Below are 115343 nucleotides of genomic sequence, written 5' to 3'. Positions count from 1 at the left end.
CCCAGGCTGGCAGCGATGTCGCTGGAAACCTTGGGCGCGGCGTACAGGTCCTTGACCGCCAGGCGCACGCTCTGCACCTGGTTTGGCTGCCAATGCTGCATCTCGGCGGCATCGGCCACATGGATCAGCCCCATGGAACCGTCGAGCTCGGCCCCGACCTTGAACACGCCGACTACGTTCAAGCGCTGCATGCGCGGGGTGATGCCGCCCGGCGCGGAGCTGATTTCCGGCACGATCAGGGTCAGCTTGTCGCCGACATTCAGGCGAAAGCGCCGTGCCGTGATCTCACCGATCACCACCCCGAACTCGCCCGGCTTCAAGGCATCCAGACGGCCCTGGACGATGTGCTGGGCAACGATGGAGACCTTGCCTTCCTGGGCCGGGTCGATGCCGCTGATCTGGATCGGCTGCATCGAGCCCTTGTAGGAGAGCATGCCTTCCATCTCGGTGAACGGCACCGCGGCCGTCACCTCGGGATTTTTCATCGCCGCGGCGGCCACCGGCTGCCAGTCGTCGATCGGCTTGACGCCGACGATGGTGGCGTGGGGCACCATGCCGAGGATGCGCGAGCTCATTTCGCGCTGGAAACCGTTCATCACCGACAGCACCACGATCATCGCCAGCACGCCCAGGGCGAGGCCGATCATCGAGGTCATGGAGATGAAGGAAACAAAGCGATTGCGGCGCTTGGCGCGGGTATAGCGCGTGCCGATAAAGATCGATAACGGTCTGAACATTCGCTGGGGCACCGTATGGAAATTAAAGACCCAGCGCCTGTTTCAGGCGCCGGGCTGCGGCCAATCAGATGGGCGTCAGGAAACCTTCCTGCAGGTGCAGGACGCGGTCCATCTGGCGAGCCAGGTTCATGTCGTGGGTCACCACCAGGAACGCGGTACGCATCGAGGTGCTGAGTTCCAGCATCAAGTCCTGGATGCCTTGCGCGGTGTGGGAGTCGAGGTTGCCGGTCGGCTCGTCGAGCATCACCAGCCCTGGCTTGTTGACCAGGGCACGGGCGATAGCCACACGCTGGCGCTCACCACCGGACAGTTCGGCCGGCTTGTGCTCCAGGCGATGGGCCAGCCCTACCCGCTCCAGCAAGGCGGTGGCCCGCTGACGAGCTTCCGGGATCGCGGTCTTGCCGATCAGCAGCGGCATGCAGACGTTTTCCAGGGCGGTGAATTCCGGCAGCAGGTGGTGGAACTGGTAGACAAAGCCAAGGGCGCGGTTGCGCAGCAGGCCGCGGCCCTTCTCGCTCAGCGCCGAAAGCTCCTCGCCGTCGAGCCAGACGCTGCCCTTGGTCGGCGTGTCGAGGCCACCCAGCAGGTTGAGCAAGGTACTTTTGCCCGAACCTGAGGTACCGACGATCGCCACCCGCTCGCCCGGGTGCAACTCCAGTTGCAGGCCGGACAACACCACCACCGATTCCGGACCTTCCTCGTAGGACTTGCCCAGGTCGCGGCAGCTCAGAATTGCTTTTTCACTCATGCCCAACTCACTCATAACGTAGCGCCTCCGCCGGCTGGGTGCGCGCGGCACGCCAGGCTGGATACAGGGTGGCGAGGAAACTCAGGACCAGTGCCGCGCCGCAGACCATCAACACATCCTCGGCCATCAGTTGCGATGGCAGGTAGTCGATGAAGTACACGTCGGCATTGAGGAATTTGTGCCCGATCAGGCCTTCGAGGGCGGAGATCGCCGCGCTCACGTTCAACGCCGCGAACATCCCGACCACGGCGCCGATCAAGGTACCGATCACGCCGATCACCGTGCCCTGGACCATGAAGGTCGCCATGATGCTGGCCGGCGTCGCCCCCAGGGTACGGAGGATCGCGATATCGCCCTTCTTGTCGTTCACCACCATCACCAGGGTGGAGATGATGTTGAAGGCGGCCACGGCGACGATCAGCAGTAACAACAGGCCGATCATGGCTTTTTCCATGCGGATGGCCTGGTACAGGTTGCCGTGGGTACGGGTCCAGTCACGGGCGTAGTACTGGTTCTCGCCCAGTTGCTCGGCAATTTCCCAGGCGGTGCGTGGCGCCTGGAACAGGTCGTCGAACTTCAGGCGCAGGCCCTGCACCTGGTCCGGTTTCCAGCGGTGCAGGCGGCCCAGGTCGTCGAGGTTGGTCAGGCCCAGATAGCCGTCCAGCTCGCCGGCGCCGACATGGAAGATGCCGACCACGGTAAAACGCTTCATGCGCGGGAACATCCCGGCCGGGGTCACCGTGACCTCGGGCGCGACGAAGGTCAGCTTGTCGCCCAGGCCAACCCCCAGCTTGGTCGCGGCCTTGTCACCGATCACGATGCCGAAGCTGCCGGGGGCCAGGTCGTCCAGCTTGCCCTGCTTCATGAAGTTATCGATGATCGAAACCTGGCGTTCCTTGGCCGGATCAATGGCGTTGAGCAGGACTTTCTGCACCTGGCCGTTATTGGTCAGCAACCCCTGCATCTGGGTGAACGGCGCAACCGCCAGCACCTTGGGGTTCTGCTTGACCTTGTCGGCCAGGCCTTGCCAGTCGCTGATCGGCTCACCGGATTCGATGGTCGCGTGGGGCACCATGCCCAGCACGCGGGTGCGCATCTCATGGTCGAAGCCGTTCATCACCGACAGCACGACGATCATCACGACCACGCCAAGGGCGAGTCCGATCATCGAGGTCAGGGAAATGAATGACACGAAATGATTGCGGCGCTTTGCACGGGTATAACGCGTGCCAATAAATACGAAGAGAGGTCTGAACATGTCGGGGCTTGTTCGGAGGAAAAGAAGACGTCCTTGTGGCGGGTCCTGGTAAGCAGCTTTACACTCAGACCACCGCCGCTACCATGGGTTCGCCATGTCGACATTAGATGAAGAAGATCGCCGCGAATACTACCGTATCGAGGACACGATCGCACTGGAAATTAGCCCCTTGTCCGCCCACGAAGCGGCGAGCAAGGAAGTGTTGCAGGATGCGTCGCCGCTGTTCAACCTGCTCAGCGAGCTGCATCTGAGCGAATTCGAATCGCAGCACCTGCTGCGCCAGGTCAGCGAGCGCGACCGGACCCTGGCCAACTACCTCAAGTCCATGAACAAGCGCATCGACCTGCTTAGCCAGGTGGTGGCGCAGACCGTGCTCGGCAAGTTCGGCGAACCGCAGCGGGTGATTCTCTCCGAAGGCGGCATCGAGTTCGAACATCACCTGTCCTACCCGGCCGGCACCCACCTGGCGGTCAAGCTGCTGCTGATGCCCCAGGCCTTGGGCCTGTTGTTGCGGGCCAAGGTCACCCATTGCGAAACCCGCAGTTTCGGCACGTTCGAAATCGGTACCGAGTTCGAATCATTGACCGACGCCCAACGCCAGTTGCTGGCGCGCTATATCCTGCAGAAGCAAGCCCAGGAACGTCGCCAGGCCCGAGAACAGAACGACCCGGCAGCCGATTGACCTGCGGCCCCACCGCGCAGCACCGATCATCTAATGGAAAAATTTCCGTGAAGGAGCAATCGTGACCCTGATTTATGGCCACCGCGGCGCTAAAGGCGAAGCACCGGAAAACACCCTGACCAGCTTCCAGCAGTGCCTCAAGCATGGCGTGCGCCGCTGCGAACTGGACCTGCACCTGTCCATGGACGGCGAGCTGATGGTGATCCACGACCCGACCCTCAAGCGCACCACCGACCGCCGCGGCAAGGTGGTCGAACACAGCGCCGAAGAACTGATGTCCTATGACGCTCGCAAGGGCGGCCCGGGCTGGGTCACGCCCTGCCCGATCCCGCGCCTGGAAGAACTGTTCGAAAAATGCGACTTCGAGCACTGGCAGCTGGAGGTCAAGAGCGCCTCGCGCACCCGTGCCGCCACCACGGTGCTGGCGATTCGCGAGATGGCGCAGCGTTTCGGCCTGCTGGACAAGGTCACCGTCACCTCCAGCTCACGGGAAGTGCTCAAGGCGGCTGTCGAGCTGACCCCGGATCTGTCGCGCGGGCTGGTCGCCGAATACGCCTGGCTCGACCCGTTGAAGGTCGCGCAAAGCTACGGCTGCGAGATTCTGGCGTTGAACTGGACACTCTGCACTCCGGAACGGCTGCAACGGGCGCAGCGGCAGGGCTTGCATGTGTCGGTATGGACAGTCAACGAGCCTGCGCTGATGCGCAGGCTCGCCGACTTCGGCGTAGACAGCCTGATTACAGACTTTCCCGGTTTGGCCAGCGCCACGCTCGAGAGTTACTGAAATCGGTCTCCCCGGCCGGCTCAGGCCACCGGCCGGAGTCGCTCAAAAAAGCCGGTTGAGGCCGTCGTAAGCGGCTACCCGATAGGCTTCGGCCATGGTCGGGTAGTTGAACGTAGTGTTGACGAAGTACTTCAGGGTATTGAGTTCGCCCGGCTGGTTCATGATCGCCTGGCCGATGTGCACGATCTCCGAAGCCTGGTAACCGAAGCAGTGCACGCCCAGGACTTCCAGGGTTTCGCGGTGGAACAGGATCTTCAGCATACCTTGCGGCTCACCGGCGATCTGCGCGCGGGCCATGCTCTTGAAGAAGGCCTTGCCCACTTCGTACGGCACCTTGGCCTGGGTCAGTTCCTGCTCGTTCTTGCCGATCGAACTGATCTCCGGAATGGTGTAGATCCCGGTCGGCACGTCGTTGACGAAGCGCCAGCTGCCGTTGTCGACGATGCTGCCGGCGGCCGAACGCCCCTGGTCGTGGGCGGCACTGGCCAGGCTCGGCCAGCCGATCACGTCGCCGGCGCCGTAGATGTTCGGCACGCAGGTGCGGTAGTTCTCGTCCACTTCGATCTGGCCACGGCTGTTGACCTTGACCCCGATGTTTTCCATGCCCAGCCGGTCGGTATTGCCGGTCCGGCCATTGCACCAGAGCAAGGCGTCAGCCTTGATCTTCTTGCCCGACTTGAGGTGCAGGATCACGCCATTGTCGAGGCCTTCGACGCGGTCGTATTCCTCGTTGTGGCGCACGGTGATGTTGTTGTTGCTGAAGTGGTAGCTCAGCGCCTGGGAGATCTCGGAGTCCAGGAAGCTCAGCAACTGGCCGCGGTTGTCCACCAGCTCGACCAGTACCCCCAGGCCACTGAAGATCGAGGCGTATTCACAACCGATCACGCCAGCGCCGTAAACGATGAGTTTGCGCGGGGTGTGGCCGAGGCTGAGGATGGTGTCGCTATCATAGATACGCGGGTGGTGGAAATCGATATCGGCCGGGCGATATGGACGCGAGCCGGTGGCGATGATGATGTGCTTGGCCACCAGCTTCTCGACCACGCCGTTGGCGCAGACCACTTCGATGGTCTGCTCGTCGGCGAAGCTGCCGGTGCCGAAGAACACGTCGACCCGGTTACGCGCGTAGTAGCCGGTGCGCGAGGCGACCTGCTTGGAGATGACCTTCTCGGCGCTTTTCAATACGTCGGGGAACGAGAACCAGCGTGGCTCGCCAATGGCCCGGAACATCGGGTTGGTGTTGAACTGCATGATCTGCCGGACCGAGTGACGCAAGGCCTTGGACGGGATGGTGCCCAGGTGGGTGCAGTTACCGCCGACCTGGCGACGGCTATCGACCATCGCTACCTTGCGCCCAGCTTTCGCGGCGTTCATCGCCGCACCTTCTCCAGCGGGGCCTGAACCCAGCACCACTACGTCGTAGTTGTAGACAGCCATGCGTACTCCTCAGAACAGGCCGCGGCACCCGATGTGGCACCTGCGGCTAAATCATGCCGCGGCCAGCGGCATGAAGGATCAATTTGGCTCGGTTACGAACCCGGGCACAGTCTATAGAAGCGTCAACGCCGCGCACATTAACCCTTGGTCGCGTCGCCGGCTACTTTTGCCTGCGACATCGCGCCGCGGCACCGCGCAAGATTACTGCTTTTGTCCGGCAAACAGGCGATCAAACGCGCGGTTGCTGCGTGTGACGAAACCTGTATCGGCGCGAATCACAAAAAATGCGGCGATATCGTGTTTTTCCGCGTAATCCCAACCGCGCTCGGGGCCGAGGATCAGCAGCAGGGTCGACAGACCATCGGCCATCACGGCCGCGGGATGAATCACCGTGACCGAAGCCAGCCCATGCTCGACAGGCCTGCCGGTGCGGGCGTCGAAGGCGTGGGAATAACGCTGTCCATCGCGCTGGAAATAATTGCGGTAGTCGCCGGAAGTCGAGACCCCATAACCATCGACGGCGATGACCCGCTCGGCCAGCTGTCGATCGTCCCGCGGCTCCTCCAGGGCAATGCGCCACGCCGAACCATCGGGTTTCCTGCCGACGGCCTTGAGTTCGCCGGTGGCTTCGACCAGGTAACTGTCGATGCCCATTTCCGCGAGCCTGGCGGCAATCCGGTCCACCGCATGACCGGCGGCGATGCTGTTGAAATCCACCTCGACCGCGGCGTCCTTGCACAGCTGGTCGCCCTCGATACGCAGATGGGTATAGCCGACTCGCTGCCGCACCTGCGCCAGCGCCGTATCGCTCGGCACCGCCTCCCCGCGCCCCTGCGGACCGAAGCCCCAGAGGTTGAGCAACGGCTCGACCGTCAGATCGAAGGCGCCCTGGCTGTCCCGCGACAGCTGCTGGCCAACCTCGATCAAGCGCAGGACCGCCGCCGGCATCGCCTGGCAGCTATTGGCCGGCAGATCGTTGAAGCGCTCGATGTCCGAGTCGTTGCGATAGGTCGACATCTGCCGGTCGATCTGCGCAAGTATCCGCTCGACCTGGGCCTGTACCTCACTCGGCGCAGCCAGGCCTGCCCGCCTCACGTACTTGATCGAGTAGGTGCTGCCCATGGTCGGGCCGCCGAAGCTTTCCAGCGAATCGTCCCGATCACATCCAGCCAGGGCCATGACCAAAACGACAGGAAGCCCCCCTCGCACCCAAGATCCACCCAGCAAGACTTCACCTCCCGACACTCGATTTCCCTCTCGGCAGTCGCCGATCAGGGCCGGCCATTATGCGGCAGCCACCGCGGATTTGATGCAGGCCGAACCCGGCTCATCGCGAGCTTGCTCCTGCGGGTTTATTCCGCGAACTGGCGGGCAATAAATCCCAAGCCGTCCATCTACTTAGCAAGCAAGCTAAGAGTTTTTGTTGCCTCGGCAGGCTCATACACATATTGTTACAAACTGTCTGGCCTGCGGCTTAGCTACCTCAGACCGGGCAGCCAGGACGGATAACGACCAGGGATCGCTAACAAAATAGCCAAAGTGAGTGAATAAAATGTCCACGACCACGGGCAAAGGCAAGGCGATCTTTCGCGTTGTCAGCGGCAACTTTCTGGAGATGTTCGACTTCATGGTCTACGGCTTTTACGCCACGGCCATTGCCAAGACCTTCTTCCCTGCCGACAGTGCTTTCGCGTCATTGATGCTGTCGCTGGCGACCTTCGGCGCCGGCTTCCTGATGCGCCCGCTGGGCGCGATCTTTCTTGGCGCTTATATCGACCGTCATGGCCGGCGCCGGGGCCTGATCATCACCCTGCTGCTCATGGCCGCGGGCACCGTGCTGATCGCCTGCGTCCCGGGTTATGCCACCCTCGGCGTCGCCGCGCCGTTGCTGGTGCTGCTCGGCCGCTTGCTGCAGGGCTTCTCTGCCGGGGTGGAACTGGGTGGCGTCTCGGTTTACCTGGCGGAAATCTCCACCCCGGGCCGCAAGGGTTTCTTCGTCAGCTGGCAATCGGCGAGTCAACAGGCCGCCGTGGTCTTCGCCGGCCTGCTGGGCGTTGGCCTGAACCACTGGCTGAGCCCGGAACAAATGGGCGACTGGGGCTGGCGCATGCCGTTCCTGGTGGGCTGCATGATAGTGCCGGCGATCTTCATGATCCGTCGTTCGCTGGAAGAAACCCCGGAGTTCCAGGCACGCAAGCACCGCCCTACCCTGCAGGAAATCATCCGCTCCATCGGCCAGAACTTCGGCATCGTCCTGGTCGGCATGGCACTGGTGGTGATGACCACTGTGTCCTTCTACCTGATCACCGCCTACACCCCGACCTTCGGCAAGGCCGAATTGCAGCTGTCGGACCTGGACGCTCTGCTGGTCACCGTGTGCATCGGCCTGTCGAACTTCTTCTGGCTGCCGGTGATGGGCGCTGTCTCGGACAAGGTCGGGCGCAAGCCACTGCTGCTGGCGGCGACCGTCCTGGCGATCCTCACGGCTTACCCGGCCCTGTCCTGGCTGGTGGCCAACCCGAGTTTCAGCCACCTGCTGATCGTCGAGCTGTGGCTGTCCTTCCTCTATGGCTCGTACAACGGCGCCATGGTGGTGGCTCTCACCGAAATCATGCCGGTTGAAGTGCGCACCACCGGCTTCTCCCTGGCCTACAGCCTGGCCACCGCCACCTTTGGCGGCTTCACACCGGCGGCCTGCACCTACCTGATCCATGCGCTGGACAACAAGGCGGCGCCGGGGATCTGGCTCAGCGGCGCGGCGGTGCTGGGCCTGATCGCGACCCTGGTGCTGTTCCGCGGCAACAAGCATGAACTGCGCACTGCGCAGGCAGCAGTAGTGGGTGGCGCCTGATCGACCGCGAAAAGACCCGCCCAATCAACTCATCCCTCCAGCCATCAAACGCCACAAACAAAAACGCCCCGACAAGTCGGGGCGTTTTCATGTGCGGCTAAGGCTTAGCGCGGGAACGCAGGCGGGTTCACACCGGCCATGTCTTCCATCACGCGAACCACCTGGCAGCTGTAACCGAATTCGTTGTCGTACCAGACGTACAGAACAACGCGGTTATCCTGGGTGATGGTCGCTTCAGCGTCCACCACACCGGCGTGGCGCGAGCCCACGAAGTCGGTGGAAACCACTTCCTGGGAATTGACGAAGTCGATCTGCTTGTGCAGATCGGAGTGCAGCGCCATGTAGCGCAAGTACTCGTTCATCTCTTCACGGGTAGCGGCTTTCTCAAGGTTCAGGTTGAGAATGGCCATCGACACGTTTGGCGTCGGAACGCGGATCGCGTTACCGGTCAGCTTGCCGGCCAGCTCAGGCAGGGCCTTGGCGGCAGCGGTGGCAGCACCGGTCTCGGTGATTACCATGTTCAGCGCGGCGCTACGGCCACGACGATCGCCCTTGTGGAAGTTGTCGATCAGGTTCTGGTCGTTGGTGTACGAGTGAACGGTTTCGACGTGACCGTTGACGATGCCGAACTTGTCGTTCACGGCCTTGAGCACCGGCACGATGGCGTTGGTGGTGCAGGAAGCGGCGGAAACGATCTTGTCGTCAGCGGTGATTTCGGCGTGGTTGATACCGTGAACGATGTTCTTCAGCTTGCCTTTGCCAGGCGCGGTCAGAACGACACGGTCGATACCCGGGCAGGCCAGGTGCTGACCCAGGCCGTCGGCGTCACGCCATACACCGGTGTTGTCCACCAGCAGCGCGTCTTTGATGCCGTACTGGGTGTAGTCCACCTCGGTCGGATTCTTCGCGTAGATAACCTGGATCAGGTTGCCGTTGGCGGTGATGGTGTTGTTGGCTTCGTCGATGGTGATGGTGCCGTTGAACGAACCGTGCACCGAATCGCGACGCAGCAGGCTGGCGCGTTTGGTCAGGTCGTTTTCGGCGCCTTTGCGCACCACGATGGCGCGCAGGCGCAGGCCGTCGCCACCACCGGTTTTCTCGATCAGGATGCGCGCCAGCAGACGGCCGATACGACCGAAGCCGTACAGGACCACGTCGGTGCCTTTGCGGGGCGAAGCGTTTTGCTGGCCAACCACGTCAGCCAGTTCTTCGCGAACGAATTGCTCGGCGGTGCGGCCATTGCCTTCGTTACGGAATTTGAACGCCAACTTGCCCAGGTCCACCGAAGCCGCGCCGAGCTTGAGCTCGCTCATGGCCTTGAGCAGTGGGAATGTTTCGTGGACGGAGAGTTCGCTATCGTCGGAAGAGCGATGGCGAGCAAAGCGGTGAGCTTTGAGAATCGCGATGACAGACTGGTTGATCAGGCTGCGGCCATAGATCGAGCTCACCACATTGTTATTGCGGTAGAGCTGACCGATAAGCGGAATCATCGCTTCTGCGAGCGCTTCACGGTCGATCCATTCACCAAGACACTGGTCGGGCTTCTGAGTCACGGGAACCTTCCACATGTAGGGGCTGAAAAAAGGGGCTACATTATGCAGCCGAGTCCCCTGCGTAGCAATGCGCGCCTGTCGCGCGGAACGTAACAAAAACCCATCAGGAAAAAACACACCCCGCTCCAGCCCAGTAAATACGCGGGTTCCAGAAAGGCCTCATTTTGCGCGGCATCCCAGCGTTATCTGTAACCCTCCGTAACACCGCCCCGATTCGGCACTACATTTCCCGCCAAGAAACGCGTTTTTTTGTCATAACCACTACATTTTCCGCAACCGCGTAATAGACACATCAGCAACTGACAGCCGGTACGCCGGACCGCTACAATTACCGACTTTGTCGCAACGCTGGAGCTCAACCTTCCGTGCCCGTTCTGCGTCTACCGCAACTCCCTGCCGCCGCCGGCAAACAGCACTGGGGCAATCTGCCCGGTGCCGCCCTCAGCCTCGCCATTGCCGAGGCTGCCAGCGCCGCCAAGCGCTTCACCCTGCTGCTGACCGCCGACAGCCAAAGTGCCGAACGGCTGGAGCAGGAGCTGAGTTTCTTCGCCCCGGATTTGCCCGTGCTGCATTTCCCGGACTGGGAAACCCTGCCCTACGACCTGTTCTCGCCGCACCAGGACATCATCTCCCAGCGGATCGCCAGCCTGTACCGGCTGCCGGAGCTGGAGCATGGCGTGCTGGTGGTGCCGATCACCACGGCCCTGCATCGCCTGGCGCCGACCAAGTTCCTGCTGGGCAGCAGCCTGGTGCTGGACATCGGCCAGAAGCTGGATGTCGAACAGATGCGTACCCGCCTGGAAGCCAGCGGCTATCGCTGTGTCGACACGGTCTACGAGCACGGCGAGTTCGCGGTGCGCGGCGCCCTGATCGACCTGTTCCCGATGGGCAGCAAACTGCCTTATCGCATCGACCTGTTCGACGATGAAATCGAGACCCTGCGCACCTTCGATCCGGAAAACCAGCGCTCCATCGACAAGGTCGATTCGGTGCGCCTGCTGCCGGCGAAAGAATTCCCGCTGCAGAAAGAAGCCGTCACCCGCTTCAAGGCCCGCTTCCGCGAACGCTTCGACGTCGATTTCCGCCGCTGCCCGATCTTCCAGGACCTGAGCAGCGGGATCACCCCGGCCGGCATCGAGTATTACCTGCCGCTGTTCTTCGAAGACACTTCGACCCTGTTCGACTATCTGCCCCAGGACACCCAGGTGTTTTCCCTGCCGGGCATCGAGCAGGCGGCCGAGAACTTCTGGAACGACGTGCGCAACCGTTACGAAGAACGCCGCGTCGATCCGTCCCGTCCTTTATTGCCGCCCGCCGAGTTGTTCCTGCCGGTGGAAGACTGCTTCGCCCGCCTGAAAAGCTGGCCGCGGGTGGTCGCCAGCCAGCAGGACATCGAGGCCGGTGGCGGCCGCGAGCGCTTCCCGGCGCAGCCCCTGCCCAACCTCGCCATTGAAGCCAAGGCCAATCAGCCGCTGGCGGCCCTGGCCAATTTCCTCGATGAATTCTCTGGACGCGTACTGTTCACCGCCGAATCCGCCGGGCGCCGCGAGGTGCTGCTGGAGTTGCTGGAACGCCTGAAGCTGCGGCCGAAGACCGTCGACAGCTGGCCGGACTTCGTCGCTGGCAAGGATCGCCTGGCGATCACCATCGCACCGCTGGACGAAGGCTTGCTGCTGGACGATCCGGCCCTGGCGCTGGTGGCCGAAAGCCCGCTGTTCGGCCAGCGCGTGATGCAGCGCCGGCGCCGGGAGAAACGCGCCGACGCCAACAACGATGCGGTGATCAAGAACCTCACCGAGCTGCGCGAAGGCGCGCCGGTGGTACATATCGATCACGGCGTGGGCCGCTACCTGGGCCTGGCCACCCTGGAGATCGACAACCAGGCCGCGGAATTCCTCACCCTCGAATACGCCGAGGGCGCCAAGCTCTATGTGCCGGTGGCCAACCTGCACCTGATCGCCCGCTACACCGGTAGCGACGACGCCCTGGCGCCACTGCACCGCCTGGGTTCGGAAACCTGGCAGAAAGCCAAGCGCAAGGCCGCCGAGCAGGTGCGCGATGTCGCCGCCGAACTGCTGGACATCTACGCTCGCCGCGCGGCCCGCGAAGGTTATGCCTTCGCCGATCCGAAAGCCGACTACGCCACCTTCAGCGCCGGCTTCCCGTTCGAAGAAACCCCCGACCAGCAAACCACCATCGAGGCGGTGCGCGAGGACATGCTCGCGGCCAAGCCGATGGACCGCCTGGTCTGCGGCGACGTCGGCTTCGGCAAGACCGAAGTGGCGATGCGCGCCGCTTTCATCGCCGTGCACGGCGGCAAGCAAGTGGCGATCCTGGTGCCCACCACCCTGCTCGCCCAGCAGCACTACAACAGCTTCCGCGACCGCTTCGCCGACTGGCCGGTGAGCGTGGAAGTGATGAGCCGCTTCAAGTCCGCCAAGGAAGTGAATGCCGCGGTGGCCGACCTGGCCGAAGGCAAGATCGACATCGTCATCGGCACCCACAAGCTGTTGCAGGACGATGTGAAGATCAAGAACCTCGGTCTGGTGATCATCGACGAAGAACACCGCTTCGGCGTGCGCCAGAAAGAACAGCTCAAGGCCCTGCGCAGCGAGGTCGACATCCTGACGCTGACCGCGACGCCGATTCCGCGCACGCTGAACATGGCGGTGTCGGGCATGCGCGACCTGTCGATCATCGCCACGCCACCGGCCCGGCGCCTGTCGGTGCGCACCTTCGTCATGGAGCAGAACAAGAGCACGGTCAAAGAGGCCCTGCTGCGCGAGCTGCTGCGTGGCGGCCAGGTCTATTACCTGCACAACGATGTGAAGACCATCGAGAAATGCGCCGCCGACCTCGCCGAACTGGTGCCGGAAGCGCGCATCGGCATCGGCCACGGGCAGATGCGCGAACGCGAACTCGAACAGGTGATGAGCGACTTCTACCACAAGCGCTTCAACGTGCTGATCGCCTCGACCATCATCGAGACCGGCATCGACGTGCCGAGCGCCAACACCATCATCATCGAGCGCGCCGACAAGTTCGGCCTGGCCCAACTGCACCAGTTGCGCGGCCGGGTCGGTCGCAGCCACCACCAGGCCTACGCCTACCTGCTGACGCCACCGCGCCTGCAGATCACCCCGGACGCGGAAAAGCGCCTGGAGGCGATCGCCAACACCCAGGACCTCGGCGCCGGCTTCGTGCTCGCCACCAACGACCTGGAAATCCGCGGCGCCGGCGAACTGCTGGGGGATGGCCAAAGCGGCCAGATCCAGGCGGTGGGCTTCACCCTTTATATGGAAATGCTCGAGCGCGCGGTGAAAGCCATCCGCAAGGGCGAGCAGCCGAACCTCGACCAGCCCCTGGGTGGCGGTCCGGAAATCAACCTGCGCCTGCCGGCGCTGATTCCCGAAGACTACCTGCCGGATGTGCATGCGCGGCTGATCCTCTACAAGCGCATCGCCTCGGCCACCGACGAGGACGGCCTGAAGGACCTGCAAGTGGAGATGATCGACCGCTTCGGCCTGCTGCCGGAACCGACCAAGAACCTGGTACGCCTGACCCTGCTGAAACTGCAGGCCGAGCAACTGGGGATCAAGAAGGTCGACGGCGGCCCGCAGGGCGGTCGTCTCGAGTTCGCCGCCGATACCCCGGTGGACCCGCTGGCGCTGATCAAACTCATCCAGGGCCAACCCAATCGCTACAAATTTGAAGGCGCCACGCTGTTCAAATTCATGGTGCCGATGGAGCGTCCGGAAGAACGCTTCAACACATTGGAGGCGCTGTTCGAGCGCCTCACCCCGAAAACTGCTTGAAGGACGCCCCATGCGCCTGTTTCGCTCACTGACCTTGCTCCTGACCCTGGTCGCTCCCTCGGCGTTTGCCGACATGTATCAGGTCGAAATGATTCTGGTCCGGCAGAACGCGGTTCCCGCCATCGTCAGCCGCGCCGCCCCCGAAGACTGGGCCGCCGGCGCCCAACGCCTGGGCGCCGACAGCCAGCGCACCCCGGCGCTGGGCGGTGTGGTCGAGAAACTCACCGCCAGCGGCGACTACAGCGTGCTGATGCACAAGGCCTGGCAACAGGCGCTGGACGAAAACCCGGTGAAAGTCGCGGTCAGCGAGGGCCAGGAACAGTTCGGCCAGTTCCCGATCGAGGGCACCCTGACCCTCAAGCTCGGGCGCTTCACCGATGTGGATGCGCAGTTCTGGGTCAACCGGATCGACAGCAATGGCCTGGTGACCGCCAGCGAACGCCTGAAACAGGAAAGCCACACCAAGAACGGCCAGCTCAACTACCTCGACAACGGCCACCTGGCCCTGCTGATCAAGATCACCTCGCTGTCGGCCCCCACGCCGCGCGAGGCGCCGCCTGAAATCGTGGACTGACAGAAGTCCCTATGCCCCCGACCCTGACCAAACCCCTGGCACCTTCCTGGGTCAGCCGATTCAAGGAACAAGCCCTGGAGCGTGGCCGCCGCTACGCTCTGGAGAACCGCGTCAGGATCGTCCAGGCCGGCGACAGCGTCATCACCGCCAGTTGCGAGGGTTCGGGGGGCAACGTCTATCGACAGACCATCAGCCTGCGCGAGTCGGCCAAGAACACCTTGCTGATGGTCGAAGCCTCCTGCACCTGCCCGGTGCGCAGTAATTGCAAACACATTGCCGCGGTGCTGCTGAAAATCGAGGAGACCCTGGCCTACCCGGCGGCGGCGAAAGACGCCGAGCTGCTGGAAAAACTCCAGGCCGTCCTGGAAAACCGCAGCCCCGCCCCCCTGCCGCAACAGATCGTCGACAACGTGCAACCGGTGCCCCGGTTGTGGCTGGCCAGTATCGAGTTCAGCGCCTTCGAACCGCGCAACGGCAAGATGCAGCGCTACATCCAGCACCGTGCCGCGCTGTCGTTCAGCTACCTGGAGGAATACGTCAGCGGGCAGAAAAACGCCGACGTGGTGATTCGCCAGGAACACCAGACCCTGCGCATCAGACGCCAGCCGGAAGTCGAACAACGCTATCGCGAACAGCTGCGGGCGCTGGGTTTCAAGATCGCCACCCGGCAAAGCAAGGCCCTGCCGGAAAGCGCCGGCGAGCTGTATGAAATGGTCAACGACAGCGCCTGGCTGACCTTCACCCTCAACGAACTGCCCAAGCTGCGCACCCAGGGCTGGGAGCTGCAGATCGACGACGACTTCGGCTTCGACCTGACTGCCGTGGACGACTGGTACGCCACGGTGGACGAAGCGCCGGGGCGCGACTGGTTCGACCTGGAACTGGGCATCATCGTCAACGGCGAGCGCCTGAGCCTGTTGCCGATCCTGCTCAACCTGATGCGCTCCCACACCGAGATCCTCAACCCGGAACGCCTGGCCAGACGCCGCGACGACGAACTGATCCTGGTGAACATTCCCGGGCGCCCCAACTCGCCCAACGGCCCCCTGCAAGTGGCGCTGCCCTATGGCCGGCTGAAGCCGGTGCTGGCCACCCTGGGCGAGTTCTATCTGCAGGAACCCGGCGAAACCACACTGCGCCTGAGCAGTGCCGACGCGACCCGCCTCAATCCGCTGGAAGACCTGCCCCTGCTCTGGGAAGGCGGCGAGCACATCCGCTCCTTCGCCCAGCGGCTGCGCGACATCAAGGACTACTCGGCCCCCGCGCCGGAGGGCCTGAACGCCACGCTGCGCCCCTATCAGCTCGAAGGCCTGAGCTGGATGCAGTCCCTGCGCCAGCTGGAAGTCGGTGGCATCCTGGCCGACGACATGGGCCTGGGCAAAACCCTGCAGACCCTGGCCCATGCGCTCAGCGAAAAGAACGCCGGGCGTCTGGACCGGCCGTGCATGGTGGTGATGCCCACCAGCCTGATCCCCAACTGGCTCGACGAGGCGGCGCACTTCACGCCGCAACTCAAGGTCCTGGCCCTGTATGGCGCCGGCCGCCATAAGCACTTCGCCCAGCTGGCCGACTACGACCTGATCCTGACCACCTACGCGCTACTGCCCAAGGATGTCGAGCAACTTGCCGCCCTGCCCCTGCATGTCCTGGTGCTGGATGAGGCGCAATACATCAAGAACCCGTCGAGCAAGGCGGCCCAGGCCGCGCGCGCGCTCAATGCCCGGCAGCGCCTGTGCCTGAGCGGCACGCCGCTGGAGAATCACCTGGGCGAGCTGTGGTCGCTGTTCCATTTCCTGTTGCCCGGCTGGCTGGGTGACGTGAAGAGCTTCAATCGCGATTACCGCGTGCCGATCGAAAGGCACGCCAGCGAAGTGCGCCTGCAGCACCTCAATGGGCGGATCAAGCCCTTCCTGTTGCGCCGCACCAAGGAACAGGTAGCCACCGAACTGCCGCCCAAGACCGAGATCATCCATTGGGTGGAGCTCAATGAAGCCCAGCGCGATGTGTACGAAACCATGCGCCTGGCCATGGACAAGAAAGTCCGCGACGAGATCACCCGCAAGGGTGTGGCCCGCAGCCAGATCATCATTCTTGAAGCGTTGCTGAAACTGCGCCAGGTGTGCTGCGACCTGCGCCTGGTCAACGAAGACGCGGTGCCGGCGCGAGGCAGCTCCTCCGGCAAGCTCGACAGCCTGATGGAGATGCTCGAGGAACTGTTCGACGAGGGTCGGCGCATCCTGCTGTTCTCGCAATTCACCTCGATGCTGAGCCTGATCGAAGCCGAACTGAAGCGCCGCAATGTCGCCTACGCCCTGCTGACCGGACAGACTCGCGATCGCCGCACGCCGGTCAGGGACTTCCAGGGCGGCAAGCTGCAGATCTTCCTGATCAGCCTGAAAGCCGGCGGCGTCGGCCTCAACCTGACCGAAGCCGACACCGTGATCCACTACGACCCCTGGTGGAACCCGGCCACGGAAAACCAGGCCACCGACCGCGCCTATCGGATTGGCCAGGAGAAGCCGGTGTTCGTCTACAAGCTGATTGCCCGCGGCACAGTGGAAGAGAAAATCCAGCACCTGCAGCAGGAGAAGTCCGACCTGGCGGCGGGCGTGCTGGATGGGCGCAAGGCCGGGGACTGGAAGCTGCAGAGCGAAGACATCGAAGCCCTCTTCGCCCCGCTGCCCGACAAGAAAGGCGGACGCTGATCTGGAGCGACTGGTGCAGCCTGCGATCGGCTGTGCAGCAGACGTAAATACCGCGGATTCAGGTTTTGCGAGCGCTACGCACTCGGTCGCAGCCTGCGGCAGCGGCTACAGGTTTGCCGCGAGGACCCGCGCCAGCGTCGCCTGCACCTTGCCCATCCCGTCCTGCAACGCCTGCTCGATCTCGGCCATGGTAATCACCGCAGCGGACTTGCCCGCCGCGGGGTTCACCACCAGCGCCAGGCAGGCGTAATCCAGCTCCAGCTCACGGGCCAGCGCCGCTTCCGGCATGCCGGTCATGCCGACGATGTCGCAGCCGTCACGCTCCAGGCGGGCGATCTCCGCCACGGTTTCCAGGCGCGGCCCCTGGGTGCAGGCGTACACGCCCTGACTGCTGAATTCGCAGCCTTCGGCGGCCAGCGCGGCAATCAATTGCTGGCGCAGCGACTCGCTGTAGGGATAGCTGAAGTCGATGTGGGTGACCTGCTCCAGGTCGTCGGCAAAATAGGTGTGCTCACGACCGCTGGTGTAGTCGATCAGCTGATGCGGCACGCAGAAATGCCCGGAGCCCATCGCCGGATGAATGCCACCCACCGCGTTGACCGCCAGAATCGCCTCGGCGCCAGCCTGCTTCAGCGCCCAGAGATTGGCCCGATAGTTCACCTGATGCGGCGGGAAGCGATGGGGATGACCGTGACGCGCCAGAAACAGCACCTCGCGCCCGGCGTATTCACCCTTCTGGATATCCGCCGACGGAGCGCCATAGGGCGTATCCAGGGGCAAGGATTGGTGAATGCTCAAGCCTTCGAGCCGGGTCAGGCCGGTACCGCCGATAATCGCGTAGACCGTCATCGCAAAAGCCCTTAATCGATCAATTGGGCATCTTTGAGTGCGCCGAGCGCCGTCAGCCAACGCGGATCCTGACGATAGTCGGTGCAGGCAAACGCCTGGCCACGCATCCGCGCAATACGCGCCGACGGCGTCACTTTCAGACGCTGGGCCGCGCTCAGGGCCAGCTCGGCCGCCGCCCGGTCGTTACACACCAGGCCCATGTCGCAACCGGCCGACAGCGCCGCTTCGATCCGGCTCGCGGCATCGCCCACCACATGGGCACCGGCCATCGACAGATCGTCACTGAAGATGACACCGTCGAACTGCAATTCACCACGCAGGATCTCCTGCAACCAACGGCGGGAGAACCCGGCTGGCTGGGCATCGACCTGAGGGTAGATGACGTGGGCCGGCATCACCGCCGCCAGCTGCTTGCTCAGGCGCGCGAAAGGCACCAGGTCCTTGGCGCGAATCTCGTCGAGGCTGCGCTCGTCATTGGGGATCGCCACGTGGGAGTCCGCCTCGGCCCAGCCGTGCCCGGGAAAATGCTTGCCCGTGGCCGCCATGCCGGCGCTGTTCATGCCACGGATAAAGGCGCCTGCCAGCAAGGCGGCGCGCTCGGGATCGCCCTCGAAGGAACGGGTGCCCACCACGGCGCTGCGCTGATGATCGAGGTCCAGCACCGGCGCGAAGCTAAGGTCCAGGCCGACGGCCAGCACTTCGGTGGCCATGATCCAGCCGCACTGCTCGGCCAGGTACTCGGCATTCGGGTTGTCGGCAATGGCGCGCATGGCCGGCAGCCGCACGAACCCCTGGCGCAGGCGTTGCACGCGACCGCCCTCCTGGTCAACCGCAAGCAGCAGGTCCGGGCGAATCGCCCGGATGGACGCGCTCAGCTCACGCACCTGCCGCGGATGCTCGATATTGCGGGCAAAGATGATCAGCCCACCCACTTCGGGCTGGCGCAGGAGTTGGCGATCTTCAGCCGTCAGCCAGGTACCGGCGACATCCACCATCAAGGAGCCTTGCAGGCCTGTGGTCATAGCAATTCCTTAGTAACGAAGTACGCGCACGGCACCGCAATGAATGCTGGCGTGGCGCGGACGCACGAGCCCATTGCCGGCGGCAAGGCCCGGCAAGCGACGATCGGCGAAAGGTGTGAAGAGAGGTAGGAAACGAGAGTTGGCATGGGCGGCTAGCTTAGCGGATGTAAGCTGCCGCGCCCACCCGGACGGTCAGGCCTTGGCGACCGCCGGAGTCGATTTGCTGCGCGGCTTGAGCTGCGCCGTGGCCATGGCGTCGTCGGTGACGCCGGTTTCGGCGCGCATGCCGGCCGCAAGGAATGGCACCATCAGGCGCATTACCTGCTCGATCGAGGTATTGACCCCGAAGTCGGTCTCGGCAATCGCACGCAAGGCCTTGATCCCCGACATGCTGAACGCCGCCGCCCCCAGCATGAAGTGCACACGCCAGAACAGTTCGATCGGTGGAATACGTGGAGCGGCTTCGTTGACCAGCAGCATGTAGCGGCGGAACACCTTGCCGTACATGTCTTCCAGATAACGTCGCAGGTGCCCCTGGCTCTGGCTGAAGGCCAGGCCCAGAAGGCGCATGAAAATGGACAGGTCGTTGCCGCTGCGAGGCTGGACCACCAGGGCCTGCTCGACGAGGATTTCCAGCAGCTCTTCGAGGCTTGGCTTGCTGTCCGGCTTGGCCGAACGCCGCTCCAGCTCACGGTCGAGGCTGACGCAGAACGGCCCGAGGAAGCGCGAGAACACCGCCTGGATCAAGGCCTTCTTGGAACCGAAATGATAATTCACCGCCGCCAGGTTGACCCCGGCCTTGCTGGTGATCAGCCGCAATGAGGTTTCGGCAAAACCTTTTTCCGCGAACAACTGCTCGGCAGCATCGAGAATGCGTTCAACGGTTTCCGACTGGGCCATGGCTACTCCGCCTGACAAACACTTGTTTGAAACATACGTTTCAGCCCCAGCCTTGTCAAGCCTGCCTGTCCGTTTTGCGGCCGGTCAGTCAGCTATTTAATCATACCTGCCGCTTCCTGTAGCCAGCCACGCGACACCAGGCATGCGCAGCGGCGACCCGACCGTCCAGCGGCGATTGGAAAAAGGAGGATTGCCAAGCGGCATTCACTGTATATAATTCCAGTCACTGTATAAAAAGACAGAGCGATCGACATGCTAAAACTGACGCCACGCCAAGCTGAGATTCTGGCTTTTATCAAACGCTGCCTCGAAGACAACGGCTACCCACCGACCCGCGCGGAAATCGCCCAGGAACTGGGTTTCAAGTCGCCCAACGCCGCTGAAGAACACCTCAAGGCGCTGGCCCGCAAGGGCGCGATCGAAATGACTCCAGGCGCCTCCCGCGGCATTCGCATCCCGGGGTTCGAAGCCAAGCCCGACGACTCCAGCCTGCCCATCATCGGCCGGGTTGCCGCCGGTGCTCCAATTCTCGCCGAGCAGCACATCGAAGAGTCCTGCAACATCAATCCGGCCTTCTTCCATCCACGTGCCGACTACCTGCTGCGGGTTCACGGCATGAGCATGAAGGACATCGGCATTTTCGATGGCGACCTGCTGGCCGTGCACACCACTCGCGAGGCCCGCAATGGCCAGGTCGTCGTCGCCCGCATTGGCGATGAAGTCACCGTGAAACGCTTCAAGCGCGAAGGCAGCAAAGTCTGGCTGATTGCCGAAAACCCTGAGTTCGCCCCTATCGAGGTCAACCTGAAAGATCAGGACCTGGTGATCGAAGGCTTGAGTGTCGGCGTCATTCGCCGCTAAAGGAGGCTGTATGCAGTTCCCTCACACACCACAGCATGCACAACTGCCACTGTTCGAAGCGTTCATGGCCCAACCCCTGGCGCCTATCCTCAAAGAGGTCGTCGAATCGCCCTGGAGCAACGAACCGGAAGCCTTCAGTGAACTGTCGTTACGCGGTGCCGCCGGGAACTGCCTGAGCCTGCTGGCGCCCATCCTCAGGGAACTGAGCCAGGACCAGGATGCGCGCTGGCTGACATTGATTGCCCCACCGGCCAGCCTGACCCAGGCCTGGTTGCGGGATGCCGGCCTGAACCGCGAACGGATTCTGCTGCTGCACCCGCGCGGCGCCCAAAGCGCGCAACAACTGGCTTGCGAGGCTCTGCGCCTGGGACGCAGCCACACCGTTGTCAGCTGGCTCAACCCGTTGAACAGCAGCGCCCGTCAGCAACTTATCAGCGCAGCCCGCACGGGCGACGCACAAAGCCTGAATATTCGTCTGGGCTGACCGCTAGAAGCGTCGATGGACACGCTTGAATGACACAAGGCTTCTCCAGGATTGAGAAGCCGAAAGGAGGCGACGAACGACAGCAAAAAAACCGACAAACGGACTCAGTGAAGAATCCGTGGCCCCTCTTCTTTCTCCAATTCGCCTTCAACCAGGCGACCCGCCATCTGCACACCCACGCTCAACATGGCCTTGGCCACCTCGACATGCTGGCCTTGCAAGAAGGCTTTGGCATCTTCTGAAAAGTCCAGAGTGACCAGAGAACCCTCGTCCTCGGCCCTGCGCAGCTCGATACGACCGTCTGGCAATTCGACAATTTCTAGAAAGGACGTTGGCATAAAGGTCTGTTCTCCACGAAAGGCCGGGATTATATCAGTCATCACCCCGACCTCGCGCGGGCCCAAACGGTTTTCTTTATTGGCCTGACGTTACAAACAGGCATTTGCCGTCAGAAATTCGGCTTGTAATCAAAACTCGCGGCGGCTTCCTTATCGGAAAACGGCGTAATAGTCTGCTTCTTGTTGATGACCGTGTTGACCATCGAACTGGGGAACATCTGGATGCAGTTATTGAACTCCTCGACGGTCCGGTTGAAGACCGTAACGGCGGCTGCAATGTTCGCCTGCTGTTCGACGATTTCCTTCATCAACCCACTGACGATTCCCGCCGCCTTGAGTTCCGGATAGGCCTCAAAGGCCATATTCAGCCCCCCCACCAGTTCCCGAGTGGCCATCTGCGTCGACTTCAGAGCCTCACCACTGGCCGCCTCAGGCAACCTTCCGAGGGCCGAACGCAGGCCCACCACTTTCTCCAGCACGTTGCTTTCGTAGATCTTGAAGCTGGAAGCCTGCTCCTCCAGGGCATCCAGCACCTTGATCTTCTGCCGCTCATACACGAGCACATCGGCCCATGCGCGCTGAGCACGGTTCCCTGCTCCGACAATCTTGTTGTAGTAGTACCAGAGGAGCCAGGCCACCAGTATCGCTGTAAGAAGGATGATCATTTACTGCTCCATGTCCTGCGTTCTTTTCTTCGGTAGATTGAAATTGTCGTCATGCAACTCGGCAAACTGGTGCAACAGCTCCAGCACCGGCCTCAGGCGCGGCATCGTCGCCCCCTGCATCAAGCCGGCATGAAAGGCGACCGGCTCCGCAAGGCTTACCGCCGAGGTAGCGATGCCGACCACATCATCATTGTTGAAGCTCACGCATAGGCGGCTCTGGGAGGAAAACTCGAAACTGACGTCTTTCAACTCCTTGGCGATCTGCAGCAGCTTGAGCACGGTGACCGGCGTGGCGAAAGTCGCGCAGGCCATCTCCGTCGCGCCAGTCAGGGTGAAGGCAGAATTGAATTCCCGGGTCGTGGTCCTGTAGAGATACTCGCGATCCATGGCTCGATGCTTGTCACCACGAACGGCAACCTCGGCTGCCCAGGGAAAGTCGAACACCAGGCTATAGCGGTCATACCCAACATAGCGGGTTCTGGTTTCCCTTCGAGAACCGCCCTTGCCGTCGGAAACCGATACTTCGTAGGTTTCCATATCGACGTAATGCAGATGGTGGAAAGCGTAAGGCAGATCGTGCACCGCACCGTTATAAACGCCCAGCAGCGTGTTCTTGAGCTCACGGGAATAGTTACCCCGACGATAGTGCGCAAACTCATTCATCATCACGGCCAGAGTGAAAATCCCCGAAGCCGACGCATCATCTACGCCAGCGCTGAGCAGAGCCGCTTTGCGAATGATCTTCTGCGATAGCGCCTTCACCACATCCGGATGAATGAAGTGGTTGGCGCCGCGCCGGCGCATCAGGTAGATCCCGGGAATCAGCAACGGCCAGACCAGTATTCCGGCAATGCACAGGCACCAGGCCAGTTTTTTTGAATTGGGATCTGAACGACTAAGGACAATAGGTTCGGGAAAATCGCGAATCTGCTCCACCGCCTTGAGCAGATCCCGGGACGAAGCGGCCGCGGCCGCCAGACGATCGACACGATCGAACAGCGCAGGCAGCGCATTCGTCTCTGTAGCTGAAGCCATTACTCATCCTTGAATGATTGGTCGTACTCGAAGATATCCGCTAGCGGCGGCTCAACACTCATTCAGGCCGTCACGGAAGCGAATCGCCAAAGCCTTGAGGTTCTGACGCCATTGCTCCAGCTCTTCCCGGCTCAGCTGCGGTGCCTGCTCGTCTTCATCGAGGTTCACTGCGACAATCAACGGCTGGGTGACATCGCCCTTGGGTTTATGCGGCACCCGCGGTGGCTGGAACATCGCCGAATGGGCGGCCAGCAGCTTCGCCAGCCAGGTCTCCGGGTTATGGGCCAGTTCCACCAGCTCGGCCAGCTCGGGGATGGCGATGCTTTCCAGCACCTCACGGGTCAGCAGCAGCTCCGCACGGGGCGCATTGGCCTGCGGGAGGCGATAGAAGCCAGCAATTTCATGGCACAAGCCAAGCAGCGCGCCATACAAGTGAAACAACACCGACTCTCGTCCCGCCTGCACCAGCGCCTGAGCATTCATTGCCCCGCCCGCTTCGGCTCGCGCCAAGGCTTCCAGCGACAGGCCGGCGAAATAAATTTTCTGGTTGGTACGGGTATAGAGTTCGTGGGCCATGACGGCAATCTCCACAACGAATAGATACAGCAGGCTGGCCTTACAGTGTCATGGAACACTCCAGCCCACCGCAAGCCCAAAAGAAAGGCCGCGCACCCTTGAGAGGTTTACGCGGCCTTTTCAGAAGCGTCCGATGCGGACCTTAACGCTTGTCTTCGACCTTCCAGCTACCACCGTCGTAGAACGCGCGCCAACCAGTCGGCTTGCCGTCGACTTCAGTCTGCACGTACTGCTCCTTGGTCTTGCGGCTGTAACGGATCACCGCCGGGCGACCGTCCGGGTCCTTCTTCGGCGCTTCGCAGAGGAAGTGATACTTCGGATCGATCTCGTCCTTGTGCGGGATCAGCTCAAGCACCAGCGGTGCGCGGGTTTCACGGTTTTTCGGGAACTGGCTGGCCGCCAGGAACAGACCCGATGCCCCGTCGCGCAGGATGTAGGTGTCGTTGACCTTCTCGCATTTCAGCTCGGGCATCTTCACCGGATCCATCTTCGGTGGTGCCGCGTCACCGCTCTTGAGCAGCTTGCGGGTGTTCTTGCAGGTTGGGTTGGTGCACCCGAAGAACTTGCCGAAACGGCCGGTCTTGAGCTGCATCTCGCTGCCGCACTTGTCGCATTCCAGGCTCGGACCTTCGTAGCCCTTGATGCGATAGCTGCCCTCTTCGATCTCATAGCCCGCGCAATCCGGGTTGTTACCGCAGATGTGCAGCTTGCGTTTCTCGTCCAGCAGATAGGCGTCCATCGCCGTGCTGCAGATCGGGCAACGGTGCTTGCCGCGCAGTACCAGCGACTCGGATTCACCCTCGTCGTCCGCGGCGATCTCATCGCCCGGCACCAGGTTGACGGTAGCCTTGCAGCGTTCTTTCGGCGGCAGGCTGTAACCCGAACAACCGAGGAATACACCGGTGGACGCGGTACGAATCTGCATCGGACGGCCACAGGTGAGGCACGGGATATCGGTCATCACCGGCTGGTTGGCGCGCATGCCGCTGTCGCTGCCTTCGGCCACTTCGAGCTTCTTCTTGAAGTCACCGTAGAACTCGTCGAGGACGTTTTTCCAGTCGCGCTCGCCCTGGGCCACGTCATCGAGGTGCTCTTCCATGCCCGCGGTGAAGCCGTAGTCCATCAGGTTGGAGAAGCTCTCGGACAGACGCTCGGTGACGATGTCGCCCATCTTTTCCGAATAGAAACGACGATTGTGCAACGCCACGTAGCCGCGATCCTGGATGGTGGAAATGATCGCCGCATAGGTCGAAGGACGACCGATGCCACGTTTTTCCATTTCCTTGACCAGGCTGGCTTCGGAGTAACGCGCCGGCGGCTTGGTGAAGTGCTGGCTCGGGTCGAGCTTGATCAGTTTCAGCACATCGCCCTGCGCCATATCCGGCAGGACATCGTCGTCGCCCGGCTTGCTCATCTGCGGCATGACCCGGGTGTAACCGTCGAACTTGAGGATGCGGCCCTTGGCACGCAGCTCGAAGCCGCCAGCGGCGACGCTGACGGTGGTCGACAGGTATTGTGCCGGCAGCATCTGGCAGGCCACGAACTGGCGCCAGATCAGCTCGTAGAGGCGCTCGGCGTCACGCTCCATGCCCGACAGCTTGCTTGGATGGGTGTTCACGTCGGACGGACGAATCGCTTCGTGCGCCTCCTGGGCCCCTTCCTTGCTGCTGTAGAAGTTCGGCGAGGACGGCAGGTATTTGTTGCCGAACTCTTCTTCGATATAGGTCCGCGCCATCGTCAGGGCATCAGCCGAGAGGTTGGTCGAGTCGGTACGCATATAGGTGATGTAGCCGGCTTCATACAGACGCTGGGCCATCATCATGGTTTTCTTCACCCCGAAGCCCAGGCGGTTGCTCGCGGCCTGCTGCAGGGTGGACGTAATGAAGGGGGCCGACGGCTTGCTGCTGGTCGGTTTGTCTTCGCGCTTGGCGATGGTGTAGGTCGACGCCTTGAGCTTCTCCAGTGCCGCCATGGCCTGGGCTTCGTTCAGCGGCTTGAAGGCCTCGCCGTTTTCCCGCGCCACTTCGAAGCGCACATTGGCGCCCTTGGCGGTGCCGAGGTCGGCATGAACTTCCCAGTACTCTTCAGGGATGAAGGCACGAATTTCGCGCTCACGCTCCACCACCAGCTTCACCGCCACCGATTGCACACGGCCGGCAGACAGGCCACGGGCGATTTTCGCCCACAGCAGCGGCGAGACCATGTAACCCACCACGCGGTCGAGGAAACGACGCGCCTGCTGAGCGTTGACCCGATCGATATCCAGCTCGCCCGGCTGGGAGAAGGCTTCCTGGATCGCCTTCTTGGTGATTTCGTTGAACACCACACGCTTGTAGCGGCTGTCATCCCCACCAATGGCTTCCCGCAGGTGCCAGGCAATGGCCTCCCCTTCGCGGTCCAAGTCCGTTGCGAGATAGATGGTGTCAGCATCCTTGGCGAGCCGGCGCAGCTCTTCGATGACTTTTTCCTTGCCTGGAAGGATCTCGTACTTGGCTTTCCAGCCGTGGTCCGGATCGACTCCCATGCGCGAGACCAGCTGCTTGCGCGCCTTCTCCTTGGCCGACAGCGCCGGTGCTTCACCAGCAGCCGCCTTGCCACGCTTGGCGGCAGGCTCTTTGGCGGCGCTCGCCGAACCACTGGTGGGCAGGTCTCGGATATGGCCGATACTCGACTTCACCACGTATTGGTTACCCAAGTACTTGTTGATGGTCTTGGCCTTAGCCGGGGATTCCACAATGACCAGCGATTTGCCCATGGATCGGAAAATTCCTGAATTCGAGAAGTGAGAGGCGGTTGGCGCCTGACGCGGCACCGCTATATATAGTGGCAACAAGGTGAGGTCAAGCGCAGGGTTCTGCGCGACCTCAGCTTAAGGCTGCGAAAAAAGACTGGGTTCGGCCTGCACCAAAGCAAAGCGTGGCACCTGCTCGCCGTCAACCTCGACCGACTCCAGGAACATGCTCAAGGGGCGCACCCAAAAGCCGTAATCGCCATACAGGGCTTGATAGAACACTACTTCCTCTTCCGTCTCGGAATGCCGCGCCACGCTGAAAACGCGGTACTGCGGTCCCTTGTAATGCTGATAGAGCCCGGGTTGTAATTGCATGTTCTGGCCCTCGTGCAAAATAAAAAATAATAAATCTTCAGAAAAACAAAAACCGGGGCACTGGGCCCCGGCTTCCATCAACGCAACGCTTAAACGCGTTCGAAGACAGTGGCAATGCCCTGGCCAAGGCCAATGCACATGGTGGACACGCCAAAGGTGCCGCCATTCTGCTTCATGACATTGAGCAAGGTGCCGGAGATACGCGCACCGGAACAGCCGAATGGGTGACCCAGGGCGATCGCGCCGCCGTGCAGGTTAACCTTCTCGTTCATCTTGTCGAGCACTTTCAAATCTTTCAGCACCGGCAGAGCCTGCGCCGCGAAAGCTTCGTTGAGCTCGAAGAAGTCGATATCGGCGATTCCCAGGCCCGCGCGCTTCAGTGCTTTCTGCGTGGCCGGTACTGGACCATAGCCCATGATCGCCGGATCCACACCCGCCACCGCCATCGAACGGATCACCGCCAGCGGCTGGATGCCCAGGTCCTGGGCACGCTGCGCCGACATCACGATCATGCACGAAGCACCGTCGGTGATCTGCGACGAAGTACCGGCCGTCACAGTGCCGCCCTTCGGATTGAAGGCCGGCTTGAGGGCCGCCAGGCTTTCCAGGGTGGTCTCGGGACGAATGGTCTCGTCGTAGTCGAACAGTTTCAGGAAACCGTTCTCGTCGTAACCCTGCATCGGGATGATTTCGTCCTTGAACTTGCCTTCCACCGTCGCCTTGTGGGCGAGTTGGTGGGAGCGCAGGCCGAAGGCATCCTGTTGCTCACGGGTAATGCCGTGCATCTTGCCGAGCATCTCGGCAGTCAGGCCCATCATGCCCGAGGCTTTCGCCGCGTACAGGGACATGTGCGGGTTCGGGTCGACGCCGTGCATCATGCTCACGTGGCCCATATGCTCGACGCCACCCACCACGAAGACGTCACCGTTGCCGGTCATGATCGCCTGGGCGGCGGTGTGCAGCGCGCTCATCGACGAGCCACACAGACGGCTGACGGTCTGGCCGGCCGAGGTGTGCGGGATCTGGGTCATCAGCGACGCCATGCGCGCGATGTTCCAGCCCTGCTCCAGGGTCTGGTTCACACAGCCCCAGATCACGTCTTCGACTTCCGCCGGATCGACCTTGGCGTTGCGTTCCAGCAATTTGCTGATCAGGTGCGCCGACATGTCTTCGGCGCGGGTATTGCGGTGCATGCCGCCCTTGGAGCGGCCCATCGGAGTACGACCGAAGTCGACAATCACGACGTCTCTAGGATTCAAGCTCATATATTCACTCTCGCTCTAGTAGGGGGCGCTTAACCGAAGAAGCTCTGGCCGTTCTTGGCCATCTCGCGCAGCTTCGCGGTCGGGTGGTACAGCGCGCCCAGATCGGCGTACTGGTCGGCCAGGGCAACGAACTGGGCAACACCGATCGAGTCGATGTAGCGCAGCGCACCGCCACGGAATGGAGGGAAACCAATACCGTACACCAGGCCCATGTCGGCTTCGGCCGCGGTTTCGACGATGCCGTCTTCCAGGCAACGAACGGTTTCCAGGCACAGCGGGATCATCATCCAGTTGACGATATCCTCGTCAGTGACTTCACGCTGCTCGTACACGATAGGCTTGAGCACTTCCAGCACCGACGGGTCGGCCACTTTCTTCTGCTTGCCTTTCTTGTCGGCCTCGTAGGCGTAGAAACCCTTGCCATTCTTCTGGCCCAGGCGCTTGGCTTCGTAAAGCACATCGATAGCCGAACGACGATCGTCTTTCATGCGATCCGGAAAACCTTCGGCCATCACGTCACGACCGTGGTGGCCAGTGTCGATACCGACCACGTCCATCAGGTAGGCCGGGCCCATCGGCCAGCCGAACTTTTCCATGACCTTGTCGATGCGCACGAAGTCCACGCCGGCGCTGACCAGCTTGGCGAAACCGCCGAAGTACGGGAACAGCACGCGGTTGACCAGGAAGCCCGGGCAGTCGTTGACCACGATCGGGTTCTTGCCCATTTTCTTGGCGTAGGCAACGGTGGTGGCCACGGCCAGCTCGCTGGACTTCTCGCCACGGATGACTTCGACCAGCGGCATCATGTGCACCGGGTTGAAGAAGTGCATGCCGACGAAATTCTCCGGACGCTTGAGGGCCTTGGCCAGCAAGCTGATGGAAATGGTCGAGGTGTTCGAAGCGAGGATGGTGCCCTCCTTGACCTGGTCTTCGACTTCGGCCAGAACCGCTTGCTTGACCTTAGGGTTCTCGACGACCGCCTCGACCACCAGGTCGACGTGGCCGAAGTCACCGTAGGACAGCGTTGGGCGAATGCCGTTGAGCACTTCGGCCATCTTCGCCGCGGTCATGCGACCTTTATCGACACGGCCGACCAGCAGCTTGGCGGCTTCCGCCAGGCCTTGCTCGATACCGTGTTCGTTGATGTCTTTCATCAGGATCGGCGTGCCTTTGGACGCCGACTGGTAGGCGATACCGCCACCCATGATGCCGGCGCCGAGTACGGCGGCCTGCTTCACGTCCTGGGCGATTTCGTCGTAGGCCTTGGCCTTTTTCTTCAGTTCCTGGTCGTTCAGGAACAGGCCGATCAGGCTCTGCGCGGCAGAGGTCTTGGCCAGTTTGACGAAGCCTGTTGCCTCGACTTCCAGCGCCTTGTCACGACCGAAGTTGGCGGCTTTCTGGATGGTCTTGATGGCTTCGACCGGCGCCGGGTAGTTCGGGCCAGCCTGGCCGGCGACAAAACCCTTGGCGGTTTCGAAGGACATCATCTGTTCGATGGCGTTGAGCTTGAGCTTTTCCAGCTTCGGCTGACGCTTGGCCTTGTAGTCGAACTCGCCGGAGATGGCGCGCTTGACGGTGGCCAGGGCCGCTTCATGCAGTTTTTCCGGAGCGACGACAGCGTCGACCGCACCGACTTTCAATGCGTCTTCAGCACGGTTTTCCTTACCGGCGGCAATCCATTCGATGGCGTTGTCGGCACCGATGATGCGTGGCAGGCGAACGGTACCGCCGAAGCCCGGGTAGATGCCCAGCTTGACTTCCGGCAGGCCGATCTTGGCGCTGGAGGACATGACGCGATAGTCAGCTGCCAGGCACATTTCCAGACCGCCGCCCAGCGCGATGCCATTGATCGCGGCAACGGTCGGAACGTTGAGGTCTTCGAAATCGCTGAAAATCTTGTTGGCTTCGAGGTTGCCTGCGACAAGCTCTGCATCCGGCAGCTTGAAGTTGTCGACAAATTCGGTGATGTCGGCGCCGACGATGAAGACGTCCTTGCCACTGCTGACGATCACACCCTTGACCGACGCATCTGCCTTGATGGCGTCCACGGCCGAACGCAATTCGTTCAGGGTAAGACGGTTGAACTTGTTGACGGACTCACCCTTGAGGTCGAAATTCAATTCGACGATGCCACTTTCAAGAGCCTTAACCGTGATGGCTTTACCTTCGTAAATCATCAACTGATCTCCACGATATGGAAGCTGAACAGTACACGTCGGACGCTAACTTCTGACTCGGCAGCGACGTTTCCATCGATGCTACGCCAATCCGCCAGGCACACCCGCCAACGCGATAGTCGGGATTCTGGAAGAGCCGTCTGGTAATACAAACGCTCAATTCATACGCCCGTTTGATTTGGGTACGCCACATTCAGGCAAAATCCGACAATTGTCAATCGCCCAAAAGGTTGTTTGAAACGCGACTTCTTAGTCATTCCAGACGGGCATGCACCATCAACAAGCCTGCTCATCTCAGGACATTCATAGAATCAATCTTTAGAAAAGTCGCCCTAATACGTCGCCCCATAACCGATTCGCGGCTACGCTGGCACAATCCTGGAGCAAAAATATGGATGCCTGGCCGAAAACCAGGCGTAAGATCAGCGACAACTCTCATCCCCCGCCGCTCAGAACCAGGGGATCAGAAAGGATTTACCGGCCTGCCTGGCCAACCCAGCCCGACCTTGTCGGGCTTTTTATTGCCTGCTTTTCAATAACCTGTGCCATTGCAGCGCAGGTCATGCTTCACGCCAGCGCCTTGAGCACTGCGGCAATGTCTTGCAAAACACTGGCTTCGCCACGTTCGCCCCAATACAAGACGATCATCTGCCGGTCGGCCTCGACCTTGAACACGTTGGCCGGCAGCGTGCGAAAGTGCTCGAGCAAGGCAGGATCCGCACAGACTTCCCGCCATTGGTTGACCCACACGCCCGGCGCACTTTGCCAGTAGGCCCAGCAGGCCGGTTGTGTGCCGCGCCGCGGCCGATGGTATTGCGCACAGGGGCTTGGAGGCTGCGGATCCATCCAGTGCGGCCACTCCTGAGACGCCAGTTGCATGCCCAGGCCCATGCGGCGCGCCTCCATGCGCAGGGCGATCTGCCCGCTCTGGCGGCGCGACGGGCGCAGCCATGCCAGCGGGCTCAACACCACCGCGAGGATTGACACCACTATCCAGACCGTCATATCTGTACTCCCGATTCTTGATGAGCCGATTGATCCAGGTCGGAACCAATCCGCTTGAAACCAGCCATACTTGAAGCTATTGCAATCCTCAGGAGGAGCACCTCATGCCCTACCACCATATTCTGGTCGCCGTAGATCTAACCGAAGAGTGCGATCCTGTTATCCACCGGGCTCGCGAGCTGTCGGTCAGCAACAGCGCCAAATTGTCCCTGGTGCATATCGTCGAGCCAATGGCCATGGCGTTCGGCGGCGACGTACCGATGGACCTGTCCCAATTGCAACAGCAGCAGTTCGACCAGGCCAAGGAACGCCTCGATCGCCTCATCACCAAATACCCTGAGCTGTCCAAGGAATACAGCCACCTGACCTATGGCCAGCCACGCCAGGAAATCCATCATCTGGCCAAGGAACAGGAATGCGACCTGATCGTGGTCGGCAGCCATGGCCGGCACGGCCTGGCGCTGCTGCTGGGCTCGACCGCCAACGACGTGCTGCACGGCGCCCCTTGCGACGTGCTGGCCGTGCACCTGGTCAAACGCTGAGCCCGCCGGCGGAATGCTCCGCCCGCACCGGCCCTGCAAAAAGCCCGACATGAATGTCGGGCTTTTTTATTGCCGCCAGGTCACTCAGGCATCCAGCTCGGCCCAACGTTCGACCATCACATCCAGTTCAGCATTGAGCTGTTCCAACTGGGCGATGACCGCCGTGGTCTCGGCCGCAGGACGCTGATAGAAGCCAGCGTCGGCCATTTCCGCTTCCACGGTGGCGATCTGCTGCTCCATGGCTTCGATCTGGCCAGGCAACGCCTCGAGCTCGCGCTGCAACTTGTAGCTGAGCTTCTTCTTGGCCGCAGGTGCTTCCTGTGCCGCGGCAGGTGCCGCCGCCACAGGCGCAACCACCGCCGAGTTCAGCTCGGCCTTGCCCGACTTGTTCTCGGTCACGCCCAGCAGGCGTGGCGAACCGCCTTGGCGCAACCAATCCTGATAACCGCCGACGTATTCGCGAACCTTGCCTTCACCTTCGAACACCAGGGTGCTGGTCACCACGTTATCGAGGAATGCCCGGTCGTGGCTGACCATCAGCACGGTGCCCTGGAAGGTCAGCAGCACTTCTTCCAGCAGCTCGAGGGTTTCCACGTCCAGGTCGTTGGTCGGTTCGTCGAGCACCAGCAGGTTGGCCGGTTTGCTGAACAGCTTGGCCAGCAACAAGCGAGCACGCTCGCCACCGGACAGCGCCTTGACCGGCGTGCGGGCACGCTGCGGGCTGAACAGGAAATCCCCCAGGTAGCTGAGCACGTGGCGGCTCTGGCCATCGATATCGATAAAGTCGCGACCTTCGGCGACGTTGTCGATCACGGTCTTTTCCAGGTCCAGCTGGTGACGCAGTTGGTCGAAGTAGGCCACGTCGATACGCGTCCCCTCCTCGACCTTGCCGCTGCTCGGCACCAGGCCGCCCAGCATCAGTTTGAGCAGCGTGGTCTTGCCGGTACCGTTGGCGCCGAGCAGGCCGATACGGTCGCCGCGCTGCAGGACCATGGAGAAATTCTTGACCAGGAACGGACCGCCCGGATGAGCGAAGCTCACGTCTTCGAGCACCATGACCTGCTTGCCGGACTTGTCGGCGGTTTCCAGCTGGATATTGGCCTTGCCGGTACGCTCGCGACGCTCGCTACGCTCGACACGCAGGGCCTTGAGGGCACGCACACGGCCTTCGTTACGGGTGCGGCGGGCCTTGATGCCTTGGCGAATCCAGACTTCTTCCTGGGCCAGGCGCTTGTCGAACAGCGCGTTGGCCGTCTCTTCAGCCGCCAGCACGGCCTCCTTGTGCACCAGGAAGCTGGCGTAGTCGCCGTTCCAGTCGATCAGCCCACCACGGTCCAGCTCGAGAATCCGGGTCGCCAGGTTCTGCAGGAAGGAACGGTCGTGGGTAATAAAGAGGACGGCGCCCTGGAAGTCCTTCAGGGCTTCTTCCAGCCAGGCGATGGCGCCGATATCCAGGTGGTTGGTCGGTTCGTCGAGCAGCAGCAGGTCCGGTTCGGACACCAGGGCCTGGGCCAGCAGGACACGACGACGCCAGCCACCGGACAACTCGGCGAGGGTCTTGTCGGCCGGCAGTTGCAGGCGGCTCAGGGTGCTGTCCACCAGGGTCTGCAAGCGCCAGCCGTCACGGGCTTCGAGGTCATGCTGGACGTGCATGAGCTTTTCCAGATCGGCATCGGTGACGATGTTCTGGCTCAGGTGGTGATACTGCGCCAGCAATTCGCCAACGCCATCGAGGCCCTGGGCGACCACGTCGAACACCGTCCGCTCGTCGGCCACTGGCAATTCCTGCGGCAATTCGCCGATTTTCAGACCGGGCGCGCGCCATACGGAACCGTCGTCGGGCTTCTGATCGCCCTTGACCAGCTTCAGCATGCTGGATTTGCCAGTGCCGTTGCGGCCGATGATGCACACCCGCTCACCACGGGCGATCTGCCAGGACACCTTGTCCAACAACGGCATAGCGCCGAACGCAAGGGACACATCGCTGAATTTGAGCAGGGTCATGAGCTTCTCCAAAAACCGGGCGCGCATTCTACCTGAGTTGAGGCCTCAGAAGGCCGGCATTTTCACTCCTGAAGCACCCTGAACAACATTTGCAGCGAACTGGCGACAAGAGGCCGGCAAAGCTTTCACCCGCTGCTGGCAAAAGGCTAAGCTAGGGAATAATCAGTGTTGGCATTGTCGGCACTTGTCATGATTTCTCTGCCCGGATGTCTCATGCGCAGTCGCCTTTTCAGCCTTTTATCCTGCCTGCTTCTTTCTGCCTCTGCCGTGCACACTGCTCAGGCCGCGGACCTCTCACTCCAGCGTCAATATTACGATGAAGCCAAGCGCGCCCTGGCCAAGGGCGACTCCGGTCCGTATTTCCGCTACAGCCAGGTCCTGGCCGACTACCCGCTCGAGCCCTATCTGGCCTATGACGAACTGACCGCCCGGCTAAAGACCGCCAGCAACGCCGAGATCGAAAAGTTTCTCCGTGAACACGGCGACCTGCCCCAGGCCAACTGGATGAAACTGCGCTGGTTGCGCTGGCTGGCCGAACGCGGCGACTGGGCCACCTTCGTCAAGTATTACGACCCCAAGCTCAACTTCACCGAGCTGGACTGCCTGAACGCGCAATACCAGCTGGGCCACAACCTCAAGGCCGAAGGTTACGCCGCCACCGACAAGCTCTGGCTCAGCGGCAAATCCCTGCCCGCCACCTGCGACGCGCTGTTCGCCCAGTGGGCCGCCGAAGGCCAGTTGACCGAACAGAAGCGCTGGCAGCGCGCCAAGCTGGCTGCCGAGGCCCGCAACTATCCGCTGGCCAATAGCCTGGTCAACAGCATGACCACCCTCGCCCCTCAGGGTCGGCTGCTAGTAGACGTTGCCCAGAAGCCCGAACTGCTCAGCCAGCCGTCGCGCTTCACTCCAGCCAGCGAAGCCATGTCCGACGTGGTCGGCCTGGGTCTGCGCCGCCTGGCCCGCCAGGATCCGGACAGGGCCATGGCCCTGCTCGACGGTTATGCCAGCAGCATGCACTTCTCCCGTGACGAAAAAGTGGCGATCGCCCGGGAAATCGGCCTGACCCTGGCGCGGCGCTTCGACAGCCGCGGCCTTGAAGTGATGACCAAATACGATCCCGAGCTGCGCGACAACACGGTTTCCGAATGGCGCCTGCGCCTGCTGTTGCGCCTGGCTCGCTGGGAAGACGCCTACCAGCTGACCCGCAAGCTGCCCCAGGACCTGGCGACCACCAACCGCTGGCGCTACTGGCAAGCGCGCAGCCTGGAACTGGCCCAACCGCAGAACCCCCAGGCCCAGACCCTCTACAAAGGCTTGGCCAACGAGCGCGATTTCTATGGTTTCCTCGCGGCCGACCGTACCCAGCTGCCTTATCAGCTGAACAACAAACCGCTGGTGCTCAGCCAGCAGGTGATCAACAAGGTGCGCAATACGCCCGGCGTGCGGCGCGCCCTGGAGTTTCATGCCCGTGGCCAGATCGTCGATGGCCGGCGTGAGTGGTACCACGTCAGCCGTCATTTCAACCGTGACGAAATGGTTGCCCAGGCCAAGCTGGCCTATGACCTGAAATGGTACTTCCCGGCCATTCGCACCATCAGCCAGGCGAAGTATTGGGACGACCTGGACATCCGCTTCCCGATGGCCCACCGCGACACCCTGGTGCGCGAAGCCAAGGTCCGTGGCCTGCACTCGAGCTGGGTCTTCGCGATCACCCGCCAGGAAAGCGCGTTCATGGACGACGCTCGCTCGGGCGTCGGCGCGGCCGGCTTGATGCAGCTGATGCCCGGCACCGCGAAGGAAACCGCGCGCAAGTTCAGCATCCCGCTGGCCTCGCCGCAGCAAGTGCTGAACCCGGACAAGAACATCCAGCTCGGCGCCGCCTACCTGAGCCAGGTGCACAGCCAGTTCAACGGCAACCGGGTGCTCGCCTCCGCCGCCTACAACGCCGGCCCCGGACGCGTGCGCCAATGGCTCCGTGGCGCCGACCATCTGAGCTTCGACGTCTGGGTGGAGAGCATTCCGTTCGACGAAACCCGCCAGTACGTGCAGAACGTGCTGTCCTATTCGGTGATCTACGGCCAGAAGCTCAATTCGCCACAGCCACTGGTGGATTGGCATGAGCGGTATTTCGACGATCAGTAAGCGATAACGCCTCATAGAAAATGCCCGCAGCGATGCGGGCATTTTCGTTTCCAGCGCAAGATCAGGACACAGACTGGCCATCGCTGAACTGCAAGGCCGCCAGGCGCGCATACAGTGGATTGCTGGCGATCAGCTCCTGATGGGTGCCCACCGCCACCAGCCGGCCCTGATCCATCACCGCGATCCGGTCGGCGTTTTTCACCGTGGCCAGGCGATGGGCGATCACCAGGGTGGTGCGATTCTTCATCAGGCTCGGCAAGGCTTGCTGGATCAAATGCTCGCTCTGGGCATCCAGGGCGCTGGTGGCTTCATCCAGCAACAGGATCGGCGCATCCACCAGCAGCGCCCGGGCAATCGCCAGGCGCTGGCGCTGGCCGCCGGAAAGTCCCAGCCCCGCATCGCCGAGATGGGTCCGGTAACCCTCGGGCATGTTCTCGATGAAGTCATGGGCGTAGGCGATCCTTGCCGCCTCCCTGACCTGCTCCGGGGTGGCCGAGGGTTTGCCATAACGAATGTTCTCCTCGATGCTGCCGAAGAACATCGCCGGGCTTTGCGACACCAGGGCAAAACAGCGACGCACATCCTGCGGGTCGAGCTGGGTCAAGGGCACGCCATCGAGCAGGATGCGCCCCTGCTCCGGGTCGTAGAAGCGCAGCAGCAGATCGTAGAGGGTCGACTTGCCCGCCCCCGATGGCCCGACCAGCGCCAGGGTTTCTCCCTCGTGGATAATCAGGCTCAAGCCATCGACGGCGTAACTGTCCGGACGCGACGGATAAGAGAAGCGCAAGTTCTCCAGCACCAGTTCGCCCCGCACCCGCTCGGGCAAGCTGGCCGGGCCGTCGCTCGGCGGCTGGATCAGGTTTTCCGAACGCAGCAACTCGGCAATCCGCTCCGCCGCGCCGGCGGCCCGTTGCAGCTCGCCGATCACCTCGCTCAGGGTGCCGAAGGCACTGCCGACGATCAGGCTGTAGAAGACAAAGGCCGCCAGCTCGCCACTGGAAATACGCCCGGCGATCACGTCCATGCCGCCGACCCAGAGCATCACCCCGACCGCCCCCAGCACCAGCACGATCACCAGGGTGATCAGCCAGGCGCGCTGGACGATACGCCGGCGCGCGGTGTTGAACGCCTCTTCCACCGTCTGGGCAAAGCGTTGCTCATCCTGGGGCTGGTGGTTATAGGCCTGGACGGTCTTGATCTGGCCCAGGGTTTCCGCCACGTAGCTGCCGACATCGGCGATACGGTCCTGGCTCAAGCGCGACAGGCTGCGCACCCGGCGGCCGAAAATCAGGATCGGCGCCAGCACCAGGGGCAAGGCGATCACCACGATGCTGGTGAGCTTGGGATTGGTGACAAACAGCAGCACGATGCCGCCGATGACCATCAGCGCATTACGCAAAAACAGCGAGAGCGACGAGCCGATCACCGATTGCAGCAAGGTGGTATCGGCGGTCAGTCGCGACTGGATCTCCGAGCTGCGATTGTTCTCATAGAAGCCCGGGTGCAGGTAGATCAGGTGATTGAACACTTGCCGACGGATGTCCGCCACGCAACGCTCGCCAATCCATGACACCAGGTAGAAACGCACGAACGTCCCCACCGCCAGCCCCAGCACCAATAACAGAAACAGACCGATGGACTGGTTGAGCAAATCCGGCGACCCGGTCATGAAGCCCCGGTCCACCAACAGGCGGATGCCCTGCCCCATGGACAAGGTGATGCCCGCGGTCACCACCAGCGCCAGCAGCGCCCCCAGGGCCTGCCAGCGATAAGGCGCGATGAAACGACTGGCCAGGCGAATCGCCCGGCGTTGACGCGAAGAAAGCATGAAGTTCATCCGGGAGCACACCTGGGAACGGCCCCGCCCCATTCACCACCGCGTGATCCAGCAAGGCGATGAGGTTGAGCCCTGTTTGTCGGAACCGATTTTCCTGGAAACTGATTCTTGGAACCTGCATTTCCTGGAACTTGGGTAAATCAAAATGAGTCAGGTTAATTATGTCCGCCAACACTAGAGCCTAGATGCTATTGGTCTAAGGTCCGAGTGGAAGTCCACAGACATTTCTGTTGGACTGAGGACTCCCCGGATAGAAAACGCCGTAGTGGGACCTTGCAGGGAGTTGTCACAGCTTGGTCACCTGGCGGTTTTAAAGTAAGCGCACAACCTGATGAGGAGACAGGCCATGTCCTTGCAAAACAGCAGCAATGACAAGATTGAAGTGATTCGTACCCACCCCGACCAGTCTCTGGGATGCGCCATCATCGACGCTCAGGGGCGCGAAGTACCGATCACCGAAGACATGATCCAGAACGCCTGCCGCGAACTGGAAAAGCGACTGGTCAAGCCTGCGCAGCAAGATTGACACATAGCCTCACGTCCTCTTGACCCGGCCCTGAAGCCGGGTTTTTTATGCCTGCCGGATTCCTTGTCGCTCCGTCACAAACGACTGGGCTCGAGCCTTCAGCGAACCGACACCGCGCCCAAGGCCGAGACGATCTGCTGCAAGCCTGGCGCTTCGCCCTGGATGCGCACGGCCAACCCATCGATTTCACGTCGCGGCGGATAACCCTTGCGCAACGCATCGAAGGCCGCGCGCTGCTCGGCCACGCTGCCCACCAGGCTGCGGCGGAAATCCGCATCGTCGCGCCGCGGGTCGTAGACCGCTCGGCAGATCATCGCCAGGGACCAGGCCGGGTCGCTATGGGCATCGAGGCTCACCTCCGACAACCATGGCCGGGGCAGCAGGTCGCGCAAATGAATCGCTTGCGGCTGCCCAAGGTAATCGCACAGCGCCTGATAGATCTGCGCCGTCCCGCGCTGCCGGCCATCGAGGCTGTAACCGGCGATGTGCGGCGTGGCCAGCACGCACAGGTCGGCCAGGGCCACGTCGACCTGGGGTTCACCCTCCCAGACATCCAGCACCGCCTGCAGGTCTTCACGCTCGAGCAGCACTTCACACAGGGCAGTGTTATCCACCACCGCGCCACGGCTGGCGTTGATCAGCCAGGCGCCGGGGCGCAGTTGCCGCAGGCGCTGCTTGTCCAGCAGGTGCCAGGTCGGCAGCTCGCCGGCCTTGGTCAAGGGGGTGTGCAGGCTGATGACGTCGCACTGGGCGAGGATCTGTTCCAGGCTGACGTAGTCGCCACCTTCCGCCACCTGCCGTGGCGGGTCGCAGACCAGGACCTTCCAGCCCAGGCCGCGTAGCACCTCGATCAGCCGTCCACCGACCTCGCCCGCGCCCACCACGCCGTAAGTGCGTTGCGTCAGGTCGGCGCCTTCGATTTCCGCCAGGGTCAGCAGGCTGCCCAGCACATAGTCGACCACCCCGCGCGCATTACAGCCTGGCGCGCTGGACCAGCGAATGCCCGTCTCCTGGAAATACTCGAGGTCCAAATGGTCGGTGCCAATGGTGCAGGTACCGACAAACCGCACCTGGCTACCCTCGAGCAGGGCACGGCTGACCTGGGTCACCGAACGCACCAGCAGCACATCGGCGCCCTCGATGGCGGCGCGGTCGATGGCCCGCCCCGGGAAGCGGCGGATCTCGCCGAAACCGGCAAAAAAGGCATCGAGCAGGGGAATATTTTCGTCGGCAACAATCAGCATGGCAGGCTCCTTTCGCGGAGCCGCAGTTTAGGCGTAGAAGGCCATTTTCGGCCAGCGAGCAATCCACTCCGTCAACCGCCGCCAGCACTTACAAATCGACAACAGAGGTTTTTTCCTGACTCATCCGTCAATGCGTAGAATACGCCGCCCTGCGCATCAACCCTGTGGACGCTTCGCCTGTGAATTCCGTGACCAATACTCCTGCCACTTCCCTCAACCGCCCGGCCCGGGTGCGCCTTGAACTGCGCAGCCTGCTGGCCCTGGCCTTGCCGATCATGATCGCGCAGCTGGCGACCACGGCCATGGGCTTCGTCGATGCGGTGATGGCCGGACGGGTCAGCCCACGGGACCTGGCGGCCGTGGCGCTGGGCAACTCGATCTGGATCCCGGTGTTCCTGTTGATGACTGGTACCCTGCTGGCCACCACGCCCAAGGTGGCCCAGCGGGTCGGCGCCGGCACCTATGGCGAGATCGGCCCGATCGTGCGCCAGGCGCTGTGGCTGGCCCTGGCGGTCGGCCTGAGCGCCAGCCTGATTCTGGTCAATGCCGAGCCGGTGCTGCACCTGATGAAGGTCGACCCGACGCTGATCGGCCCCTGCATGGAATACCTGCACGGCATTGCCAGCGGCCTGCCGGCGGTGGCGCTGTATTACGTGCTGCGTTGCTGCAGCGATGCCCTGGGCCGCACCCGGCCAAGCATGGTCATCGGCCTGTTCGGCCTGGCCCTGAACATCCCCATCAACTACGTGTTCATTTATGGCCACCTCGGCGTGCCGGCCATGGGCGGCGTCGGTTGCGGCTGGGCCACGGCCATCGTGATGTGGGCGATGATGCTGGCCATGGCGGGCTGGACCCGCTGGGCCCCGGCCTATCAGAGCAGCCAGCTGTTCAAGCGTTTCGACTGGCCGCAATGGGCGGTGATCAAGCGTTTGCTGAGCGTCGGCCTGCCGATCGGCATCGCGGTGTTTGCCGAATCGAGCATCTTCGCGGTGATCGCCCTGCTGATCGGCAGCCTCGGCGCCACAGTCGTGGCCGGGCACCAGATCGCCCTCAACATCAGCTCCCTGCTGTTCATGATTCCGTATTCCCTGGGCATGGCGGTCACGGTGCGGGTCGGCCAGGCCCTGGGCGCCGGCAACCCGCATCAGGCACGCTTCGCCGCCGGCGTCGGCCTGGGTGCGGCGCTGGCCTTCGCCCTGTTCTCCGCGAGCCTGATCCTGCTGCTGCGTGAGTCCATCGCCTCGATCTACACCCCGGACACCGCGGTAATCCAGGTGGCGGCGATGCTGATCGTGTATGCCGCGCTCTACCAGTTCTCCGACGCGATCCAGGTGATCTGCGCCGGCGCGCTGCGTGGCTACCAGGACACTCGGGTGACCATGGTCCTGACGCTGCTCGCCTACTGGGGCATCGGTTTGCCGGTGGGGTATGTGCTGGGGCTGACCGACTGGTTCGGCCCTGCCAGCGGCCCGAGCGGGCTGTGGGAAGGCCTGATCGCCGGCCTGAGTTGCGCGGCGCTGATGCTGTCGATCCGCCTGGCGCGCAGCGCGCGCAAGCGGATCCGCATCAGCCGGGCGGCGGGTTAATCGGACTTCTTGCGAATCCAGTACAGATAGGTGCCGGCCTCTTCCTGCTGGGCGACCAGCTCATGGTCGAGGAACACGCAGAACTTGGGGATGTCGCGGCGGGTCGAGGGATCGGTGGCGATCACCTTGAGCAGGCCGCCGGGCTGCAGGTCACGAATATGCTGGTGCAGCATCATGACCGGCTCCGGGCAATTGAGCCCGGTGGCGTCCAGCGTGCCGTCGACCGGCGTATCGATGATTTGACTCATAACTCACTCCTGAAACTGGCCGGCATTGTCGCGCAATGCCGGCATCGACGCTATCTGTGGCATTGCGCCGCAACCACGATCAACGGGCCTTGGGCTTCTTTTCATCCAGCCGGCGCAGGTGGCAGGTCACTTCTTCGCGGTCGTGGTACAGCTGCTTGCAGCCAATGGCCACGCGAATGCCGCGGGCCTTGAAGCCGTCCTCGATCCGCTCGAGCAAGCGCTTCACTTCCGCGTAACGCTGCTTCATCGGCAGCTTCAGGTTGACCACCGCTTCACGGCAATGGCCCTCACCGATCCAGGTTTCCAGCAAGGCCGCGTTGCGCGCCGGTTTCTCGACGATGTCGCAGACCATCCAGTCCACCGGCTGCTTGGGCTTGAAGGTGAAACCGTCGGCCATCAGGTGCTGCACCAGGCCGGTGTCCATCAGGCTTTCGGCCATTGGCCCGTTATCGACAGCAGTGACCAGCATGCCGCGGTTGACCAGTTGCCAGGTCCAGCCACCCGGGGCGGCGCCCAGGTCGACGCCAGTCATGTCGCCGTGCAGACGCTCGCCCCACTGATCGCGAGGAATGAAATGGTGCCAGGCCTCCTCCAACTTCAGGGTCGAGCGACTAGGCGCCTCACGGGGGAACTTCAGGCGCGGAATGCCCATCGGCCACATGGCCGAATTGCCTGCGTCCGCCAGGCCGACAAACACCTCGCGGCCGCTTTTGAAGGTCAGCAGCAAGCGCGGCTTGCCGGCATCGTCCACCAGCTTGCCGGCCGCCGTCAGGGCCTTGCGCAGCGGTGCTTCGAATTTCTTGCAGAAGTTCGACAGCTCCTTGCCGTCATTGGTATCCAGCACTTCCAGCCACAGGCTGCCGCAGGTCGGGAAGCTCGCCAGGTGGGCCAGGATCACGCTGATGCGGTCGGTTTCCGGCAGATCGACGAAGACGCCCCGCGCCCATTGCCGCGGGAAGATCAGCTCGGCGAAACGCAGCTCGCGCATCAGGCGCTCGGCGCCGTCTTCTTCGCTGCACACAAACTCGGCACAGGCGGTGCTCGGCTTGGCCTTGGCGTACCCGGCCACGTTCAGGCGCGCGGCATGGTCGGCGATCTCGGAACAAACTTCGCCTTCGAAGCCCGGCCGGCAGTGCATAAAGAGGGTGTTCATCGAATCTCCTGGGCAATGGGCAATGAATCATGCGCAAACCTGCCCGAAGTGCGCGCAAAGCCTGTCACGAAAACCGGCGCATGATAGCCGAGTTCGGAACCTTGGACTTGTCCATAGAGTCCAGTTATTAGCCAGCTACTGAAAACAGGGCTAGGTTAAGAGCTCTGCCCGTCCCGTCAGGTCCGTAGCCGTGCGGACCAAAAGGAGTGATTCAATGCCGTCCCTCGATAGCCTGAAAACCCTTAAAACATTAAAAATCGACGACAAGACCTACCACTACTTCAGCCTGCCGGAAGCCGCCAAGCGCCTTGGCGATCTCGACAAACTGCCGATGTCGTTGAAAGTCCTGCTGGAAAACCTGCTGCGCTGGGAAGACGAAAAGACCGTCACCGGCGCCGACCTCAAGGCTCTAGCCGCCTGGCTCAAGGAGCGCCGCTCGGATCGCGAGATCCAGTACCGCCCGGCGCGGGTGCTGATGCAGGACTTCACCGGTGTGCCGGCGGTGGTCGACCTGGCGGCCATGCGCGCGGCCATGGCCAAGGCCGGCGGCGACCCGCAACGCATCAACCCGCTGTCACCGGTGGACCTGGTAATCGACCACTCGGTGATGGTCGACAAGTTCGGCAGCAACACCGCCTTCGAACAGAACGTCGACATTGAAATGCAGCGCAACGGCGAGCGTTATGCCTTCCTGCGCTGGGGCCAGAGCGCCTTCGACAACTTCAGCGTGGTGCCGCCGGGCACCGGGATCTGTCACCAGGTCAACCTGGAATACCTGGGCCGCACGGTCTGGACCAAGGACGAAGGCGGCCGCACCTACGCCTTCCCCGACACCCTGGTCGGCACCGACTCCCACACCACCATGATCAACGGCCTCGGCGTACTCGGCTGGGGCGTGGGCGGCATCGAGGCCGAGGCGGCGATGCTCGGCCAGCCGGTGTCGATGCTGATCCCGGAAGTCATAGGTTTCAAACTGACCGGCAAGCTCAAGGAAGGCATCACCGCCACCGACCTGGTGCTGACCGTCACCCAGATGCTGCGCAAGAAAGGCGTGGTCGGCAAATTCGTCGAGTTCTATGGCGACGGCCTGGCCGACTTGCCGCTGGCCGACCGCGCCACCATCGCCAACATGGCCCCGGAATACGGCGCCACCTGCGGCTTCTTCCCGGTGGATGACGTCACCCTGGAATACCTGCGCCTGTCCGGCCGACCGGACGCCGTGGTGAAACTGGTGGAGGCCTACAGCAAGACCCAGGGCCTGTGGCGCCTGCCGGGCAAGGAGCCGGTATTCACCGACAGCCTGGCGCTGGACATGGGCACCGTGGAAGCCAGCCTGGCCGGGCCGAAGCGGCCGCAGGACCGGGTCTCCCTGCCCAACGTCGGCCAGGCCTTCACCGACTTTCTCGATCTGCAGTTCAAGCCCACCAGCAAGGAAGAAGGCCGCCTGGAAAGCGAAGGCGGTGGCGGCGTGGCCGTGGGCAGCGCCGACCTGATAGGTGAAGTCGATTACGCCCACAATGGTCAGACCTACCGCCTGAAAAACGGTGCGGTGGTGATCGCCGCCATTACCTCCTGTACCAACACCTCCAACCCCAGCGTGATGATGGCCGCCGGCCTGGTGGCGAAAAAGGCTGTGGAAAAAGGTCTCAAGCGCAAGCCCTGGGTGAAGAGTTCGCTGGCGCCGGGTTCGAAAGTGGTCACCGACTACTACAAGGCCGCCGGGTTGACCCAATACCTCGACGCCCTGGGCTTCGACCTGGTGGGTTATGGCTGCACCACCTGCATCGGCAACTCCGGCCCCTTGCCGGAGCCGATCGAGAAAGCCATCCAGAAAGCCGACCTGACCGTCGCCTCGGTGCTGTCCGGTAACCGCAACTTCGAAGGCCGGGTGCACCCGCTGGTGAAAACCAACTGGCTGGCCTCACCGCCGCTGGTGGTGGCCTATGCCCTGGCCGGCAGCGTGCGCATCGATATCAGCAGCGAACCGCTGGGCGAAGGCAAGGACGGCAAGCCGATCTACCTGCGCGACATCTGGCCGAGCAGCCAGGAAATCGCCGAGGCCGTCACCCAGGTCAACACCCGGATGTTCCACAAGGAATACGCCGAGGTGTTCGCCGGCGACGCCCAGTGGCAAGCCATCGAAGTACCGCAGGCCGCGACCTACGTGTGGCAGGCGGATTCCACCTATATCCAGCATCCACCCTTCTTCGACGACATCGCCGGCCCGCTGCCGGTGATCAAGGATATCGAGGGCGCGCGGGTCCTGGCGCTGCTGGGCGACTCGGTGACCACCGACCACATTTCCCCGGCCGGCAACATCAAGGCCGACAGCCCGGCCGGCCGCTACCTGCGCGAGCAGGGCGTGGAACCGCGGGACTTCAACTCCTACGGCTCGCGGCGCGGCAACCATCAGGTGATGATGCGCGGTACCTTCGCCAACATCCGCATCCGCAACGAAATGCTCGGCGGCGAAGAAGGCGGCAACACGATCTACATCCCCACCGGCGAGAAACTGGCGATCTATGACGCGGCCATGCTGTACCAGCAATCGGCTACGCCGCTGGTGGTGATTGCCGGCCAGGAATACGGTACCGGCTCCAGCCGCGACTGGGCCGCCAAGGGCACCAACCTGCTGGGGGTCAAGGCGGTGATCGCCGAGAGCTTCGAGCGCATCCACCGCTCCAACCTGGTGGGCATGGGCGTGCTGCCGCTGCAGTTCAAGCTCGACCAGAACCGCAAAAGCCTGAACCTCACCGGCAAGGAAACCCTGGATATCCAGGGCCTGACCGGCGTCGAGCTGACACCCCGGATGAACCTGACCCTGGTGATCACCCGCGAGGATGGCAGCCAGGAAAAGGTCGAGGTGCTGTGCCGCATCGACACCCTGAACGAGGTGGAATACTTCAAGTCCGGCGGGATCCTGCACTACGTCCTGCGGCAACTGATCGCCGCGTAACGCCATGCTGCAACACCAACACCGCCTACGGGCGGTGTTTTTTTGTTTCACTTATTCATCGCCCGCGCCTCGTTATACTGGCCGCCCGCTCGTTCTATCCAGTAACCGCCGATGCAGGTTGCGCGAGCGGCTGATTCCATTCTTTTCGCAACAAGGATTTCACATGACTGTTCTGCCATGGATGTACCTGGCACTTCTCTCCATTGGTTACGCCCTGGCCCTGAGCTACGGCCAACTGGGCCTTTTGGCGGCGGTTTCCGTCGCCTTGCTGCTGTGCGCGGGCTTTGCCGTGCGCCAGCAGAAAAGCCCTTACGCGCGCTACCTGGGACACGGCCTGTTCGTGGTGCTGGCCCTGGCGCTGGCCATGCACTGGCTGCCCGGTTTCTACAATGGCCGGGCGATCGGCCCGCAACGCTTCACCGCCGATGCCGTGCCGTTTTCCATGTACCTGAACCAGGACAAGCCGCTGATCGGCTTCTGGCTGTTGCTGGTCTGCCCCTGGATCATCGGGCGCCGCTCGCTGCGCCTGTCCCTCTACACCACCGCCCTGGCCTTGACCCTGACCGCCCTGGCGGCCCTGGGCGGCGCGGTGTTGCTGGGCATCATCAGTTGGGCGCCGAAATGGCCGGACCAGGCCTGGCTGTGGGTGCTGAACAACCTGCTGCTGGTCACCCTGGTGGAAGAAGCGCTGTTCCGTGGCTACATCCAGGGCGGCCTGAGCCGTCGCCTCAAGCACCTGCCCTATGGTGAAAACCTGGCACTGATGTGCGCGGCCCTGCTGTTCGGCCTGGTGCATGTGGGCGCCGGCTGGCAATGGTGGCTGCTGGCGAGCATCGCCGGGGTCGGCTACGGCCTGGCCTACCGCTTTGGCGGCCTGGGCGCCGCGGTGGCCACCCATTTCGGCTTGAACCTGCTGCACTTCGGGCTGTTCACCTACCCGATGCTCGCGGGTTGACCCCTGCGAAGCCGGGGCTCCCTGGACGGGCCTCGGCTTCGCCGCGCCCCCTCGCCCCTGCTTGCAAAATAAGGCCTCTGTCAATGAGGCACTTCTCAAATTACTGAAAAAAACCTCAATAATTGGCGAAGGCCGCCGACAACCTATCAAAGCCTTGCGGATAGAAAAACCATGCGTAACAACCAGCCCGTCACCCAGCGCGAACGTACCTTTCCGACTCAGCAACGGTTGATCTCCACCACCGATGCCAAAGGCGTGATCACCTACTGCAACGATGCCTTCGTTGAAATCAGCGGGTTTTCTCGTGAGGAACTGGTCCGCGCACCGCACAATCTGGTCCGTCACCCCGACGTCCCGGCCGCGGTGTTCGCGCACATGTGGGCCACCCTGAAACAAGGCTTGCCATGGATGGGCATTGTCAAGAATCGCTGCAAGACCGGTGACCACTACTGGGTCAACGCCTACGTGACACCGGTCTTCGAAGGCCAGCAAGTGGTCGGCTACGAGTCGGTGCGGGTCAAGCCCACCGCCGAGCAGATCCGCCGCGCCGAAGCGCTTTACCAACGCATCAACCAGGGCAAGTCGGCCATTCCGAAACGCGACAAATGGCTGCCGATACTTCAGGACTGGCTGCCATTCATCCTGATCAGCCAGCTGAGCTTCCTGATTGGCGCCTGGCTCAACTCTTCCTGGGGCTTTGCCCTCGCCGCCGGCCTTTGCGTGCCGCTCGGCCTGCTCGGGCTGAGCTGGCAACAGCGCGGCCTCAAGCGTTTGCTGCGCCTGGCCGAGCAGACCACCTCCGACCCACTGATCGCCCAGATGTACACCGACAGCCGTGGCGCCCAGGCGCGCCTGGAGATGTCGATCCTCAGCCAGGAAGCCCGCCTGAAAACCTGCCTGACCCGCCTGCAGGATACCGCCGAGCACCTCAACGAGCAGGCGCGGCAGTCCGACACCCTGGCGCACAACAGCTCCAGCGGCCTGGAACGCCAGCGCGTGGAAACCGAACAGGTGGCCACCGCGGTCAACCAGATGGCCGCCACCACCCAGGAAGTGGCCAGCCACGTGCAGCGCACCGCCGATGCCACCCAGGAAGCCAATCGCCTCACCGGGCGCGGTCGCGACATCGCCGGGGAAACCCGCGAAGCGATCCAGCGCCTGTCGGTGGTGGTGGGCGAAACCGGCCTGACCGTGACCCAGCTGGCCAAGGACAGCGACGAAATCGGTGGCGTGGTCGATGTGATCAAGGGCATCGCCGACCAGACCAACCTGCTGGCGCTGAACGCGGCCATCGAAGCGGCTCGCGCCGGGGAAATGGGCCGCGGCTTCGCGGTGGTGGCCGACGAGGTTCGCCAACTGGCGCAACGCACCAGCGAATCCACCGGGCAGATCCACACCCTGATCGCCAAGCTCCAGCAAACCGCCAGCACGGCGGTGCAAACCATGGACGCCGGACACCGTCAGGCCGAGGAAGGCGTGGCCCGGGTGCTGGAAGCCGACCAGGCGCTGGTGGGCATCAGCGAAGCGGTGGCCAACATCACCGACATGACCACCCAGATCGCTGCCGCCACCGAAGAGCAAAGCGCCGTGGCCGAGGAGATCAGCCGCAACATCAGCACCATCGCCCAACTGGCCGACCAGACCTCGGAGCAGGCGCAGCATTCGGCGCAACTCAGCGAAGAGCTGACCCGCACCGCCAACACGCAGTACTCGTTGGTCGAACGCTTCAACCGCTAAGCCGAAGCCAGACAAAAAACCCGGAAGGTTCGCCTTCCGGGTTTTTATTGCCTGTTTTCCAGCACCACGCGCGTCTTCTGTATCTGTAGGAGCGAAGCTTGCTCGCGATGGAGCTTGGCAGTCGCCACCGTTGTCGCCTTGAAAAACAATCACGAGCAAGCTTCGCTCCTACAGTCAAAAAAGCGTTCAGCCATTCAGTTGACGCAAAACCTCGGCAACTTTCTGCGCCGCCGCTTCCAGGTGCTGCTCATGGGTGAAGCCTGAGGCCTTGAGCGGTTTCAGGTCATGGTCGGCCGCCGCCAGCCAGAACAGCTCGATAGCCGGCGCCAGCGCATAGGCTTCGACCGCCGCCCGGTTACCAAGGGCGTCGCGCTCGCCCTGGACGATCAGGGTCGTGGTGCGCAATTCGGCCAAGTGAGCGACCCGCGGTTTCTCCGGCTTGCCGGCGGCATAAAACGGATACCCCAGGCACACCAGCGCATCGGCGCCCAGCTCATCGGCGAGCAAACTGGCCATGCGCCCGCCCATGGACTTGCCGCCGATGGCCAACTGCCCAGCGACATGAGGTCGCACCTGGGCATAGACCTCGCGCCAGCACTCCAGCAGCTTCGGCGCCGGGTTAGGCGGCCGTTTGCCACCATCGAGGCGACGCTGAGCCATGTAGGGAAACTCGAAGCGCAGGACGTTGACCCCATGCGCCGCAAGGCGTGCGGCCATATCGTTCATGAAAGCACTGTCCATCGGCGCACCAGCGCCATGGGCCAGGATCAGGGTCAGCGGTTCGCCGGCCAGCGACTGCTGCGCGACATCCCAGAGCCAGCCCCGTTCCCGCACGCACTGCGCCCATTGATCCCCGTCAATAACAGGCCCTTGCCGTTTGCCCATGCTTACCTCGCTTTTAGTCTGCCTATAACTCCAGAAGAAGTGAGCGCGCCTTGCCGTGCGCAGTCGCTTTCACTTCAGCTGAACCGTGGATGGGGAACCATGAACACTTCTATCAGTACCGCCTACAACTACAAGGTGGTCCGCCAATTCGCCATTATGACGGTGGTGTGGGGCATCGTCGGCATGGGGCTCGGGGTTTTTCTCGCTGCCCAGTTGGTCTGGCCCGAACTCAACTTCAACCTGCCCTGGACCAGTTTCGGTCGCCTGCGCCCGTTGCACACCAACGCGGTGATCTTCGCCTTTGGCGGCTGCGCCTTGTTCGCCAGCTCCTTCTACTCGGTGCAACGCACCTGCCAGACCCAACTGTTCGCGCCGAAAATCGCCGCATTCTGCTTCTGGGGCTGGCAGCTGGTAATCCTCCTGGCGGCCATCAGCCTGCCGCTGGGCTACACCAGCTCCAAGGAATACGCCGAGCTGGAATGGCCGATCGACATCCTCATCACCATCGTCTGGGTGGCGTACGCCATCGTGTTCTTCGGCACGGTGATGAAGCGCAACACCAAGCACATCTACGTCGGCAACTGGTTCTTCGGCGGTTTCATCATCACCGTGGCCATCCTGCACATCGTCAACAACCTGGAACTGCCCGTCAGTCTGACCAAGTCCTACTCGGTGTATGCCGGTGCGACCGACGCCATGGTGCAATGGTGGTACGGCCACAACGCGGTGGGCTTCTTCCTGACTGCGGGCTTCCTGGGGATGATGTACTACTTCGTGCCCAAGCAGGCCGAGCGTCCGGTGTATTCCTATCGCCTGTCCATCGTGCACTTCTGGGCGCTGATCACCCTGTACATCTGGGCCGGCCCGCACCACCTGCACTACACCGCGCTGCCGGACTGGGCGCAGTCCCTGGGCATGGTGATGTCGCTGATCCTCCTGGCACCGAGCTGGGGCGGCATGATCAACGGCATGATGACTCTGTCGGGTGCCTGGCATAAGTTGCGCAGCGACCCGATCCTGCGGTTCCTGGTGGTGTCCCTGGCGTTCTACGGCATGTCGACCTTCGAAGGTCCGATGATGGCGATCAAGACCGTCAACGCCCTCTCCCACTACACCGACTGGACCATCGGCCACGTCCACGCCGGCGCCCTGGGCTGGGTGGCGATGATTTCCATCGGCGCGCTGTACCACATGATCCCGAAAGTCTTCGGTCGCCAGCAGATGCACAGCATCGGCCTGATCAACGCGCACTTCTGGCTCGCCACCATCGGCACCGTGCTCTACATCGCCTCGATGTGGGTCAACGGCATCGCCCAGGGCCTGATGTGGCGCGCCGTCAACGAAGACGGGACGCTGACCTACTCCTTCGTCGAAACCCTGGTGGCCAGCCACCCAGGCTTCATCGTGCGGCTGGTCGGAGGCGCGATCTTCCTCTTCGGCATGTTGCTGATGGCCTACAACACCTGGCGCACCGTGCGCGCGGCCCAGCCTGCCGAAATCACCGCCGCTGCGCAGATGGCCTGAGGAGTCCGCCATGAAACACGAAGTCATCGAGAAAAACGTCGGCCTGCTGATGCTGCTGATGGTATTTGCCGTGAGCATCGGCGGTCTGACCCAGATCGTCCCGCTGTTCTTCCAGGACGTCACCAACAAGCCGGTGGAAGGCATGAAGCCCTACACCGCCCTGCAGCTGGAAGGCCGCGATATCTACATCCGCGAAGGCTGCGTCGGTTGCCACTCGCAGATGATACGTCCGTTCCGCGCCGAGACCGAACGCTACGGCCACTACTCGGTCGCCGGCGAAAGCGTCTGGGACCACCCGTTCCTGTGGGGTTCCAAGCGTACCGGTCCGGACCTGGCCCGGGTCGGCGCCCGCTACTCCGACGACTGGCACCGCGCGCACCTGTACAACCCGCGCAACGTGGTGCCCGAGTCAAAGATGCCGGCCTACCCATGGCTGGTCACCCAACAGGTCGACAGCAGCCACACCGAGACCAAGCTGCGCGCCATGCGCACCCTCGGCGTGCCGTACAACGACGACGATATCGCCGGTGCCGTCGCCTCCCTCAAGGGCAAGACCGAGATGGATGCCCTGGTCGCCTACCTGCAAGTGCTTGGCACTGCGATCAAGAGCAAGAGGTGAGCCATGGTTCTTGAACTCGATAGCGGCATGATCCGCGGGCTCGGCACGCTGGTGGTGATGATTGCCTTCATCGGCCTGTCGATCTGGGTCTTCAACGCCAAGCGCAACCCGGAGTTCGCCCAGGCACGCCTGCTGCCCTTCGCCGACGAACCTTCGCCGCAAGTGCACGGCAATCCATCTGATGACGCTCAATCCGAAGAGCACGCGACAAGGAGCATTCGGCCATGACCACCTTCTGGAGTACGTACATCTGCGTACTGACCATAGGCAGCCTGATCGGCCTGACCTGGCTGTTGATCGGCACGCGCAAGGGCGAGACCAAGGGCAGCGTCGACCAGACCATGGGCCACAGCTTCGACGGCATCGAGGAGTACGACAACCCGCTGCCGCAGTGGTGGTTCATGCTGTTCGCCGGCACCCTGGTGTTTTCCGTCGGCTACCTGATCCTCTACCCGGGCCTGGGCAACTGGAAAGGCATCCTGCCCGGCTATGAAAATGGCTGGACCGGTGTGCACGAGTGGGAAAAGGAAATGGACAAGGCAGACGCCAAGTTCGGCCCGATCTTCGCCAAGTTCGCCGCCATGCCCGTGGAAGAAGTGGCCAAGGATCCGCAGGCGCTGAAAATGGGCGGACGCCTGTTCGCTTCCAACTGCTCGGTGTGCCACGGCTCGGATGCCAAGGGTGCCTTCGGCTTCCCTAACCTGGCCGACAACAACTGGCGCTGGGGCGGCAACGCCGACACCATCAAGGCCACCATCATGGGCGGTCGCATGGCGGCCATGCCGGCCTGGGGTGAAGTGCTGGGCGAGGACGGGGTGAAGAACGTCGCGGCCTATGTGCGTCACGAACTCGCCGGCCTGCCGTTGCCCGCCGACAGCAGCGCCGACCTGGTCGCCGGCAAGCAGGCGTTCAGCACTACTTGCGTCGCCTGTCACGGCGCCAACGGCCAGGGCACGGAAATCATGGGCGCGCCGAACCTGACGCAACCGGCGGGCTTCATCTACGGCACCAGCCTGACCCAGCTGCAACAGACCATTCGCCATGGTCGCCAGGGCCACATGCCGGCGCAGAGCGAACTGCTGGGCAACGACAAGGTGCAGCTGCTCGCGGCCTACGTCTACAGCCTGTCCCACACCGCGGCCAGCCAGCCGCAGACCGAGACCCCAAGCGAGCAATAACCGCTCCACCCACTGCCGCATCGCTCGATGCGGCAGTTCCCTGCCTCTGCGCGACCAAGTGTCGCACCCTCTCTACCCTCTGCCTTTCCACTCTCCGGATTCAGGTCTAAGCTGCTTCGCAGTGGACTGGCAATGGCCGGTCACAGACCAGAAGTAGCCGTTCCATTCGAAGCCGTCGTTCGAGGACAGGCCGCAAAGGCTGGTGTATACCGGCTGTCGTGCCACTTACCGTCTGTCGCTCGCTCAATGGCTTTCCACACACCCGGTTACAACTGACCTGTACCCCCTCGCCTTTTTCATCCGCTGCGACATTTTGTCCTGGGCCGATTTTGTCCTTACTCCGCGCATGGAAAGGCCGCAGAATCAGCTTTTGAAAGCATTGACCCAGGTCATGGCGCGTTGCAATGACCCCCTGCTTTCTCCATACTTGCGGCCGATTTTTACTCCTAATAAAACACCCAAACCGTGGAACCTTAGAATGAGCACAGCAATCAGTCCGACTGCTTATAACTATAAGGTAGTCCGCCAGTTCGCCATCATGACGGTGGTCTGGGGGATCCTTGGCATGGGGCTCGGTGTCTTCATCGCCTCGCAACTGGTCTGGCCGGAGTTGAACTTCGGTCTGCCATGGACGACCTTTGGACGCCTGCGCCCGCTGCACACCAACCTGGTGATTTTCGCCTTCGGTGGATGTGCGTTGTTTGCCACTTCTTACTACGTCGTGCAGCGAACCTGCCAAACGCGACTGATTTCCGACAGCCTGGCGGCCTTCACCTTCTGGGGTTGGCAAGCCGTGATCGTCGGCGCGATCGTTACCTTGCCGCTGGGTTACACCACCACCAAGGAATACGCGGAACTGGAATGGCCCCTGGCTATCCTGCTGGCCATCGTCTGGGTCACCTACGGTCTGGTGTTCTTCGGCACCATCGTCAAGCGCAAGACCAAGCACATCTATGTGGGTAACTGGTTCTACGGTGCCTTCATCGTGGTCACCGCGATGCTGCACATCGTCAACCACGCTTCCCTGCCGGTCAGCTTCTTCAAGTCCTACTCGGCCTACTCGGGCGCAACCGACGCCATGATCCAGTGGTGGTACGGCCACAACGCGGTGGGCTTCTTCCTGACCACCGGCTTCCTGGGGATGATGTACTACTTCGTGCCGAAACAGGCCGAGCGTCCGATCTACTCCTATCGCCTGTCCATCGTGCACTTCTGGGCGCTGATCACCCTGTACATCTGGGCCGGCCCGCACCACCTGCACTACACCGCGCTGCCGGACTGGGCACAGTCCCTGGGCATGGCCATGTCGATCATCCTGCTGGCGCCAAGCTGGGGCGGCATGATCAACGGCATGATGACCCTCTCGGGCGCCTGGCATAAGCTGCGCACCGACCCGATCCTGCGGTTCCTGGTGGTGTCCCTGGCGTTCTACGGCATGTCGACCTTCGAAGGTCCGATGATGGCGATCAAGACCGTCAACTCGCTGTCGCACTACACCGACTGGACCATCGGCCACGTACACGCCGGCGCTCTGGGCTGGGTAGCGATGATCTCCATCGGCGCCCTGTACCACATGATCCCGAAAGTCTTCGGTCGCCAGCAGATGCACAGCATCGGCCTGATCAACACCCACTTCTGGCTGGCAACCATCGGTACCGTGCTCTACATCGCCTCGATGTGGGTCAACGGCATCACCCAGGGCCTGATGTGGCGTGCAATCAACGATGACGGCACCCTCACCTACTCCTTCGTCGAAGCCCTGCAGGCCAGCCACCCTGGTTTCATCGTGCGCGCCCTGGGCGGTGCGTTCTTTGCCGCCGGCATGCTGTTCATGGCGTACAACGTGTTCCGCACCGTTCGCGCCTCGAACCCGGCTGAAGCTGAAGCCGCCGCTCAGATCTCTGTAGTTGGAGCTCACTGATGAAGCATGAAGCAGTAGAGAAGAATATCGGCCTGCTGGCCTTCTTCATGGTCATCGCCGTCAGCATCGGCGGCCTGACCCAGATCGTCCCGCTGTTCTTCCAGGACGTCACCAACAAGCCGGTGGAAGGCATGAAGCCGCGTACCGCCCTGGAACTGGAAGGCCGCGACGTCTATATCGCCAACGGCTGTGTCGGCTGCCACTCGCAGATGATCCGTCCGTTCCGTGCCGAAACCGAACGCTACGGCCACTACTCGGTCGCCGGCGAAAGCGTCTGGGACCACCCGTTCCTGTGGGGTTCCAAGCGTACCGGTCCGGACCTGGCCCGCGTCGGTGGCCGTTACTCCGATGACTGGCAGCGTGCGCACTTGTACAACCCGCGCAACGTTGTACCCGAGTCGAAAATGCCGGCTTACCCGTTCCTCGTAGAAAACAAGCTCGACGGCAAAGACACCGCGAAAAAAATGGAAGTCTTGCGCACGCTCGGCGTCCCTTACACCGACGAAGACATCGCCGGTGCCAAGGATGCCGTGAAGGGCAAAACCGAAATGGACGCGCTGGTGGCCTATCTGCAAGGCCTTGGCACCATCATCAAAAGCAAACGGTGATTTAGATGGATATCGGGATGATTCGTGGCCTGGGCACCGTAGTGGTGATGGTGGCCTTCATCGGCCTGGCGCTGTGGGTATTCAGCCCCAAGCGCAAGTCCGAGTTCGAAGACGCGACCTTGCTGCCGTTCGCGGATGATCCCGAAGCCATCAAGCACGTCGAGCAAGCTTCTAGGAGTAACAAAGAATGACTACGTTCTGGAGTCTGTACGTCACAGTCCTCAGTCTGGGTACCATTTTCGCCCTGACCTGGCTGCTGCTGTCGACCCGCAAGGGCCAGCGCGCCGAGCAGACCGACGAGACGGTCGGCCACTCCTTCGACGGGATCGAGGAGTACGACAACCCGCTGCCGAAATGGTGGTTCATGTTGTTCGTCGGCACCATCGTCTTCGCCCTGGGTTACCTGGTGCTCTACCCGGGCCTGGGTAACTGGAAAGGCCTGCTGCCAGGCTACAACTACCTGGACACCGAAAAGCAGACCCCCTTCGCCAACGGCCAGACCGGCTGGACCGGCGTGCACGAGTGGGAAAAGGAAATGGCCAAGTCGGACGCCAAGTTCGGTCCGATCTTCGCCAAGTTCGCCTCCATGCCGATCGAAGAAGTCGCCAAGGACCCGCAAGCCCTGAAGATGGGTGGCCGCCTGTTCGCCTCCAACTGCTCGGTCTGCCACGGTTCCGACGCCAAGGGCGCCTATGGCTTCCCGAACCTGACCGACGCCGACTGGCGCTGGGGCGGCGAGCCGGAGACCATCAAGACCACCATCATGGGCGGTCGTCACGCGGTGATGCCGGCCTGGGCCGAAGTCATCGGCGAACAAGGCGTCAGCGATGTGGCCGCCTACGTGCTGACCAACCTCGATGGCCGCAAGCTGCCGGAAAGCGCCAAGGCCGACCCGGCCAACGGCCAGAAGATCTTCGCCGCCAACTGCGTGGCGTGCCACGGTCCGGCCGGTAAAGGCACCCCAGCCATGGGCGCGCCTGACCTGACCCACCCGGGTGCGTTCATCTACGGCTCGAGCTTCGCCCAACTGCAGCAGACCATCCGTTACGGCCGCCAGGGCCAGATGCCTGCCCAGGAACAGCTGCAAGGCAACGACAAGGTCCACCTGCTGGCCGCTTACGTCTACAGCCTGTCCCACAGTGACAAGCCGGCGGACGCCGAGTAAGGCAGACACCTTCGGGTAACAGAAAAGGCCCCGCCAATGTCCATTGGCGGGGCCTTTTTATTTTCCTCTCCCCTCACGTCCGTCGCTCTGCCCCCGCTTGAGATTGCCGCCTCCCCGCCAAGAGTAGTAACGTTGCTACATGAAATTTTTGTCGAGGATATGACGATGCCTACCACCACCATCTCCAGTCGCGAATTCAATCAGGACACAAGTGGTGCCAAAAAAGCCTCAAGAAACGGCCCGGTCATCATCACCGACCGTGGCAGGCCCGCCCATGTGCTGCTAAGCATTGAGGACTACGAAAAACTGAGCGGCCTGAACACCAGCATCGTCGACATGCTGGTCATGCCTGAAGCGCCTGAAATCGATTTCGAAACAGAGCGCGCAACCATCATTCCTCGCGAGATCGATCTGTCCTGATGTTTTTGCTCGATACCAACATCGTGTCCGAATTACGCAAGCCCAACGCTGATCGCAAGGTAGTGGCCTGGGCTCAGACCGTGGCGCCAACCAGCCTGTTTTTGTCAGTCATTACGTTATTGGAACTGGAAACCGGCATCCTGCGATTGGAACGCCGCGATCGCACCCAAGGGGCGCTGCTGCGTGCCTGGCTGGAACTGCACGTGATGCCCGCTTTCAATGGACGAATACTGGCCATTGACCCTGCTGTCGCGATGCGCTGCGCCCGATTGCACGTTCCTGATCGCAGTAATGAATGCGATGCCCTGATTGCGGCGACCGCCCTGGAACATGGGCTGACAGTCGTTACCCGCAACATCGCCGACTTCCAGTCCAGCGGTGTGCAACTGCTCAACCCGTGGAACGATTGAACGCGGTCGCGGCGAAAAGCGTCCATAATTCACAAGTCAATTGATTCAAGTCATTACACCATCAATTGATTTCCCCCAACGCGACCAAAGGTCGCACCCTTGAGCTAGAGCGACAGGCGTATCATTGCGCCACTGCAACACCCCTACTTGATCGCGGTCGGCACGTACTGACCGGGGCATTTCTCCACTGCCGTGGGATGCAATGATGAGCAACCAGATTCCGGTACATGACGTCACCCCTCCTGCCAAGAATTCGAACAACAGCGTAGACCTCTACGCCTCTCGGGAAAAAATCTACACACGCGCTTTCACCGGCCTCTTCCGCAACTTGCGGATGGTTGGCGGTGCGGCCCTGTTCCTGCTGTATTTCGGTACGGTGTGGCTCAACTGGGGCGGCCACCAGGCCGTCTGGTGGAACCTGCCGGAACGCAAGTTCTTCATCTTCGGCGCCACCTTCTGGCCCCAGGATTTCATCCTGCTGTCGGGGCTTTTGATCATCGCCGCCTTCGGCCTGTTCTTCATCACTGTGTATGCCGGGCGCGTCTGGTGCGGCTATACCTGCCCGCAAAGCGTCTGGACCTGGATCTTCATGTGGTGCGAGAAGGTCACCGAAGGCGACCGCAACCAGCGCATCAAGCTCGACAAGGCGCCGATGAGCGCCAACAAATGGCTGCGCAAGTTCAGCAAGCACAGCCTCTGGCTGCTGATCGGCTTCGTCACCGGCATGACCTTCGTCGGTTACTTCTCGCCGATCCGCGAGCTGGTCATCGACTTCTTCACCGGCCAGGCCGATGGCTGGTCGTATTTCTGGGTCGGCTTCTTCACCCTCGCCACCTATGGCAACGCCGGCTGGCTACGCGAACAGGTGTGCATCTACATGTGCCCGTACGCCCGCTTCCAGAGCGTGATGTTCGACAAGGACACCCTGATCGTCTCCTACGACCCGCGTCGCGGCGAAGGTCGCGGCCCGCGCAAGAAAGGCGCCGACTACAAGGCCATGGGCCTGGGCGATTGCATCGACTGCACCATGTGCGTGCAGGTCTGCCCGACCGGCATCGACATCCGTGACGGCCTGCAGATCGAATGCATCGGCTGCGCCGCCTGTATCGATGCCTGCGACAACATCATGGACAAGATGGACTACCCGCGCGGCCTGATCAGCTACACCACCGAACACAACCTGTCCGGGCAGAAAACCCATAAACTGCGTCCACGCCTGATCGGTTATGCGCTGGTGCTGCTGGCGATGATCAGCCTGCTGGTCACGGCCTTCTTCATGCGCTCGCTGGTGGGCTTCGATGTCAGCAAGGACCGCGTGCTCTATCGCGAGAACGCCGAAGGCCGGATCGAAAACGTCTACAGCCTGAAGATCATGAACAAGGACCAGCGCGACCATACCTACGTACTGGACGCCGCCGGCCTGCCGGACCTGAAGCTGCAAGGCCGGCGCGAGATCAAGGTGGCGGCCGGCGATATCGTCAGCATGCCGGTCGAGCTGTCGAGTTCGCCGGAACAACTGCCGTCGAGCACCAACGAGGTGAAGTTCATCCTCAAGGACGCCGACGACGAAAGCGTCCACGTTGAAGCCAAGAGCCGGTTCATCGGCCCACAAATTCGTTAAGAGAAGTCATCATGCCCGCAGCGACCGCCACAAGCCCCTGGTACAAGCACCTCTGGCCCTGGATCATCATCGGTATCCTGGCCTGCTCGGTGACCTTGACCCTGTCCATGGTGACCATCGCGGTGAACAACCCGGACAACCTGGTCAACGACAACTACTACGAGGCCGGCAAAGGCATCAACCGCTCCCTGGACCGCGAGCTGCTGGCCCAGACCCTGCAACTGCGCGCCAGCGTGCACCTGGATGACCTCACCGGCGAAGTCGACCTGCGCCTGAGCGGCAACAGCGCGCCCGCCACCCTGGAGCTGAACCTGATCTCGCCGACCCAGCCGGAAAAAGACCGCAAGATCACCCTCGCCCGCAGCGAAACCGAACAAGGCCGCTACATTGGCCAGTTGAGCGACAAGGTCGATGGCCGCCGGTTTGTCGAACTGCTGGGTGTCGAGGGCGACAAGACCTGGCGCATGTTCGAAGAGGAACAGGTCAGCCACGACAAGGACCTGCTGCTGGGTGACGAACCGCTGCAAGGCGCGGAACACCTGGACAAGTAAGCGCCCTCCGAACATCGCCGGCAGGCTGCTGCTTCCCAGGCAGCGGCCTGCCGGCGATGAGGTCCGCCCCTGGAACAAAGACCCGCGATGACCACGCCACTGCCCTGCTACCACTGCGCCCTGCCCGTTCCCGCCGGCAGCCGCTTCACCGCCGTCGTGCTCGGCGCCTCCCGCGAGTTCTGCTGCCCGGGCTGTCAGGCAGTGGCCGAAGCCATAGTCGCCGGCGGCCTGGAGAGCTACTACAGCCATCGCAGCGAAGCCTCGGCCAACCCGGAGGCGCTGCCGGTGCAACTGGTGGACGAACTGGCGCTGTACGACCGGGCGGACGTGCAGCAACCCTTCGTCCGGCATGAGGGCGAACTGGCCGAAACCACCCTGCTGATGGAAGGCATCAGCTGCGCCGCCTGTGGCTGGCTGATCGAGAAACACCTGCGCAGCCTGCCGGCGGTGGCCGAGGCGCGGCTGAACCTGTCCAACCATCGCCTGCATGTGCGCTGGGCCGACAGCCAGTTGCCACTGAGCCAGGTGCTCAGCGAGCTGCGCCTGATCGGCTACGCCGCACACCCCTATCAGGCCGACCGTGCTTCCGAGCAACTGGCCAGTGAAAACCGCCTGGCCCTGCGCCAACTGGGCGTGGCCGGACTGCTGTGGTTCCAGGCGATGATGGCGACCATGGCCACCTGGCCGGAATTCAATATCGACCTGAGCCCCGAGCTGCACACCATCCTGCGCTGGGTTGCGTTGTTTCTCACGACGCCGATCGTGTTCTACAGCTGCGCGCCGTTTTTCAAGGGCGCCCTGCGCGACCTGCGCACCCGCCACCTGACCATGGACGTTTCCGTATCGCTGGCGATTGGCGCCGCCTACATCGCCGGGATCTGGACCTCGATCACTGGCGTCGGCGAGCTGTACTTCGATGCCGTGGGCATGTTCGCCCTGTTCCTGCTGGCCGGACGCTACCTGGAACGCCGTGCCCGCGAACGCACCGCCGCCGCTACCGCGCAACTGGTGAACCTGCTGCCGGCCTCGTGCCTGCGCCTGGGCGCCGACGGCCAGAGCGAACGCATCCTGCTCAGCGAACTGCGCCTGGGCGACCAGGTGCTGGTGCATCCCGGCGCCATCCTGCCGGCCGACGGTAAGATCCTCGATGGCCAGTCGAGCATCGACGAATCCCTGCTCACCGGTGAATACCTGCCGCAACCGCGCAACATCGGCGATGCGGTTACCGCCGGCACCCTCAACGTCGAGGGCGCGCTGACCGTGGAGGTCCTGGCCCTGGGTCAGGACACGCGCCTGTCGGCCATCGTCCGCCTGTTGGACCGGGCCCAGGCGGAAAAACCGCGCCTGGCGGAGATCGCCGACCGCGCCGCCCAATGGTTCCTGCTGTTCTCCCTGATCGCCGCGGCCGCCATCGGCCTGCTCTGGTGGCAACTGGACGCCTCCCGGGCCTTCTGGATCGTCCTGGCCATGCTGGTCGCCACCTGCCCCTGTGCGCTGTCCCTGGCCACCCCGACCGCGCTCACCGCCGCCACCGGCACCCTGCACAAACTCGGCCTGCTGCTGACCCGCGGCCATGTACTCGAAGGCCTGAACCAGATCGACACGGTGATTTTCGACAAGACCGGCACCCTCACCGAGGGGCGCCTGGCCTTGCGCTCGATTCTTCCTGTGGGCGACCTCGACAGCCAGCAGTGCCTGGGCCTGGCCGCCGCCCTGGAAAACCGCTCCGAACACCCGATTGCCCGAGCCTTCGGCCGTGCGCCGCTGGCCGCGGAAGAAGTGCTGAGCATGCCCGGGCTGGGCCTGGAAGGACTGGTGGGCGAACAGCGTCTGCGCATCGGCCAGCCCGCCTTCGTCTGCGAGCTCAGCGCCTGTGCGGTCCCGGCGATGCCGGACGAAGCCGGCCAATGGCTGCTGCTGGGCGATAGCCAAGGGCCGCTGGCCTGGCTGGTCCTCGACGATCGCCTGCGCAGCGACGCTCCGGCGCTGCTGGCCGCCTGCAAGGCGCGCGGCTGGAACACCCTGCTGCTCTCGGGCGACAGCTCGCCGATGGTCGCCAGCGTCGCCGCCGAACTGGGCATCGACGAAGCCCGCGGCGGCCTGCGTCCCGACGACAAGCTGCAGGTGCTGCAACAACTGCATCGCCAGGGTCGCAAAGTGCTGATGCTCGGCGACGGGGTCAACGATGTGCCGGTGCTGGCCGCCGCCGATATCAGCGTGGCCATGGGCTCGGCCACCGACCTGGCCAAGACCAGCGCCGATGCGGTGCTGCTGTCCAACCGCCTGGATGCGCTGGTGCAGGCCTTCGGCCTGGCCCGCCGCACGCGTCGGATAATCATCGAGAACCTGCTGTGGGCCGGGCTGTACAATGGCCTCATGCTGCCGTTCGCCGCCCTCGGCTGGATCACTCCGGTATGGGCCGCCATCGGCATGTCCATCAGTTCGTTGACCGTGGTGCTCAATGCCCTGCGCCTGACTCGCCTGCCGCGTCAGCCCCAGGCCGAGGCCACGACCCAAACCCGCCCGCTGCCGGCCTGAGCCGCGCGGGCATGGAGCCTACCCATGCCAGCTCTCTACGTGATGATCCCGGCGGCGCTGCTGATCGTGGCCATCGCCATCTACATCTTCTTCTGGGCGGTCGACAGCGGTCAGTACGATGACCTCGACGGCCCCGCCCACAGCATTCTGTTCGACGACCAGGACCCCAAGCACACTGCCGCGGTCGACGAGGCCAAGGGCTCACCGACGGCCGAGCAGCCACCACACAAAGACCAGGCGCCGCCCCATGCTTGAGCTGGCACCGCTGCTGGTTTCCGCGGTGATTCTCGGCCTGCTCGGCGGCGGTCACTGCCTGGGCATGTGCGGCGGCCTGATGGGCGCCCTGACCCTGGCCATTCCCCCGGAGCAACGCAGCCGGCGTTTTCGCCTGCTGCTGGCCTACAACCTGGGACGCATCCTCAGCTATGCCACCGCGGGCCTGCTGATCGGCCTGGCCGGCTGGGCCGTGGCCAGCAGCCCGGCGGCCATGGCCATGCGCGTGCTGGCCGGCCTGCTGCTGATTGCCATGGGCCTGTACCTGGCCGGCTGGTGGAGCGGCCTGACCCGCATCGAAAGCCTCGGACGCGGCCTGTGGCGCCATATACAGCCGGTGGCCAACCGCCTGCTGCCGGTGTCGAGCCTGCCACGCGCCTTGCTGCTGGGCGCGCTCTGGGGCTGGCTGCCGTGCGGCCTGGTCTACAGCACCCTGCTGTGGTCCGCCAGCCAGGGCAATGCCCTCGACAGCGCCTTGCTGATGCTGGCCTTCGGCCTGGGTACCTGGCCGGTGCTGCTGGCGACCGGGCTCGCAGCGGAACGGGTCACCGCGCTGCTGCGTCGGCGCAGCGTGCGCATGGCCGGCGGCCTGCTGGTGATCCTGTTCGGCATCTGGACCTTGCCCGGTCCACATCAGCATTGGTTGATGGGGCACTGAGGCAACCCTTCCCGCTGCCTCCGCCCTTCGGCAGCGCCGACACAAGACTCGTATGACAGGTTCCGCGCCCCCGCCAGCCTTGATGCAAATCAAGATGGTCCGGGCGCCAACCCCCTAGACTCGCGAACACTGCCTGCCTACCGGGGGAATTCCCGCATGCTCGACGCCATTCGTTGGGACACCGATCTGATCCGCCGTTACGACCTGGCGGGACCGCGCTACACCTCCTACCCCACCGCTGTGCAATTCCACAGCCAGGTGGGCACCTTCGACCTGCTCCACGCCCTGCGCGAGAGCCGCAAGGCGCTACGGCCGCTGTCGCTGTACGTGCACGTGCCATTCTGCGCGAACATCTGCTATTACTGCGCCTGCAACAAGGTCATCACCAAGGACCGCGGGCGCGCCATGCCCTACCTGCAGCGCCTGGAACAGGAAATCCAGCTGATCGCCTGCCATCTCGACCCCGGGCAGAAGGTCGAGCAACTGCACTTCGGCGGCGGCACCCCGACCTTTCTCAGCCACGATGAACTGCGGCAGCTGATGAGCCACCTGCGCCAGCACTTCAACCTGCTGGACGACGATTCGGGCGACTACGGCATCGAGATCGATCCGCGCGAAGCCGACTGGTCGACCATGGGCCTGCTGCGCGAGCTGGGCTTCAACCGCGTCAGCATCGGCCTGCAGGACCTCGACCCGGCGGTACAGCGCGCGGTCAATCGCCTGCAGAGCCTGGAAGAAACCCGGGCGGTGATCGAAGCGGCGCGCACCCTGCAGTTTCGCTCGATCAACATCGACCTGATCTACGGCCTGCCAAAACAGACGCCGGACAACTTCGCCCGCACTGTCGAGGAAGTCATCAACCTGCAACCGGACCGGCTGTCGGTGTTCAACTATGCCCACCTGCCGGAGCGCTTCATGCCGCAACGGCGGATCAACAGCCACGAGCTGCCGGAACCGGCGGAAAAACTGCAGATGCTGCAGCGCACCATCGAACAGCTGACGGCTGCGGGCTACCGCTACATCGGCATGGACCACTTCGCCCTGCCCGACGACGAACTGGCGATCGCCCAGGAAGAGTCGACCCTGCAACGTAATTTCCAGGGCTACACCACCCATGGCCACTGCGACCTGATCGGCCTGGGCGTCTCGGCCATCAGCCAGATCGGCGACCTGTACTGCCAGAACAGCAGTGACCTGACCCAGTACCAGAATCTGCTGGGTGGCGCGCAACTGGCCACCAGCCGCGGCCTGGTGTGCAATCAGGACGACCGCGTCAGGCGCGCGGTGATCCAGCAGTTGATCTGTAATTTCAGCCTCGGCTTCGAGGCCATCGAGCAGCAGTTCAACATCGACTTTCGCGGTTACTTCGGCGACCTCTGGCCACAACTGCAAGCCATGGCCGAAGACGGCCTGATCAAGCTGAGCAACGAAGGCATTGAAGTGCTGCCGGCCGGGCGCCTGCTGGTGCGTTCGGTGTGTATGGTGTTCGACACGTATCTGGAGCAACAGAATCGACAGCGTTTTTCCCGGGTCATCTAAGGCGTCATGAGCCGCAACCTGACCGTTCGGCGCGGCAACTTGTCGCAGGTGACGGGCAAAAACTGTCGGGACAGACAAGGCGCAAACAAGCCTGATACTTGACGCTGGGATAATCGGCGGCTGCAAGTGACGGTCAGCGCTGGAAATACCCTGAATGGACTGCACGAGCGCATTTTTCCGCAGTGGCCTGGAAGCTACAAACGGACAGCTTTACGACTAAGCGCCAATACGGCACGGACTGGCCGGAACCTCCTCCCGTGAGTTACCCTTACGGCTTATGTGTGTTTTCCCACAAGGATTCTATTGAATGTCCGAGCCAGTAAAACTGCGCGCTCACAACCAGGCCCATTGCAAGGATTGCAGCCTGGCCCCCCTCTGCCTGCCACTTTCTCTGAATCTGGAAGACATGGATGCGCTGGACGAAATCGTTAAACGCGGCCGCCCCCTGAAAAAAGGCGAGTTCCTGTTTCGCCAGGGCGACGCCTTCGACTCCGTCTATGCAGTGCGCTCCGGTGCCCTGAAGACCTTCAGCCTCAGCGACGGCGGCGAAGAACAGATCACCGGCTTCCACCTGCCCAGCGAACTGGTCGGCCTGTCCGGCATGGACACCGAGATCCACCCGGTTTCCGCCCAGGCCCTGGAAACCACGTCGGTCTGTGAAATCCCCTTCGAACGCCTCGACGAACTGGCCCTGCAGTTGCCCCAACTGCGCCGCCAGCTGATGCGGGTGATGAGCCGCGAGATCCGTGACGACCAGCAGATGATGCTGTTGCTGTCGAAAAAGACCGCCGACGAGCGCATCGCCACCTTCCTGGTCAACCTGTCGGCACGCTTCCGCGCCCGCGGCTTCTCGGCCAACCAGTTCCGCTTGAGCATGTCGCGCAACGAGATCGGCAACTATCTGGGCCTGGCGGTGGAAACCGTGTCCCGGGTGTTCACCCGCTTCCAGCAGAACGCGCTGATCGCCGCCGAAGGCAAAGAGGTGCACATTCTCGACCCGATCCAGCTGTGCGCCCTCGCCGGCGGCTCCCTGGAAGGCTGAGGCAGAGCCCCGCCCGAGCCAAGCGGCTCGGGCGGGGCTATACTGGCGCGCTCCACTTCATGCCCGCCAGGACACCGCCACGATGGCCTTCGACTCCTTCGACATCAAATCCCTGATCCGCCCAGTCATCGACTTCCCCAAACCGGGCGTGATCTTCCGTGACATCACTCCCCTGTTCCAGTCGCCCAAGGCCTTGCGCCTGGTCGCCGACACCTTTGCCCAGCGTTATGTCGAAGAAGACTTCACTCACGTCGGTGCCATGGATGCCCGCGGCTTCCTGATCGGCTCGATCATCGCCTACCAGCTGAACAAACCGCTGATCCTGTTCCGCAAGCAAGGCAAGCTGCCGGCCGATGTGCTTGCCGAGGGTTACCAGACCGAATACGGCGAAGCCTTCCTGGAAGTGCATGCCGACAGCCTGTGCGAAGGCGATTCGGTGCTGATGTTCGATGACCTGATCGCCACCGGCGGTACTCTGATCGCCGCGGCCAACCTGGTGCGTCGCATGGGGGCAAAAGTCTACGAGGCCGCCGCCATTATCGACCTGCCTGAGCTGGGCGGTTCGCAACGCCTGCGAGACATGGACATTCCAACCTTCTGCCTGACGCAGTTCTCGTTGAGCGAGCGTTAAATCGCCGCCACTTGGGTTGTCAGGGCCGGCGCTATCGCGAGCAAGCTTCGCTCCTACAGAGATGGCGCCCCACGCCTTCAGCTGGCCTACAACCCCATCTGCTTGCTGATGATTTCGTTCATCACTTCCCGGGTGCCGCCGCCGATGGACAGGATGCGGTTGTCGCGATACAGCCGCTCCACCAGGCTTTCGCGCATGTAACCCAGCCCGCCGAGAATCTGCACGGCATCGTGGGTGATGCGGTCGGCGGTATCGGTGGCGAAGTTCTTGGCCATGGAAATCTCCTTGATCACGCTCTGGCCCGCCGCCATCTTAGCCGCCTGGCGATAAGTGAACTCGCGGGACACCTCCAGCGCGGTCGCCATCTCCGCCAGGCGATGCTTGATCACCTGGAACTTGCCGATGGGCTTGCCGAAGGCCTCGCGCTCCCGGGCCCACTTCAGGCTCTCTTCCAGCGCCAGCTGAGCGGTCATGTTGGCCATTAGCGCCAGCGCCAGGCGCTCGCTCTGGAAGTTGCCCATGATGCAGGCGAAGCCCATGTTCTCGACCCCGATCAAATGACTGGCCGGCACTCGGCAATCGTCGAAAAACAGCTCGGCGGTATCCGACGCCCACCAGCCCATCTTCTTCAGTTGCCGGCCGACGGTGAATCCCGGTGTGCCCTTGTCGATCAGCAGCAGGCTGATGCCGCCGAAACCGGGCTCGCCGGTACGCACCGCCACGGTGTAGAAATCGGCGCGCACGCCACTGGTGATAAAGGTCTTGCTGCCGCCGACACGGTAGAAGTCGCCGTCACGCAGCGCCCGGGTCTGCAGATTGGCCACGTCCGAACCGCCGCCGGGCTCGGTGACCGCCAGGGCGCTGATCTTCTCCCCCGCCAGTACCTGTGGCACCACCCGCTCGCGAACCTCAGGCCGCGCCCATTTGACGATCGGCGGCAAACCGATGTCCAGCGAACCCAGGCCCGCCACCAGGCCGCCGGAGCCACAGCGCATCAGCTCCTCGCTGGCGGCGATCTTGGCGAACAGGTCGCCCTCGTGGCTGCCCCCCAGGGCCTCGGGATAGCCGATACCGAGGATGCCGGCTGCGCCAGCCTTGAGGTACAGCTCGCGGGGGAAGCCTTGCGCCTCCTCCCACTGATCGATGTCCGGGAGGATTTCCCGCTCGACGAAACGTCGAACGCTGTCGCGGACCAACTGATGGCTAGGGTCGAAGTATTCCTGGCAGGCAGACATCGGCAAGCTCCTCTGAAGGTTGAGGAAACTTACCTAGCGCTTGCTTGGTTTTCAAGAAGGACCGTACGAACCGCCCTGTAGGAGCCAGCTTGCTGGCGATGCAGGCGACGCGGCGCGCCAGGTCGGGCGGCCATCGCGAGCAAGCTCGCTCCTACAGTAGTTTTTTGCTCACAGCCGAAACACTTACAGCGCGATCGGCTTGCGCCCGGCAAACGAGTGCGCCAGGGTGCCGCCGTCCACCAGTTCCAGCTCGCCGCCCAGGGGCACGCCATGGGCGATACGCGAGGTGATCAGGCCCTTGTTGGTCAACAGCTGGGCAATGTAATGGGCGGTCGCCTCGCCTTCCACCGTCGGGTTGGTGGCCAGGATCACCTCGGTGAAACTGCCTTGCTCTTCGATCCGCGCCAGCAGCTGGGGAATGCCGATGGCTTCCGGGCCCAGGCCGTCGAGAGGCGACAGGTGGCCTTTGAGCACGAAATAGCGACCGCGATAACCGGTCTGCTCCACCGCGTAGACATCCATCGGCCCTTCGACCACGCACAACAGCGTGTCGTCGCGCCGTGGATCGGCGCATTGCGGGCACAGGTCGTCCTCGGTCAGGGTGCGGCACAGGCGGCAGTGGCCGACGCCCTCCATGGCCTGGCTCAGCGCCTGGGCCAATCGCGTACCACCGCTGCGGTCGCGCTCCAGCAGCTGCAAGGCCATGCGCTGGGCGGTTTTCTGACCCACACCCGGCAAAGTGCGCAGGGCATCGATCAGTTGGCGAATCAGGGGGCTGAAGCTCATGGGTAAAGGTCCGACAAAACGACGAGACGCGGTTTATACCCGCGCCTCCGATTAGCGTCAAATGCTCAGTCCGGGGCGACCCGCACCACCAGCTTGCCGAAGTTGCGCCCTTCCAGCAGCCCGATGAAGGCTTGCGGCGCGTGCTCCAGGCCGTTTACCACATCCTCCTTGAACTTGACCTTGCCCTGCAGCACCCAGGGCGCCATGGCGTTGACAAACTCCGGCTGCCGATCGCCGTAGTCGTCGAACACGATAAACCCCTGGATGCGCACGCGCTTGGTCAACAGCTGGCGCTGCAACAGTGGCAGGCGGTCAGGTCCTGGCGGCAACTCCTGAGCGTTGTACTGGGCGATCAGCCCGCACAGCGGAATCCGTGCCTTGGGGTTGAGCAACGGCAGCACCGCATCGAATACCTTGCCACCGACGTTTTCAAAGTAGATGTCCACGCCCTCGGAGCAGGCCTGCGCCAGTTCGTCGGCAAAGTCCGGGCTGTGGTGGTCGATACAGGCATCGAACCCCAGCTCCTCGACCACATAGCGGCACTTGTCGGCACCGCCCGCCACACCGACCGCCCGCAGCCCCTTGATCTTGGCCACCTGCCCCACCACCGAGCCCACGGCGCCCGACGCCGCGGCTACCACCAGGGTTTCCCCGGCCTTGGGCTGGCCGATGTCAATCAGGCCCATGTAGGCGGTCATGCCCGGCATACCCAGCACGCCCAGGGCCATCGAAGGGCTGGGCAAACCCGCCGGCACCGGTATCAGGTTACGCCCGTCGCAAATGCTGTGGCTCTGCCATCCGGTGGCGCCCACCACCAGGTCGCCCTCCTGGAATTTCGGATTCAGCGAGCGCTCGACCCGGCTGACTGCGCCACCGGTCATCACTTCGTTGATTTGCACCGGGGCGGCGTAGGACGGCGCATCACTCATGCGCCCGCGCATATAAGGGTCCAGCGACAGGTAAAGGGTTTTGAGCAACACCTGGCCATCCGCCAGGTCCGGCAGCGCCACCCGCTCCAGGCGGAAGTTTTCCGGCACGGGTGCGCCCTGGGGCCGGGAGGCCAGAACAATGCGCTGGTTGAGGGTCAATGCTTGCGACATCAGAGCAACTCCTTATCGAGAATTGAATCGGACCATACAGAGTGCAGACCATCGTACTGCGATCGGCGTTCGATGTTTCTCTTCCCTCGCCGCTGCCGCAGGCTGTGATCGATTGCACGGCAACCGCAATCATCCAGCCAGACCTCATCGCCTGAATGACGACCGCTTCGCGCTCGATCGCAGCCTGCGGCAGCGGCTACAGGCGCCACAAACAAAAATGCCAGGCGCGATGCCTGGCATTTTCGAGTCCGACCGATGCGCGGGCGCGAATCAGAACGGCAGTTTCATACCCGGTGGCAGTTGCATGCCAGCGGTCACGCCGGACATCTTGTCCTGGCTGTTGGCTTCGATCTTGCGCACGGCGTCGTTGACGGCGGCGGCGAACAGATCTTCCAGCACTTCGCGGTCATCTTCGCTGACGCCTTCCAGCAGGCTTGGGTCGATGCTCACGCGCTTGATGTCGTGACGACCGGTCATGACCACGGTGACCATATCGCCACCCGCCTTGCCGGTAACTTCGGCGTTGGCCAGCTCTTCCTGCATCTTGGCCATTTTTTCCTGCATCTGCTGCGCCTGCTTCATCAGGCCGGCCATGCCACCTTTCATCATGGGAATCACCTCAAAGTACTTGGATAAAAACAGCGCCCGGCCTCAAGGCCCGGTGCCCTTCAGTTATTAACCCTGGCTGACCAGGGCCTCGACAGGTTCAATAGTATCGTGACGGACCACCGCGCCGAACTCCCGCACCATCTGCTGGATGAACGGATCGCCGTGGATCGACTCCTCGGCTTCGCGCTGGCGATTGGCCCGGCGGCGCGACGCGGCCTGGGCCGGGGTCTCCTGCTCGGGCTTGATCAGCTCGATGCTCACCGTCAGCGTGCGCTGGTGGTACTGGTTCAGGGCATCGTTCAGGCGCCGCTGCTGGGTGGCGTTGAACAGGGCGCTGTGGGCCGGGTCCAGGTGCAGCAACCAGTTGTCGCCCTCGGCGGCGATCAAGGTGCAGTTGGCGGCAATGCTCGCCGTCATCCCGGAAATCGGCAGCTTCGGGAACAGCTCCAGCCACTCCAGCGCCAGGCCGGTGGCCGGCTGGGCGGCTGGCAACGGCTCGGGTTCCGGCTCGGGATCGGCGGCGTGCTCGCTGGCCAGTTCGTCCAGGTAGCTGTAGGCCGAATCCATGTCCGGCTCGATGTAGTCTTCGTCCAGCGGCGGCTCGTCGTCCAGATCGATACCCGGTGTCGCGGCATCGACCTCGGCAACGCTGGGCTCCGGCACCGGGGCGCTGACCCATTCCGGCGCATCCGGCACCACGCTGTCCGGGGTCGGGGTCGGCATCGGAGTCAGCTCAGGCTGTTGCGCGGCGGTCTCCAGCACGGGCTCGACGGCCGGTTGCTGCGCGACGACCGGTTCGACCGGGTCGTTCCACGGCAGGTCGACCACCTCTTCGGCGACGACAGGCGCTACCTCTGGCGGCGTCTCGACCACCGGTTGCGGTGCAGGCGCCACCGGGGCTGCAGAAACAGGTGCGGGCGTTGCAACCGGGGCCGCGACAGGAGTGGCCTCGACCACCGGCGCCACAACCGGCGCGGCGGCAACTACCGGCGCAGCAACGGCTGCGCCAGCCACGGATTGGGCGGAATCAACTGTGGCCTGGCTGATCCCCACTGGCTTTAGCGGTTGTCTCGGCGCGTCTGCCGAGTCCGCTGGCCGGAAGGCCAGCATCCGCAGCAGGACCATCTCGAAACCGCCCCGCGGGTCCGGCGCCAGCGGCAAGTCGCGCCGGCCGATCAGGCCCATCTGGTAATAGAACTGCACATCTTCGGCCGGCAACGCCTGGGCCAAAGCCAGCACCCGATCGCGGTCGCCATGCCCGTTGTCGACACCGTCCGGCAAGGCCTGGGCAATGGCCACGCGGTGCAGGACATTGAGAATCTCCGACAGCACGCCGTTCCAGTCCGGGCCCTGTTCGGCCAGGTGGCGCACGGCCTCGAGCAAGGCCTTGGCATCGCCGTCGATCAGCGCATGCAGGACGTCGTAGACCTGGCCGTGATCGAGGGTGCCGAGCATCGCCCGCACATCGGCGGCCATGACCTTGCCTTCGCCGAAGGCGATGGCCTGGTCGGTGAGGCTCATGGCATCGCGCATCGAACCGTCGGCGGCGCGGCCCAACAGCCACAGCGCGTCGTCTTCGAACGGCACGTTCTCGACGCCCAGCACGTGAGTCAGGTGCTCGACCACTCGCTCCGGGGTCATGTTCTTCAGGGAGAACTGCAGGCAGCGCGAAAGAATCGTTGCCGGAAGTTTCTGCGGGTCGGTGGTCGCCAGAATGAATTTGACGTAGGGCGGCGGCTCTTCCAGGGTCTTCAACAAGGCGTTGAACGAGTGACTGGACAGCATGTGCACTTCGTCGATCAGGTAGACCTTGAAGCGCCCGCGGCTCGGGGCGTATTGCACGTTGTCCAGCAGCTCGCGCGTGTCCTCGACCTTGGTCCGGCTCGCGGCGTCGATCTCGATCAGGTCGACGAAACGCCCTTCGTCGATCTCGCGGCATACCGAGCAGGTGCCACAGGGCGTGGAAGTAATGCCTGTTTCACAGTTCAGGCATTTGGCAATGATCCGCGCGATGGTGGTCTTGCCCACCCCGCGGGTGCCGGTAAACAGATAGGCATGGTGCAGCCGCTGGCTGTCCAAGGCATTGATCAGAGCCTTGAGCACATGGGTCTGGCCGACCATTTCGCGGAACGAGCGCGGACGCCATTTACGTGCAAGAACCTGATAACTCATCGAAAACCGTCGCAACTGGGAAGCGGAAGCCCGTAATGCTAGCGGAGCAAGGGCGAAATTGCATCCGGTGCGCTCGTCTAATCTGGCTAAGCTGCTCTTTGTCGGGCTCGTCAGTGGCCTTTTCCTGCGTGGAGACTCTATGCGTTTAGCCTTGGGCGCCTTTCTGCTGGTTGCCATGAATGGTTTTGCCGCAGAACCGGCCCTGCGCTTCTCGATCCCCGACAGCTGGGCCATGCCCGTGGTACAGATCGAACACGGCCGGAGCACCCAGGGCATTCTCCACGACCTGATGGCCAGCCTTGCCACCCAGGTTGGCAACCCAGCCGAATTCCATGTCCTGGCCCGGGCCCGCGTACAAGCAGCCATGGATCATGGGGAAATCGATATCCGCTGCTATGCCGCCCAGTCCTGGCTGTCCAACCCGTCCGGCGATTACATCTGGAGTATCCCGCTGTTCGTCCAGCGCGACCTGCTGGTCAACCGCGAGCAGTCCCCGCTCCCGGTCATTCCCAGGGACCTGCCGACGCAGCCCATCGGCACCGTCCTCAGCTACACCTACCCTTCCCTGCAACCCTTGTTCGACAGCCGCCAGTTGATCCGCGACGACGCGCGCAACCAGGAACAGGTGCTGCAAAAACTCTGGGCCGGCCGCTACCGGTACGCGGTGAGCAACCAATGGACGCTGGACTGGTTCAATCAGACCCTGCCACCCGACCAGCAGTTGCACGGCGTAGCCATCCTCCAGGAACAGGCGGTCGGCTGCGTCATCCGCAACGATCCGGCGCTACCGGTGCAACGAGTGCTGCGCACTTTGTTGCGCATGAAGATGTCAGGAGAGATCGACGACATCATCGGCCTGTACACCGGCCGCAGGCCGACCGAGAGCGTCCCGCAAAGCTATGGGGCGCCGTAGCTGTCAGCCGGCTTCGTCCTGCGGACACCACTCCAGCGGCGGCAGGAAGGTCGCCACCCAGCCCGGCACCTCGCTGGCCGGCATGGGCGGGGCGATGAAATAGCCTTGCGCCACGTCGCAGCCCAGCGACATCAGCAACTCGCCGTGCTCCATGGTTTCCAGGCCTTCGGCCACCACCTGCCGGTCAAACGCCCGGGCCAGGCCGATCAGGGCCTGGGTCAGCGCCAGGTCGCCCTTGTCGTGCAGCATGTCGCGCACGAACATGCGGTCGATCTTGATGGTCTGGGTGCGCAAGCGCTTGAGGTAGCTCAGCGACGAATGCCCGGTGCCGAAATCCCCCAGGGAGAATTGCACGCCCAGCGCCTGGCAGGCCTCGAGGCAAGCGCTGACGTGCTGGAGATTCTCCACCGCCACCGCCTCGACGATTTCCAGGTCCAGCAACTGCGGGGCAATCTGCGGATGGCGCTCGAGCACCGCCTTGAGCCGGTCGACGAAATCCCCACGCTGGAAATGCCGCGCGGCGATATTGACGCTGATCGGCCAACGCTGTCCGGCCAACTGCCATTGCCGCAACTGGGCCATGACCTGCTCCATCACCCACTCGCCGATATCGACGATCAGGTCGGTTTCCTCCACCAGCGGCAGGAACTCCCGAGGCGCAACCATGCCCCGCTGCGGATGCTGCCAACGCAGCAGCGCCTCGAAACCCACCACCTCACCGCTGCGCATATTGACCTTGGGCTGAAAGTGCAGGCACAGCTCGCCGGCCGCCAGCGCCTGCCGGACCCGCTCCACTGTCTGGTGGGTGGCCTTGACCTCGCGGTCCCGCGACACATCGAACAAGTGGAAGCGATTGCGCCCGCTCTGCTTGGCCACGTACATCGCCTGGTCGGCATGCCGCAGCAAGGTGTCGGCATCGTCATTGTCAGCGGGAAACAGCGTGACGCCGATGCTGGCGCAGACGTTGATCTCCTTGTCCTGGATCTGATAAGGCGTGGCGATTACCCCCAGCACCCGGTGCAGCGCCGCCCGCAACTCGCGAATGTCACGCACATGACGCAGGATCAGCACGAACTCGTCCCCGGCCAGCCGCGCCACCACGTCTTCGCCGCGAATGATCGAGCGCAGGCGCGCCGCTACCTCCACCAATAACAGGTCGCCACTGGCATGCCCGTAGCCATCGTTGACCGCCTTGAAGCCGTCGAGATCGAGCATGCACACCGCCAGCGCAATGTTCTCCTTGCGCGAGTAGTCCAGCGCCTGGTTGAGCAGATCGGACAGAAAGGAACGGTTGGGCAAACCGGTCAGCACATCGTGCCCGACCCGCCATTGCAGCGAGTGCAACAAGCGCCGTTTTTCGCTGATATCGAAACGGATCGCCACATAACGCTGGACCCGACCAGTGGCCTCATCGAGCAAGGGCACGACAGTGCTGTCGACCCAATACAAGGTCCCATCCTTGGCCCGGTTGCAGATCTCGCCCTTCCAGACCTGGCCCAGGGCAATGGTGCGCCACATGCTGCTGAAAAATTCGGGAGGGTGCAGGCCGGAGCCAAGGATCCGGTGATTGGCGCCCAGCAGCTCTTCACGGCTGTAGCCGGAAATCGAACAGAACTGGTCGTTGACGTAAGTGATCCGGCCGGTCAGGTCGGTCTCGGAAAAAATGGCGGCTGCGTCCACGGCCCTGCGGTATTTCTCATCCATGAGTCTGGCTCACTGTCGCTAGCGGTTGAACCGCTCGACCAAGGCACGAGGCCCGGAAGAGATGTTTGGGCGTTCATCCTCACTCACTTCGCAAACCCAGGCAGGCTTAGGCTGCTGGTCCGAAGGTATCTGCTGAACAGAGGTGACCGGCACATTCAGACGCACGTTAAAACTCCATAGACAGCATTCGACAATGCCAGCCCAGACAAGCCGGCAAGAGGCCGACCGAGGAAAATGGCGCACCGTCTCGCCCCACCTGACGCAATTGCAACCGTACAGCGATCGGCACCGTCATTGACCTTCGAATCGACGAAGATCAACTAAAATCAGTCAGGGATCAGCCGAATTTGGCGGGTGGGACACTGGCAATCATCAGCGAGACGTTCGCGCCTGCGCCATACCCTCGATTCTGGTGAACAAGGAAAATGCAATGAGTTCTTGTTTCATCAGTTCATCTTCTGAAACTAGATCACCAAATGCCTGTCCGAAGCGTCGATTCTACGAATTGCATCACATTTTGCAAGGCAAGGTGATGAATCATGGCGTTGCCTAATGCAAAGATTTATCGTTAAGTTCTTGATTCTAAATGGGAATTGAGCGATGCAAATTTCAAGTTTGGGTCCAGCCATCAGGCGTTACCGCAAGGTAGCGGGGCTTACTCAGGCTGAACTAGGCGAAAAAACCGGTTTTGACCCTAAAACCATCAGCCGCTTCGAAACCGGCACCTACACCCCCAGTGTGGAAGCCCTGTTCCTGCTGGCCGATGTACTCGGGGTGAAGCTGAAAGCCTTTTTCGCAGATCTGGGCGACGAAGACGAACAGCGGGCGTATCTGTTCGGTGTCATTCACAAAGCCACCCCGAAGGACCTGGGAAAGCTGATAGCAGCGGTAGACCTGGCCTTGTCCAAGCCTTAGAGCCGAGCAACACGCAGAGGAGGCAGATCTATCGAAGCCGATAGCCTGCCTCCTCTTCATTTCCGCCAGACGACTCCTGACAGGAACTGACAGCGGCGCCCCTTAAGCTGGCGTGCGCAGCCCAACCTTCCCAGGAGTCCAGATGATCGCTACCAGCACTTACCTTCTGCTTTACGTCGACAGCCCCGCCACCAGCGCCAACTTTTACAGCCGCCTGCTGGACAGGCCACCGGTCGAGCTGTCGCCGACCTTTGCCCTGTTCATTCTTGATTCGGGGCTCAAGCTCGGCCTCTGGTCCAGACAGGATGTCGAGCCAGCCACCCAAGTCACCGGCGGTGGCGGCGAACTGGCCCTGGCCGTGGCCGATAAGCAGAGCGTCGACCTGCTGCACGGCCAATGGGCCGAATCCAGCGTGAACATTGCCCAGGCCCCGACCACCCTGGACTTCGGCTACACCTTCGTCGCCCTGGACCCGGACGGGCACCGGCTCAGGGTGTTTTGCCTCACCCCGGAGTGAACAGGAGCCGTGCCGATAGTGTCCGGCAGCACGGAGCGGCGCCGCGCCCAGCGCCCCTCCAGCTGCATCGCCATTACGCTGCCGAGGACGACCGCCGCCCCCACGATCACCGCGCCATGCACCCGCTCATGCAGGACCAGCGCCGCCAGCAGCATGGCGACCGGCGGTATCAGGTACATGGCGATGGATGCCCGGCTGACTTCGACCCGCGCCAGCACATAGGCCCACGCCAGGTAAGCCAACGCACTGGGAAACAGCCCCAGCAGCAATACCGCCAGGTTCACCCGCCACGGCGCCTGGACCACCGCGGCCGCCAGCCCCGGCCAATACAGGCTCAACAGCAAGGTGCCGGCCCAGACCATGTAGCACACGACGGTCAGCAGGTCGTAACGTCCCGAATAGCGCCGCTGCAAAACGAAGTACAAGCCCCAGGAGAAGGCCGCCAGCAGCACCAGCAATCCCCGGGGCTCGATCGACGCCACGCCCTGGTCGCCCCAGACCACCACGACCGCCCCCAGCAACCCCAGCCCGACACAACCCCAGCGCCAGCCGCTGACCGGCTCTCTCAACCAGAAAAACGCAATCAGAGTGCTGAAGATCGGCGCCGACTGCGCCAGCACACTGGATGCCCCCGCGCTCAAACCCTGCTGGCCATAGTTGAGGCTGACGTGATGCAGGGCGATGGCGAAAAAGCCCAGCACCAGCAACCAGGGCAGATCGCGCCAGCGCGGCAGGGAGATTCTTTTCACCAGGGCGATTGCCCCCATGAACAGCGAAGCAATCAGAAAGCGCAGCAACGCCAAATGGCCAGGTTCGTAGCCTTCCAGCCCAATGTGGATACCCACCGGGGAGTAGGCCCAACACAGAATGACCGCGGCGGTCGCCAGGACCAGCTTCAACGCAGGAGAGATGTTCAAGACGCAGACACTCGGCAGCACAAGAAAGGCCTTCAGTCTCCCGCCTGCCACAACTCACCACAATTAAGGGATACTGAGACCAGACCTCACTGGAAATGAGCAATGGAACTGAGCCAACTGAAAATGGTGAAAGCGGTCGCCCGCACCGGCAGCATTGCCCGAGCGGCCGAACAACTGCATTGCGTGCCCTCCAATATCACCAACCGCCTCAAGCAACTGGAAGGAGAGCTGGGCACCCGCCTGTTTATCCGCGCCGGCCGCGGGCTGAAAATCAGTCCGGACGGAGAAATCTTTCTCGGCTACAGCGAGCGCATCCTGGCCCTGGTGGATGAGGCCAAACGGGCGGTCGACCGCAAGGCCGAACCCAGCGGCATCCTGCGCATCGGCGCCATCGAATCCTGCGCCGGCGGGCGCTTGCCGCCCCTGCTGGCGGAATTCCATCAGCGCTTTCCACAGGTCACTCTGGAGCTGGTAACCGGCACCTGGTCGCAGCTGTTCGAGGAACTGCAACATCACCGGATCGATGGCGCACTGGTCGCGGTCGACACCCTTCCCCCAAAACTGGAGCGCACCGCCCTGTACAGCGAGCCGCTGGTGCTGGTTACCAGCGCCGACGCCGCGCCCGTGCTGAACCCGCGGGACCTGCAAGGCCAGACCCTGTTCATGTGGCCCGGCGGCTGCCCTTACCGCCGCGCCCTGGAGCACTGGCTGAACGCCCATGACGTGACCGCGACCCTCATCGGCTATGCCAGCTGGGGCACCATTATCGACTGCGTCAGCGCCGGTGCCGGCATGACCCTGGCCCCGGAAGGCGTGCTCGACCGCTACACCCTGTCCACGGGGCTGGCACGCTACCGCTTCGCCGATCTGCAGCCGATCGACATTCGTTTTGTCTGGAACAAGGAAATACAACGCCACACCGCACGGGACGCGTTTGCGCAGTTGTTGCAGGAACGATTGGGGAAATGAAACAAGCGACCGGCGAGAGGCCAGATCAGGATAAAACAGGGGGGAGAATTCAGAATATTCGTCGAGGACCGACAGAAGGCGTTATGGAGGCAACCCCACCAGCCACACCCCGGCACACAATGTCACCGCTGCGGCTGCTCCCTTCCAGGCCTGACCGGGTTCACGGCTGATCGTTGCGAGGGGACCAATGGGGTCACCATAACGATGCTCACCTGACGGCGAGCCGCGCCATTGTACCTATCTGCGGCGAAGTTACAACCGCTCTGTAAAGATTAAAAAATCTGAACGGCTTCAAGTACTTGGATCATTACCCCGCTCGCTTGTCGATTCCTGTAGCCGCTGCCGCAGGCTGCGCTCGACTGCGAAGCAGTTGCCAACCATGTGTCGAACAGCAACGAAACACCCTGTTGTCCGCCATTGCGGCCGCTGCGCGACCGATCGCAGCCTGCGGCAGCGGCTACAGGGACCGCGCAAGAGCGAGATGGCAGTTTTGCGACGAGCCGGCAGTCGATTTTTCGCTTTGTTTTGTAAGGGGTTTCCTAGAAACTCTGGAACGCCTTTGGGCGGGTTGTACCCCTGAATTTGATCGGGCAGTCTGCGGGGGTCGTTGCAATTTCAACGACCCGGATGTGGAAGTCTGGAGCTAAGGACGTACAACCCTATCAACAAGCACGGGCGCCTCATGGCACTGGTGAACTTGTTCTATGGCGGCTGTGCGTGGGGCACCTTCGGGTGCGCCGGATTCCTTTAGCTCCGGTCTTCCACACCTACGCACGGCTGCCACCCCTCATGTGGAAGTGAGATTTGGCAGTTCCTTAAATGCTAAAGGAATCGCACACATGAAAAAGCTCGTCCCCGACCCACCCTTCACTGCCCCGCGCCGACTACGCGATCCGGAACTGGATGCAGCCAATGCCTCCCTGCTCCTGTCGCTCAACGATCAGAAACAACCGCTGCTGGCGCAACTGCAAGAAACCCGCAGCCAGCCCTTCGGCCTGCATGATGCCCAGCAACGGCCGCTGTTCGCGGTGCAGGCCGGGGTGAATGCCGAAGAAGCCTTGATGCATGTCTCGCTGCTGCTCAAATGCGCCGAAGAAGTCTCGGATGAAATCACCGAACAGGGCAGCGGCATCGAACGCGGGCTGATCTGGTCCATGGTGCATTCCGTGGAGATGGCTCGCGCGGTGGTCGATGCCTTGCTCGATGGCGTGCGCACAGCTCGCTAACCGCCCTTGGTAGGAGCGAAGCTTGCTCGCGAAAACATCGCCGCGGTCTTCTGCCGGACCGAGTCGCTTGCATCGCGAGCAAGCTTCGCTCCTACAGAAGCAAGTGGTGGGCTCAGGCTTGTTCGAGTGCTTCGTCGGCCTTGCCGCCGGCCTGCTGGATCACCAGGTGGATGAAGTGCAGCTTGGCAATCACCGCCGGCGGCAGGATGAAGGGATAGAAATCCGGCTGGCCCATGCTGCGTGACAGTTCGTTGAGCATGCCCGCCAGTTCGATCCAGGCGTTAACAAAAGAGAGGAACGCCGGGCCGCCGGGATGCTGCGGGTCATACAGGGTATCCAGCGGGAACGGTTGGTAGTCGAAGTCCATTTCCCGGGCGCTCATGCCGAAGCCCAGCGCGGTATCGACCGCGTCCATCATGTGCAGGTAGTGGGCCCAGCTTTCCGCCCAGTCCTCCCAGGGATGCATGGTGGCGTAGGCGCTGACGCAGGTCTGCGACCAATCGCTCGGTGCGCCCTGCTGGTAATGCCGCTCCAGGGCTTCGGCGTAGCTTGCGCGTTCGTCGCCGAACAGCGCGCGACAGGGCTCCAGCCAATGGCTGCCTGCGATCAGGCGATCCCAGTAGTAATGCCCCACCTCATGCCGGAAGTGACCGAGCAAGGTGCGATAGGGTTCGCGCATCTGTACCCGCACCTGCTCGCGATACGCATCGTCGGCCTCCTTGATGTCGAGGGTGATCAGGCCGTTGGCGTGGCCGGTCATGGGCGCCCTGCCCTGCAGATCGATGCCGACAAAATCGAAAGCCAGGCCGGCCTCTTCATCCTCGGCCTTGGCGATCAGCGGCAAGCCCAGGCTCACCACTTGCGCCACCAGGCGGCGCTTGGCGATTTCCACCATGCGCCAGCGCTCGGGGTTTTCCGGCACGCCAAGGTCGGGAATGGTCCGGTTCAGCCTGCACGCCACACACAGGGTAGCGGCGCCATGCGCAGGCAGCAGCCAGTTGCAGGCCGCCGGGGTATCGAGGTTGGCACAGCGCCGGAACAGCCCGGCTTGCGGATCGACGTCCAGCCGCCAGGTATCGGCCTCCGGCCCTGGCTGCAGCGACGACAAGCGACTCTGCTCAGGCTGATAACCCAAGGCCGCCGAACAGGCCAGGCACTGACTGTTGCGAAAGAACAGCGATTGCCCGCAACGACACCGCCAGACCTTGCTGTTGCGGCTGCCCTCACGGACAAAGGGTGCGGCGATACGGGAACTGAGCTGTTCGAAGAAGCGGTACATGGCGATCTCTCCCTGGGCGTGCCAAGACTAGATCATGGGCAAGAGAGATTGTTCCATCGCCTTCAAGACGCTTCTGCCGGGGAACGCCATTCCGTGTAGCCGCTGCCGCAGGCTGCGATAAGGTCCGCAGGACCTTCCGGCGCCCGACAGAGCAACGCCCGCTGCGCGGTCGATCGCAGCCTTCGGCAGCGGCTACAGGGTTATACCGAGATACCGTGCTGGCCGAGGAAGGCCACAAAGGTTTCTTCGTCCAGCACCTTGAGGCCCAGCTCGTTGGCCTTGGCCAGCTTGGAGCCGGCACCGGGACCGGCCACCACGCAGTGGGTCTTGGCCGAAACCGAGCCGGCGACCTTGGCGCCCAGGCTTTCCAGCTTGTCCTTGGCCACGTCGCGGCTCATCAGCTCCAGCGAGCCGGTGAGCACCCAAGTCTGGCCAGCCAGCGGCAGCCCTTCCACCACTTTCTTCTCGCTCCGCCAGTGCATGCCGAAGGCTTGCAGCTGCGCCTCGATGGCCAGTGCCCGCTCGGCGTTTTCCGCGATGTCGAAGAACTCGCGCACGGCCTTGGCCTGCTTCTCCGGCAGGGTCTGGCGCATGTCCAGCCAGTCCGCCTTGACCACACCGTCGAGGGTCGCGAACTTGTCCGCCAGTTTCTGCGCCGCACCCGGCCCCACCGATGGAATGTTCAGCTTGTCGAGCATGCCGCCCAGGGTGGTGCTGGCAGCGAACTCGGCGCCCAGATCGCCCTGATCCTGCAACTGCAGCCCGCACTGCTGCGGATCGAGCAGGGCACCGATCACCTGCTGGTTATGGCTGTCCTCGAAGAAGCTGTGAATCTCGTGAGCCACTTCCAGGCCGATATCCGGCAGGTAGGTCAGCACTTCCGGCAAGGCCTGCTGCACGCGCTCCAGCGAGGCCAGGGAGCGCGCCAGGACCTTGGCCGTCTCCTCGCCCACATCGGGAATGCCCAGGGCGTAGATGAAACGCGCCAGGCCCGGCTTCTTGCTGTCTTCGATGGCCTTGAGCAGCTTGTTGCTGGAGACTTCGGCGAAGCCTTCCAGATCGATGATCTGTTCGTACTTGAGCTTGTAGAGATCGGCCGGCGAACCAATGAGCTTTTCGTCCACCAGCTGTTCGATGGTCTTGTCGCCCAGCCCTTCGATATCCATCGCCCGACGGGAAACGAAGTGGATGATCGCCTGCTTGAGCTGCGCGCCACAGGCCAGGCGACCGACACAGCGGTACACCGCGCCTTCGCTGATGGTTTCCTTGCCCTTGCTGCGCTTGATCAACTGCGTGCGCTCGACATGGGAGCCGCACACCGGGCAGGTCTGCGGGATATGCACCTTGCGCGCATTTTCCGGACGACGCTCGACGACCACCTGCACCACTTGCGGAATCACATCGCCCGCACGACGGATGATCACGGTGTCGCCGATCATCAGGCCCAGGCGCGCCACTTCGTCCATGTTGTGCAGGGTCGCGTTGGAGACGGTGACACCCGCCACCTTGACCGGTTTCAGACGGGCCACCGGGGTCACCGCGCCGGTGCGGCCAACCTGGAATTCCACGTCCAGCAGCTCGGTCAACTCTTCCATCGCCGGGAATTTATGAGCGATCGCCCAGCGCGGCTCGCGAGCCCGGAAGCCCAGCTCGCGCTGCGAGGCAATGCTGTTGACCTTGAACACCACGCCGTCGATTTCATAAGGCAAGCCGTTACGGCGCTCGCCGATATCGCGGTAGTAATCCAGGCATTCGTCGATCCCCTTGGCCAGTTTCAGCTCGCGACTGACGGGCATGCCCCAGTGCTTGAGCTGCTCCAGATTGCCGATATGGGTGTCGGCGATATCCGCAGTGACCTGGCCGATCCCGTAGCAGCAGAATTCCAGCGGGCGGCTGGCGGTGATCTTCGAGTCCAGCTGGCGCAAGCTGCCGGCCGCGGCGTTCCGCGGGTTGGCGAAGGTCTTGCCGCCAACTTCCAGCTGCGCGGCATTGAGCCGCTCGAAACCGGCCTTGGACATGTACACCTCGCCGCGCACCTCCAGGGTCGCCGGCCAGCCACTGCCGTGCAGCTTCAGGGGGATGTTGCGCACGGTGCGCACGTTGACGCTGATGTCTTCGCCAGTGGTGCCGTCGCCGCGAGTCGCGCCGCGCACCAGCACGCCGTCCAGGTACAGCAGGCTGACCGCCAGGCCATCGAGCTTCGGCTCGCAGCTGTATTCCACCGCCGCACCGCCACCGAACAGATCGCCCACCGGCAGGTCGAGCCCCTCGGTCACCCGGCGATCGAACTCGCGCATGTCGGTTTCTTCGAAGGCGTTGCCCAGGCTGAGCATGGGGATTTCGTGGCGCACCTGAGTGAAGGCCGAGAGCGCCGCGCTGCCGACACGCTGGGTGGGCGAGTCGCTGCTGACCAGTTCCGGGTGTTCGGCTTCCAGTGCCTTGAGTTCATGGAACAGGCGATCGTATTCAGCGTCGGGGATGCTCGGTTCGTCGAGTACGTGGTAGCGATAGTTGTGCTGATCCAGCTCAGCGCGCAGCTCAAGAATGCGGGTTTCGACGGCGGTCATGATGTTCTCTCAAAAAGCAAAAGAGCAGCCTAGGCTGCTCAATATTTGTCTGGGTGGGCCCTTCGGCCCTGTCGCGAGCCCGCTCCGGCAGGCCAAGGGTTATGCCGGAGCGGCTGGCTCGCGAAGCGCTCAGCGCTTCTGGGTCAGGGCGCGACGTTCGAATTCGACGATGCGCTGACGGTAGTGCTCGATGGTCTGGGCGGTCAGCACGCTGCGCTGGTCATCCTTCAGCTCGCCATTCAGTTCCTGGGACAGCTTGCGCGCCGCGGCCACCATCACGTCGAAAGCCTGCTTCGGATGACGCGGGCCTGGCAGGCCGAGGAAGAAGCTCACGGCAGGGGTGCTGAAGTGGTCGATGTCGTCCAGGTCGAATACGCCCGGCTTGACCGCGTTGGCCATGGAGAACAGCACTTCGCCATTGCCAGCCATGCTTTCGTGACGGTGGAAAATATCCATCTCGCCAAAACGCAGGCCGCTTTCCAGGATGTTCTGCAACAGCGCCGGACCCTTGAAGCCGCCGGCATCACGGCAGATCACGCTGATCACCAGCACTTCTTCGGCTTGCGGCTGGTCCTTGTCGGCGTAACCGGAAGCCTTGGTTTCATCCGGGAAGTCGTCGTCACGGCTGCTGAAGCTCGGGCCGCCGTCCAGATCCAGGTTGAGGTTCAGGTCGCCCTGCTGTGGCTCGCTGGCACGCTTGCCACGCTTGGAGCCAGATTCGCGCGGTTCGCGCGCCGGCGCGCTCATCGACGGCAGGTCGTGCTCGTCGAGTTGCGGTTCCTTATGGGTATCCAGCACGCGGGGCGGGCCCAGCAGTTCGGCACTGCTGTCGTCGTCCGGCAGGTTGGACAGGCTACGATCCAGACGGAATTTCAACTTTCCCTTGCCGCCGCGCATACGGCGCCAGCCATCAAAAAGAATACCGGCAATGACAATGATGCCGATGACGATCAGCCACTCGCGCAGACCGATTTCCATGTAATCCCGTGCCTCTATGAAAAATGCTGAAAAATAAGAGGTTTAGCAAACTGCAAACCGCTTTAAAACGTGGCGCCAACTCTATGTTCTGACTGGCCTTTTGCCCACGTATAGGAAAAATTGACATTAAACTAGCACGACCAAAGACAACTTTACACCGTCTGTCGCAACGGCTTCATTCAATATGTCGATCAGCCAGTACTCGGCACAGGTAAAAACCTCTTACTTGTCACTTACATACCGGCTGTGGTCGCCCGGATATCAGGCGTCCACCATCGCCATCGCCTCCTCGACATCCACTGCTACCAGGCGCGAACAGCCGGGTTCGTGCATCGTCACGCCCATCAATTGATCGGCCATTTCCATGGCGATCTTGTTGTGGGTGATATAGATGAACTGCACCGTCTGCGACATCTCTTTAACCAGCCTTGCGTAGCGTCCAACGTTAGCGTCATCCAGCGGGGCGTCAACTTCGTCGAGCATGCAGAACGGCGCCGGGTTCAACTTGAAGATGGCAAATACCAGCGCCAGGGCCGTCAATGCTTTCTCACCACCGGACAACAAATGAATGGTGCTGTTCTTCTTCCCTGGCGGACGCGCCATGATCGTTACCCCTGTATCGAGTAGATCTTCGCCCGTCAGTTCCAAATAAGCGCTGCCGCCACCGAAAACTTTTGGAAAGAGCGCCTGTAAACCGCCGTTAATCTGATCAAAGGTATCCTTGAAACGATTACGGGTTTCCTTGTCGATCTTGCGAATCACGTTTTCCAGGGTTTCCAGGGCTTCCACCAGATCGGCGTCCTGGGCGTCCAGATAACGTTTGCGCTCGGACTGCTGCTGGTACTCATCGATGGCCGCGAGGTTGATCGCCCCCAGGCGCTGAATGCGCGCGGCAATCCGCTCGAGTTCTTCCTCGGCCTCTTTCTCGCTGGCCTGCGCGGTCAGCGTGGCGAGCACGCCCTGCAAGTCGTAGCCGTCTTCCAGCAACTGGTCCTGCAAGGTCTTGCGACGCACGCTCAGGGCCTGCCATTCCATACGCTGCTGTTCGAGCTGGCCACGGATCAACTGCGATTGCTGCTCGGCCTGGGTCCGACGTTTTTCCGCGTCGCGCAATTCGCGGTCGGCATCCTCCATGGCGATCTGCGCGCTCTTGAGCTCGACGTCGACAGTCATGCGTTTTTCCAGCAACTCCTCGAGCTTCAGGCGCAGCTCTTCCAACGGCGCGGCACCCTCCTCCAGGTTCAGGCTGAGCTGTTCGCGCTTCTCTGTCAGGCGTTCCGATTGCAGCTCCAGGCGCTCCAGGGCCTGGCGGGTGGAATCGTGCTGGGCCTTGAGCGACCCCAGGCGCACCGCCAACTGATGAGCGTGATCCTTGTGCTGGCGCGCCTCCTGGCGCACCCGGTCCAGGCGCTCGCGCAAACTGTCGCGCTGGGCCAGCAGCAATTCGCGCTGCTCGGTGTCCAGGGCCATGCTGTCGAGGGCTTCCTGCAACTGCAGACGGGCTTCGCCCACTTGCTCGTGTTCCACCGCGCGCTGCTCGCCCAGCTCCGCCACTTCTTCATCCAGGCGGGTACGGCGCAGGGCCAACTGCTCGGCCTTGGCCTTGCCGGCGGAAAGCCTGGCTTTCAATTCACCCTGCTGACGGGCTTCGTCCTGCAACAGACGGCGCAGGTGTTCGCGACCGTTCTCTTGCTGGCGCTGTTGCGCACGCAGGTTCTGCAACCGGGTTTCCAGGTCTTCCACGCTGGCTTCGCGCTCGTCGCGCTCCAGGCTCAGTTGTTCGATTTCCTGGTTGCGCGCGAGCATGCCGCTTTCCGCTTCGCTGGCGCGGCGCACTCGCAGAAAATGCCGGCCGACCCAGAACCCGTCACGGCTGATCAGGCTCTCACCGGCCGCCAGTTGGCCACGCAGGGCCAAGGCCTGTTCAAGGCTTTCCACCGGCTTGACCTGGCCCAGCCAGGGCGCCAGATCGACCTGGGCATCGACCTTGTCCAGCAGGCTGCCCGGCATCCGCGCCCCCTCGCCCGCCAGCTGGAGCAGGCGCAGGTCGCCCTGCTCGAAGCCGGCCAGGTCGAAGCCGGCAAAATCGTCGACCAGTACCGCTTGCAGGTCGGCGCCGAGCACGGTTTCCACCGCCAGCTCCCAACCGGCCTCGACCTTCAAGCCTTCGGCCAGCCGCGGACGCTCGGCCAACTGTTGCTCCTGCAGCCATTGCGCCGCGCCGGTCCCCGGATTGAGCGCTGCCTGCTGCAAAGCCTCCAGCGAGGCCAGGCGCCCATTGAGGCGCTGCAACTCGCCCTGGGCCTGCTGCTGGGCCTGGGTCGCCTGATGCAGCTCCTGGCGCAGTTGCTCCAGGCGCTCGACTTGAGCGTCTTCGCTGGCCTGCAAATCTTCCAGGGTCGCCTCGCTGGCCGCGAGTTGTTCATTGAGTTCGAGGATCGCCGCGTCTTCCGGGTCGGCGGCGAGCAATGCACGCTCCTCCACCAGGCGCCGCTGGCGCTCGCCCAGGCGTTCCATGCTGCCTTCGAGCTGCTGGATACGCGACTGCTGCACCTCGGCCTGGCGTCGCGGTTCGGCGGATTTGAGGTTGAAACCGTCCCACTGCTCCTGCCAGCCGTGCATGGTGGTTTCGGCTTCTTCCAGGGCCGCGGCGGCCTCTTCGGCGGCGGCGCTGGTGACTTCCTGCTCGGGCTCGAGCATTTCCAGCTCTTCACCGAGGGTGGCGAGCAAGGTGCGGTCGTGGCCCAGGTGGGATTCGGTCTCCTGGCGTGCACGCTCGGCTTCGCGCAAGTCATCCTGCAGCTGGCGCAAACGCTGCTGGCCGTGCTGGATGCTCTGCTCGACCCGGGCGATATCGCCACCGACCGAATAGAAGCGCCCCTGTACCAGATTGAAGCGCTCGGACAGCTCATGGTGACCGTCACGCAGGCGCTCGATGGCGGCGTCGGCATTGCGTTGCTCCGCCACCAGGGCTTCAAAGCCGACTTCCTGGTTGCCGATGATCGACTCACGCTGGCCGACCTGATCGTTCAACGCCTGCCAGCGCAACGCCGACAACTGAGCCTTGAGCTGACGCTCCTCGGCTTTGTATTCCTGGTACTTCTCGGCCGCCTGGGCCTGGCGGTGCAGGCGTTCGAGCTGGCGCTCCAGCTCCTCGCGCAGGTCGGTCAGGCGCGCCAGGTTTTCGTGGGTACGGCGGATGCGGTTTTCGGTTTCCCGGCGGCGCTCCTTGTACTTGGAAATCCCGGCGGCTTCTTCGATGAAATTGCGCAGGTCTTCCGGCTTGGCTTCGATCAGCTTGGAGATCATGCCCTGCTCGATGATCGAGTAGCTGCGTGGCCCCAGGCCGGTGCCGAGGAAAATGTCGGTAATGTCGCGACGGCGGCACTTGGCGCCGTTGAGGAAATAGCTGTTCTGGCTGTCGCGGGTGACCTTGCGGCGGATGGAGATTTCCGCGTAGGCCGCGTACTCGCCGACCAGGGTACCGTCGGAGTTGTCGAAGACCAGCTCGATGCTGGCCTGGCTCACCGGCTTGCGGCTGGTGGAACCGTTGAAGATGACGTCGGTCATCGACTCGCCGCGCAGGTTCTTGGCCGAGCTCTCGCCCATGACCCAGCGCACGGCGTCGATGATGTTCGACTTGCCGCAACCATTGGGCCCGACCACCGCCGCCATGTTACTGGGGAAGTTCACCGTGGTCGGGTCGACGAAGGACTTGAACCCCGCCAGCTTGATGCACTTGAGCCGCACGCTCAGGCAACCGTCAAGGCGGCGACTACCAGATCGCAACTGCGCCGGGCATAGGCCGTCAGCACCAGGCGGATCGTCGGCAGGTCACGGGCCAGCACGGCGGCCAGCAGTTGCTCGAACAGGTCGAGGAATTCGCTCATTTCCGCCTTGCGCTGCTCCAGGGCCAGGAAATAGGCACGGCTCATCGCCGGCTGCAGGTTCTCGACGGTTTCCTGCAGATACGGGTTGTCGGCGAACGGGTAGGCGGCGCGCATCACATTGAAGCTGTCTTCGACGAAACTGCGGATGTCCTGGCGCTCGTAGGCGGCGATCAATCGCTGCTGGATCTGCAGGAACGGCGCCATGTCGGCCTGCAGTTCCCAGCCATTGGCCACCGAGTTGCCCAGCAGGATGTACAGCTCGCTCATCAGGGTGCACAGGCTCCGCACCTTGTGCGGGGTGAGTTCGGTCACATGGGCGCCACGACGCGGCAGGATGGCGATCAGGTGACGGCGTTCGAGGATCAGCAGGGCCTCGCGGACCGAGCCGCGGCTGACGTTGAGGGCCAGCGTGACCTTCTGTTCCTGAATGCGCTCCCCAGGCTTGAGCTCGCCGCGAATGATGCGTTCGGCGAGGTGGTGAGCGATTTGCTCGGCGAGGCTGTCCGGCGCCTTGAACGTCATGGTTTTCCTTCAAACTCTCAGATCGGTACAAGCGGCGCAGTGTAGCGCAATTGCTACCTCATGGCGGAGTGCCCAAGGGCCTGAATTTGGCACGGAATAAGCAAAAAGCACTGCGGCCCGGGAGGGTCAATACTGTTTGAAAGCGCATGTTGATCGGCAAAAAATGATTTCCTGACCTTTAAGTCAGAAAATCATTGACCGAAAAGTCAGACATGACTAAATTCGGCCCCAGTCGGTTAACAACAATAATGAGTCTGCGAGGCCTTCCGTGATCCAGTTTTTACTCAACCAGGAACTCCGTAGCGAGCACACCCTGGACCCGAATCTGACGGTGCTCAATTATCTGCGCGAGCATCTGGGCAAGCCCGGCACCAAGGAAGGCTGCGCCAGTGGCGACTGTGGCGCCTGCACCGTGGTGGTCGGCGAATTGCAGACCGACGACACGGGCGCGGAGCACATCCGTTATCGCAGCCTCAACTCGTGCCTGACCTTCGTCTCGTCGCTGCACGGCAAACAGCTGATCAGCGTCGAAGACCTCAAGCACCAGGGCCAGTTGCACAGCGTGCAGAAGGCCATGGTCGAATGCCACGGCTCGCAGTGCGGCTTCTGCACGCCGGGCTTCGTCATGTCGCTGTTCGCCCTGCAGAAGAACTCCGAACAACCCGACGCGCACAAGGCCCACGAAGCCCTGGCCGGCAACCTGTGTCGCTGCACCGGCTACCGCCCGATCCTCGCCGCCGCCGAGCAGGCCTGCTGCGGCAAGCAGCCGGACCAGTTCGACGCCCGCGAAGCCGAGACCATCGCCCGCCTGAAAGCCATCGCCCCCAGCGACACCGGCGAACTGAACAGCGGCGACAAGCGCTGCCTGGTACCGCTGACCGTATCCGACCTGGCCGACCTGTATGACGCCTACCCGCAAGCCCGGCTGCTGGCTGGCGGCACAGACCTGGCGCTGGAAGTCACCCAGTTCCACCGTCCGCTGCCGGTGATGATCTACGTCGGCAACGTCGCCGAAATGAAACGCGTCGAGCGCTTCGACGACCGCCTGGAAATCGGCGCCGCCACCGCCCTCTCCGACTGCTACGACGCCCTCAAGGCCGAATACCCGGACTTCGGTGAACTGCTGCAACGCTTCGCCTCGTTGCAGATCCGCAACCAGGGCACCCTGGGCGGCAACATCGGCAACGCTTCGCCCATCGGCGACTCACCGCCCTTGCTGATCGCCCTGGGCGCGCAGATCGTCCTGTGCAAGGGCAACACCCGCCGCTCCCTGGCCCTGGAAGACTATTTCATCGACTACCGCGTCACCGCGCGCCAGGAAAGCGAGTTCATCGAGAAGATCATCGTGCCACGGGCCAGCGCCCAGCAGCTGTTCCGCGCCTACAAAGTGTCCAAGCGCCTGGACGACGATATTTCCGCGGTCTGCGCGGCCTTCAACCTGCGTATCGAGAATGGCGTGATCGCCGACGCCCGCGTGGCCTTCGGTGGCATGGCCGCCACCCCGAAACGCGCCAAGCACTGTGAGGCCGCGCTGCTCGGCGCCCCGTGGAGCGAGACCACCGTCGAACGTGCCTGCGCCGCCCTGGGCGAAGACTTCACCCCGCTTTCGGACTTCCGCGCCAGCAAGGAATACCGCCTGCTCAGCGCCCAGAACCTGCTGCGCAAATACTTTATCGAACTGCAAACACCGCACATCGAAACCCGGGTGACCGCTTATGTCTAATCATCACAAAGTCGAGAAGACTCAAGCCGAACTGAGCGCCCTGTTTCAACAGGACCTGGCCACCGGCGTCGGGCGCAGCGTCAAGCACGACAGTGCCGCCAAGCATGTATCCGGCGAAGCGGTGTATATCGATGACCGGCTGGAATTCCCCAACCAGCTGCATGTGTATGCGCGCCTCTCGGACCGTGCCCACGCCAAGATCCTCAGCATCGACACCGCGCCCTGCTACGCCTTCGAAGGCGTGCGTATCGTCATCACCCACAAGGACATTCCGGGGCTGAAAGACATCGGCCCGCTGCTGCCCGGCGACCCGCTGCTGGCCATCGACGACGTGCAGTTCGTCGGTCAGCCGGTGCTGGCCGTGGCCGCCCGCGACCTGGAGACCGCGCGCCAGGCGGCCATGGCCGCGGTCATCGAATACGAGGACCTGGAGCCGGTCCTGGACGTGGTCGAAGCCCTGCGCAAACGTCACTTCGTCCTCGACAGCCACACCCACCAGCGCGGCGACTCGGCCAAAGCCTTGGCCAGCGCCGAGCATCGCCTGCAGGGCACGCTGCACATCGGCGGCCAGGAACACTTCTACCTGGAGACCCAGATTTCCTCGGTGATGCCCACCGAAGACGGCGGCATGATCGTCTACTGCTCGACCCAGAACCCCACCGAGGTGCAGAAGCTGGTGGCCGAGGTGCTGGACGTGTCGATGAACAAGATCGTGGTCGACATGCGCCGCATGGGCGGTGGTTTCGGCGGCAAGGAAACCCAGGCCGCCAGCCCGGCATGCCTGTGCGCGGTGATCGCGCACCTCACCGGCCAGCCAACCAAGATGCGCCTGCCACGGGTCGAAGACATGCTGATGACCGGCAAGCGCCACCCCTTCTATATCGAGTACGACGTCGGCTTCGACAGCACCGGGCGCCTGCATGGCATCCAGCTGGAGCTGGCCGGCAACTGCGGTTGCTCGCCGGACCTGTCGGCCTCGATCGTCGACCGGGCGATGTTCCACGCCGACAACTCGTACTACCTGGGCGACGCCACCATCAACGGCCATCGCTGCAAGACCAACACCGCGTCGAACACCGCCTACCGTGGTTTCGGCGGCCCGCAAGGCATGGTCGCCATCGAGGAAGTGATGGACGCCATCGCCCGCCATCTCGCCCTCGACCCGCTGGCCGTGCGCAAAGCCAACTACTACGGCAAGACCGAACGCAACGTCACCCACTACTACCAGACCGTCGAGCACAACATGCTCGAAGAAATGACCGCAGAACTGGAAGCCAGCAGCCAGTACGCCGAGCGCCGCGAAGCGATCCGCCGCTACAACGCCGGCAGCCCGATCCTGAAAAAGGGTCTGGCGCTGACCCCGGTGAAATTCGGCATTTCCTTCACCGCCAGCTTCCTCAACCAGGCCGGCGCGCTGGTGCACGTCTATACCGACGGCAGCATCCACCTCAACCACGGCGGCACGGAAATGGGCCAGGGCCTGAACACCAAGGTGGCGCAGGTGGTGGCCGAGGTGTTCCAGGTGGAGATCGACCGGGTGCAGATCACCGCGACCAACACCGACAAGGTGCCCAACACCTCGCCGACCGCCGCCTCCAGCGGTGCCGACCTGAACGGCAAGGCGGCGCAGAACGCAGCGGAAATCATCAAGAAACGCCTGGTGGAGTTTGCCGCCCGACAGTACAAGGTCAGCGAGGAAGATGTGGAGTTCCACAACGGCCATGTGCGGGTCCGCGACCAGATCCTGAGTTTCGAGGAGCTGATCCAGCAGGCCTATTTCGCCCAGGTCTCGCTGTCCAGCACCGGCTTCTACAAGACCCCGAAAATCTACTACGACCGTGCCCAGGCCCGTGGCCGGCCGTTCTACTACTACGCCTACGGCGCCGCCTGCGCCGAGGTGATAGTCGACACCCTGACCGGCGAGTACAAGATGCTGCGCACCGACATCCTGCATGACGTCGGCGCCTCGCTGAACCCGGCCATCGACATCGGCCAGGTGGAAGGTGGCTTCATCCAGGGCATGGGCTGGCTGACCATGGAAGAGCTGGTGTGGAACGCCAAGGGCAAGCTGATGACCAACGGCCCGGCCAGCTACAAGATTCCGGCAGTGGCCGACATGCCGCTGGACCTGCGGGTCAAGCTGGTGGAAAACCGCAAGAACCCGGAAGACACGGTGTTCCATTCCAAGGCCGTGGGCGAACCGCCGTTCATGCTCGGCATCGCCGCCTGGTGCGCGATCAAGGACGCCGTGGCCAGCCTTGGCGATTACCGGCACCAGCCGAAGATCGACGCACCGGCCACGCCGGAGCGGGTGTTGTGGGGCTGCGAGCAGATGCGCCAGCTGAAGGTGACGAAGGCCGTCGAGGCCGAGTCTGAACTGGCTCCGCTCTAGAACGAGGTGCGCCTATCGCGGGCAAGCCTCGCTCCTACAGACCCGTGCAGATCTGCAGGAGCGAGGCTTGCCCGCGATGAGGGCCGAACAGACAACAGCGAATGCTGAGGTGAAACATGTACAACTGGATCAGCGCCCTCGCCGACCTGCAAACCCGCGGTGAACCCTGCGTGCTGGTGACCATCATCGAAGAGCTGGGTTCGACGCCACGCAATGCCGGCTCGAAAATGGTCATCAGCGCCACCCAGAGCTTCGACACCATCGGCGGCGGCCACCTGGAATACAAGGCCATGCAAATCGCCCGCGAGATGCTCGCCAGCGGCAAGCAGGATACCCACCTGGAGCGCTTCAGCCTGGGCGCCAGCCTCGGCCAGTGCTGCGGTGGGGTAACGGTGTTGCTGTTCGAACCCATGGGCCAGGTCCAGGCGCAGATCGCGGTCTTCGGCGCCGGCCATGTCGGCCGCGCCCTGGTGCCGCTGCTGGCCAGCCTGCCGTGCAAGGTGCGCTGGATCGACTCGCGGGAACAGGAATTCCCCGAGCAGATCCCCCAGGGCGTGCGCAAGATCGTCAGCGAAGAGCCCGTCGATGAAATCGATGACCTGCCTGCTGGCAGCTATTGCATCGTCATGACCCACAATCACCAGCTCGACCTGGAGCTCACCACCGCGATCCTCAAGCGCAACGACTTCGCCTACTTCGGCCTGATCGGCTCGAAGACCAAACGGGTGAAGTTCGAACACCGCCTGCGCGAGCGCGGCTTCGACAGCGGCGTGCTGCAACGCATGCGCTGCCCGATGGGGCTCGGCGAAGTCAAAGGCAAGTTGCCTGTGGAAATCGCCATCTCCATCGCCGGCGAAATCATCGCCACCTATAACGCCAATTTCGGCCAGCACAGTGCCCGCGCCGAACCCATTGCCAAGCTACTGCCGGCCTCGCGCCGCAGCCATGCCACTCATTAAAAAGCCACGAACCGAGACTGCCTCATGCCTCTGACTCGCAAAGCCTACCGTGCCGCCATCCTGCACAGCATCGCCGACCCCGCCGAGGTCGGCATCGAAGCCTCCTACGAGTATTTCGAGGATGGCCTGCTGGTGGTCGACAACGGCCAGATCAGCGCCCTCGGCCACGCCAGCGAATTGCTCGCCAGCCTGCCCGCCGATATCGAGATCACTCACTACCAGGATGCGCTGATCACCCCAGGCTTTATCGACACCCATATCCACCTGCCGCAGACCGGCATGGTCGGTGCCTATGGCGAGCAGTTGCTGGACTGGCTCAACACCTACACCTTCCCCTGCGAAAGCCAGTTCGCCGACCAGGCCCATGCCGAAGAAGTGGCGGGAATTTTCATCAAGGAACTGCTGCGCAACGGCACCACCACCGCCCTGGTCTTCGGCAGCGTGCATCCGCAATCGGTGAATGCCTTTTTCGAAGCGGCCGAGAAGCTCGACCTGCGGATGATCGCCGGCAAGGTGATGATGGACCGCAACGCCCCCGACTACCTGACCGACACCGCCGAATCCAGCTACCTGGAAAGCAAGGCGCTGATCGAGCGCTGGCACGGCAAGGGCCGCCTGCACTACGCGGTGACGCCGCGTTTCGCCCCGACCAGCACCCCGGAACAACTGACCCTGGCCGGGCAACTGCTCAGTGAATACCCCGACCTGTACATGCAGACCCATATCAGCGAGAACCTGCAGGAAGTCGAGTGGGTCAAGGAGCTGTTCCCCGAGCGCAAGGGCTACCTGGACGTGTACGACCACTACCAGTTGCTGGGCGAGCGCTCGGTGTTCGCCCACGGCGTGCACCTGTGCGACGACGAATGCGCGCGCCTGGCGCAGACCGGTTCGGCCGTGGCCTTCTGCCCGACCTCGAACCTGTTCCTCGGCAGCGGCCTGTTCAACCTGCCGATGGCCGAGAAGCACAAACTGAATGTCGGCCTGGGCACCGACGTCGGCGGCGGCACCAGCTTCTCGCTGCTGCAGACCCTGAACGAGGCCTACAAGGTCATGCAGTTGCAGGGCGCGCGCCTGAGTCCGTTCAAGTCGCTGTACCTGGCCACCCTCGGCGGCGCGCGCGCACTGCGCCTGGAAGAGCGGATCGGCACCCTGCAGCCAGGCACCGACGCCGACTTCCTGGTGCTCGACTACAACGCCACGCCACTGCTGAGCTATCGCCTGAAACAATCCAAGAGCATCGCCGAGACGCTGTTCGTGCTGATGACCCTGGGCGATGACCGCACCGTGGCGCAGACCTATGCCGCGGGCAATCTGGTGCACCAGCGCTAAGTTGTTCCAGGCATAAAAAATCCCCCGTGATCGTTGGATTCCGGGGGATTTTTTTGTGCCTTTCAGGCCGTCATCGCGGGCAAGCCTCGCTCCTACGCGAACGTCGCAATCCGTAGGCGCGAGGCTTGCCCGCGAAGGGCCCGCGGCAATGTCTCAGAGCTTGGCGGGAGAGCGGCCCGGCTTCTTGGTTTGCAGCAGGTGCGAGAACACCGCATGCAGGTCGTCCGAGGCGCTTTCTTCGTCGAGGTTGAGCTTGCTGTCGATGTGATCCATGTGATGCATCATCAGGGTCACCGCCAGCTCCGCGTCGCGGGCCTCGATGGCGTCGATCAACTGGGTGTGCTCATCGTAGGAACAGTGCGAACGGTTGCCGCTTTCGTACTGGGCGATGATCAGCGAGGTCTGCGACACCAGGCTGCGCTGGAAGCTGATCAGCGGAGCATTCTTCGCCGCCTCGGCAAGTTTGAGGTGGAACTCGCCCGACAAGCGGATACCGGCGCCGCGATCGCCGCGGGAAAAACTGTCGCGCTCGTCGTTGACCATCTGCCGCAGCTCGGCAAGCTGTTCGGCCGTGGCGTGCTGCACCGCCAGCTCGGTGATCGCCCGCTCCACCAGCCGGCGCGCCATGAACACCTGGCGGGCTTCCTCGACACTCGGGCTGGCCACGACCGCGCCGCGATTAGGCCGCAGCAGCACCACGCCTTCATGGGCCAGGCGCGACAGCGCACGACGAATGATGGTACGGCTGACCCCGAAAATTTCCCCCAGCGCCTCTTCGCTCAACTTGGTGCCGGGCGCCAGGCGCTGTTCGAGGATGGCCTCGAAGATATGCGCGTAGACAATATCGTCCTGGGTCCCGCTGCGACCGGCCTTGCCTGCTCGCGGTTGTTTCTTGAGGGGTTGCAACTGTTCGTTCATGGGCACTCGAGTCGGGAGAACTGCGGCGAATTGACCGTGACTGTAATACGGCACAGCGGGTCGCTGACAAGTATCGCGTAAAAACAATGGCACATTGTACACAACCCATGGGGTCCATTCGCAATAACTGTATGGGCCACAGGCGGTCACAACGACTGTACGGCCATTTGCCGCCCTGGCTGTATTGCAATGAACGGTTACTTTTACGTTTAGGCTTGGCCCCTGCTTTCGTCACCCAACGCCCCTGCGCCGGGCTTTCGGGCGACAGATATCTTTATCAGAACAAGGAACAGTGCTCCATGTCCGACGCCTCCCTCGCGCCGTTACGCCCCCTGGCCGATACTTCGCCCTCGGCCGTAGTCGCCGGCTTCATCGCCATGATGACCGGCTACACCAGCTCCCTGGTGCTAATGTTCCAGGCCGGACAGGCCGCCGGGCTGACCAGCGGGCAGATTTCCTCGTGGATCTGGGCCATCTCCATCGGCATGGCCATCTGCAGCATCGGCCTGTCCTTGCGCTACCGCACCCCGATCACCGTCGCCTGGTCGACCCCCGGCGCCGCGCTGCTGATCACCAGCCTGTCCGGGGTGAGCTACGGCGAAGCCATCGGTGCCTATATCACCTGCGCGGTGCTGGTAACCATCTGCGGCCTGACCGGCAGCTTCGAACGCCTGGTCAAGCGCATCCCGGCCTCCCTCGCCGCGGCACTGCTGGCGGGCATCCTGTTCAAGATCGGCAGCGAGATCTTCGTCGCCGCGCAGCACCGCACCGGCCTGGTGCTGGGCATGTTCTTCAGCTACCTGCTGGTCAAGCGCCTGTCGCCACGCTATGCGGTGCTCGCCGCGCTGCTGATCGGCACTGCATTGGCCGGGGTGATGGGCCTGCTGGACTTCAGCCAATTCCACCTGGAAGTCGCCACGCCGGTGTGGACCACCCCGCACTTTTCCCTGGCAGCGACCATCAGCATCGGCATCCCGCTGTTCGTGGTGGCCATGACCTCGCAGAACATGCCCGGGGTCGCCGTGCTGCGCGCCGACGGCTACAACGTCCCGGCCTCGCCACTGGTCACTACCACCGGTATCGCCTCCCTGCTGCTGGCGCCGTTCGGCTCCCACGGCATCAACCTGGCGGCCATCAGCGCGGCGATCTGCACCGGCCCTCATGCCCACGAGGACCGCAACAAGCGCTACACCGCGGCGGTCTGGTGCGGGATTTTCTACGGCATCGCCGGGGTCTTCGGCGCCACGCTGGCGGCGCTGTTCGCGGCCCTGCCCAAGGAGCTGGTGCTGTCGATCGCCGCGCTGGCGCTGTTCGGCTCGATCATCAACGGCCTGAGTATCGCCATGAGCCAGGTGAAGGAACGCGAGGCGGCGCTGATCACCTTTATGGTGACGGCCTCGGGCCTGACCCTGTTCTCCGTCGGCTCGGCGTTCTGGGGAATCGTGGCCGGCGTGCTGACCCTGGTAATCCTGAACTGGAACAACGAATAAGCCTGTAGCCGCTGCCGCAGGCTGCGATCGCGACCGAAGGGCGCGCAAGGTCTCACGATCGCTGAAGCCCTTCGGGCTTATCGCAGCCTGCGGCAGCGGCTACAATCCGCCCACGCGAAATCCCGGAAAACAGGCCCGAGGCATATAAAGGTTCTGCGGGGGAAATAAATAGAGAAGGCTGTACAGCGACAGCCGTGAGTCGGCGACCCGGGCGGGCCACCGACTCAGCACATCAGGCTACCGGATTGATCGAGTTTTCCGGGTACCAGACGTCCAGCAGCGGGCTGACTTCAACGCTGGTCAGCTCGGTGCGGGCCTTGAGCCAGGCTTCGACCTTGGCACGTTGCTCTTCGCTGACCGAACCGCGTTTGCTCAGGCAAACCAGGCCGAAGTCATCGCCACCAACATAGCCGAGGCCGTTGGCTTCCATCGCTTCTTTCAGGAACGCGTCGAGGAAAGCGTCAATAGCCTCTTCGGCCAGATCTTCTTTGAAATCCAGGTTCAGCTCAAAACCCAGCTCCTGAAATTCATCTACGCACAGTTTTTTGCGCAGACGGCGGGAACGGTTAGTGGCCATGGAACAATCCTCATAAGTAATAACGGGCGGCACTTTACCAGTTTAAGCAACCGATTGCCTGACTCTATGAGGGCCTTGGCCTGCCATTGGGAAAAAAATAGCGCATTAGCCCGCCGCGGCACGGCACAAGCCGCTATACCTTGGGGCATAATGCCGACACTTTCGTGACCACTGAGGGAATTTATCGTCATGCCCTCGTCTTTTCTCCCCTCGGCTGTAGGGTTTTACTTCACATGATCAAATCTTTGCGTCCACTTTTTCTTGCCGGTCTTCTTCTGCCCCTGGCCATTTCCGTTTCCGCCGCCCCCGTCAACACCACCCTTTCGCCCAAGGTCCAACAGGCCCTCAAGGCCAGCAAACTGCAAGACAACGCCCTGTCGCTGGTGATGATCCCGCTCAGCGGCCCGGGCACGGCCACCGTTTACAACGCCGACGTGTCGGTCAACCCGGCCTCGACCATGAAACTGGTTACCACCTACGCCGCCCTGGAAATGCTCGGCCCGACCCACCAGTGGAAAACCGAGTTCTACACCGACGGCACCCTGAGCGGCGGCATCCTCAATGGCAACCTGTACCTCAAGGGCGGCGGCGATCCCAAGCTGAATATGGAAAAACTCTGGTTGCTGATGCGCGACCTGCGGGCCAACGGCGTGCAGCAAGTGACCGGCGACCTGGTGCTGGACCGCAACTTCTTCGTGCAGCCGCAGCTACCGCAGTTCAACGACGACGGTAACGACGAGAACAAGCCATTCCTGGTCAAGCCCGACGCCCTGCTGGTCAACCTCAAGGCCCTGCGCTTCGTGGCGCGCAACGATTCGGGCAAGGTGCTGATTTCCGTCGAGCCGCCGATTGCCAGCATTCGCATCGACAACCAGGTCAAGGCCATCGGCGGCAAACAGTGCACCGGCAACGTGCGCTACAACCCGGTCCCACAGGCGGACGGCAGCGTCACCGTGACCGTCAACGGCCAGCTGGGCGACGGTTGCAGTTCGCAGACCTACCTGTCGCTGCTCGACCACGCGACCTACACCGCCGGCGCCGTACGCGCCATCTGGAAGGAACTGGGCGGCAGCATCCAGGGCAAGGACCGCCTGGCCGCCGTGCCATCCAGCGCCAAGGTGCTGGCCCGGGCCTTCTCGCCGGACCTGGCGGAAATCATCCGCGACATCAACAAATACAGTAACAACACCATGGCCCAGCAACTGTTCCTCAGCCTCGGCGCGCAATACCGCACCGAAGCCGATGGCGACGATGCCAAGGCGGCGCAACGGGTGGTGCGTCAGTGGCTGGCGAAGAAAGGCATCACCGCGCCGCACCTGGTGATGGAGAACGGTTCGGGCCTGTCCCGTGCCGAACGGGTCAGTGCCCGCGAAATGGCCTCCATGCTGCAAGCGGCCTGGAGAAGCCCGTACTCGGCGGAGTTCATCAGTTCGATGCCGATCGCCGGCATGGACGGCACCATGCGCAAGCGCCTGAAGCGCACCGCGATGTCCGGTGAAGCCCACGTGAAGACCGGGACCCTGAACACCGTCCGCGCCATCGCCGGCTACAGCCGCGACAGCAACGGCAACACCTGGGCCGTGGTAGCGATTCTCAACGATCCGAAGCCCTGGGGCGCGTCCTCGGTGCTCGATCAAGTGCTGCTGGATCTGTACCGCCAGCCGAAACTGGCAGACACCGCTTCGACCCTGTAAGCCGTCACTCAGGTGGCGCGAGGGCAACCTCGCGTCACCCCACTTCCGCGTCCCTGCCTACCCCATCTCGGCCTCGACCCGGTCGCGCCCAGCCTGCTTGGCCGCATAGACCCCGGAATCCGCCCGCAGCAACAGCCCGTCGGCCCCTTCGTGCTCCCGCCAGCTGGCGATGCCGAAACTGGCCGTGACAATGCCCACGCCATCGATCGGCGAGCTGCGCAGCCCGCGCCACAGCTCCTCGGCCAGGACATAGGCTTGCTGGCCATCGGTGTCCGGGCACAGCACCATGAACTCTTCGCCGCCCAGCCGGCAAAACACATCCGTGCGCCGCAGACGAAGGCCGATGCGCTCACAGACGCCGCGCAGCACCATGTCGCCGATGGCATGCCCGTACTGGTCGTTGATCCGCTTGAAGTGGTCGATATCCAGCATGATCACCGCCAGGCTGCCCACCCCGCGCTCGACCCGCGCCATTTCCGTCTGCAGGCGCTCCTGGAAATAGCGGCGGTTGTGGATACCGGTCAGCGAGTCGGTGACCGACAGGGCCCGCAACTCTTCCTCGACCCGCTTGAGGTCGGAGATGTCCGACAGATAGCCATGCCACAGCACCCCGCCCCCTGCCAGCTTTTCCGGGGTCGCTTCACCGCGTATCCAGCGCAGGCCGCGCTGTGGCAACTGCACCCGATATTCCTCGCGCCAGGGGCTGAGTTTTTTCGCCGAGGTCCAGATCGAGCCGCGCACCCGGGCCGCATCGTCCGGATGAATACGCTCGAACACCGGGTTGGCATCGCGCTGCAACTGCTGTGGATCGATCTCGTAGATATCGCGGATGCCGTCACTGACGTAGCTGAAGCTGGAATGGCCTTCGGCATCCACCTGGAACTGATAGATGGCGCCCGGTACATGGGCGCTGAGTTTCTTCAGCAGGCGATCGCGGGCCGCCAGCGCCTCGTGGACCCGCTTGCGTTCGGTGATGTCGATACAAATCGCCAGGTGCCCGACCCATAAACCGTGATCGTCCAGGACCGGGGTGGCCAGCATATTCACCACCAGATGGCTGCCATCGCGGCGCATCAGGGTCCACTCGCGGGTTGCCTCGCCCCGCTCTTCGGAACCGTCCACCAGCATCGCCTGGCACATCGGGATCTGCCGGCCGTAACGCTGGCTCAGGGCTTGCGCGCGCGCATTCAGCTCCGCGGGCAGGTGCAGGCTTTCCAGGGTCAAGTGGCCCACCACCTCGGCGCTGTTGTAGCCGAGCATATGTTCGGCGCCGGCATTGAAGGTGCTGATCACGCCCCGCAGGTCGGTGGCGATGATCGCCACCTGGGTCGCCGCATTGAGCACGCTGCGCAGCTGTCCGTGGGTGCCGCGCAATTCCTGCTCCCTGGCCCGCAGCTCCCCGGTGCGCTGCTCCACCAACCGCAGCGCGCGCTGCCGCTGGCTGACCAGGACATACAGCAAGGCACTGAGCAGCAGGCTCAGCAGCGTGCCCAGGACCACCTGGCTGGACACCGAAGAATGGTTGGCCTGGAGGAACACCGCGCTGGGGCGGATGTTCACCTGGTAATCATGGTCGGCCAGGCTCAGCACCCGGCTCACCGCCAGTGGGCTGTCCCCCGGGCCGTTGCTCGATTCATAGAGTTTGCCGTACGACTCGGCGGTCGACAGGTCGATGATCTGCACGAACAGGTTGTCCTGACTCTGCTCGGGCAGACCATCGACCACCAGCTGACGCATGCTGATCACCGCGATCACATAACCGTAAGGCTCGGGGGGCGACATGGCCACATCGGCACGCAGGCTAACGGGAGTCGCCAGGATGATGCCGCGCGCGTAGGAAGGCTCGACTCCGACCAAGCGCACCGGCTGCGAAACCGCCACGCCGCCACGCCGCCGCGCCCGTTCGAGGGTGTCGCGACGCATTGGCTGGGCCAGCAGGTCGAACCCCAGGGGCGAGCCCAGCGGGCTTTGGGTCTGGCTGTAGAGCACCGGTATGTACTCATCGCGCTCGGCGGCTCGCTGCAGCTTGCCTTCGGCATTCAGGTCGGCAATGAAATAATCCGGCGCCCCCTGTTCCTGCGCCATGCGCTCGAACAGCGCACGCTCGGCACCGCTGACGCGCGGCGCCCAGGCGTAGGCCTGGGTACGATGCAAGAGCGGTTGGGTGTAGCCGTCGAAATCCTGGCGCGAGACCGCGCCGGAATTGATGAAGAAGCGCTTGAGACCATCCAGGCGCTGCTCCTGATCTTCGAAGCGCTCTTCGATGCGGCTATAACGTTCGCTGGCCAGCAGCTGGAAGCGTTGGCGCAACTGCTGCTGATACAGATTGAGGGTCGACCAGGCCAGCAGCCCGGTCAATACACAGCCAAACAGCAATACCACTAACGCGACCAGCCAGGCCGACACGTCTTCGCTGATGAAGCCCAGGATTTTCGGGCGTACCGAGTGCAACGACATAAGCAAAACTCATAACGCCAGCGAACGTGAGCGTCACATGGGCTTGCATTGAGTTATAGCTATTCGCCACTAATTTGGCTAGAGCAAAGAGCCTTGAAAATCAAGGCTCTGTGGATCCAATCAACCTCAGCGGGCGGTGATTTTCCAGGCCCGGTGGATCTTGCCGTTACGGGCGAAATCCGGGTCGATGGTCTTGGCGGTGATCTCCTCGACGGCATAACGCGCCGCCAGGTTTTCCTCGAGCTGGAACTTGCGGAAGTTGTTGGAGAAATACAGCACGCCACCGCTGGCCAACCGGGCCATGGCCAGGTCGAGCAGTTGAACGTGGTCACGCTGCACGTCGAACACCCCTTCCATGCGCTTGGAGTTGGAGAAGGTCGGCGGGTCGATGAAGATCAGGTCGAACTCATCGCGGCAGGTCTCCAGCCAGGCCATGACATCGCCCTGCTCCAGACGATTCTTGTCGGAGAAACCGTTGAGCGACAGGTTGCGTCGCGCCCAGTCCAGGTAGGTTTTCGACAGGTCGACGCTGGTGGTGCTGCGCGCGCCGCCCTTGGCCGCGTGCACACTGGCGGTGGCGGTGTAGCAGAACAGGTTGAGGAATCGTTTGCCGGCGGCTTCTTTCTGGATCCGCAGGCGCATCGGCCGGTGGTCGAGGAACAGCCCGGTGTCGAGATAGTCGGTGAGGTTGACCAGCAGCTTCACGCCACCTTCGCTGACCTCGGTGAACTTGCCCTGGGCGCTCTGGCGTTCGTACTGCTTGGTGCCGCTCTGGCGTTCGCGGCGCTTGATCACCACCCGGCTCTTGTCGACGTTCAACGCTTGCGGAATGGCCGCCAGGGCATCGAACAGACGGGCCTGGGCCTTTTCCGGGTCGATGGATTTCGGCGCGGCGTATTCCTGCACGTGCACCCAGTCGTGGTACAGGTCGATGGCCAGGGAATATTCCGGCATGTCGGCATCGTAGACGCGATAGCACTCGACGCCTTCGCGCTTGGCCCACTTGCCCAGCAGCTTGAGGTTCTTCTGCAGGCGGTTGGCGAACATCTGCCCGCCTTCGCTCAGGCGCGCCTGCTCGACCACGGGGGCTGGCGCCGGCGCCGGTTTGATCGGGTTGCCGTTCTTGTTGTACTGGCGCTCCTGCGGAACCAGCGGCGCCTTGTCGGCCTCGGCCTGTTCACGCTCGATCTGCCGTTGCTCCGGGGTACGCCGCTCACCAGTGACGAACTGGTCTGGCTGCACCTTGATCAACAGTAGCTTGCACGGCAAGGCGCCGTTCCAGAACGAATACTGCTTGTGGCTGCGGATGCCCATGCGCTTGCCCAGGTCCGGTGCGCCGGTGAATACCGCCGCTTCCCAGCCCAGGCAGGCCTGACGCAGGCGCTCGCCAAGGTTCTGGTAGAGATACAGCAGGCTGGCTTCGTCACCCAGGCGCTCGCCGTAGGGCGGGTTGCTGATCACCAGGCCTTTCTGGTTCTGGTCCGGGCGCGGCTCGAAGGTCGCCACTTCGCCCTGGTAGATCTTGATCCACTCACTGAGGCCGGCGCGCTCGACGTTGTTGCGCCCTGGCTGGATCAGCCGCGGGTCGGCTTCGTAACCGCGAATCCACAGCGGCGGCTTGGCCAGGCCGGCCTGGGCCCGCGCCTGGGCTTCTTCATGCAGCTTGCGCCACAGGGCCGGGACGTGACCGAGCCAGGCAGTGAAACCCCATTGCTCGCGCTTGAGGTTGGGGGCGATGTCGGCGGCGATCATCGCAGCTTCCACCAGGAAGGTCCCCACGCCGCACATCGGGTCGGCCAGGGCGCCGCCATTGGCCGCGATACGTGGCCAGCCGGAACGGATCAGGATCGCCGCCGCGAGGTTTTCCTTCAGCGGCGCCGCGCCCTGCTGCAGGCGATAGCCGCGCTGGTGCAGGCTGTGGCCGGACAGGTCGAGGGAGAGGATGGCTTCGCCGCGATCCAGGCGCAGGTGAATGCGCAGGTCCGGGTTGAGCTTGTCGATGGAGGGACGCTCGCCGGTCGGCGTGCGCAGCCGGTCGACGATGGCGTCCTTGACCTTCAAGGCGCCGAAGTGAGTGTTGTCGATGCCCGAGCCGTGGCCGCTGAACTCCACAGCCAGGGTGCCGTCCGCCAGCATGTGGTCCTGCCAGTCGACGTCATGCACGCCGTGATAGAGGTCTTCGGCGTCCTTCATCGGGAAGCGCTTGAGCACCAGCAGTACCCGGTTGGCCAGGCGCGACCAGAGGCACAGGCGGTAGGCGGTCTCCATGTCGGCCATGCCGCGCACGGCCGAGGTATGTTCGCGCGCGTCTTCAAGGCCAAGCCCGGCGGCTTCCTCGATGAGCAGGCCTTCAAGGCCTTTGGGACAGGTGAGGAAGAGTTCGTAGCGATCCGACATGGGAGTTCAGGGCCTTTAGCAATAAGTGAACGGACAACGCATCGTCCGCCCGGTTTTCAATCAAGCGCTTTTCTTGAAGAGCGCTCGCGTGGCACGAATCTGTGCCGTCCCGCCCCTGCTGTTCAGCTCGCCGCTAGCGGTGACCACTGAGGTCAAAAGAGCTTAGATGCCGGGGCAGATAATAAAGTCAGCGAAACAAAAGGTCATAACTCGACCTTTCATCGAATAATACCTGAGTGCAACGGAATGGAATTCTCACTAAAGCATTAAGCCCATCATCCAGTAAGAGGCTGATCAGAGCGAGGTTTGCCTGATCAACCCGATGTAAAGCAGGCCGTTCTTATGGCCTCAACATCATTATCGTTACGTCCTTATGACAAAACGATCATTCCCTCGTTGTGACGCATTGGTTAGAAATCAACTCAGGTTGGCGCCGCAATGACGCCAACGCCACGCTCGCGACGCCGGCAGCGAGCACCAACGGCAGAAGCATTCTGCCCGGCCTCAAACGAGGCCGACGGGACATAAGACAGTCAACAAGTGAGGGAAACACCCTATGAGAAGACTTAAGCGTGATCCGTTGGAAAGAGCATTTTTGCGCGGATATCAGTATGGCGTTCATGGCAAGTCCCGTGAGCTTTGCCCATTTACTCTACCGTCGGTACGCCAAGCCTGGATCAATGGCTGGCGCGAAGGACGCGGCGACAACTGGGACGGTATGACCGGCACTGCGGGAATCCACAGACTCAACGAACTTCACGCCGTCGGCTAAAACAGGGCACACATTCCGACACCAAAATCTGAATACGTAACGACTTAACCACGCACGTCCCATCCGGACGGCGGGCTGCGGCCCAGGGGCTCCTTTAAGGAGCCCTTTTTATTGGCCGCGCAAAAAGCCGCTGTCCTCAGCGCAACGCCGCGATCGCGTCCACCGACTCGCGAATCAGCGCCGGGCCCTTGTAGATGAAGCCCGAATACAACTGCACCAGGCTGGCGCCGGCAGCGATCTTTTCCGCCGCATGCTTGCCTTCGGTGATACCGCCCACCGCAATGATCGGCAAACGCCCGGCCAGCTCGCCCGCCAGCACCTTCACGGTGTGGGTGCTCTTGTCGCGCACCGGCGCGCCGGACAGGCCGCCCGCCTCGTCGCCATGCTCCATGCCTTCGACGCCAACGCGGCTCAGGGTGGTGTTGGTGGCGATGACCGCGTCCATTCCGGTCTCGATCAGCGCTTGCGCCACTTCGGCGGTTTCTTCGTCGGTCATGTCCGGGGCGATCTTGATCGCCAGCGGTACCCGCTTGCCATGCTGCACCGCCAGCTCTTGCTGACGCTGGCTGAGAGCGCCAAGCAACTGCTTGAGCGACTCGCCGAACTGCAGGCTGCGCAGGCCCGGGGTGTTGGGCGAACTGACGTTGACCGTCACGTAGCTGGCGTGGGCATACACCTTGTCCAGGCAGATCAGGTAATCATCCACCGCACGCTCGACCGGGGTGTCGAAGTTCTTGCCGATGTTGATCCCCAGCACGCCCTTGTACTTGGCCGCCGCCACCCGGGCCAGCAGGTGATCGACGCCCAGGTTGTTGAAGCCCATGCGGTTGATGATCGCCTCGGCTTCCGGCAGGCGGAAGATCCGCGGCTTGGGATTGCCCGGCTGCGGACGCGGAGTGATGGTGCCGATTTCGACGAAGCCGAAACCCAATTGGGCGAAGCCGTCGATGGCCGCACCGTTCTTGTCCAGGCCGGCCGCGAGGCCGACCGGGTTCGGGAAGTCCAGGCCCATGACCTTCACCGGCATCTGCGCCGGCGCCTTGCACAGCAAGCCATTGAGGCCCAAACGCCCGCCCGCGCCGATCAGGTCCAGGGACAGATCGTGGGAGGTTTCCGGGGAGAGTTTGAACAACAGCTGGCGGGCCAGGGTATACATGGGCGGGCTTGACTCGGTGGCGGCGAAATGAGGCGGCGATTATAGCCGGGCATGGGGGCCGCAGGCGAGGCACGCGGCGAAATCAGCGGTGAATGGCATATGCCTTGCACCACAACCTGCATCAGCACCCAGGCCAATGGCGGCGTGGGTCGAAAGACAAAGGCGTCGTTACCCCGCCGGCTCTGCCTGGCGTGCGGGTGCGACGTTTTTTTATGGAAGCTTTTTATCGAGGGCGCCACCCCATGAATGAACTCCCCGTCAGCCCGCTGGCCTGGGTCAACGGCAGCGATGCCCCGGAAAAGACCGCGATCAATCTCGGTTTCATGGCCTTGAGCGACTGCGCCTCGGTGGTGGTCGCCGCCACCCAGGGCTTCGCCCAGCCTTACGGCCTGACCCTGAACCTCAAGCGCCAGGCGTCCTGGGCCAACCTGCGGGACAAGCTGGTGAGCGGCGAGCTGGATGCCGCCCACAGCCTGTACGGCCTGATCTACGCCGTGCACCTGGGCATCGGCGGGGTCAACGCCAGCGACATGGCGGTGCTGATGGGCCTGAACCAGAACGGCCAGAGCATCAACCTCTCGCGGGAGCTGCAAGCCCTGAACGTGACCACTCCTGAAGCGCTTCACCGGCACGTGCACCAAAGCCGGGCAAGGCTGACCTTCGCCCAGACCTTCCCCACCGGCACCCACGCCATGTGGCTGTATTACTGGCTGGCCGCCCAGGGCATCCACCCGTTGCAGGACGTCGACAGCGTGGTGGTGCCGCCGCCGCAAATGGTCGCGCACCTGCAGGCCGGGCGCATCGACGGTTTCTGTGTGGGCGAACCCTGGAGCGCCAGCGCGGTGAACCAGAACCTGGGCTTCACCCTGGCCACCAGCCAGGCGATCTGGCCCGACCACCCGGAAAAAGTCCTCGGCTGCACCCGCGCCTTCGTCGAGCAGTACCCGAACACCGCGCGGGCTCTGGTCATGGCGATCCTCGAGGCCAGCCGCTTCATCGAGCAGAGCCGCGAGAACCGCCAGAGCACCGCGCAACTGCTGAGCGCCCGCGAGTACCTCGATGCGCCGCTGGACTGCATCGAGCCGCGCCTGCTCGGCGAATATACCGACGGCCTTGGCCACCGCTGGCAGGACCCGCACGCGCTACGCTTTCATAATGAAGGCGCGGTCAACCTGCCGTATCTGTCCGACGGCATGTGGTTCATGACCCAGTTCCGCCGCTGGGGCCTGCTGCGCGAAGACCCCGATTACCTGGGCATCGCGCGCCAGGTGCAGCAACTCGAGCTCTATCGTGAAGCCGCCACCGCCGTCGGCGTCGCGTCCTGGGGCCAGGACATGCGCAGCAGCCAGTTGATCGACGGCAAGCTATGGGACGGTTCGGACCCGGCCGCCTATGCCCGCAGCTTCCAGCTGCACGCCATGAGCGACAGCTCCCCTCTTCTCGCCAGCCGCTGACAGGAGCCCGAGACCATGTTGCGTATCCTGCTGATCAACGACACCGCCAAGAAGGTCGGTCGGCTCAAGGCGGCCCTGATGGAAGCCGGTTTCGAGGTGATCGACGAGTCGGGCCTGACCATCGACCTGCCGACGCGCGTCGAAACGGTGCGTCCGGACGTGATCCTGATCGATACCGAATCACCGAGCCGCGATGTGATGGAGCAAGTGGTGCTGGTCAGCCGCGACCAGCCACGGCCGATCGTGATGTTCACCGACGAGCACGACCCCGACGTGATGCGCCACGCCATCAAGTCCGGGGTCAGTGCCTACATAGTCGAAGGCATCCAGGCCCAGCGCCTGCAGCCCATTCTCGACGTGGCCATGGCCCGGTTCGAGAGCGACCAGGCCTTGCGCGCGCAGCTGCAGGCCCGCGACCAGCAACTGGCCGAGCGCAAGCGCATCGAGCTGGCCAAGGGCCTGTTGATGAAGATGAAAGACTGCAACGAAGAACAGGCCTACACCCTGATGCGCCGCCAGGCCATGAGCCGCCAGCAGAAGCTGATCCAGGTGGCGGAGCAGATCATCGCCATGAGCGAGTTGCTGGGCTGAAAGCTTGCGGTGCCGGTGCGGGCCCCATCGCGGGCAAGCCTCGCTCCTACGGAGAAGACCGTGAGTTTCTGCAGGAGCGAGGCTTGCCCGCGATCCGGGACACCTGGACTGCAACTCTTGGCACAAATCTGGCTATGTAATCGACACAGGTAACCAACGGCGGTTGCCCCACCTACGACAAAGACGTCGCACACCCTTCTCGCCCCAGGCGATGCGGGTTGCGGCGTTTTTTCGTTTTGGCCCCACAGCCCGGGGCCGGTGGAGCGGCCGTAATGGCGCCCCACGCAAAAGCTCATGACTCCTTTCGAGACTCTTAACAGCTGAGGTGCGCGATGAATTCAAGCTTCTGGAAATCCGGCCACACCCCGACATTGTTCGCGGCCTTCCTCTACTTCGACCTGAGCTTCATGGTCTGGTACCTGCTCGGCCCACTGGCCGTGCAGATCGCCGCCGACCTGCAACTGACCACCCAGCAGCGCGGGCTGATGGTGGCCACGCCGATCCTGGCCGGCGCCGTGCTGCGGTTCGCCATGGGCCTGCTGGCCGATCGCCTGTCCCCCAAGACCGCCGGGCTGATTGGCCAGGTGATTGTCATCGGCGCGCTGTTCTGCGCCTGGAAGCTGGGCATCCACAGCTATGAACAGGCCCTGCTGCTGGGGCTGTTCCTGGGCATGGCCGGCGCTTCGTTCGCCGTGGCCCTGCCGCTGGCCTCGCAATGGTATCCACCACAGCACCAGGGCAAGGCGATGGGCATCGCCGGGGCCGGCAACTCCGGCACAGTATTCGCGGCGCTGTTCGCGCCCTTGCTGGCCGGTGCCTTCGGCTGGAGCAACGTGTTCGGCTTCGCCCTGATCCCACTGATCCTGACCCTGGTGCTGTTCGCCTGGCTGGCCAGGAACGCCCCGGAACGGCCCAAGGCCAAATCCATGGCCGACTACTTCAAGGCCCTGGGCGACCGCGACAGCTGGTGGTTCATGTTCTTCTACAGCGTGACCTTCGGCGGCTTCATCGGCCTGGCCAGCGCCCTGCCCGGCTACTTCAACGACCAGTACGGCCTGAGCCCGGTCACCGCCGGCTACTACACCGCCGCCTGCGTGTTCGGCGGCAGCCTGATGCGCCCGCTGGGCGGCGCGCTGGCCGATCGTTTCGGCGGCATTCGCACCCTGCTGGTGATGTACAGCGTCGCGGCGGTATGCATCGCCGCGGTCGGTTTCAACCTGCCCAGCTCCTACGCGGCCCTGGCCCTGTTCGTATGCACCATGCTCGGCCTGGGTGCGGGTAACGGCGCGGTCTTCCAGTTGGTGCCGCAACGCTTTCGTCGCGAGATCGGGGTGATGACCGGGCTGATCGGCATGGCCGGCGGCATCGGTGGTTTCGCCCTGGCCGCGGGCATGGGCGCGATCAAGCAAAGCACCGGCAGCTATCAACTGGCCCTGTGGCTGTTCGCCAGCCTGGGCGTGCTGGCCTGGTTCGGCCTGCACGGGGTGAAACGCCGCTGGCGGACCACCTGGGGCTCCGCCGCTGTCACCGCGGCGCGGGTCTGAGCCGTCCATGAGCCTGCAACTGAGCCACGCCCAGGCCAGCGCCATCGGTCCGCGCGCGGAGAACCAGGACGCCTTGCGCCTGGTCACCCCGGCGCCGACCCTGGCCGCCAGCAAGGGCCTGCTGTTCGCCATCGCCGACGGTGTCAGCCAATGCGCCGATGGCGGCCTGGCCGCGCGCTCGACCTTGCAGGCGCTGGCGCTGGACTACTACGCCACCCCGGAAACCTGGGCCGTGGCCCAGGCGCTGGAACGCCTGCTGCTGGCGCAGAATCGCTGGTTGCAGGCCAACGGCGGCGGCCAGCCGCTGCTGACCACCGTCAGCGCCCTGGTGCTGCGCGGCCGGCGCTTTACCCTGGCCCATGTCGGCGATTGCCGGGTCTATCGCTGGCATGCCGATCAGTTGCAACGCATCAGCGACGATCATGTCTGGGACCAACCCGGCATGCAGCATGTGCTCAAGCGTGCCCTGGGCCTGGACCAGCACCTGGTGGTGGACTTCCTCGACGGCGAGCTGCGGGAAAACGAAAGTTTCCTGATGCTCAGCGATGGCGTCTGGGCCACCCTGGGCGACACCGCCATCGCCGCGATCCTGCGCGACCAGCCCGACCTCGACAGCGCGGTGCAGACCCTGGTCAGCGCCGCGCACCTGGCCGGCAGCCAGGACAATGCCAGCGCCCTGCTGGTGCGGGTCGAAGCCCTGGGCGAAAGCTCCATCGGCGACGCCCTGATTCACTTGCAGCAATGGCCACTGCCGCCGCCTCTCAAACCGGGCCAGCACTTCGAAGGCTGGCAGGTCGTCGAGGTGCTCGGACAGAGCCAGCAATCCCTGCTGTACCGCGTGCTCGATGCGCAACAACAACCCTGGCTGCTGAAAACCCTGCCCGGTCATCTGCACGACGATCATCAGGCCGGGCAATCGCTGCTGTCAGAGGAGTGGTTCCTGCGTCGGGTGGCCGGCCGGCACTTTCCCGAAGTGCATGCCGCGACCAGCCGCCAGCATCTGTATTACGTGATGCGCGAATACCCGGGGCAGACCCTGGCCGAGCATCTGCAACAACATGGTCCCTTGCCGCTGGCGCAGTGGCAGGACCTGGCCGAGCGCCTGCTACGGGCCGTGGGTCTGCTGCACCGCCGGCAGATCCTGCACCGCGACATCAAGCCGGAAAACCTGCTGCTCGGGGACGACGGCGAATTGCGCCTGCTGGATTTCGGCCTGGCCTATTGCCCCGGCCTGTCCGAGGACCAGGCGCACCTGCTGCCCGGCACCCCGAGCTATATCGCCCCAGAGGCTTTCAACGGCGTGGCGCCGACACCGCGGCAGGACCTGTACGCGGTAGGCGTGACCCTCTACCACTTGCTGACCGGGCATTTTCCCTACGGCGAAATCGAAGCCTTCCAGCGCCCGCGCTTCACCACCCCGGTCAGCGCCAGCCGCTATCGCCCGGACCTGCCGGACTGGCTCGAACAGAGCCTGGAACGCGCGGTACAGGCCGATCCGGCCCAGCGTTATGAAACCGCCGAAGAGTGGTTGCTGGCGCTGGAACAGGGCGAGCGCCGCAGCCTCAGCGTGCGCCCCAGACCGCTGCTGGAACGCGAGCCCTTGAAAGTCTGGCGCACCCTGGCGCTGGTCTCGCTGTTGCTCAACCTGCTGTTGCTGTACCTGTTCCTGCATCACTGACCTCACTGTTTTCCTGTAGCCGCTGCCGCAGGCTGCGACCGGCACCGCAGGGGCCGCAAAACCTGACGACGCGGTTTTACCCGCAGGTAGGGGATAGCGCCTTACGCCGGCTACGCCGTCGATCGCAGCCTGCGGCAGCGGCTACAGGGATAGCGCAGCGTGCGCCAGAAACGGGCAAGACGCTTTGAATCGGTGCAGAAAATCCTCCCTGCTGGCCAGAGGCAGGCTTTCAGCCCTGCTGAAACCGCCATTGGCGGAACTTGGCACAACCGCTGCATTAACTCTCCCAACAGCACATACGACCCGGCCTTCAACGACGAAGGATGGGTTTTCCCGAGAGAACGGGACCGGACAAAGGCGTCCTGCCAGGCAACTGGCGGGGCGCCTTTTTTGTTTGTGCAACGTTTATCGAGCCAGGCCCGGCATGCCCGACGGTCTGTCTACGCGGAGAGCGAAATGAACAAACTCAAGCTGGTGATGATCGGCAACGGCATGGCCGGGGTCCGTACCCTGGAAGAGCTGCTCAAGCTGAGCAATGAGCTGTACGACATCACGGTCTTCGGCGCGGAACCCCACACCAACTACAACCGCATCCTGCTCTCCCCGGTACTGGCCGGCGAACAGACCTTCGAAGAGATCGTGCTCAACGACCTGAGCTGGTACCTGGACAACCACATCAAGCTGCTGCTCAACCGCAAGGTGGTGCAGATCGACCGGGTCAAGCGCCGGGTGATCGCCGAAGACGGCAGCGAAGCCGAGTACGACCGCCTGCTGATCGCCACCGGCTCGACCCCGTTCATCCTGCCGATTCCCGGCAACGACCTGCAGGGCGTGATCGGCTACCGCGATATCGCCGACACCCAGGCGATGATCGACACCGCCAAGACCCACAAGCACGCAGTGGTCATCGGCGGCGGCCTGCTCGGCCTCGAAGCCGCCAACGGCCTGATGCTGCGCGGCATGGACGTGACCGTGGTGCACATCGGCGAATGGCTGCTGGAGCGCCAGCTGGACAAGACCAGCGGCCAGCTGCTGCAAAGCGCCCTGGAAAGCCGCGGCCTGAAATTCCGCCTGAGCGAACAGACCCAGGCCCTGCACGACGCGGGCAATGGCCGGGTCGGCTCGGTGCAGTTCAAGAACGGCGACATCATCCCCGCCGACCTGGTGGTGATGGCCGCCGGCATCCGGCCCAATACCGAGCTGGCGGAAAAAGCCGGGCTGCCGTGCAGCCGCGGGATCCTGGTCAACGACACCCTGCAGACCTACGACCCACGCATCTACGCCATCGGCGAATGCGCCAGCCATCGCGGCATCGCCTACGGCCTGGTGGCGCCGCTGTTCGAACAGGCCAAGGTCTGCGCCAACCACCTCGCTCAACTGGGCTTCGCCACTTACAAGGGCTCGGTGACCTCGACCAAGTTGAAAGTCACCGGCATCGACCTGTTCTCCGCCGGCGACTTCATGGGCGGCGAAGGCACCGAGACCATCACCCTCTCCGACCCCATCGGCGGCGTGTACAAAAAACTGGTGATCAAGGACGACATCCTGGTCGGCGCCTGCCTGTATGGCGATACCGCCGACGGCGGCTGGTACTTCCGGCAGATCCGCGAGAACCACGCCATCGGCGAGATCCGCGACCACCTGATGTTCGGCGAGAACGCCCTGGGCGATGTCGGCCACCAGGGCCAGGACAAGGCCATGAGCATGGCCGACAGCGCCGAAGTCTGCGGCTGCAACGGCGTGTGCAAGGGCACCATCGTCAAGGCGATCCAGGAGCACGGCCTGTTCAGCGTCGACGAGGTCAAGAAGCACACCAAGGCCGCCAGTTCCTGCGGCTCCTGTGCCGGCCTGGTGGAACAGATCCTGATCAACACCGTGGGTGGCGCGGCCGACGTCAAGCCGAAAAGCGAGAAAGCCATCTGCGGCTGCAGCGACCTCAACCACGGGCAGATCCGCCAGGCGATCCGCGAACAGCACCTGCTGACCATCGCCGGCACCATGAGCTACCTGAACTGGCGCACGCCCAACGGCTGCGCCACCTGCCGCCCGGCGCTGAACTACTACCTGATTGCCACCTGGCCGGGCGAAGCCAGGGACGATCCGCAATCGCGCCTGATCAACGAACGGGCCCACGCCAATATCCAGAAAGACGGCACCTATTCGGTGGTGCCGCGGATGTGGGGCGGCGTCACCACCCCCTCCGAACTGCGGCGTATCGCCGACGTGGCGGACAAGTACCAGGTGCCGATGGTCAAGGTCACCGGCGGCCAGCGCATCGACCTTTTGGGTATCAAGAAGCAGGATTTGCCCGGGGTCTGGAAAGACCTGGACATGCCCTCCGGCCACGCCTACGGCAAGTCCATCCGCACCGTGAAAACCTGCGTCGGCAGCGAGTTCTGCCGCTTCGGCACGCAGAACTCCACCCAGCTGGGCATCGAGCTGGAGCATGACCTGTTCAACATGTGGTCGCCGCACAAGGTCAAGCTGGCGGTCTCCGGCTGCCCACGCAACTGCGCCGAGGCCGGGATCAAGGACGTCGGCATCATCGGCGTCGACTCGGGCTGGGAGATGTATATCGGTGGTAACGGCGGGATCAAGACCGAGGTCGCGGAGTTCTTCGTCAAGCTGAAAACCGCCGACGAAGTGCGCGAATACAACGGCGCTTTCCTGCAGCTGTACCGCGAGGAAGCCTTCTACCTGGAGCGCACTGTGCACTACCTGCAGCGGGTCGGCATGGCGTACATCAAGCAGGCCATCATCGAAGACCCGCAACGGCGCAAGGCCCTCAACGAGCGCCTGCAATTCTCCCTGTCCTTCGAACAGGACCCGTGGAAGGAGCGCCAGGAACAGCCGCAGCTGAAAAAAGAGTTCGAGCCGATCCGCGTCAAGCAACTGGAGGTGCTGCCATGAACTGGCTGGATATCTGCGCCCTGGACGAGATCAACGCCCTGGGCTCGCGCATCGTCAACGGCCCCAGGGGCGATATCGCGATCTTTCGCACCAGCGACGACGAAGTCTTCGCCCTCGACGACCGCTGCCCGCACAAGGGCGGGCCGCTGTCCCAGGGGCTGATCTACGGCAAGACGGTCGCCTGCCCGTTGCATAACTGGCAGATCGACCTGGAGTCCGGCGAAGCGCAGGCGCCGGATATCGGCTGCGCCCATCACCATCTGGCGCGGGTGGAAAACGGCCGCGTGCTGCTGGCCCTGCGGGATGCCGGCTGATGAACCGCCAGACGACCGCCTCGACCTGCTGTTACTGCGGCGTTGGCTGTGGCGTGCTGATCGAGCACGACGGCGAACGCATCCTCGGCGTCAGTGGCGACCCGAGCCACCCGGCCAACCACGGCAAACTGTGCAGCAAAGGCTCCACCCTGCACCTGACCGGCGACCTCGCGGCCCGCGCCCTGTATCCGGAATTGCGCCTGGGCAAGGCCCTGGCGCGCAGCCGCACCGACTGGGACACCGCGCTGGAGCACGCGGCCAACCTGTTTGCCGAAACCATCGCCGAACATGGCCCGGACAGCGTAGCCTTCTATATCTCCGGGCAATTGCTTACCGAGGATTACTACGCCTTCAACAAACTGGCCCGGGCCCTGGTGGGCACCAACAACATCGACAGCAATTCGCGGCTGTGCATGTCCTCGGCGGTGGTCGGCTACAAACGCAGCCTGGGCGCCGACGCCCCGCCCTGCAGCTACGAAGACCTCGAACTGAGCGACTGCGTGATGATCGTCGGCAGCAACATGGCCTACGCCCATCCGGTGCTGTTCCGCCGCCTGGAGCAGGCCAAGCGCCTGCGGCCGCAGATGAAAGTGATCGTCATCGACCCGCGGCGCACCGACACCTGCGACCTGGCCGATTTGCACCTGGCGATCCTGCCCGGCACCGATGTCGCGCTGTTCCACGGCATCCTGCACCTGCTGCTGTGGCAGGACTGGATCGATCGCGACTTCATCCAGGCGCATACCGAA

At 63.0% G+C, this 115343-nt stretch carries 93 protein-coding genes and 1 other RNA gene (2 of these 94 running past the window's edge); 52 read left to right on the top strand and 42 right to left on the bottom strand.

The window, feature by feature from the left end; genetic code table 11:
• From CXQ81_RS12235 to CXQ81_RS12225, 3 genes are all read right to left on the bottom strand, one after another.
• A protein-coding gene (locus tag CXQ81_RS12235; protein WP_009047979.1) for a lipoprotein-releasing ABC transporter permease subunit crosses the window boundary here: on the bottom strand, positions 1-737 show its 5' portion. 508 nt of this gene lie to the left of the window's left edge; 737 of the gene's 1245 nt are visible here — the first part of the coding sequence; the start codon lies at positions 735-737; its stop codon lies beyond the left edge, outside the window.
• A 64-nt stretch (positions 738-801) separates the two neighbouring features.
• Entirely contained in the window at positions 802-1485 is a 684-nt protein-coding gene (gene lolD, locus CXQ81_RS12230) for a lipoprotein-releasing ABC transporter ATP-binding protein LolD (RefSeq protein ID WP_164523762.1), read from the bottom strand.
• A 7-nt stretch (positions 1486-1492) separates the two neighbouring features.
• Entirely contained in the window at positions 1493-2743 is a 1251-nt protein-coding gene (locus CXQ81_RS12225) for a lipoprotein-releasing ABC transporter permease subunit (protein ID WP_007926943.1), read from the bottom strand.
• Between the two features lie 94 nt (positions 2744-2837).
• Here CXQ81_RS12225 and CXQ81_RS12220 point away from each other — a divergent pair, with 94 nt between their 5' ends.
• Both CXQ81_RS12220 and CXQ81_RS12215 read left to right on the top strand, forming a co-directional pair.
• Positions 2838-3425: a PilZ domain-containing protein gene (locus CXQ81_RS12220; protein ID WP_007926941.1), complete on the top strand. Its 588-nt coding sequence runs from the start codon at positions 2838-2840 to the stop codon at positions 3423-3425.
• Between the two features lie 61 nt (positions 3426-3486).
• Complete coding sequence (locus CXQ81_RS12215) at positions 3487-4209, top strand: glycerophosphodiester phosphodiesterase family protein (protein WP_101337306.1); 723 nt, start codon at positions 3487-3489, stop codon at positions 4207-4209.
• Positions 4210-4251: 42 nt separating this feature from the next.
• On the opposite strand, the gene sthA is transcribed toward CXQ81_RS12215, so the two are convergent.
• Both sthA and CXQ81_RS12205 read right to left on the bottom strand, forming a co-directional pair.
• A complete protein-coding gene (sthA, locus tag CXQ81_RS12210) occupies positions 4252-5646 on the bottom strand; it encodes a Si-specific NAD(P)(+) transhydrogenase (protein WP_007926939.1) in 1395 nt (464 codons plus the stop codon).
• A gap of 201 nt (positions 5647-5847) precedes the next feature.
• Positions 5848-6825, bottom strand: coding sequence for an FAD:protein FMN transferase (locus CXQ81_RS12205; protein ID WP_009042990.1), 978 nt, complete (start codon positions 6823-6825; stop codon positions 5848-5850).
• A 373-nt stretch (positions 6826-7198) separates the two neighbouring features.
• Here CXQ81_RS12205 and CXQ81_RS12200 point away from each other — a divergent pair, with 373 nt between their 5' ends.
• A complete protein-coding gene (locus CXQ81_RS12200; protein WP_101337305.1) occupies positions 7199-8497 on the top strand; it encodes an MFS transporter in 1299 nt (432 codons plus the stop codon).
• Positions 8498-8601: 104 nt separating this feature from the next.
• On the opposite strand, the gene CXQ81_RS12195 is transcribed toward CXQ81_RS12200, so the two are convergent.
• Complete coding sequence (locus CXQ81_RS12195) at positions 8602-10065, bottom strand: glyceraldehyde-3-phosphate dehydrogenase (protein WP_007921292.1); 1464 nt, start codon at positions 10063-10065, stop codon at positions 8602-8604.
• A 350-nt stretch (positions 10066-10415) separates the two neighbouring features.
• Between CXQ81_RS12195 and mfd the strand changes: the two genes are divergently transcribed.
• Genes mfd through CXQ81_RS12180 form a run of 3 tightly spaced genes read left to right on the top strand, consistent with a single transcriptional unit; the run spans position 10416 to position 17144 of the window.
• A complete protein-coding gene (mfd, locus tag CXQ81_RS12190) occupies positions 10416-13865 on the top strand; it encodes a transcription-repair coupling factor (protein ID WP_101337304.1) in 3450 nt (1149 codons plus the stop codon).
• Positions 13866-13875: 10 nt separating this feature from the next.
• Entirely contained in the window at positions 13876-14439 is a 564-nt protein-coding gene (locus CXQ81_RS12185) for a CsiV family protein (RefSeq protein ID WP_092418193.1), read from the top strand.
• 11 nt (positions 14440-14450) lie between these two features.
• Entirely contained in the window at positions 14451-17144 is a 2694-nt protein-coding gene (locus tag CXQ81_RS12180) for a DEAD/DEAH box helicase (RefSeq protein ID WP_101337303.1), read from the top strand.
• 105 nt (positions 17145-17249) lie between these two features.
• Here CXQ81_RS12180 and CXQ81_RS12175 read toward each other — a convergent pair whose 3' ends face one another.
• From CXQ81_RS12175 to CXQ81_RS12165, 3 genes are all read right to left on the bottom strand, one after another.
• Positions 17250-17993 (bottom strand): S-methyl-5'-thioinosine phosphorylase, encoded by a 744-nt coding sequence (locus tag CXQ81_RS12175; protein WP_009042984.1) that lies wholly within the window; start codon positions 17991-17993, stop codon positions 17250-17252.
• Positions 17994-18004: 11 nt separating this feature from the next.
• Positions 18005-19003: a beta-N-acetylhexosaminidase gene (nagZ, locus tag CXQ81_RS12170; RefSeq protein ID WP_175534822.1), complete on the bottom strand. Its 999-nt coding sequence runs from the start codon at positions 19001-19003 to the stop codon at positions 18005-18007.
• 204 nt (positions 19004-19207) lie between these two features.
• Positions 19208-19915: a TetR/AcrR family transcriptional regulator gene (locus CXQ81_RS12165; RefSeq protein WP_007921300.1), complete on the bottom strand. Its 708-nt coding sequence runs from the start codon at positions 19913-19915 to the stop codon at positions 19208-19210.
• Between the two features lie 252 nt (positions 19916-20167).
• Between CXQ81_RS12165 and lexA the strand changes: the two genes are divergently transcribed.
• Both lexA and sulA read left to right on the top strand, forming a co-directional pair.
• Positions 20168-20776, top strand: a complete 609-nt coding sequence (gene lexA / locus CXQ81_RS12160) for a transcriptional repressor LexA (protein WP_007921301.1) — start codon at positions 20168-20170, stop codon at positions 20774-20776.
• 10 nt (positions 20777-20786) lie between these two features.
• Complete coding sequence (sulA, locus tag CXQ81_RS12155) at positions 20787-21260, top strand: SOS-induced cell division inhibitor SulA (RefSeq protein WP_007921302.1); 474 nt, start codon at positions 20787-20789, stop codon at positions 21258-21260.
• Between the two features lie 104 nt (positions 21261-21364).
• On the opposite strand, the gene CXQ81_RS12150 is transcribed toward sulA, so the two are convergent.
• The 9 genes from CXQ81_RS12150 to CXQ81_RS12105 form a co-directional block, all read right to left on the bottom strand.
• On the bottom strand, positions 21365-21598 hold the full coding sequence (locus tag CXQ81_RS12150; protein ID WP_009042980.1) for a hypothetical protein: 234 nt from the start codon (positions 21596-21598) through the stop codon (positions 21365-21367).
• Between the two features lie 110 nt (positions 21599-21708).
• Positions 21709-22263, bottom strand: a complete 555-nt coding sequence (locus CXQ81_RS12145) for a LemA family protein (RefSeq protein WP_101337302.1) — start codon at positions 22261-22263, stop codon at positions 21709-21711.
• On the bottom strand, positions 22264-23298 hold the full coding sequence (locus CXQ81_RS12140) for a hypothetical protein (RefSeq protein ID WP_101337301.1): 1035 nt from the start codon (positions 23296-23298) through the stop codon (positions 22264-22266).
• Positions 23299-23349: 51 nt separating this feature from the next.
• Positions 23350-23874 carry a DUF6586 family protein gene (locus CXQ81_RS12135; RefSeq protein WP_101337300.1) on the bottom strand — a complete coding sequence of 175 codons (525 nt, stop codon included), beginning with the start codon at positions 23872-23874 and terminating at the stop codon, positions 23350-23352.
• Positions 23875-24016: 142 nt separating this feature from the next.
• The gene (topA, locus tag CXQ81_RS12130; protein ID WP_007921310.1) at positions 24017-26629 is read right to left on the bottom strand and encodes a type I DNA topoisomerase; all 2613 of its coding nucleotides are present in this window, start codon (positions 26627-26629) and stop codon (positions 24017-24019) included.
• A 114-nt stretch (positions 26630-26743) separates the two neighbouring features.
• Entirely contained in the window at positions 26744-26980 is a 237-nt protein-coding gene (locus tag CXQ81_RS12125; RefSeq protein ID WP_007921312.1) for a DUF1653 domain-containing protein, read from the bottom strand.
• Positions 26981-27069: 89 nt separating this feature from the next.
• Positions 27070-28245: an acetyl-CoA C-acyltransferase FadA gene (gene fadA / locus CXQ81_RS12120; protein WP_007921313.1), complete on the bottom strand. Its 1176-nt coding sequence runs from the start codon at positions 28243-28245 to the stop codon at positions 27070-27072.
• A 29-nt stretch (positions 28246-28274) separates the two neighbouring features.
• On the bottom strand, positions 28275-30422 hold the full coding sequence (gene fadB, locus CXQ81_RS12115; RefSeq protein WP_101337299.1) for a fatty acid oxidation complex subunit alpha FadB: 2148 nt from the start codon (positions 30420-30422) through the stop codon (positions 28275-28277).
• Between the two features lie 567 nt (positions 30423-30989).
• The gene (locus CXQ81_RS12105; protein WP_101337298.1) at positions 30990-31427 is read right to left on the bottom strand and encodes a hypothetical protein; all 438 of its coding nucleotides are present in this window, start codon (positions 31425-31427) and stop codon (positions 30990-30992) included.
• 104 nt (positions 31428-31531) lie between these two features.
• Between CXQ81_RS12105 and CXQ81_RS12100 the strand changes: the two genes are divergently transcribed.
• Positions 31532-31969, top strand: coding sequence for a universal stress protein (locus CXQ81_RS12100; protein WP_007921319.1), 438 nt, complete (start codon positions 31532-31534; stop codon positions 31967-31969).
• 84 nt (positions 31970-32053) lie between these two features.
• Here CXQ81_RS12100 and CXQ81_RS12095 read toward each other — a convergent pair whose 3' ends face one another.
• A complete protein-coding gene (locus CXQ81_RS12095) occupies positions 32054-33973 on the bottom strand; it encodes an ATP-binding cassette domain-containing protein (RefSeq protein ID WP_007921321.1) in 1920 nt (639 codons plus the stop codon).
• 213 nt (positions 33974-34186) lie between these two features.
• On the opposite strand from CXQ81_RS12095, the gene CXQ81_RS12090 reads away from it, so the two are divergent.
• The gene (locus CXQ81_RS12090) at positions 34187-36115 is read left to right on the top strand and encodes a transglycosylase SLT domain-containing protein (RefSeq protein ID WP_007921323.1); all 1929 of its coding nucleotides are present in this window, start codon (positions 34187-34189) and stop codon (positions 36113-36115) included.
• A gap of 61 nt (positions 36116-36176) precedes the next feature.
• Here CXQ81_RS12090 and CXQ81_RS12085 read toward each other — a convergent pair whose 3' ends face one another.
• Complete coding sequence (locus CXQ81_RS12085; protein ID WP_178081054.1) at positions 36177-37952, bottom strand: ABC transporter transmembrane domain-containing protein; 1776 nt, start codon at positions 37950-37952, stop codon at positions 36177-36179.
• Between the two features lie 346 nt (positions 37953-38298).
• Here CXQ81_RS12085 and CXQ81_RS12080 point away from each other — a divergent pair, with 346 nt between their 5' ends.
• Positions 38299-38478, top strand: a complete 180-nt coding sequence (locus CXQ81_RS12080) for a PA1571 family protein (protein WP_007921326.1) — start codon at positions 38299-38301, stop codon at positions 38476-38478.
• A 98-nt stretch (positions 38479-38576) separates the two neighbouring features.
• Here the strand turns inward: CXQ81_RS12080 and pdxB are convergent, their stop codons facing one another.
• Positions 38577-39722: a 4-phosphoerythronate dehydrogenase PdxB gene (gene pdxB, locus CXQ81_RS12075; RefSeq protein WP_101337297.1), complete on the bottom strand. Its 1146-nt coding sequence runs from the start codon at positions 39720-39722 to the stop codon at positions 38577-38579.
• A 179-nt stretch (positions 39723-39901) separates the two neighbouring features.
• Between pdxB and CXQ81_RS12070 the strand changes: the two genes are divergently transcribed.
• Entirely contained in the window at positions 39902-41308 is a 1407-nt protein-coding gene (locus CXQ81_RS12070) for an MATE family efflux transporter (protein ID WP_101337296.1), read from the top strand.
• On the opposite strand, the gene tusA is transcribed toward CXQ81_RS12070, so the two are convergent.
• Both tusA and rlmM read right to left on the bottom strand, forming a co-directional pair.
• On the bottom strand, positions 41305-41556 hold the full coding sequence (gene tusA, locus CXQ81_RS12065; RefSeq protein WP_038580637.1) for a sulfurtransferase TusA: 252 nt from the start codon (positions 41554-41556) through the stop codon (positions 41305-41307). The two genes, CXQ81_RS12070 and tusA, sit on opposite strands and share 4 nt — an antisense overlap.
• A gap of 79 nt (positions 41557-41635) precedes the next feature.
• The gene (gene rlmM / locus CXQ81_RS12060) at positions 41636-42709 is read right to left on the bottom strand and encodes a 23S rRNA (cytidine(2498)-2'-O)-methyltransferase RlmM (RefSeq protein WP_101337295.1); all 1074 of its coding nucleotides are present in this window, start codon (positions 42707-42709) and stop codon (positions 41636-41638) included.
• Positions 42710-42923: 214 nt separating this feature from the next.
• Between rlmM and acnA the strand changes: the two genes are divergently transcribed.
• The 3 genes from acnA to CXQ81_RS12045 all read left to right on the top strand — a co-directional run bounded on the left by acnA (position 42924) and on the right by CXQ81_RS12045 (position 48357).
• Positions 42924-45665, top strand: coding sequence for an aconitate hydratase AcnA (gene acnA, locus CXQ81_RS12055; protein ID WP_101337294.1), 2742 nt, complete (start codon positions 42924-42926; stop codon positions 45663-45665).
• 163 nt (positions 45666-45828) lie between these two features.
• Positions 45829-46620 carry a CPBP family intramembrane glutamic endopeptidase gene (locus CXQ81_RS12050; RefSeq protein WP_053260294.1) on the top strand — a complete coding sequence of 264 codons (792 nt, stop codon included), beginning with the start codon at positions 45829-45831 and terminating at the stop codon, positions 46618-46620.
• 171 nt (positions 46621-46791) lie between these two features.
• A complete protein-coding gene (locus CXQ81_RS12045) occupies positions 46792-48357 on the top strand; it encodes a PAS domain-containing methyl-accepting chemotaxis protein (RefSeq protein ID WP_007921342.1) in 1566 nt (521 codons plus the stop codon).
• A 186-nt stretch (positions 48358-48543) separates the two neighbouring features.
• Here CXQ81_RS12045 and CXQ81_RS12040 read toward each other — a convergent pair whose 3' ends face one another.
• Positions 48544-49242 carry an alpha/beta family hydrolase gene (locus tag CXQ81_RS12040; RefSeq protein ID WP_101337293.1) on the bottom strand — a complete coding sequence of 233 codons (699 nt, stop codon included), beginning with the start codon at positions 49240-49242 and terminating at the stop codon, positions 48544-48546.
• A 99-nt stretch (positions 49243-49341) separates the two neighbouring features.
• Here CXQ81_RS12040 and ccoN (CXQ81_RS12035) point away from each other — a divergent pair, with 99 nt between their 5' ends.
• The 18 genes from ccoN (CXQ81_RS12035) to CXQ81_RS11950 all read left to right on the top strand — a co-directional run bounded on the left by ccoN (CXQ81_RS12035) (position 49342) and on the right by CXQ81_RS11950 (position 65940).
• On the top strand, positions 49342-50766 hold the full coding sequence (gene ccoN, locus CXQ81_RS12035; protein WP_009042964.1) for a cytochrome-c oxidase, cbb3-type subunit I: 1425 nt from the start codon (positions 49342-49344) through the stop codon (positions 50764-50766).
• 10 nt (positions 50767-50776) lie between these two features.
• Positions 50777-51385 carry a cytochrome-c oxidase, cbb3-type subunit II gene (gene ccoO / locus CXQ81_RS12030; protein ID WP_007921349.1) on the top strand — a complete coding sequence of 203 codons (609 nt, stop codon included), beginning with the start codon at positions 50777-50779 and terminating at the stop codon, positions 51383-51385.
• A 3-nt stretch (positions 51386-51388) separates the two neighbouring features.
• Positions 51389-51613 (top strand): cbb3-type cytochrome c oxidase subunit 3, encoded by a 225-nt coding sequence (locus tag CXQ81_RS12025; protein WP_007921351.1) that lies wholly within the window; start codon positions 51389-51391, stop codon positions 51611-51613.
• Complete coding sequence (ccoP, locus tag CXQ81_RS12020; protein WP_101337292.1) at positions 51610-52563, top strand: cytochrome-c oxidase, cbb3-type subunit III; 954 nt, start codon at positions 51610-51612, stop codon at positions 52561-52563. Before CXQ81_RS12025 ends, ccoP (CXQ81_RS12020) begins: the two co-directional genes overlap by 4 nt.
• Positions 52564-53041: 478 nt before the next feature.
• Positions 53042-54484, top strand: coding sequence for a cytochrome-c oxidase, cbb3-type subunit I (ccoN, locus tag CXQ81_RS12015; protein ID WP_007921354.1), 1443 nt, complete (start codon positions 53042-53044; stop codon positions 54482-54484).
• Positions 54484-55092 carry a cytochrome-c oxidase, cbb3-type subunit II gene (gene ccoO, locus CXQ81_RS12010; RefSeq protein ID WP_009042961.1) on the top strand — a complete coding sequence of 203 codons (609 nt, stop codon included), beginning with the start codon at positions 54484-54486 and terminating at the stop codon, positions 55090-55092. The genes ccoN (CXQ81_RS12015) and ccoO (CXQ81_RS12010) overlap by 1 nt, the downstream gene beginning before the upstream one ends.
• Before the next feature lie 5 nt (positions 55093-55097).
• Complete coding sequence (locus CXQ81_RS12005) at positions 55098-55283, top strand: CcoQ/FixQ family Cbb3-type cytochrome c oxidase assembly chaperone (protein WP_003175465.1); 186 nt, start codon at positions 55098-55100, stop codon at positions 55281-55283.
• On the top strand, positions 55280-56257 hold the full coding sequence (gene ccoP / locus CXQ81_RS12000) for a cytochrome-c oxidase, cbb3-type subunit III (protein ID WP_007922407.1): 978 nt from the start codon (positions 55280-55282) through the stop codon (positions 56255-56257). The genes CXQ81_RS12005 and ccoP (CXQ81_RS12000) overlap by 4 nt, the downstream gene beginning before the upstream one ends.
• A gap of 165 nt (positions 56258-56422) precedes the next feature.
• A complete protein-coding gene (locus tag CXQ81_RS11995) occupies positions 56423-56677 on the top strand; it encodes a type II toxin-antitoxin system Phd/YefM family antitoxin (protein WP_007922405.1) in 255 nt (84 codons plus the stop codon).
• Positions 56677-57087, top strand: coding sequence for a type II toxin-antitoxin system VapC family toxin (locus tag CXQ81_RS11990; protein ID WP_101337291.1), 411 nt, complete (start codon positions 56677-56679; stop codon positions 57085-57087). The genes CXQ81_RS11995 and CXQ81_RS11990 overlap by 1 nt, the downstream gene beginning before the upstream one ends.
• Positions 57088-57292: 205 nt before the next feature.
• On the top strand, positions 57293-58708 hold the full coding sequence (gene ccoG / locus CXQ81_RS11985) for a cytochrome c oxidase accessory protein CcoG (RefSeq protein WP_101337290.1): 1416 nt from the start codon (positions 57293-57295) through the stop codon (positions 58706-58708).
• An 11-nt stretch (positions 58709-58719) separates the two neighbouring features.
• Positions 58720-59259 carry a FixH family protein gene (locus CXQ81_RS11980; protein ID WP_007922399.1) on the top strand — a complete coding sequence of 180 codons (540 nt, stop codon included), beginning with the start codon at positions 58720-58722 and terminating at the stop codon, positions 59257-59259.
• A gap of 87 nt (positions 59260-59346) precedes the next feature.
• Complete coding sequence (locus tag CXQ81_RS11975; protein ID WP_101337289.1) at positions 59347-61797, top strand: heavy metal translocating P-type ATPase; 2451 nt, start codon at positions 59347-59349, stop codon at positions 61795-61797.
• Positions 61798-61821: 24 nt separating this feature from the next.
• Positions 61822-62052: a cbb3-type cytochrome oxidase assembly protein CcoS gene (gene ccoS, locus CXQ81_RS11970; RefSeq protein WP_007922395.1), complete on the top strand. Its 231-nt coding sequence runs from the start codon at positions 61822-61824 to the stop codon at positions 62050-62052.
• The gene (locus CXQ81_RS11965) at positions 62045-62728 is read left to right on the top strand and encodes a sulfite exporter TauE/SafE family protein (RefSeq protein WP_007922394.1); all 684 of its coding nucleotides are present in this window, start codon (positions 62045-62047) and stop codon (positions 62726-62728) included. The genes ccoS and CXQ81_RS11965 overlap by 8 nt, the downstream gene beginning before the upstream one ends.
• Before the next feature lie 156 nt (positions 62729-62884).
• A complete protein-coding gene (gene hemN, locus CXQ81_RS11960) occupies positions 62885-64267 on the top strand; it encodes an oxygen-independent coproporphyrinogen III oxidase (RefSeq protein ID WP_101337288.1) in 1383 nt (460 codons plus the stop codon).
• Positions 64268-64574: 307 nt separating this feature from the next.
• Positions 64575-65309, top strand: coding sequence for a fumarate/nitrate reduction transcriptional regulator Fnr (fnr, locus tag CXQ81_RS11955; protein WP_009042954.1), 735 nt, complete (start codon positions 64575-64577; stop codon positions 65307-65309).
• 82 nt (positions 65310-65391) lie between these two features.
• Positions 65392-65940 (top strand): adenine phosphoribosyltransferase, encoded by a 549-nt coding sequence (locus CXQ81_RS11950; protein WP_007922389.1) that lies wholly within the window; start codon positions 65392-65394, stop codon positions 65938-65940.
• 86 nt (positions 65941-66026) lie between these two features.
• Here the strand turns inward: CXQ81_RS11950 and CXQ81_RS11945 are convergent, their stop codons facing one another.
• The 5 genes from CXQ81_RS11945 to dnaX form a co-directional block, all read right to left on the bottom strand.
• Entirely contained in the window at positions 66027-67175 is a 1149-nt protein-coding gene (locus tag CXQ81_RS11945) for an acyl-CoA dehydrogenase family protein (protein WP_101337287.1), read from the bottom strand.
• A 183-nt stretch (positions 67176-67358) separates the two neighbouring features.
• A complete protein-coding gene (gene recR, locus CXQ81_RS11940; RefSeq protein ID WP_007922386.1) occupies positions 67359-67961 on the bottom strand; it encodes a recombination mediator RecR in 603 nt (200 codons plus the stop codon).
• Positions 67962-68026: 65 nt separating this feature from the next.
• On the bottom strand, positions 68027-69061 hold the full coding sequence (locus CXQ81_RS11935) for an NADP-dependent oxidoreductase (RefSeq protein ID WP_101337286.1): 1035 nt from the start codon (positions 69059-69061) through the stop codon (positions 68027-68029).
• 270 nt (positions 69062-69331) lie between these two features.
• Positions 69332-69670 carry a YbaB/EbfC family nucleoid-associated protein gene (locus CXQ81_RS11930; protein WP_007922383.1) on the bottom strand — a complete coding sequence of 113 codons (339 nt, stop codon included), beginning with the start codon at positions 69668-69670 and terminating at the stop codon, positions 69332-69334.
• Positions 69671-69736: 66 nt separating this feature from the next.
• Positions 69737-71842, bottom strand: coding sequence for a DNA polymerase III subunit gamma/tau (gene dnaX, locus CXQ81_RS11925; protein ID WP_101337285.1), 2106 nt, complete (start codon positions 71840-71842; stop codon positions 69737-69739).
• Between the two features lie 139 nt (positions 71843-71981).
• On the opposite strand from dnaX, the gene CXQ81_RS11920 reads away from it, so the two are divergent.
• On the top strand, positions 71982-72755 hold the full coding sequence (locus CXQ81_RS11920) for an ABC transporter substrate-binding protein (RefSeq protein ID WP_101337284.1): 774 nt from the start codon (positions 71982-71984) through the stop codon (positions 72753-72755).
• 3 nt (positions 72756-72758) lie between these two features.
• Here the strand turns inward: CXQ81_RS11920 and CXQ81_RS11915 are convergent, their stop codons facing one another.
• Positions 72759-74459, bottom strand: a complete 1701-nt coding sequence (locus CXQ81_RS11915) for a bifunctional diguanylate cyclase/phosphodiesterase (RefSeq protein WP_101337283.1) — start codon at positions 74457-74459, stop codon at positions 72759-72761.
• Positions 74460-75059: 600 nt separating this feature from the next.
• Here CXQ81_RS11915 and CXQ81_RS11910 point away from each other — a divergent pair.
• Positions 75060-75374, top strand: coding sequence for a helix-turn-helix domain-containing protein (locus CXQ81_RS11910; protein WP_007922376.1), 315 nt, complete (start codon positions 75060-75062; stop codon positions 75372-75374).
• Between the two features lie 142 nt (positions 75375-75516).
• Positions 75517-75891 (top strand): VOC family protein, encoded by a 375-nt coding sequence (locus tag CXQ81_RS11905; RefSeq protein WP_101337282.1) that lies wholly within the window; start codon positions 75517-75519, stop codon positions 75889-75891.
• Here the strand turns inward: CXQ81_RS11905 and CXQ81_RS11900 are convergent.
• A complete protein-coding gene (locus CXQ81_RS11900; protein WP_101339402.1) occupies positions 75825-76808 on the bottom strand; it encodes a DMT family transporter in 984 nt (327 codons plus the stop codon). The two genes, CXQ81_RS11905 and CXQ81_RS11900, sit on opposite strands and share 67 nt — an antisense overlap.
• A gap of 102 nt (positions 76809-76910) precedes the next feature.
• Between CXQ81_RS11900 and CXQ81_RS11895 the strand changes: the two genes are divergently transcribed.
• Complete coding sequence (locus CXQ81_RS11895; protein ID WP_101337281.1) at positions 76911-77777, top strand: LysR family transcriptional regulator; 867 nt, start codon at positions 76911-76913, stop codon at positions 77775-77777.
• Between the two features lie 93 nt (positions 77778-77870).
• Here the strand turns inward: CXQ81_RS11895 and ffs are convergent.
• Positions 77871-77967: signal recognition particle sRNA small type (ffs, locus tag CXQ81_RS11890), an RNA gene on the bottom strand.
• 649 nt (positions 77968-78616) lie between these two features.
• Between ffs and CXQ81_RS11885 the strand changes: the two genes are divergently transcribed.
• Positions 78617-79003 carry a DUF6124 family protein gene (locus CXQ81_RS11885; protein WP_101337280.1) on the top strand — a complete coding sequence of 129 codons (387 nt, stop codon included), beginning with the start codon at positions 78617-78619 and terminating at the stop codon, positions 79001-79003.
• A gap of 112 nt (positions 79004-79115) precedes the next feature.
• Here CXQ81_RS11885 and CXQ81_RS11880 read toward each other — a convergent pair whose 3' ends face one another.
• The 5 genes from CXQ81_RS11880 to CXQ81_RS11855 all read right to left on the bottom strand — a co-directional run bounded on the left by CXQ81_RS11880 (position 79116) and on the right by CXQ81_RS11855 (position 88239).
• Entirely contained in the window at positions 79116-80282 is a 1167-nt protein-coding gene (locus tag CXQ81_RS11880; RefSeq protein WP_101337279.1) for a putative zinc-binding metallopeptidase, read from the bottom strand.
• A 200-nt stretch (positions 80283-80482) separates the two neighbouring features.
• Positions 80483-82849, bottom strand: a complete 2367-nt coding sequence (gene ligA / locus CXQ81_RS11870) for an NAD-dependent DNA ligase LigA (protein WP_101337278.1) — start codon at positions 82847-82849, stop codon at positions 80483-80485.
• Positions 82850-82978: 129 nt separating this feature from the next.
• A complete protein-coding gene (gene zipA / locus CXQ81_RS11865) occupies positions 82979-83827 on the bottom strand; it encodes a cell division protein ZipA (protein ID WP_007922364.1) in 849 nt (282 codons plus the stop codon).
• Between the two features lie 261 nt (positions 83828-84088).
• Complete coding sequence (smc, locus tag CXQ81_RS11860) at positions 84089-87577, bottom strand: chromosome segregation protein SMC (RefSeq protein WP_101337277.1); 3489 nt, start codon at positions 87575-87577, stop codon at positions 84089-84091.
• Between the two features lie 2 nt (positions 87578-87579).
• Positions 87580-88239 (bottom strand): GntR family transcriptional regulator, encoded by a 660-nt coding sequence (locus CXQ81_RS11855; RefSeq protein WP_007922360.1) that lies wholly within the window; start codon positions 88237-88239, stop codon positions 87580-87582.
• A gap of 268 nt (positions 88240-88507) precedes the next feature.
• Here CXQ81_RS11855 and xdhA point away from each other — a divergent pair, with 268 nt between their 5' ends.
• The 4 genes from xdhA (at position 88508) to guaD (ending at position 94642) form a co-directional block, all read left to right on the top strand.
• Positions 88508-89962, top strand: a complete 1455-nt coding sequence (gene xdhA, locus CXQ81_RS11850; protein WP_101337276.1) for a xanthine dehydrogenase small subunit — start codon at positions 88508-88510, stop codon at positions 89960-89962.
• Positions 89955-92354, top strand: a complete 2400-nt coding sequence (xdhB, locus tag CXQ81_RS11845) for a xanthine dehydrogenase molybdopterin binding subunit (RefSeq protein ID WP_101337275.1) — start codon at positions 89955-89957, stop codon at positions 92352-92354. The genes xdhA and xdhB overlap by 8 nt, the downstream gene beginning before the upstream one ends.
• 116 nt (positions 92355-92470) lie before the next feature.
• Positions 92471-93313: a xanthine dehydrogenase accessory protein XdhC gene (gene xdhC / locus CXQ81_RS11840; protein WP_101337274.1), complete on the top strand. Its 843-nt coding sequence runs from the start codon at positions 92471-92473 to the stop codon at positions 93311-93313.
• Positions 93314-93337: 24 nt separating this feature from the next.
• Positions 93338-94642 (top strand): guanine deaminase, encoded by a 1305-nt coding sequence (guaD, locus tag CXQ81_RS11835; protein ID WP_101337273.1) that lies wholly within the window; start codon positions 93338-93340, stop codon positions 94640-94642.
• A gap of 153 nt (positions 94643-94795) precedes the next feature.
• On the opposite strand, the gene CXQ81_RS11830 is transcribed toward guaD, so the two are convergent.
• Positions 94796-95560: a GntR family transcriptional regulator gene (locus CXQ81_RS11830; RefSeq protein ID WP_007932193.1), complete on the bottom strand. Its 765-nt coding sequence runs from the start codon at positions 95558-95560 to the stop codon at positions 94796-94798.
• Between the two features lie 299 nt (positions 95561-95859).
• Here CXQ81_RS11830 and CXQ81_RS11825 point away from each other — a divergent pair, with 299 nt between their 5' ends.
• The gene (locus tag CXQ81_RS11825; RefSeq protein WP_092418163.1) at positions 95860-97050 is read left to right on the top strand and encodes a benzoate/H(+) symporter BenE family transporter; all 1191 of its coding nucleotides are present in this window, start codon (positions 95860-95862) and stop codon (positions 97048-97050) included.
• 232 nt (positions 97051-97282) lie between these two features.
• Here CXQ81_RS11825 and CXQ81_RS11820 read toward each other — a convergent pair whose 3' ends face one another.
• On the bottom strand, positions 97283-97627 hold the full coding sequence (locus CXQ81_RS11820) for a YggL family protein (RefSeq protein ID WP_007932191.1): 345 nt from the start codon (positions 97625-97627) through the stop codon (positions 97283-97285).
• A gap of 233 nt (positions 97628-97860) precedes the next feature.
• On the opposite strand from CXQ81_RS11820, the gene dacB reads away from it, so the two are divergent.
• Positions 97861-99321: a D-alanyl-D-alanine carboxypeptidase/D-alanyl-D-alanine-endopeptidase gene (dacB, locus tag CXQ81_RS11815; RefSeq protein ID WP_007932190.1), complete on the top strand. Its 1461-nt coding sequence runs from the start codon at positions 97861-97863 to the stop codon at positions 99319-99321.
• A 57-nt stretch (positions 99322-99378) separates the two neighbouring features.
• On the opposite strand, the gene CXQ81_RS11810 is transcribed toward dacB, so the two are convergent.
• A complete protein-coding gene (locus CXQ81_RS11810) occupies positions 99379-101778 on the bottom strand; it encodes a diguanylate cyclase (RefSeq protein WP_101337272.1) in 2400 nt (799 codons plus the stop codon).
• 126 nt (positions 101779-101904) lie between these two features.
• A complete protein-coding gene (gene rlmKL / locus CXQ81_RS11805; RefSeq protein WP_007932188.1) occupies positions 101905-104175 on the bottom strand; it encodes a bifunctional 23S rRNA (guanine(2069)-N(7))-methyltransferase RlmK/23S rRNA (guanine(2445)-N(2))-methyltransferase RlmL in 2271 nt (756 codons plus the stop codon).
• Between the two features lie 556 nt (positions 104176-104731).
• Between rlmKL and rmf the strand changes: the two genes are divergently transcribed.
• Entirely contained in the window at positions 104732-104947 is a 216-nt protein-coding gene (rmf, locus tag CXQ81_RS11795) for a ribosome modulation factor (RefSeq protein ID WP_002553055.1), read from the top strand.
• A 136-nt stretch (positions 104948-105083) separates the two neighbouring features.
• Here rmf and CXQ81_RS11790 read toward each other — a convergent pair whose 3' ends face one another.
• Entirely contained in the window at positions 105084-106103 is a 1020-nt protein-coding gene (locus CXQ81_RS11790; protein ID WP_009047911.1) for a quinone-dependent dihydroorotate dehydrogenase, read from the bottom strand.
• Positions 106104-106345: 242 nt separating this feature from the next.
• On the opposite strand from CXQ81_RS11790, the gene CXQ81_RS11785 reads away from it, so the two are divergent.
• The 7 genes from CXQ81_RS11785 to CXQ81_RS11750 all read left to right on the top strand — a co-directional run.
• The gene (locus CXQ81_RS11785; RefSeq protein ID WP_101337271.1) at positions 106346-107557 is read left to right on the top strand and encodes a CmpA/NrtA family ABC transporter substrate-binding protein; all 1212 of its coding nucleotides are present in this window, start codon (positions 106346-106348) and stop codon (positions 107555-107557) included.
• Between the two features lie 15 nt (positions 107558-107572).
• The gene (locus tag CXQ81_RS11780) at positions 107573-108148 is read left to right on the top strand and encodes an ANTAR domain-containing response regulator (protein ID WP_007932173.1); all 576 of its coding nucleotides are present in this window, start codon (positions 107573-107575) and stop codon (positions 108146-108148) included.
• A 332-nt stretch (positions 108149-108480) separates the two neighbouring features.
• Positions 108481-109692, top strand: a complete 1212-nt coding sequence (locus CXQ81_RS11770; RefSeq protein ID WP_009042928.1) for a NarK/NasA family nitrate transporter — start codon at positions 108481-108483, stop codon at positions 109690-109692.
• Positions 109693-109699: 7 nt separating this feature from the next.
• Complete coding sequence (locus CXQ81_RS11765) at positions 109700-111370, top strand: bifunctional protein-serine/threonine kinase/phosphatase (protein ID WP_101337269.1); 1671 nt, start codon at positions 109700-109702, stop codon at positions 111368-111370.
• 456 nt (positions 111371-111826) lie between these two features.
• Complete coding sequence (gene nirB / locus CXQ81_RS11760) at positions 111827-114280, top strand: nitrite reductase large subunit NirB (RefSeq protein WP_101337268.1); 2454 nt, start codon at positions 111827-111829, stop codon at positions 114278-114280.
• Positions 114277-114594 (top strand): nitrite reductase small subunit NirD, encoded by a 318-nt coding sequence (gene nirD, locus CXQ81_RS11755; RefSeq protein ID WP_007927531.1) that lies wholly within the window; start codon positions 114277-114279, stop codon positions 114592-114594. The genes nirB and nirD overlap by 4 nt, the downstream gene beginning before the upstream one ends.
• Positions 114594-115343, top strand: partial view of a nitrate reductase gene (locus tag CXQ81_RS11750; protein ID WP_101337267.1) — the start only. Its footprint extends 1965 nt past the window's final position; 750 of the gene's 2715 nt are visible here — the first part of the coding sequence; its start codon is at positions 114594-114596; its stop codon lies off the right edge, out of view. The genes nirD and CXQ81_RS11750 overlap by 1 nt, the downstream gene beginning before the upstream one ends.

Source organism: Pseudomonas sp. 09C 129 (genome assembly GCF_002843625.1).
Lineage (GTDB): Bacteria > Pseudomonadota > Gammaproteobacteria > Pseudomonadales > Pseudomonadaceae > Aquipseudomonas > Aquipseudomonas chlororaphis.
Note: the sequence above shows the minus strand (reverse complement) of the source record. Positions and strands in the feature narration are given on the sequence as shown.

Coding starts and splice junctions, on each gene's coding strand:
- lolD (WP_164523762.1), bottom strand. CDS start 1,485: ATGAGTGAAAAAGCAATTCTGAGCTGCCGCGACCTGGGCAAGTCCTAC.
- CXQ81_RS12225 (WP_007926943.1), bottom strand. CDS start 2,743: ATGTTCAGACCTCTCTTCGTATTTATTGGCACGCGTTATACCCGTGCA.
- CXQ81_RS12220 (WP_007926941.1), top strand. CDS start 2,838: ATGTCGACATTAGATGAAGAAGATCGCCGCGAATACTACCGTATCGAG.
- sthA (WP_007926939.1), bottom strand. CDS start 5,646: ATGGCTGTCTACAACTACGACGTAGTGGTGCTGGGTTCAGGCCCCGCT.
- CXQ81_RS12205 (WP_009042990.1), bottom strand. CDS start 6,825: ATGGCCCTGGCTGGATGTGATCGGGACGATTCGCTGGAAAGCTTCGGC.
- CXQ81_RS12200 (WP_101337305.1), top strand. CDS start 7,199: ATGTCCACGACCACGGGCAAAGGCAAGGCGATCTTTCGCGTTGTCAGC.
- CXQ81_RS12195 (WP_007921292.1), bottom strand. CDS start 10,065: ATGTGGAAGGTTCCCGTGACTCAGAAGCCCGACCAGTGTCTTGGTGAA.
- CXQ81_RS12185 (WP_092418193.1), top strand. CDS start 13,876: ATGCGCCTGTTTCGCTCACTGACCTTGCTCCTGACCCTGGTCGCTCCC.
- CXQ81_RS12180 (WP_101337303.1), top strand. CDS start 14,451: ATGCCCCCGACCCTGACCAAACCCCTGGCACCTTCCTGGGTCAGCCGA.
- CXQ81_RS12175 (WP_009042984.1), bottom strand. CDS start 17,993: ATGACGGTCTACGCGATTATCGGCGGTACCGGCCTGACCCGGCTCGAA.
- CXQ81_RS12165 (WP_007921300.1), bottom strand. CDS start 19,915: ATGGCCCAGTCGGAAACCGTTGAACGCATTCTCGATGCTGCCGAGCAG.
- lexA (WP_007921301.1), top strand. CDS start 20,168: ATGCTAAAACTGACGCCACGCCAAGCTGAGATTCTGGCTTTTATCAAA.
- sulA (WP_007921302.1), top strand. CDS start 20,787: ATGCAGTTCCCTCACACACCACAGCATGCACAACTGCCACTGTTCGAA.
- CXQ81_RS12150 (WP_009042980.1), bottom strand. CDS start 21,598: ATGCCAACGTCCTTTCTAGAAATTGTCGAATTGCCAGACGGTCGTATC.
- CXQ81_RS12145 (WP_101337302.1), bottom strand. CDS start 22,263: ATGATCATCCTTCTTACAGCGATACTGGTGGCCTGGCTCCTCTGGTAC.
- CXQ81_RS12140 (WP_101337301.1), bottom strand. CDS start 23,298: ATGGCTTCAGCTACAGAGACGAATGCGCTGCCTGCGCTGTTCGATCGT.
- CXQ81_RS12135 (WP_101337300.1), bottom strand. CDS start 23,874: ATGGCCCACGAACTCTATACCCGTACCAACCAGAAAATTTATTTCGCC.
- topA (WP_007921310.1), bottom strand. CDS start 26,629: ATGGGCAAATCGCTGGTCATTGTGGAATCCCCGGCTAAGGCCAAGACC.
- CXQ81_RS12125 (WP_007921312.1), bottom strand. CDS start 26,980: ATGCAATTACAACCCGGGCTCTATCAGCATTACAAGGGACCGCAGTAC.
- fadA (WP_007921313.1), bottom strand. CDS start 28,245: ATGAGCTTGAATCCTAGAGACGTCGTGATTGTCGACTTCGGTCGTACT.
- fadB (WP_101337299.1), bottom strand. CDS start 30,422: ATGATTTACGAAGGTAAAGCCATCACGGTTAAGGCTCTTGAAAGTGGC.
- CXQ81_RS12105 (WP_101337298.1), bottom strand. CDS start 31,427: ATGACGGTCTGGATAGTGGTGTCAATCCTCGCGGTGGTGTTGAGCCCG.
- CXQ81_RS12100 (WP_007921319.1), top strand. CDS start 31,532: ATGCCCTACCACCATATTCTGGTCGCCGTAGATCTAACCGAAGAGTGC.
- CXQ81_RS12095 (WP_007921321.1), bottom strand. CDS start 33,973: ATGACCCTGCTCAAATTCAGCGATGTGTCCCTTGCGTTCGGCGCTATG.
- CXQ81_RS12090 (WP_007921323.1), top strand. CDS start 34,187: ATGCGCAGTCGCCTTTTCAGCCTTTTATCCTGCCTGCTTCTTTCTGCC.
- CXQ81_RS12085 (WP_178081054.1), bottom strand. CDS start 37,952: ATGAACTTCATGCTTTCTTCGCGTCAACGCCGGGCGATTCGCCTGGCC.
- CXQ81_RS12080 (WP_007921326.1), top strand. CDS start 38,299: ATGTCCTTGCAAAACAGCAGCAATGACAAGATTGAAGTGATTCGTACC.
- pdxB (WP_101337297.1), bottom strand. CDS start 39,722: ATGCTGATTGTTGCCGACGAAAATATTCCCCTGCTCGATGCCTTTTTT.
- tusA (WP_038580637.1), bottom strand. CDS start 41,556: ATGAGTCAAATCATCGATACGCCGGTCGACGGCACGCTGGACGCCACC.
- rlmM (WP_101337295.1), bottom strand. CDS start 42,709: ATGAACACCCTCTTTATGCACTGCCGGCCGGGCTTCGAAGGCGAAGTT.
- acnA (WP_101337294.1), top strand. CDS start 42,924: ATGCCGTCCCTCGATAGCCTGAAAACCCTTAAAACATTAAAAATCGAC.
- CXQ81_RS12050 (WP_053260294.1), top strand. CDS start 45,829: ATGACTGTTCTGCCATGGATGTACCTGGCACTTCTCTCCATTGGTTAC.
- CXQ81_RS12045 (WP_007921342.1), top strand. CDS start 46,792: ATGCGTAACAACCAGCCCGTCACCCAGCGCGAACGTACCTTTCCGACT.
- CXQ81_RS12040 (WP_101337293.1), bottom strand. CDS start 49,242: ATGGGCAAACGGCAAGGGCCTGTTATTGACGGGGATCAATGGGCGCAG.
- ccoN (WP_009042964.1), top strand. CDS start 49,342: ATGAACACTTCTATCAGTACCGCCTACAACTACAAGGTGGTCCGCCAA.
- ccoO (WP_007921349.1), top strand. CDS start 50,777: ATGAAACACGAAGTCATCGAGAAAAACGTCGGCCTGCTGATGCTGCTG.
- CXQ81_RS12025 (WP_007921351.1), top strand. CDS start 51,389: ATGGTTCTTGAACTCGATAGCGGCATGATCCGCGGGCTCGGCACGCTG.
- ccoP (WP_101337292.1), top strand. CDS start 51,610: ATGACCACCTTCTGGAGTACGTACATCTGCGTACTGACCATAGGCAGC.
- ccoN (WP_007921354.1), top strand. CDS start 53,042: ATGAGCACAGCAATCAGTCCGACTGCTTATAACTATAAGGTAGTCCGC.
- ccoO (WP_009042961.1), top strand. CDS start 54,484: ATGAAGCATGAAGCAGTAGAGAAGAATATCGGCCTGCTGGCCTTCTTC.
- CXQ81_RS12005 (WP_003175465.1), top strand. CDS start 55,098: ATGGATATCGGGATGATTCGTGGCCTGGGCACCGTAGTGGTGATGGTG.
- ccoP (WP_007922407.1), top strand. CDS start 55,280: ATGACTACGTTCTGGAGTCTGTACGTCACAGTCCTCAGTCTGGGTACC.
- CXQ81_RS11995 (WP_007922405.1), top strand. CDS start 56,423: ATGCCTACCACCACCATCTCCAGTCGCGAATTCAATCAGGACACAAGT.
- CXQ81_RS11990 (WP_101337291.1), top strand. CDS start 56,677: ATGTTTTTGCTCGATACCAACATCGTGTCCGAATTACGCAAGCCCAAC.
- ccoG (WP_101337290.1), top strand. CDS start 57,293: ATGAGCAACCAGATTCCGGTACATGACGTCACCCCTCCTGCCAAGAAT.
- CXQ81_RS11980 (WP_007922399.1), top strand. CDS start 58,720: ATGCCCGCAGCGACCGCCACAAGCCCCTGGTACAAGCACCTCTGGCCC.
- CXQ81_RS11975 (WP_101337289.1), top strand. CDS start 59,347: ATGACCACGCCACTGCCCTGCTACCACTGCGCCCTGCCCGTTCCCGCC.
- ccoS (WP_007922395.1), top strand. CDS start 61,822: ATGCCAGCTCTCTACGTGATGATCCCGGCGGCGCTGCTGATCGTGGCC.
- CXQ81_RS11965 (WP_007922394.1), top strand. CDS start 62,045: ATGCTTGAGCTGGCACCGCTGCTGGTTTCCGCGGTGATTCTCGGCCTG.
- hemN (WP_101337288.1), top strand. CDS start 62,885: ATGCTCGACGCCATTCGTTGGGACACCGATCTGATCCGCCGTTACGAC.
- fnr (WP_009042954.1), top strand. CDS start 64,575: ATGTCCGAGCCAGTAAAACTGCGCGCTCACAACCAGGCCCATTGCAAG.
- CXQ81_RS11950 (WP_007922389.1), top strand. CDS start 65,392: ATGGCCTTCGACTCCTTCGACATCAAATCCCTGATCCGCCCAGTCATC.
- CXQ81_RS11945 (WP_101337287.1), bottom strand. CDS start 67,175: ATGTCTGCCTGCCAGGAATACTTCGACCCTAGCCATCAGTTGGTCCGC.
- recR (WP_007922386.1), bottom strand. CDS start 67,961: ATGAGCTTCAGCCCCCTGATTCGCCAACTGATCGATGCCCTGCGCACT.
- CXQ81_RS11935 (WP_101337286.1), bottom strand. CDS start 69,061: ATGTCGCAAGCATTGACCCTCAACCAGCGCATTGTTCTGGCCTCCCGG.
- CXQ81_RS11930 (WP_007922383.1), bottom strand. CDS start 69,670: ATGATGAAAGGTGGCATGGCCGGCCTGATGAAGCAGGCGCAGCAGATG.
- dnaX (WP_101337285.1), bottom strand. CDS start 71,842: ATGAGTTATCAGGTTCTTGCACGTAAATGGCGTCCGCGCTCGTTCCGC.
- CXQ81_RS11920 (WP_101337284.1), top strand. CDS start 71,982: ATGCGTTTAGCCTTGGGCGCCTTTCTGCTGGTTGCCATGAATGGTTTT.
- CXQ81_RS11915 (WP_101337283.1), bottom strand. CDS start 74,459: ATGGATGAGAAATACCGCAGGGCCGTGGACGCAGCCGCCATTTTTTCC.
- CXQ81_RS11910 (WP_007922376.1), top strand. CDS start 75,060: ATGCAAATTTCAAGTTTGGGTCCAGCCATCAGGCGTTACCGCAAGGTA.
- CXQ81_RS11905 (WP_101337282.1), top strand. CDS start 75,517: ATGATCGCTACCAGCACTTACCTTCTGCTTTACGTCGACAGCCCCGCC.
- CXQ81_RS11895 (WP_101337281.1), top strand. CDS start 76,911: ATGGAACTGAGCCAACTGAAAATGGTGAAAGCGGTCGCCCGCACCGGC.
- CXQ81_RS11885 (WP_101337280.1), top strand. CDS start 78,617: ATGAAAAAGCTCGTCCCCGACCCACCCTTCACTGCCCCGCGCCGACTA.
- CXQ81_RS11880 (WP_101337279.1), bottom strand. CDS start 80,282: ATGTACCGCTTCTTCGAACAGCTCAGTTCCCGTATCGCCGCACCCTTT.
- ligA (WP_101337278.1), bottom strand. CDS start 82,849: ATGACCGCCGTCGAAACCCGCATTCTTGAGCTGCGCGCTGAGCTGGAT.
- zipA (WP_007922364.1), bottom strand. CDS start 83,827: ATGGAAATCGGTCTGCGCGAGTGGCTGATCGTCATCGGCATCATTGTC.
- CXQ81_RS11855 (WP_007922360.1), bottom strand. CDS start 88,239: ATGACGTTCAAGGCGCCGGACAGCCTCGCCGAGCAAATCGCTCACCAC.
- xdhB (WP_101337275.1), top strand. CDS start 89,955: ATGTCTAATCATCACAAAGTCGAGAAGACTCAAGCCGAACTGAGCGCC.
- xdhC (WP_101337274.1), top strand. CDS start 92,471: ATGTACAACTGGATCAGCGCCCTCGCCGACCTGCAAACCCGCGGTGAA.
- guaD (WP_101337273.1), top strand. CDS start 93,338: ATGCCTCTGACTCGCAAAGCCTACCGTGCCGCCATCCTGCACAGCATC.
- CXQ81_RS11830 (WP_007932193.1), bottom strand. CDS start 95,560: ATGAACGAACAGTTGCAACCCCTCAAGAAACAACCGCGAGCAGGCAAG.
- CXQ81_RS11825 (WP_092418163.1), top strand. CDS start 95,860: ATGTCCGACGCCTCCCTCGCGCCGTTACGCCCCCTGGCCGATACTTCG.
- CXQ81_RS11820 (WP_007932191.1), bottom strand. CDS start 97,627: ATGGCCACTAACCGTTCCCGCCGTCTGCGCAAAAAACTGTGCGTAGAT.
- dacB (WP_007932190.1), top strand. CDS start 97,861: ATGATCAAATCTTTGCGTCCACTTTTTCTTGCCGGTCTTCTTCTGCCC.
- CXQ81_RS11810 (WP_101337272.1), bottom strand. CDS start 101,778: ATGTCGTTGCACTCGGTACGCCCGAAAATCCTGGGCTTCATCAGCGAA.
- rlmKL (WP_007932188.1), bottom strand. CDS start 104,175: ATGTCGGATCGCTACGAACTCTTCCTCACCTGTCCCAAAGGCCTTGAA.
- rmf (WP_002553055.1), top strand. CDS start 104,732: ATGAGAAGACTTAAGCGTGATCCGTTGGAAAGAGCATTTTTGCGCGGA.
- CXQ81_RS11790 (WP_009047911.1), bottom strand. CDS start 106,103: ATGTATACCCTGGCCCGCCAGCTGTTGTTCAAACTCTCCCCGGAAACC.
- CXQ81_RS11785 (WP_101337271.1), top strand. CDS start 106,346: ATGAATGAACTCCCCGTCAGCCCGCTGGCCTGGGTCAACGGCAGCGAT.
- CXQ81_RS11780 (WP_007932173.1), top strand. CDS start 107,573: ATGTTGCGTATCCTGCTGATCAACGACACCGCCAAGAAGGTCGGTCGG.
- CXQ81_RS11770 (WP_009042928.1), top strand. CDS start 108,481: ATGAATTCAAGCTTCTGGAAATCCGGCCACACCCCGACATTGTTCGCG.
- CXQ81_RS11765 (WP_101337269.1), top strand. CDS start 109,700: ATGAGCCTGCAACTGAGCCACGCCCAGGCCAGCGCCATCGGTCCGCGC.
- nirB (WP_101337268.1), top strand. CDS start 111,827: ATGAACAAACTCAAGCTGGTGATGATCGGCAACGGCATGGCCGGGGTC.
- nirD (WP_007927531.1), top strand. CDS start 114,277: ATGAACTGGCTGGATATCTGCGCCCTGGACGAGATCAACGCCCTGGGC.